Here is a 112,668-nt window from a genome sequence, read left to right as displayed (position 1 = left end):
TCACCAAGCGGTCTTGACCTTGCTTGCCGCAGCTTTCAAGGCGAAGACGTGTGTTTATGGGGCATGACGTGCCCAATCCGGGGTCGGAGCGAGAGAGAATGAGCGAACGGGAATCGATGCCGTATGACGTCGTGATTGTCGGCGGCGGGCCTGCGGGCCTTGCAGCGGCGATCCGCCTCAAGCAGGTCAACGCCGATATTTCGGTGTGCATTCTGGAAAAAGGCTCGGAAATCGGCGCGCATATCCTTTCGGGCGCGGTGGTCGATCCCAAGGCGCTTGACGAGCTTCTGCCCGAATGGCGCGAACAGGGCTGCCCGATGGCCGAGGTTCCCGTCACCGACAACTGGCACTGGGTGCTGAGCCGCAATGGCAAGACCGCGCTGCCGCACTGGCCGATGCCTCCGTTCATGTCGAACCACGGCAACTACACCGGCAGCCTTGGCAATCTCTGCCGCTGGCTGGCGGAGCAGGCAGGCGAACTCGGCGTCGAGATCTTCCCCGGCTTCCCGGCCGCCGAAATCCTCTACGACGATGCCGGCGCCGTGCGCGGTGTCGCGACTGGCGACATGGGCGTCGCCAAGGATGGCAGCCACAAGGCCGATTACCAGCCGGGCATGGAGCTGCTGGCGAAGTACACCCTCTTTGCAGAGGGCGCGCGCGGACACCTTACCAAGCAGCTCAAGGCGAAATACGACCTCGAGCGCGATTGCCAGCCGCAGGTCTACGGCATCGGCATCAAGGAGCTGTGGGACATCGATCCCGACAAGCACGTGCTTGGCCGCGTCATCCACACGCAGGGCTGGCCGCTTTCGGAAAGCAATTCGTGGGGCGGCGGGTTCCTCTACCATCAGGCCAACAACCAGGTGGCCTTGGGCTTCGTTACCGCGCTCGATTACGCGAATCCCTATGTCTACCCCTACGAGGAATTCCAGCGCTGGAAGCAGCACCCGGCGATCCGCGAAATCCTCGAAGGCGGCCGCCGCGTTTCTTACGGCGCGCGCGCCATCAACGAGGGTGGTTGGCAGTCGGTGCCAAAGCTTGCCTTCCCCGGCGGCGCGCTGATCGGCTGCTCGGCCGGCTTCGTCAACGTGCCGCGCATCAAGGGCAGCCACACGGCGATGAAGAGCGGCATGCTTGCCGCAGAGGCGATTTCGGCGGCCATGGCGAATGGTCGCGAGCAGGATGAGCTGGGCGAATACGACAGTGCTGTCCGCGAAAGCTGGATCGCCAAGGAACTGAAGCTCGTCCAGAATGCGCAGCCGCTTGTCGCCAAGTTCGGCGGCGCGCTCGGCACGGCGCTGGCGGGCGCGGACATGTGGGCGCGCGTGCTCAAGATCAATCCGATCAAGGGCATGAAGCACCACAAGGACAGCGAGCACACCATGCGCGCCGATCTGTTCAAGCCGATCGAATACCCCAAGCCCGACGGTGTGATCACCTTCGACCGCCTGACCTCGGTCTCGTTCTCCTACACCAACCACGAGGAGGACCAGCCGTGCCACCTCGTGCTCAAGGACCCCAGTGTTCCGACCGCGATCAACCTGCCGCTCTATGCCGGGCCCGAAGCGCGCTTCTGCCCGGCGGGCGTCTATGAATTCCTCACCGACGAGGCGGGGGCACCGCGCCTCCAGATCAACGCCCAGAACTGCGTCCACTGCAAGACCTGCGATATCAAGGACACGACGCAGAACATCGAATGGGTAACGCCCGAAGGCGGCGGCGGCCCCAACTATCCGAACATGTGATGGATTGGCCCGCCCCGGAACGGGGCGGGCGCCAATGATGCGCGAAACCGCTTACGCCAAGATCAACCTCGCGCTGCATGTCGGGCGGCGGCGGGAGGATGGCTATCATGAGCTCGAGACGCTGTTCGCGTTTGTCGATGTGGGCGATGAGCTGGTCGCGGAAGCATCTGGCGAAGACCGGCTTTATGTGACCGGTGAGTTCGCCGTGGGCCTTTCCGATCCTTTCGGAAATATCGTCGCCAAGGCCCTGAATTTACTGCCTCACGGAAAAGGTTGGGCCGTCACACTCGAGAAGCGCCTGCCTGTTGCTGCCGGCCTTGGCGGGGGCTCCGCAGATGCCGGCGCGGTGTTCCGCATGATTGAGCGGGCGCATAGCCTGCCCGACGACTGGCAGGCCCGCGCCGCCAAGTTGGGGGCGGATGTGCCCGCCTGCGTGCTGAGCCAGGCCTGCATCGGGCGCGGAACCGGAACCGAACTCGAACCAGTTGCCAATGATCTGGTCGGGACACCGGTCCTCCTGGTCAATCCGCGCATCCCGCTTGCAACTGGGCCGGTGTTCAAGGGCTGGGACACGATCGACCGCGGCCCCATGCCGTCAGGCGATCTGCGCACTATCGCGCTTGAAGGCCGCAACGATCTCGAACCCAGCGCCATCGCGCTTGTTCCGCAGATCGCTGACGCCATCGCCGCGCTTGCCGCCAGTGGTGCATGGCTTGCGCGGATGTCCGGCTCGGGCGCCACTTGCTTTGCGCTTTACGAGAGCCCCGAAGCCCGCGACGCTGCTGCTGACGCCTTGCCGCCGGAGTGGTGGCGTCTCGCCGGAGCCCTCAGATGAGCGAAGCCTATCAGATCCTAGGCACACCGCGCTTCGGCGGCATTCTCGTGGTTTCCGATCACGCCTCGAACCGAGTGCCGGACGATATCGACCTCGGGATCGACCCTGCGCTGCTGGACCAGCACATCGCTGTCGACATCGGCGTCGCGGGTGTCGCGGCGCAAATGACCCAGCGCCCGGGCATTGCGGCATTTCTTGGCGGCGTCAGCCGCCTCGTCTGCGATTTCAACCGTGATGAACATGGCCCCACCGTCTGCCCCATCGCCAGCGACGGCCATGCCATTCCAGGCAACGCGCTGGACCACGCAGGCCACGAGGCCCGTCTCGCGCGCTTCTACCGCCCCTATCACGAGGGCCTTGCCAACCTGCTCGATGCCGCGCCGCCGTCGCTGATCCTCTCGCTCCACAGCTTTACCCCGCAGCTCGCCAGTGATCCCGCGCAGTTGCGCCCCTGGCAGGTCGGCGTGCTCTACAACGAGGATGACCGCGCCTCGCGCCTTGCCATCCCGCTGCTTGAGGCCGAAGGCCTCGTCGTGGGTGATCAGGAGCCTTATTCGGGCCGCCTGCTCAACGCGACGATGAACCGTCATGCCGAAGCTGAAGGGCGCCCCTACTTCGGCATCGAGGTGCGGCAGGACCAGATCGTCGATCCTGCAAACCACGCAGCTTGGGCCGAACGCCTGGCTCGCATCGCCAACCAGGTGGCCATCGCGCTCGGCGCCTGACCTGATGGTTGCGGAGATAACTTTCGACCGGAAAGCGCTCTTGCGCTAGGTGAACGTCATCGTCGCCGATGAGGCGAGCACCAAACTCCAAGAGAGAATGCCAATGCCGGTCTATCGTTCCAGAACCACCACCCACGGTCGCAACATGGCGGGCGCGCGCGGCCTGTGGCGCGCCACGGGCATGAAGGACAGCGATTTCGGCAAGCCGATCATCGCGGTCGTCAACAGCTTCACCCAGTTCGTTCCCGGTCACGTCCACCTCAAGGACCTCGGCCAGCTCGTGGCGCGCGAGATCGAGGCGGCGGGCGGTGTTGCCAAGGAATTCAACACCATCGCGGTCGATGATGGCATCGCCATGGGCCACGACGGGATGCTCTATTCGCTCCCCAGCCGCGATCTCATCGCCGACAGCGTCGAGTACATGGTCAATGCGCACTGCGCCGATGCGATGGTTTGCATCTCGAACTGCGACAAGATCACCCCTGGCATGCTGATGGCCGCGATGCGCATCAATGTGCCTGCGGTCTTCGTCTCGGGCGGGCCGATGGAAGCGGGCAAGGTCGTGCTGAACGGCAAGGAAGTCGCGCTCGACCTCGTCGACGCCATGGTCGCGGCAGCGGACGAAAAGTACACCGACGCGGAAGTCGAGACGATCGAACGTTCGGCTTGCCCGACGTGCGGCTCGTGCTCGGGCATGTTCACCGCCAATTCGATGAACTGCCTCACCGAAGCGCTTGGGCTCTCGCTGCCCGGCAACGGTTCGGTGCTGGCCACCCATGCCGATCGCGAGCGCTTGTTCCGTGAGGCGGGCCGCCGCGCTGTCGCGCTGTGCCGCCGCTACTACGAAGAGGATGACGACAGCGTCCTCCCGCGTGAAATCGCCAGCTTCAAGGCTTTCGAGAACGCGATGAGCCTTGATATCGCGATGGGCGGCTCGACCAACACCGTGCTCCACCTGCTGGCCGCCGCGCATGAGGCGGGCGTCGATTTCACCATGGCCGATATCGATCGCCTCTCGCGCCGCGTGCCGTGCCTTTCCAAGGTGGCGCCGGCCAAGTCCGACGTCCACATGGAGGACGTTCACCGCGCCGGGGGGATCATGGCGATCCTCGGCCAGCTCGATCGCGCCGGATTGCTCCACACCGATCTGCCGACCGTCCACAGCGCGACGATGGCCGAGGCTATTGCGAAGTGGGACATTTCTCGCAGCAATGACCCGCAAGTGCATGAATTCTTTAAAGCCGCACCCGGCGGCGTGCCGACGCAAGTCGCCTTCAGCCAGTCGCGCCGCTGGAAGGAACTCGATCTCGACCGCGAGACCGGCGTGATCCGTTCGGCCGAGCACGCTTTCAGCCAGGATGGCGGGCTCGCCGTGCTCTTCGGCAATCTCGCCGCCGATGGCTGCATCGTGAAGACCGCCGGGGTCGATGAAACGATCCTCAAGTTCAGCGGCCCGGCAAAGGTCTACGAAAGCCAGGACGCCGCCGTTACCGCCATCCTTACCGGGCAGGTCGTGGCGGGCGATGTCGTAGTAATCCGCTACGAAGGCCCTCGCGGCGGGCCGGGCATGCAGGAAATGCTCTATCCGACGAGCTACCTCAAATCGAAGGGCCTCGGCGCCGCTTGCGCGCTCGTGACTGACGGTCGCTTTTCGGGCGGTACGTCCGGCCTCTCGATCGGCCACTGCTCGCCCGAGGCGGCGGAAGGCGGCACGATTGGCCTCGTCGAGAACGGGGATCGCATCGAAATCGATATTCCGGCCCGCACGATCAATCTGATCGTGGATGACGCAACACTTGCCGAGCGCCGCAAGGCGGTCGAGGCACGCGGATGGCAGCCGGCGAAGCCGCGGCCGCGCAAGGTCAGCCTCGCGCTCCAGGCCTATGCCGCGATGACGACGAGCGCCGCGCGCGGTGCGGTGCGTGATCTGGCGGGCCTTGTGCGGCGCAGTGGGCCGGTGGATGAAGGCTGACCTCAGGCAGGTTCTCGACGTCGCCGCGATGCGCGCTGCCGAAGCGGCGCTGATCGCGGGCGGTACCCCTGCGCAGGCGCTGATGGAAACGGCCGGACGCGCACTTGGTGAATGGGCGCGGCGGCTCGCGGCTGGCCGTCCCGTAACCGTGCTCTGCGGTCCCGGCAATAATGGCGGTGATGGTTACGTTGCGGCGCGTTACCTGACGGAACACGGGGTGCCGGTAACAGTCATCGCCGCGCGCGAACCTGTAACCCCGGAAGCCCGCGCGGCGCGTTCGGCCTTTGGCGGCGAGGTGCTCGGCCCCGGCGAGTTCCCGCGCGGCGGCGTGTTGCTCGATTGCCTGTTCGGCAGCGGCCTCTCGCGCCCACTGCCCGATGACTTGTTCTTTCTCCTGACCGGCCTTGTCGAACTCCACCCCTTGCGCATCGCCGCCGATCTGCCGAGCGGGATCGAGGCCGATACCGGCGCCTGCCTCAATCCCGGGCTGCCAAGGTTCGATCTCACCGTGGCGCTGGGGGCATGGAAGCATGCGCACTTCGCCATGCCTGCCGCGCCGCTGATGGGCGCCTTGCGGCTTGTCGATATCGGCGTGACCGAGGTGCCCGGCGCGGCGCGGGTGCTCGGGCGTCCCCGAATCACGCCGCCCGCCGCCGATGCCCACAAGTATCGGCGCGGTCTGCTTGCCGTGGTCACGGGAGCGATGCCCGGCGCATCGTTGCTGGCGGCCGAGGCGGCGCAGCGCGCAGGTGCGGGCTACGTGAAACTGCTGGCGTCGCCGCGGCCGGAAGGCGTGCCAGCCTCGCTCGTCTGCGATGAGAGCGATCTTGCCGCGCTTGCCGATCCGCGCATTGCGGCCTTGCTCGTCGGCCCCGGCCTCGGACGCGTTAGCGGCGCCGAAGCCCGGCTGCGGGCTGCACTGGAAGCCGAGCGCCCTATCGTGCTCGATGCCGACGCGCTGATGCTGCTCGGCCCCGGCAGCCCCGGCACGGCCCCGCGCGTCCTCACGCCGCACGAGGGCGAGATGGCGGCGCTCGAAACTGCATTCGGCCTTTCCGGGCATGGCACCCGCCGTGCCCGCGCATTGGCGCTGGCCGAGGCGGCGGGTGCGGTTGTCCTGCTCAAAGGGCCGGACAGTGTGATTGCCGCGCCATCGGGTGACGTAACGGTGAGCCCTCGCGCATCAACCTGGCTTTCGGTTGCGGGCAGCGGCGATGTTCTCGCTGGAATCGTGGCCAGCCGCCTCGCTGTTCACGGCGATGCGTTGCTGGCGGCGGAAGAGGGACTGTGGCTTCATGGCGAAGCGGCGCGGCTTGCCGGACCGGCCTTCACTGCCGGTGACCTCGCGGCGGCGACAGGCCCAGCGATCGCGGCGGCACTCGCATGAACCAGCCCGGCCGCATCCTCCGCATCGCCGCCAAGGGCGAAGGCCAGACTGCCGACGGCCGTTACGTGACGCTCGCAGCCCCCGGCGACGTGCTTGAGGCCGATGGGACGCTGACGCACGGGCCGGACCATGCCGCAGCTGCCTGCCGCCACTTTCCCGCTTGCGGCGGATGCCAGTTGCAGCACCTCTCCGACCGCGCGCTGGCCGACCATGTGCGTGGCCGGGTCGAGGGCGCCGCGCGAGGGCAGGGGCTTGATCCGGGCGAAGTCGCCCCGCCGCATCTCTCGCCGCCCGCAAGTCGCCGCCGCGCCAAGCTCCATGCGCAAGTGATTGGCAAGCGGGTCTTGCTGGGCTTTCGCGAGCAGGGTTCGCACAAGATCGTGGACATCAAGGAATGCCCCGTTCTTGCCCCCGAACTTGCCGCGCTGATCCCGCCGTTCCGCCGCCTGCTCGAAACCCGTGCCGATCGCAGCCTTTCGGCGGATATCGCGCTGACTCTTGCCGATCAGGGGCCGACCGTCGATCTGTCCGGGATCACCATGCAAGGCCTGGCCCAGACCGAGGCCATGCTCGATTTCGCGCAGGCTCACGCGGTCGCGCGCCTGACGCTTGATCAAGGCGACGGGCCGGAGACGGTGTGGGAGCCCGATCCCGTTACCGTTACGCTCAGCGGCGTGCCGGTCGGCCTGCCGCCCGGCGCGTTTCTTCAGGCGACAAGTGACGGCGAGGCAGCCCTGATTTCGGCAGCGCGCGAGTGGCTTGCAGGAGCGCCAACGATTGCCGATCTCTTCTCAGGGCTGGGCACCTTCGCTTTTGCACTTGCAGGGCCGGGCACCAAGGTGCTTGCCGTCGAAGCCGCGCGCGATGCCCATCTCGCATGTCAGGCCGCCGCGCGGATCAACGGGCGGCCGGTGCATGCACTGCACCGCGATCTGTTCCGCGGGCCACTTCAGATCGAGGAGCTGAACCGCTTCGCCGCCGTCCTGCTCGATCCGCCGCGTGCCGGCGCCCGCGATCAGGTGGCGCTGCTGGCAGGCTCGGCCGTGCCACGCATTGTCTACATCAGCTGCAATCCGGCCAGCTGGGCCAAGGATGCCGCCACGCTCGTCGAGGGCGGCTACAGGCTCGCCGGGCTCGTGCCGGTGGGCCAGTTCCGCTGGTCCACCCACGTCGAGCTGGCGAGCCTGTTCGTCAAAGGCTGAACACCGCCATTGCCGCGTGCAGGATCAGCGCCATGAGTGCAACGCTGGAAAGTGCAAACAAAATAAAGCGCGGCGCGACCTTGTTCACAGTCGACTGGAAGATCGAGTGCACCACGCGCAGCGCCACATAGGTCCACGCGATCATGAGGTTCACGCCGTCACCCTGGCCGACCAGTGCAAGGACCAGCGCGACCGCGTAAAACACTGTCGGCGCTTCGTGCAGGTGATTGTAATTATGAGCTTTCCACTGAATGCTCGGGGCCAGAAGCCCTTCCAGCTTGGCCCCGGTCCAGCCCACATCGGCGTTGGGGTCGTCGGACTTCGGCAGCGCGTTGATCGCCGGGATTCGCGTGGCATACATCCACAGCCACATCACCATCGTCCACGCTGCCAAAACCACCACAGGTTTCAGGATTTCCATGCCAATCATCGCGGTTCCCCCATTTGTTGTCGGCACTTAGGTGAAGAGGCCTGATTCGATTGTCAATTGCAACCGATCAGCTGTCCGCGATCACCCTGGCAAAGGCGGCCGGATCGACGTTGCCGCCGGAAAGGATCACGGCCGTGCGCCCGTCCGCCGGCACCTTGCCCGCCAGAACCGCCGCCAGTGCCGCCGCACCGCCAGGCTCCACCACTAGGCGCAGCCTGGCAAAGGCATAGGCCTGCGCCGCGCGCACTTCGGCTTCACTCACCGCCACACCCTGCATGCCGTGTGACGTCATGACAGCAAAATTGATCGGGAACGTCGCCATGGTCTGCAAGGCATCGCAGGCTGTTCGCGGCGGGTTGGCGCCGATGCCGACAATCGCGCCGCCCGATAGGCTGCGCGTGACGTCATCCCAGCCGTCCGGCTCAACCGGCACCACTTCCGCGTCCGGGCAGGCCAGCGCCAGGCCCGATGCCAGACCACCGCCGCCGCAAGGCGCCACGATCCGCGTCGGCGCGCCGCCTGCAAAGCAGTCCATTTGGCTGGCGAGCTCGATCCCGGTGCTGCCCTGGCCCTCGATCACCCATGAATCGCCATAGGCATGAACCAGCACACAGTTGCGCGAGGCACAGATCTCTGCCGCGATGGCGTCGCGCGACTGGGTCAACCGCTCGTAGAGCACAACCTCCGCGCCAAGCCGCCGGGTTTCCGAAAGCTTCACCTCCGGCGCATCGGCCGGCATGACAATGGTCGCCGCGATGCCCAGCCTGCGCGCCGCCCAGGCGACGCCCTGTGCATGGTTGCCACTCGAGACCGCCACGACGCCGCGTGCGCGCTCCTCTGCGGTCATGTCGGTCAATCGGTGCCAGGCGCCGCGGATCTTGAACGCGCCCATCGGTTGCAGGCTCTCTGCCTTGCACCAGACCCTACCGCCATTCGGCAATTCCAGCGCCAGCAGCGGCGTCTGCGGCAGCAGCGTGGCCACTTTGGCGGCCGCGCACAGCACGCCTTCGCGGGTTGGCAGACGGACCTCGGGGGCAGGGGTGAATTGGGGACTTGGGTTTGTCATGCCCATACCTTAAAGGCGCTCCCTTCGAAGCGCCAGCGCGGCTGCGGCGCTGACCGGTTTGGGAGTTTCCTGATGGCCAAAGTCCTTGTTATCGGCGCGGGCGGCGTCGGTTCGGTTGCCGTTCACAAGATGGCGATGAACCCTGATATCTTCAGCGAAGTGGCGCTCGCCAGCCGCACGCTGCCCAAGTGCGAGGCGATTGCCGCCTCGGTCAAGGAGCGCACCTGCCGCGATGTAGCGACCTACCAGCTTGATGCCGATGACGTTACCGCGACCACTGCGCTGCTCAACGAGTTGAAGCCCGCGCTCGTCGTCAATCTCGCGCTGCCCTATCAGGACCTCAACATCATGGATGCCTGCCTCGCCGCCGGGGTCAACTACATGGACACCGCGAACTACGAGCCGATCGATGAGGCCAAGTTCGAATACAAGTGGCAGTGGGCCTATCACGAGCGCTTCAAGGCCGCCGGCCTCACCGCGCTGCTCGGCTCGGGCTTCGATCCGGGCGTGACCTCGGTCTTCGCGACCTGGCTCAAGAAGCACAAGCTCGACACCATTCGCACGCTCGACATTCTCGATTGCAACGGCGGCGATCACGGACAGCCCTTTGCCACCAACTTCAACCCGGAAATCAACATCCGCGAAATCACCGCTCCGGCGCGCCGCTGGGAGAACGGTGAGTGGGTGGAAACCCCGGCGCTGACCATTCGCCAGACTTTCGATTTCGAAGCCGTCGGCCCCAAGAACATGTACCTCATGTACCATGAAGAGCTCGAAAGCCTCGCGCATCACCTGCCCGAGATCGAGCGCATCCGCTTCTGGATGACCTTCGGCGATGCCTATATCACGCACCTCACCGTACTGCAGAACGTGGGCATGACCCGCATCGATCCGGTGCTCTACGAGGGCAAGGAGATCGTGCCGCTGCAGTTCCTCAAGGCCGTCCTGCCCGAACCCGCCAGCCTCGGCGCGCTGACCAAGGGCAAGACCAATATCGGCGATATCGCCACGGGCCTGAAGGACGGGGTCGAGAAGACCTTGTACATCTACAACATCTGCGATCACGAAGAGGCCTATGCCGAAACCGGCAATCAGGCGATCAGCTACACCACCGGCGTCCCCGCCATGATCGGCGCGGCCATGCTGGTCACCGGCGTGTGGGGCGGGGCGGGCGTGTTCAACATCGAACAGTTCGATCCCGATCCCTATATGGACATGCTGAACAAGCACGGCCTGCCCTGGCAGGTGAAGGAACTGGAAGGCCCGCTGGCGTTCTGAAGAAGGTGTTTCGCGCAGAGACGCAGGGGAAGCAGAGATCGCAGAGGCATTCCGGATGCACATCGATTCCATCAGTGCGGCGGTGATCGACGAGGCGATTGGTATTCACCGCGAGATCGGTCCGGGGCTTTTCGAATCCGTCTACGAAGCGGTCCTGTCAGGTCGGCTTGAGAAGCGCGGGCTGCAGGTCGCCCGGCAGGTGCCTGTCGGCGTCCATCTCGACGGCGTGCTTTACGATGGGGCCTTCAGAATGGATATTCTTGTCGAAGAGCGCCTCATCGTGGAGGTCAAGGCGGTCGATCAAATGAGCAAGGCGCATGCGAAGCAACTGACAACCTACCTGCGCCTGATGAATCTGCCCGTAGGGCTGCTATTGAACTTTTCCTGCGCGACGATGAAGGAAGGCATTCGCCGGATCGTGAATAACTACGACCCGGCATAGCTCTCTGCGATCTCTGCTCCCTCTGCGTCTCTGCGCGAAACTCTTCTAAGGTACCTGTTCAAATGGAAACCAGAGCCGGCGATCCGGGCGCCTTTGCCCACTTCGATCTCACCCGCGTCGACAGCCCGGCCTTCGTTGTCGATGCCGCGCGCCTCAGGCAGAACCTGAGCATTCTCGCCGACGTGCGGGATCGCGCTGGCATCAAGGTGCTTGCTGCGCTCAAGGCCTTCTCGATGTGGCGGGTCGCGCCGCTGGTGGGCGAATACCTCGACGGCGTCTGCACCTCTGGCCTGTGGGAAGCGCGCCTTGCTGCCGATCACTATGCCGGCGAGATCGCTACCTATTGCGCGGCCTACAAGGCGGAGGACCTGCCGGAAATCCTCCAGCACTCCGACCATGTGATTTTCAACACCCCCAGCCAGCACGCCCGATTCGCCCCCGAGATCGCAGCCGCACTCGCTGCGGGTGAGCCCTTCGATATCGGCCTCAGAATCAATCCCTTACATGCTGAAGGTGAAGTGCCGCGCTATGATCCTTGCGCCCCGCATTCTCGCCTCGGTTTCCCGGTCGACCAGCTTCGGCCCGAGCATCTGGAAGGGGTCTCCGGCCTCCACTTCCACACGCTGTGCGAGCAGGATTTCGAGCCGCTCGAGCGTACCTGGGCCGCGCTCAAACCGCACATCGCGCCGTACTTCAGCCAGCTCACCTGGCTCAACTTCGGTGGCGGCCACCATATCACCCGCGCCGATTACCAGCGCGATGAACTGGTCGCGTTTCTTCAGTCGGTTAAGGCCGAAACCGGATGTGAAATCTATCTCGAACCCGGCGAGGCGGTCGCGCTCGATGCCGGGATTCTTGTCGGTACCGTGCTTGATACGCACTGGAACGGCATGCAGCTCGGCATCACGGATATCTCCGCCACCTGCCACATGCCCGATGTGATCGAGGCGCCCTATCGCCCCGCCATGCTCGGCGAGTTGCCGATCGACGAGTACGAAGACGGGGAGGGCGATACCCCGGTCCGCCTCGGCGGCCCTTCGTGCCTCGCGGGTGACGTCATTGGGGACTACTGCAAGGCCGGCCTTGCCGGACCTGGCACGCGCTTCGCGTTCCTTGATCAGGCGCATTACTCGATGGTCAAGACCACGACCTTCAACGGCGTGCCGCTCCCCTCGATCTGGCTCTGGGACAGCGAGACCGACACGCTCGAATGCGTGAAGCGTTTTTCGTGGGAGGCCTTCCGCGACCGCGTTTCCTGAGGCAAGCTTGCCGCCACGATAACAAAAGGCGGAGAGAACAGATGGCGGGCGATGTCCTCGATGGCGTGACCAGCGACCCGGTAACGATGGGCTGGATGGTCGGTGCGCCGCCGCCGCCCGAAAAGCGAATCCTTGCCGCTCGCGCGGATCACATGCGCTTCCCGATGATCCGCTGGTCCTATTCCAACATGCGCAGCTTCTGCCCGACGATCCGCGTCGCGGCGAGCGGGGCGGGCACGTCGTTCCCCCGCGCGCTGCGCGATGATCTCGGTGCGGTGCGTTTCACCCCGCTTGGCGGCGGCGCCGACATGGCCTTCGAGGACGCGCTGCTCGAAGCGTTCACCGACGGCATTCTCGTGCTGCACAAGGGGCAGGTGGTTTTCGAACGCTGGTTCGGCGTGACCGGCCCCGAAACCCGCCACATTGCCTTTTCCGTAACCAAGAGCTTTGTCGGGACGCTGGTCCAGATGCTTGTGGGGGAAGGGCGGATCGACTTGTCCGCTACGGTCGACAGTGTGATTCCCGAACTCGCGCCCAGCGGCTTTGGCAGCGCCACGATCGGGCAGGTGCTCGACATGACCACCGCGCTCGATTTCTCCGAGGACTACGCCAATCCCAACTCCGGCATCGGAGCCTACAGCGCCGCGCTGGGCCTCACGCCGCGCCCCGCCAGCTACACCGGTCCGCACAATCTGTGGGATTACCTCACGACCGTCCCGCGCGCCGGCAAGCACGGAGAGGGCTTCGTCTACCGCACGCCCAACACCGATGTGCTCGCCTGGATCATCACCCGGGTGACAGGCCAGCCGCTGCACGAGGTCCTCACCAAGCGTTTGTGGCACCCGCTCGGCATGCTTGGCGATGCCGATCTCATGGTCGATGAAGCGGGCTCGCCATTCGCCGGGGGCGGGCTCAACTTGCGGCTCGAGGATCTCGCTCGCTTCGGTGAGGCGCTGCGCCTTGGCGGGGCCGGGGTGATCGCCGAGGCCGATGTCGAGCGCATCCGAACAGGCGGTGATCCCGATCGCTTTCACAAGCTGGCCTATCCGCTGCTGGGCGGGTGGAGCTATGGTAGCCAGTGGTGGCACTCGGGCGACAACCACGGCGCGTTCAGCGCACGCGGCATCCATGGACAGACCCTGTGGATCGACCCCGTGGCAGAGATGGTTATCGCCCGATTCGCCTCGCACCCAACCGCAGCCAACGGCGCGAACGATCCGCACTCGCTTCCGGCCTGGCGCGCACTTGCGGATGCCTTGAATCCCTGAGGATTTCCGTCAATCCCCTGATTAATGTTTCATCTTTGTGACATCAGCGTGAACTACCCTTTTTTTCACTTGATGTTCAGGGCGGGGGGGCTATTTACCCCCTCGCTGCCCCATGGGGACTTCCAAACCGCAAGGCAGCTTTGTCTCAATTTTCCGTTTGGGGGTCCCTTGAGTTGCACATCCATCCTGACGCATTGGCTGTAGCGGGCGCCTTCGCGCCTGACCAACCCGCCATTTTGAACCGACCGCACGCTGCGGCGCGCGCTGCCCGATTCTTCGTCGAGAAGTTTCCGGGGCGCTCGCTCTATGCGGTAAAGGCCAACCCGTCGCCGGACCTGCTCCGCGTGCTGTGGGACGCCGGGATCACGCATTACGATGTCGCTTCGGTTGCCGAAGTGCGCATGGCCCGGGCCACGCTGCCTGAAGCCACGCTGTGCTTCATGCACCCGGTCAAGACGCCGAGCGCGATCATCGAGGCGTACCGCGATCATGGCGTGCGCGTGTTCAGCCTTGATTCGGTCGAGGAACTGGAAAAGATCCGCGAGGCCACCACGGCTGCGAACGTCGGCGTGCTGCCCGAGGATCTGACGCTGTGCGTGCGCCTGCGCGTCTCGTCCGAAGGGTCCGAGCTCAGCCTTGCCTCGAAGTTCGGCTGCGATCTTACCGGCGCGGCAGAGCTTCTCCAGGCGACCCGCCAGGTTGCGGATTCGCTCGGCATCTGCTTCCACGTCGGCAGCCAGTCGATGAGCCCGCACGCCTATGTCCAGGCGCTCGAGCGCGTCCGCGCGGCGATTGTCGATGCCTCGGTCACGGTCGATATCATCGATGTCGGCGGCGGCTTCCCGTCGATCTACCCGGGCATGGAGCCTCCGCCGCTCGAGGACTACTTCGGTGTAATCGACCGCACCTATGAATCGCTGCCGGTCTCGTACTCGGCAGAACTGTGGTGCGAACCGGGCCGCGCGCTGTGTGCCGAGTACAATTCGATGATCGTGCGCGTCGAGAAGCGCCGCGGGACCGAGCTCTACATCAACGACGGCGCCTATGGCGCGCTGTTCGATGCAGCGCACGTGGGCTGGCGCTTCCCGGTCCGCCTGCTGCGCGAAGGCCCAGCGGCCAACGAGGCGGTGGTCGAGGACGCCGAGCTCGAGGGCTTCAGCTTCTGGGGCCCGACCTGCGATGACATGGACCACATGGAAGGGCCCTTCGCGCTTCCGGCGGACATCAAGGCGGGCGATTTCATCGAAATCGGCATGCTCGGGGCCTATGGTGCGGCGATGAAGACCGCATTCAACGGCTTTGGCGCGACCGATGTCTTCGAAGTCTCCGACGAGCCGATGGCCAGCCAGTATCGCGGTGACCGCCGCGATCCGCGCGTGACCGACAACGTCGTCTCGCTGCGCTGAACCGATCCAGAACCCCGGGCTCTATCCGGGTCGCAAGAGAAAGGCCCCGCGAGCAATCGCGGGGCCTTTCGATTTTTATGGCTGCGGCGGAAGGGGAGAGCGGCGCCGCGCTGTTTCCCCAACCCTGCAGGCCCACCAGTCAGAACCGGCTGCGAATACCTGCGTAGAACGAGGTGCCGCTGGTTTCGGTCGGATAGGTGCTCGAGCCGAGATCGGGCTGCTGATTGAACAGGTTGTTCACGCCGCCGTAGAACTCGACCTTCTTGTTCACCGTGACCGTCACGGACACGTTGTGCACCCAGCGTGCCTTGTACCACGCGTACCTGGGATCGACGTAGTTCGGGTTGCCCGCCAGCCGGTCCGCCGCGTAGCGCCGCGTCTTGTCCCACCACGAAACGCTGTAGGTGAAGGCAAACGGCCCCGATACGTAGTCGGCGCTGGCGAAGGCCTGGTACTGCGGCTGATAGGTATCGCCCAGCGTGCTGCGCGGCGCAGCCCCCGGCGAATCGACGAAGGTCAGCTTGTTCAGGTAGTTGCCGACAAGCTGGAGGTGGAAATCACCCAGTTTGCGCACCGAGAAGCCGTAGTTGAGATTGACCTCGAGGCCTGCGGTGCGGAAGTCCGCCACGTTCTCCGGCTGTACCGTGTAGTCGATGATCAGGCCGGTGCCCGCCTCGCGCTTGACGAGGGCGCAGAACGGATTGTCGATGCTCGCCTGATCGACGCAAAGCTCGGCCAGCTGCTGCGCATCGACCGTGTTGATCGCCTGCCGCAGCTTGATGTCGTACCAGTCGATCGAAATCTGCAGGCCGCGCACGAAGCTTGGCTGCAGCACGATGCCGGCGGTCCAGGTGCGGGCCTTTTCGGGCTTGAGCTGCGCATTGCCCCGGGTGATGCCGGCGACATTAACCGTGCGGGGATCTTCAAAGCCGGCAATCTGCTCCGGCGTCAGGCCTGCCTGCGCCAGGATTGCCTGGCAGTTGGCAGGCCTGCTCGCCTTGCCAAGGCCAAGGTTCGAGGTGATGCAGGGATCATCGAAGAACGTGAAAGTCTGCCCGGCCGCGCCAAAAAGCTCGCCGATATTGGGCGCGCGCACCGCCTGCGAGATGGTGCCGCGAAAGCGTATGTCGCGCACCGGTGCCCAAGCCGCGTCCACCTTCCACGTCGTCGCGCTGCCGGTCGAGGAATAGTCCGCAAGTCGTACGGCGCCGCTCAGGTCGAGCACATGCGCGAAAGGCCGGTCCTTCAGCAGCGGCAGGTCCAGCTCGCCAAAGGCTTCCTTCACGTCGAAACGGCCCTTGCTGATCGCCAGCTTGTTGGCAAAGGTCAGGCCCTGCTGTTCGAGCACGTCGGGCACGAACTTCGAGCTCTCGCGCCGATACTCGCCGCCCACCACGAAGCCCACAGGGCCGCCCGGCAGCGAGAAGAAGCCGCCCGTATCGCCGCTGAGCGAGGCGTTCACGACATGCTGGGTGATGCGCGAACGCTCGGTCGTGTTCGCGCGGACGAAATCGACGCCTGCCTTGTCGCTGACGCCCTCGCCGAACAGGTTGATCGGGCGGCACTCGCCGGGCTTGAAAGTCAATGCTGCAGCAGCGGTTGGATCGAGGTTGACGCGGCAGGTGATCCGCCCCGTCGCCGGATCGCGCACCGCATCAAGCGCCGCGTTGAAGCGGTCGGTATAGCGGTCGTTGACGTAGTAGTTGGTGACGTTCGTCCGGCCGAACACGTAGGAAAGCTCGTAGTGAAGCGAGGACGACAGATTGCCGCGCGCACCGATAACCGTGCGCACTGTCTCGCGCTTGATGTTCTCGCCGCGCTGGCCAAGGTCAAAGTTGTCGCGCGTAACCAGTACGCCGCCTGCCGCCGGATCGATCGCGGTGCGGATCGTTTCAGGCATGTAGGCGTTATCGCCCGGGACGAAGATGTAATAGTCGAACGTGGGCTGCGCGAGCGAGTATGACCGGGTGTTGGCATACTTGGCTTCGGCAAAGATCTCGAACGCCGGTGATACTTCGAAGCGGCCGTTGAGGTTCACCACATGGCGGGTGATCGCGGGCAGAAGGTCGTTACCGTAGTCCGAAACGAGCGTGTCGTCGCTGCCGCGCGAATAGCCTCCGGGGATCGAAGTGCCGAGATTGTAGGGCTTGCCGTCACCGCGAAACTCGGGAACGCCGTCGAAAGTCACATCGACCGCGCCCATGCGCGACGTCGATTCATAGCGCACATCGTCGAGGGGGATGCGGCTGTAGACCCCCGGCGTGTCCGGCGTGTAGTCCGGGTTGCGGTAGAAGGCCACCTGGCGCGAGCCGGTGTACTGCGGCCGGTCGCGGGTCTGCAGGCGGTCGCTGTCTCCGAATTCGTAGGCCAGCACGATGTTGCCGCGTCCGTCCGCAAAGTTGCGACCGGCGGTCACCGCGATGAAGCGATCACCGGAATCGCCATACTTGCTGATCCCGGCCTGCGCCTGCGCGGTGACGCCGTCGAAGTTGCGCTTGAGCACGAAGTTGACCACGCCGGTCACGCCGTCCGCACCATAAATGGCCGAGGCGCCGCCGGTCAGCACGTCGACGCGCTCGATCAGGCTGACGGGGATGGTGTTGATATCGACCGCCTGCGAGCCATCGATACCGGCCACCTGCCGCCGCCCTTCGATCAGGACCAATGTGCGGTCAACGCCGAGGTTGCGCAGATCGAGGAGGTTCAGACCGGTGTAGCCGATACCGGCGCGGTCGCCCGAATTGTCGCGTGAGGTGAGCGAGCCGACCAGCGAGGGCAGACTGTTGGCCAGAAAGGTCGTGACATTGGTCACGCCCTGCTTTTGCAGCAGGTCCTGGCTGAACGAGACCGTTGGACTTGCGGTCTGGTAGTCCGGCCGGCGCAGGCGTGTGCCGGTAACGACGATGTTGGCATCTTCCGGCGCTGGTGCGGGTTTGGCCTCAGGCTCGGCGGCAGGTGCAGGCTCGGCCTGCGCAAGCGCGGCTTCGGGCAGCACCACCGCCAGCGCGAGCGTGGACACGAAGAGGTGCAGCGCGGCGCGTGGCGACCGGTTGAGCAACATGAAACCCCCCATGATGATAGGCTGAATTTGCCTGCAGCGTGTGCTTCGAGCAAGTCCTTGAATCTGTGGGATTGTGTTATAGGTCATACCTGTAGCCGTGCGGCCACAGGGCTTTGCCGGCCCCACGCTTCTGTCTCACATAAGCGGGATGCGCCGGACAGACGGCCTTGGGGACGGGTGTGCCAAAAGCGGCGGCCGGATGGACCAGCCGCGTGTCCTCAGGCAGCCTTGCGCATGTCGAGTGCAAGCCGTTGCCAGATCTCGACCAGTGCACCCGTCAGCTCGATCATCATCGCCTCGGTGTGCGCCGGTCCCGGCGTGAAGCGCAGGCGCTCGGTGCCGCGCGGCACGGTGGGATAATTGATCGGCTGAACGTAGACACCGTATTCGGCGAGCAGGATATCGCTCACCTTCTTGGCGCGCACCGGATCGCCGACCATGAGCGGGACAATATGCGTGGTCGAAGGCATGACCGGCAGTCCGGCATTGGCAAAGGACTGCTTGAGGAAAGCAGCTGCGGCCTGCTGGCCCTCGCGCTCGACGCTGGAGGCCTTGAGGTGGCGCACCGCCGCCAGCACGCCGGCGGCAAGCACGGGCGAGAGCGAGGTGGTGAAGATGAAGCCGGGCGCATAGCTCCTGATCACATCGATGATCCGCGCGTCGGAGGCGATATAGCCGCCCATCACGCCGAACGCCTTGCCCAGCGTGCCTTCGATGATGTCGATGCGGTGCGCGGCCTCGTCACGCTCGGAAATACCGCCACCACGCGCGCCGTACATGCCCACCGCATGGACCTCGTCGATGTAGGTGAGGGCGTTGTACTTTTCAGCGAGGTCGCAGATTGCGTGGATCGGGGCGACGTCGCCGTCCATCGAATAGACGCTTTCGAAGGCGATCAGCTTGGGCAGCACCGGGTCGGTTTCCGCCAGCAGTTCCTCGAGATGCGCCACGTCGTTGTGCCGGAACACCTTCTTCTCCGCGCCGGAATTGCGGATGCCGGCGATCATGCTGGCGTGGTTCAACTCGTCGGAAAAGATCACGCAGCCGGGCAGGATCTTGGCAAGCGTGGAAAGCGTTGCGTCGTTGGAGACATAGCCTGAAGTGAACAGCAGCGCGCCGTCCTTGCCGTGAAGATCGGCAAGCTCCGCCTCGAGATCGACGTGGTAGTGCGTGTTGCCGCCGATGTTGCGCGTGCCGCCCGATCCGGCGCCGACGTCGTGCAGCGCTTCTTCCATGGCGCCGATCACTTTGGGATGCTGGCCCATCGCGAGATAATCGTTCGAGCACCACACGGTGATCGGCTTGGGGCCGTTGTGCCCGGCAAAGCAGCGCGCGTTGGGATAGGCGCCCTTGTTGCGCAGGATGTCGATAAAGACGCGGTAACGGCCTTCGGTATGCAGACGCTCGATCGCGGAATCGAAAACCTTGTCGTAATTCACCCGCGGCTCCCTATTGACCTGTTGCCGAGCACCTCTTGGACCCCCCTCTTTCAGGCGACCCGCCTCCCGAAGACCGGCTGTCTTCCTGGCCGTGGTCCTTGCTCCGGCCGCCGAGGCGAGGGGCGCTTTACGCCGCTTGTGCCTGTATTGCCAGCGGCTTTTGGGTCATTTCCCTTGCGGTCATGCCTCTGCGCTCAGCGGTTCTGGCCGCCTTGATCCGGCGCTGGCCGGGTGGCCGCCGCCGGTGCAAAGCGAGGCCCGTTCACCCCGTCCTCCATCCAGCCGAGGTCGTGGCCATAGACCAGCTTGATCCCCGGTTCGCGGGCATGAAGCTCGCCCAGACCCTTGATCCAGGCAAAGGTCGCGGCGCGGTCCTCGTTTCCGACCCACTGCGCGGAATAGCGCGAACGTGGCCGCTGCCATTCGACATTGCGGCGCATCGGTGCGGTATCGCCGACGAACAGGTATTCCCGACCATCCTGCAGGCGCACGTAGATCATCTGGGCGCCGGGAAGATGCCCGGGGGTACGCACCGCTGCAATACCGGGGGCGATCGCGGCATAGCCGGGTGGTTCGGTCAGCGCCTTTAGCGGGGGCGGCAGCGCCTTGGCCATGGCTGGTGCGAACTGGCGCAGTGCGGTCAACTGTTCGGCATTTCCGGTTACCTTGGCGGCGGCCTCGCTGTCCGTCACCATCAGCATGACGAGTCCGCCCAAATGGTCGACTTCCTCGCTGGTGAACAGAATTCGCCGCGCCGCATGCACCCAGTCGTTGGCTGTTGCCTGGATTTCGGGGCGATATTGGCCGTAGCCGCTGGCCACCGCCTGAGTCTCGGAGAGCCCGGTGTTGATCACCGTATCGCCCCCGGGCGTGATCAGGCGCCAGACAAAGACCGCGGTTTCGTCGGTTTTGAGACCGCCGCCAGCCACCAGAATGGTCCCGGGACCCGAACTGGTCGCAACCGAGGCATATTCAATGGCAACCGGGCGCGGGCCGCTCTGGCTGTCTGCCAGAGCCCGCAAGCGCGCGATGTCGATGGAGCGGGCGGGGACCGAGCCTGACCCGGGGTCCATCAGCAGCCAGTAATAGGGAGCCGCGACGAGCAGGATCAGGAACATGGCTATCCGGGTAAACATGGCCGCGTGCGATATCCCCGATCGGGTCAGAACACCAGCCGCCGAAGCAGCCCGTACCGCTTCAATACAGGCATGAGCGCCTCGTCGGTGGGATCATTCTTCGTGAACAGCGCAAGGTCCCCGGCGTCCGCTTCGCGATCAGGCCCGGCATGTCGGGCCCATTCCTGACCTTCGGTAAGGAAGGCGATGCGCCGCGCAATTCCGTCCGATCCGTCGATAAAGCGCACACCCGGGCCGAAAGCGGCCGCCAGTTCCTCCTCGAGCAGCGGGAAATGCGTGCAGGCCAGCACCACCGTGTCGATCCGCTGGCCGCCCGGCATCGCGCGCAGCGTCGCTGCCGCCTGCGCGAAGACGGCCGGGTCGACCGGTTGCCCGCGCAGTTTTGCCTCAGCGGCCGCGACAAGCTCGGGCGCACCATGGCGCAGCAGGTGCTTGTCGGCGGCGAATTCGGCTTCGAGCCGGTCGACATAGCCCTGCCGGATCGTCGCCGCGGTGCCGAGCAGGCCGATCACGCCGGTCCTGGTCATCGCCGCTGCCGGCTTGATTGCGGGAACCGTGCCGACAATCGGCACTTCGAGCACCTCGCGCACCGAGGCGAGCGCGATCGTGCTGGCGGTGTTGCAGGCAATGCAGACGAGGCGCGGGCGATACCGCTCGGTCATCCGGCCCAGCAGACCCGAGACGCGCGCCGCGATTTGCGCCTCGGTCTTGGAGCCATAAGGCAGGCCGGCGTTGTCGGAGACGTACATGACCGGAGCCTGCGGCAGCACCGCGCGCACTTTGCCGAGCACCGAAAGCCCGCCTACGCCGGAATCGAACATAAGGATCGGAGCGGCGGGATCGGCGGTCATCGTGCTCCTCTTCTATCGGGAGTGGCTGCAAAAAGGAAAGCGTCCCTCTCCCCTTTGTGCCCGGTCAAGGGTATGCATCCGACCATGAACCCCGCAGTCACGCCCGCCGCCGTCCTTGCCGCTGCCTATCTCCTCGGTTCGGTCCCCTTCGGCCTTCTCCTCACTCGGCTCTTCGGCGCAGGAGACTTGCGCGCGATCGGCTCGGGCAACATCGGCGCGACCAATGTGCTGCGCACCGGCCGCAAGGGGCTGGCCGCGGCCACGCTGCTGCTCGATCTGGCCAAGGGCGCGGCCGCGGTGATACTGGCGCGTGCCTTCATGCCCGGAACGGAGGGCTTGGCCGCTTTCGCTGCCGTTATCGGCCACTGCTTCCCTGTCTGGCTGCGTTTCAACGGCGGGAAGGGTGTCGCCACCACGATGGGGGTGTCGCTTGGTCTCGCCTGGCCGATCGGGCTTGCATATGCGGTCGTCTGGCTCGGCATGCTGGCCACCACGCGCATTTCCTCGGTTGGCGGGATGAGTGCGGTTGTCGCCGCCCCGCTGGCCGCGATCTTGTTCGGCTACCCCGGCTATGCCCCGGTCCTTGCAACGTTGGCGCTGCTCGTGCTCTGGCTGCACCGCGCCAATATCGCCCGCCTTCGCGCCGGGACCGAGCCCCGGATCGGCGCCAAAGGATGAACTTGGCAACTGCCGCGCTCTTGCCGGACGACACTTTCGCGCGCATCAGCCTGCTGCGCTCGCCGGGTATTGGCCCCGTCAGCTATTTCCAGCTGCTGCGCCGCTTCGGGAATGCCGCCACCGCGCTGGAGGCGCTGCCGGAGCTCGCCGCGCGGGGCGGGGGGCGCTACCGCCCTGTGCCTGCCGCCCGCGTCGAAAGCGAAATGGCGCGGCTTCATGGTGCCGGCGCGAGTTACCTGTTCCACGATTCGCCAGCCTTTCCGCGCCTCCTCGCCGCGCTGGAAACACCGCCGCCGGCACTCACCTGGCGCGGCGACCTCTCTCTCCTAGAGCAGGGCTCCGTCGCCCTCGTCGGCGCGCGCAACGCTTCTGCCGGGGCCTGCCGCCTTGCGCGCGAATTTGCCGCCGCGCTGGCTTCGCGCGGGCTTGCGGTGGTCTCGGGCCTTGCGCGCGGGATCGATGCCGCCGCCCATCGCGGCGCACTCGCCGGCATGGGCCACGGCGGCGGCACGATCGGTGTCATCGCCAGCGGGATCGACGTGACCTACCCGCCCGAACACGCCGAATTGCAGGAAGATGTGGCCCGTCGCGGTCTCCTTCTGGCCGAAATGGCGCCGGGCACCGAGCCGCTTGCACGCCACTTTCCTTATCGCAACCGCATCATCGCCGGGCTGGCGGCGGGTACTGTCGTGGTCGAAGCCGCGCCTCGCTCGGGTTCGCTCATCACCGCGCGCCTTGCCGCCGAGGCGGGCCGCGAGGTCATGGCTGTCCCCGGCTCCCCGCTCGACAGCCGCTCGCGCGGGTGCAACGAGCTGATTCGCGAGGGTGCGGTGCTGGTCCAGTCGGCGGACGATATCGCTGAAATGCTGGAACGCTTCGAAGGGCCAGAGCGGACCACCTTGCGCGAGCCGATGTGGAGCGGTCTGGATGAAAGTCTGCCCGAGCCGGGGCCCTTGGCGGATGATGCTCCGGCAGACATAGCGCATCTCCTCGGTATTGCCCCGGTCGCGATTGACGAAATCATCCGCCAGAGCGGCGCCGGCGCGGGCGCTGTGCAGATGGCGCTGATCGAGCTTGAACTGGCGGGCCGGCTTGTCCGCCATGCCGGGGGGCGCGTCTCGCTCGGCCGGGCCTGAGGTTGGCAACGCCCCTTTACAGCCAATATGGTTCCAATTGACGTGTCGTAACATTGCCGACATGATCCGATCCGGACCCAGCCGGAGGCAGGGCCAAAAGGGGGGGCAGGATGATGATCAGGCACAGGCATGCCGCGCTGGCGCTCGCCGCAGCGGCGCTCACGCTTCCCGTCGCCGCTTATGCTGGCGACAGCACGCCGGTGAAAATTTCGGGCAAGGAAGCCGTCAAGGGGGCCACGGGCGCCGCAGTCGCCGCGTTCAACATCGGCTTTATCTTCGAATCGACCGACCAGACCAAGGCGACCGGCGGCCTGATGGGCGCCTTTGGCGGCACGACCAAGGCCAAGTCCTCGCTCGTCGGCGTCACGCCTGAAATGATGCAGAAGATCGCGGACGCCGCCTACGCCGATTTCACCGCGAAGCTCGCCGCCGCCGGCCTCACCGTCAAGGACCCTGCCACCGTGTTTGCCGCGCCCGAAATGGCCAAGTCCCACGGGCAGACTTCACCGCTCGACATCTCGATCGCGCTGGAAAAAGGCAGCAAGGGCAAGGCGACCTATGTAAAGCCCGCCGTGCTGCCGAGCTTGATCATGGTCGGCGGCGATTTCCAGGGCAGCGGCTTTTCCAGCATGGGCCTCGCCATGGATGCCGGCCAAGCGAGTGCGGCGCTGTCGAACTATGCGAAGGCCGCCGGGGTGCCGGTGATCGACGTTACCTACCTCATCGACTTTTCCGACCAGAAGCGCCCCGGCGCGTTCAGCTTTGGCGGCGGGCTCAATGTGAACGCCAATCTCTCGGTCGTGGCAGGCTACAGCCAGATGACCGTGTTCGGGCCGAACGGCAAGAACACGACGGTCACGCTCAACCAGGGCGTCTCCGTAGACGGTGAGTTCATCGACAAGCATGACGCGTCGAGCGGAACCGCCAAGACCACGCAGGCCGTCGCGAATGTTGCCGGCGGGATCATGGCGGCGATGGGCCACGGCGGCATGATGTTCGGCAAGACCCGCAAGTTCGAGTTCGATGCCAAGCCGGGCAACTACGAGGAAGGCGCGGCCAAGGCGGCAGGCCTCGCAAACGATGTGCTGATCGGACAGATCACCGCGCTCAAGTAGGGGCTGCCCGGCGGGACCGGGCATTGCGGGCTGGACTTTCCTGAAAAGCTGCGCAGAAGGCGGCGCTTGACGCGGGGTGCAATCGCTCCCCACCCTCGCGCGTACGTGTACGCACAGGAAAGTTCAGCCAGACCTCATGCAACTTGTCATCGTCGAATCCCCGGCCAAGGCCAAGACCATCGAGAAGTACCTCGGTCCCGGCTTCAAGGTCCTCGCTTCCTACGGGCACGTCCGCGATCTGCCTGTGAAGGACGGTTCAGTCCGTCCGGACGAGGACTTCGCGATGGACTGGGAGCTTTATGGCGACAAGGCGGCGCGAGTGAAGGCGATCGTCGATGCCTCCAAGGCCGCCGACCGCCTGATCCTCGCCACCGACCCCGACCGTGAGGGCGAGGCGATCTCCTGGCACGTGCGTGAGCTTCTGGCCAAGCGCAAGGCGCTCCCCAAGGAAGTCGAGCGCGTCACCTTCAACGCGATCACCAAGGCCACTGTCACCGAGGCGATGAAGCACCCGCGCGAGCTCGATCAGGATCTGATCGACGCCTATCTCGCCCGCCGCGCGCTGGACTACCTGTTCGGCTTCACGCTCTCACCTGTGCTTTGGCGCAAGTTGCCGGGAGCAAAGTCGGCAGGGCGCGTGCAGTCGGTCGCACTGCGGCTGATTGTCGAGCGCGAGCGCGAGATCGAAAGCTTCAAGGCGCAGGAATACTGGTCGGTTATCGCCATGCTCGAGCAGGGCGGCACGCCGTTCAAGGCGCGGCTCGTGCGCTTCGAGGGCGAGAAGCTGGAGCGGCTCTCGATCGGCAACGAAGGCACGGCCTTGCGCGCCAAGGCGACCGTCGAGGCGGCGACCTTCCGCGTCGAGGAGGTTGAGACCAAGCCGACCCGCCGCAATCCCTATCCGCCCTTCACCACGTCCACGCTCCAGCAGGAAGCCGCGCGCAAGCTTGGCTTCTCCGCCAGCCACACCATGCGCGTGGCACAGACGCTCTATGAAGCCGGCGCGATCACCTACATGCGCACCGACGGCGTGCAGATGGACCCCAGCGCGATCAGCGCCGCGCGCGCCGCGATCAGCAACCGTTACTCGGGCCACTACCTGCCGGAGAAGCCCCGGCACTACGAGACCAAGGCGAAGAATGCGCAGGAAGCGCACGAGGCGATCCGTCCGACCGATTTCGCGGTCGACCGTTACGGGACGGGCGATGAAGCGCGGCTCTATGACCTTGTCTACAAGCGGGCGATGGCCAGCCAGATGGCTTCGGCGCTGATTGAGCGCACCACCGTTACGTTACGCGAAGGCACCGGCCGTCACGAGCTTCGCGCCACCGGCCAGGTCGTCAAGTTCCCCGGCTTCCTCGCGGTCTATGAGGAAGGCCGCGACAGCAAGGCCGACGGCGCCGAGGAAGGCGAAGACGAGAGCAGCCTGCTGCCCATCATGAACGCCGGGGATACGCCCGCAAAACGAGGCGTCGAGGCGGCGCAGCACTTCACCCAGCCGCCCCCGCGCTACTCCGAAGCCAGCCTCGTCAAGCGGCTCGAGGAACTCGGTATCGGCCGCCCTTCGACTTATGCCGCGACGCTCCAGGTGCTCAAGGACCGCAACTACGTCCGCACCGAGAAGAACCGCTTCTTCGCCGAGGAAAGCGGGCGCCTGCTGACTGCCTTTCTCGAACGCTTTTTCGACCGTTACGTTGCGTATCAGTTCACCGCTGGCATGGAGGACGAACTTGATGACGTCTCCGGCGGGCGCGCGGCGTGGAAGGCGGTGCTCGAGGCGTTCTGGCGCGACTTCAAGCCCAAGTCCGACGAGGTCATGGAGAAGAAGCCGAGCGAAGTGACGGCAGAGCTCGACATCTTCCTCGAGGACTATCTCTTCCCACCGCGCGAAGATGGCACCGATCCGCGCCTGTGCCCCAAGTGCCAGCAAGGTCGCCTCTCCCTGCGCGGCGGCCGCTACGGTGCGTTCGTTGCCTGCTCGAACTATCCCGAGTGCAAGTTCACCCGCAAGTTCGCCCAGGGCGGCGCTGCGGGCGAGGGGGGAGAGGGCGAGGACACCGGCCTCGGCAAGGACCCCGTCTCGGGCGAGGAAGTCACGCGCCGCAGCGGCCGCTTCGGGCCCTACATCCAGCTTGGCGATGGCAAGGAGGCCAAGCGCGCCTCGATCCCCAAGGACATTCCAGAGCTTGATCTCGATTGGGCACTCAGGCTGCTCTCGCTGCCGCGCGAGATCGGACTTCATCCTGAATCTGGGAAGGTAATCACCGCAAGTATAGGGCGTTATGGCCCATACCTCGCACATGAAGGGAAGTATGCCCGCCTGCGTTCCACCGCAGAAGTCTTCGAAACCGGCATGAACGCAGCGGTGATGAAGCTTGCCGAAGCAGCTGCCGGTGCCGGCGCTCGCGGAAGCCGTCAGGCCGCCGAGCCGCTCAACACCTTTGGCCCGCACCCGACTTCGGGCGGAGAGATGAAGCTGCTTGCCGGGCGCTACGGCGCCTACGTCACCGACGGCACGACCAACGCGACGCTGCCCAAGGGAACGGCGCCTGAAAGCCTGACCCTGGAGCAGGCCATCGCCCTCATTGACGCGCGCGCTGCTGCCGCGCCAGCCAAGGGCAAGAAGAAGACGGCGCCCAAGAAGGCTGCCGCCAAGGCTCCGGCCAAGAAGGCCGCGGCGAAAAAGGCGCCCGCCAAGAAAGCTCCTGCCAAGAAATCCGCAACGTAACGTCTGAAGAAAGGCCCTCTCCCCTTCGCGGGAGGGGGCCCGCGTTATGGGAATTCAGCGCGGCGTCGCAAACCAGATGGTATGCTTGGGCCCCTTGCCGTTCGTCCGTGCCGCGACGCGGATCTCTTCCACAGCAAAGCCGTTCTTCTCCAGCCGCCGGGTAAATGCCGGATCGGGCCCCGCCGACCACACCGCCAGCACACCGCCCGGCGTGAGCGCCCGGCGCGCGGCGCGCAGGCCCGAGGCGCTGTAGAGGTTGCCGTTGCCCTCGCGCACCACGCCGTCCGGCCCGTTGTCGACATCAAGCAGGATCGCGTCGTAATCGCCCAGCGCCCCGTCGATCACGCTGCCGACATCGCCCATCAGCAGGCGCACGCGCGGATCGTCAAGGCAGCCTGCCGACATCTCGGCCATCGGACCGCGCGCCCAGTCGATGATCTCGGGTACCAGTTCGGCCACCACCAGTTCCGCTTTCGGCCCGAGCGCGGCCAGCGCGGCGCGCAGGGTGAAGCCCATGCCATAGCCGCCGATCAGCAGGGTGGGGGCAGGGCGGTCCTTGAGGCGCTTGATCGTCTCGGTCGCCAGCGCCACTTCGGAGCCGCTCATCCGGCTGCTCATCAGCTCGTTATGGCCCATCACGATCATGAAATCGCGGTCGTGGCGAAAGAGCCTGAGCTCGGTGCCGCCCGGCACCTGCGCTGTGCCGAGCAGTTCGCGCTGGATCATGGTCTTGTCCTTCCAGAGGGCCTTCAGCGCAGGCTTTGCGCCACTTTTTCGAGCTCTTCCTGCGATACGATGATCGCGCCGCTGCGCGGGCTGTCGAGATCGAGGATCGTTATGTAGGCGGCTGCAAGCAGGGCAAAGAACAGGACGGCCGAGACCGCGCTGCGCTTGTCGCCGCGCCCGGTCGTGAAACCCAGCAGCGCGGTGCAGGCGCAGCAGTAGAATGCCAGCAGCAGGAGCACTTCGGCGGGCAGGCGGGCGGTGCGGGCGGCGTGCCGCTCGGTCGTGATGTCGCACATCGCATTGTAGGCCTGCACCAGCACCGGCCCGCGTGTATCGGGCGGCATGGACCGCAGGGCGGCAAACAGCGCATTTCCAAACGCCCCGCATTCACGGGCGCTGGCATCATGCGCGGCCTGCCAGGCCTCGTCGGTGACGTTCCGGCCCACGGCAGCGCGGACCGAGGCGTAATGCGCCAGCGAAGCCGCCAGCGGCTGCCGCTGGCCGTCCTCGAGGAGGGCGAGCCGGGTCGACATCGTCCCGATGGCGTTGGCTTCCTCCACCACCAGCAGCCGCCGCGCCTCGTAACGCCCGATGGCGAGGCTGAACGCAAACGCCATGAGCAGCGCCAGCAGTCCGAACGCGCCCGACAGCACATAGCTCTCCCCGGCCGTCTCGGTCCCGTCGCTCGCCCGCCGGTGCAGCAGCACCCCCAGCCGCCAGAGCACCGTCATGGCGAGCAGCAGGCCCAATCCCGGCACAACCAGTGTCAACGCCGCCCCCATCGCTGGCTCCCTCACTTCACCCAGTCGAGCCCGATTTCCTCGTAGATTTCCTTGGCCTCGGCCCAGCCTTCCTCGACCTTCACGTGGAGGAACAGGTGGACTTTAACACCAAGCAGCTCGGCCAGTTCCTTGCGCGCCGCCTCGCCGATCACCTTCAGCTTCGAGCCGCCCTTGCCGAGCACGATCGCTTTCTGGCTGTCGCGCGCGATCACGATCTGCTGGTGAATCTCGATCGAGCCATCGCGCCGTGTGGCATAGCTTTCGGGCCGCACCGCGCTGTCATAGGGCAGTTCGTCGTGCAGTTGGCGGTAAAGCTGTTCGCGCGTGATCTCGGTAGCGAGGAGCCGCTCGCTCGCATCCGAAACCTGGTCCTCGGGATAATGCCAGGCGCCCACAGGCATCCGCTCGGAAAGCTTGAGCTTGAGTTCGGCAACCCCGTCGCCGGTCAGCGCCGAAACGAAGAACACTTCGTCGAACCCGCCCAGCGGCGCCAGTTCTGCCGCCATTTCCAGCAGTGGTTCCTTGGCAATCGCATCGACCTTGTTGAGCACGAGGATCTTGCGCTCGGCCCGGTCCTTCAGACTGGTCAGGATCGGCTCCAGATAGTCGCGCTTCTTCTTGCGGCCGTCGACTACCAGCAGGATCGCGTCGGCACCTTCCGCGCCGTCCCACGCGGCGCTCACCATCGCACGGTCGAGCCGGCGCTTGGGCTCGAACAGGCCGGGCGTGTCCGCCAGGATGAGCTGCACCCGCGCCCCGCCGGGAAGGTCCTGCAAGGCAATCCCCATCAGCCTTGCACGCGTCGTCTGCGCCTTGGCCGAGACGATCGCGACCTTCTGCCCCACGAGCGCATTCACCAGCGTCGACTTGCCCGCATTGGGCGCGCCGATCACGGCCACTAAACCGCAATGTTCCGGCCCGCTATGCTCTGTCACCTGATTCATGCTCATCCTGTGTCAGCCGAAGCGGGCCATGAAGGCCTGCGCGGCGCTGGTTTCGGCTTCCTGTTTGCTTGATCCGGTGGCTTGCTGCGTGCCCACGCCGGCAACTTCCACCTGCACGGTGAAGGTCGCCGCATGATCCGGTCCCTCACGCGAGACAAGGCTGTATACGGGCGGCTTGCGGCGATTGCCCGCGGCCCACTCCTGCAAGGCCGCCTTGGGGTGCTTCCTCTGCCCCGCGCCGCCTGACATCGCCGGCTCCCAGGCCTTGCGCACGAACTGGCGCGCCGCCTCGAACCCGCGCTCGACAAAGAGGGCGCCGATGAGTGACTCCATGACGTCGCCCAGCACATTGTCGCTCTGCCCCGCACCGTCGCTGCGCGCCTGCTTGCCGAGCCTGATATGCGGCGCCAAACCCAGCGCGCGCGCCACTTCGGCGCAGGTCTCGCGGCTCACCAGCGCGTTCAGGCGCTGCGAGAGCTTGCCCTCGGCGGCTTCGCTGTGCTCGTGAAGCCATTCGGCGATGGCGAGGCCCAGCACCCGGTCGCCGAGAAATTCAAGCCGCTGGTAATCGCGTGCCTCACCCATCGAACCATGGGTCAGCGCCTCGTGCCACAGCGCCGGGCGGTGCGGCGGCGCCCCGGTCACCGCGGCGATGAAGTCCGCGGCGTCCTCGCTCAGCGCCGTGCTCAGAACGTACCCCCGATCCGGTTGAACCGCGCGGCGGTAAACCAGGTCCACGGCAGGAACCAGTTGGCCGAGCCGTCGGTCGACCACATCACGATCGTCGCGCGGCCGATGAGGTTGTCCTGCGGGACGAGCCCGATCCCGCCGCCCTCGACGGCCGGGAAGCGGCTATCCATCGAGTTGTCGCGGTTGTCGCCCATGAGGAAGACGTGGCCAGCGGGCACGATCACCGGCGGCGTATCGTCCTGCGGCCGATAGCCGAGGTCGAGCACGTTGTACTGCTTGCCTTCGGGCAAAGTTTCGCGGAACTGCGGGTAATGGCAGCTTGGCGTGCCGTCTTTCTCGACCGCCTCGAATTCCGGCGCGAGGCAGCTGGTGTTGGCCGAAACCTTGATCACGAAATCATCGATCTTCTGTTTCGGCACGGCAACGCCGTTGAGATGCAGCGTTCCGCCGATCATCTGCACTGTATCGCCCGGCAGGCCGATCACGCGCTTGATGTAGTCGACGTCGTTGCCCGGCGGCGCCTTGAAGATCACCACGTCGCCGCGCGCGGGCTGATTGGCGAGGATCCGGCTGGGCAGCAGAGGAACGCTGAACGGCAGCGAATAGGAGGAAAAGCCATAAGGCCACTTCGCCGCCAGAAGATAGTCGCCGTTCTCCAGCCGGGGCAGCATTGATTCCGACGGAATGTTGAACGGCGAGAACACGAAGCTGCGGAAGAACGCGACGATCAGCACCAGCTTGATCACAAAGACCGGGAAGCTGTCTTCCTTGCGCTCTTTCTTCTTCTTCGCGAGGGGCGCAGCGTCCTGCAGCGGTTCCGGCGTGGTTGCCGTGCTCTCCGGAGCGTTTTCTGGCGTGTCAGTCATCGTCGCGGTCATGTGGAGGGGCCTCGCATCCGTCAAGCGCAGACTGCATGGTTAGCCGTGCGCAGACGAATTTAGCAGCTCCGCTGGTCGGCGATCCCTTGCGCTTGGTCGAACGGGCAGGGTACGCCGCGACAAGCCCGAGGAGATCGAAACGATGGCCGCCCAAGATACCGCCGCCCTGTGGTCCGCGCTTGAAGCTCTGCCGCGCCCCGTGCTCACTGCGCTTTTCGCCGATCCCGGCCGCCTTGATCGCTACGCAACCGTGCTTGATCTGCCCGGGGGCCCGATTCGCTTCGACTGGTCGAAGACGCATCTTTCTGCCGAAGTGGAAGCAGTGCTGGGCGAGATCGCCGCCGCGGTCGATCTCGCCGCCAGCCGTGAGGCGCTGTTCGCCGGTGCCCTGATCAACAACACCGAAGGCCGCGCCGCCACCCATGCCGCCGAACGCGGCGTGGGCAATCCCGCCGCTGCCGAAGAAGCCGAGCGGTTTCATGAACGCATGCAGGCGCTGGTCGAAGCGATCCACGAAGGCCTGCTGGGTGAGGTAAAGAGCCTCATCCACATCGGCATCGGCGGCTCGGCGCTCGGCCCGGCGCTCGCCATCGACGCGCTGGCACGTGAGGATGCGCGGATAGCGGTCCACGTGGTCTCCAACGTCGATGGCAGCGCGCTGGCGGCCGCGATGGCCCAATGCGATCCCGCGACCACGCTGATCGCGGTTGCGTCCAAGACTTTCACCACCACCGAAACCTTGATGAACGCCGATTCCGCGCTTGCCTGGCTGCGCGAGGGCGGGGTCGCGGACCCCTATGGCCGCGTCGTGGCGCTCACCGCCGCGCCGGACAAGGCGGTGGCCTGGGGCGTCGATGAAACCCGGGTGCTGCCCTTTGCCGAAACCGTCGGCGGGCGCTACTCGCTGTGGTCCTCGATCGGTTTTCCCATTGCGCTTGCGCTGGGCTGGGACGGGTTTGCCGCGTTCCTAGCCGGCGCAGCGGCGATCGACCGGCATTTCCTCGAAGCGCCGCTCTCCGGGAACGTCGTGATCCGCGCCGCCTTTGCCGACATTTACTACACGCAGGCCCGCGGCTGCGCGAGCCGCGCGGTCTTCGCCTACGACGAGCGCCTGCGGCTTTTGCCCAGCTATCTGCAGCAGCTTGAAATGGAATCGAACGGCAAGCGCGTCACCGCTTCGGGCGAGGCGCTTGCCCGGCCGAGTGCCCCCGTGACCTGGGGCGGGGTCGGCACCGATGCGCAGCACGCGGTGTTTCAGCTGCTGCACCAGGGCACCCATCTGATCCCGGTCGATTTTCTCGCCGTCAGCGTGCCCGGCCACGACCTCGATCCGGCGCATCATCGCACCTTGCTTGCCAATTGCTTCGCGCAGGGTGCGGCGCTGATGGCTGGCAAGGCGGGCGGAGACGACATGGCACGCGACTATCCGGGAGACCGCCCCTCGGCCACGATCCTGTGCGATGAGCTGGGCGCCGCTACGCTGGGCAGTCTCATCGCCTTTCATGAGCACCGCACGTTCGTTTCGGCGATGATGCTGGGCATCAACCCCTTCGACCAGTTCGGGGTCGAGCTGGGCAAGGCCATCGCCAAGTCGATCGAGGCCGGGGGCGCCAGTTTCGATCCTTCCACCGAAGCCTTGCTGGAGGCCGCCGGCATCGGCAGTTAGGTCATGGCCGGGTCAAGACGTCGCAGTGGGCTCGGGCATCACCGGATTGGCGTGGTTGAACCGCACCGCGCCGGTGATCCAGACAACCGATAGCAGGACTACCGCCAGCAGAGTGCCGATCACCAGCATCTTGCCAAGGCTGCGGTCCTTGTCACCCCCGCTGGCTTCTTCGGTGTCGACGTGCACTTCATCGCCTTCGCGTTCCATGGTGGGTACTCCGAACGCGGCCGGGGGCGGCTGCGTCCCCTCTAAGTCGCCCTCCACCTGTGTATTTTCAATGGCCTAACGTCATCTGGCTGCGAGCAATGAAAAGATGGCGAAACGGCATTGTCGCACGCGGCGCCTATCCCCCATATGAGCGCAGCGAAAGAGGAGCAGGCCATGACCGACGCCCAGTACGACTACGATCTCTTTGTCATCGGCGCAGGCTCGGGCGGCGTGCGCGCGAGCCGCGTTGCCGCCAGCCACGGCGCCCGCGTCGCGGTGGCGGAGGAATACCGCGTCGGCGGCACGTGCGTGATCCGCGGCTGCGTGCCCAAGAAGCTCCTCGTCTATGGTTCGCACTTTGCCGAGGAATTGCAGGACGCGGCCAACTATGGCTGGACGGTCGAGAAGACCACGTTCGACTGGCCGACCCTGCGCGATGCAGTGCTGCGCGATGTCGACCGGCTCAATGCCGCCTACACCTCCACGCTCGAGACCCACAAGGTCGAGCGCTACCTCGAACGGGCGGTAATCACTGGTCCGCACTCTGTGCGCCTCGCTTCGGGCCGCGAGATCACCGCCAAGCATATCCTTGTCGCAACCGGCGCATGGCCGGTCATGCCCGAATTCGAAGGCGCGGAGCACTGCATCACTTCGAACGAGGTGTTTCACCTCGAAGCGCTGCCGCGCCGCGTGGTGATTGCCGGAGCGGGCTATATCGCGCTGGAATTTGCCGGCATTTTCAACGCGCTCGGCAGTCACGTAACGGTGGTCAACCGCTCGGAAACGCTGCTGCGCGGCTATGATCAGGCGCTGCGCGACCGCCTGCTGCAGATCACCATGGCGCGCGGCATCCAATACCGTTTCAACTGCCCGTTCGAGAAGGTGGTGAAACGCGAGGACGGGCTGCTGGAGGTCTGGCTCAAGGGCCAGCCCGATCCGGTGCTGGCCGATCAAGTGCTCGTCGCCACCGGGCGCAAGCCCAACACCGCCGGGCTCGGGCTTGAAACCGCTGGGGTAGCGCTGGGCGAGAACGGCCAGATCGTGGTCGATGACCGCGCGCAGACTTCGTGTCCCAGCATCCATGCCGTGGGCGATGTCACGGACCGCGTGCAGCTCACGCCGGTCGCCATCCGCGAGGGCCAGGCCTTTGCCGACCGCGTGTTCGGCGGCAAGCATGTCACCATCGATTACAGCTGCATCCCCAGCGCCGTGTTCTCGCAGCCGCCGCTTGCGGGCGTAGGGCCGACCGAGGGCGAGGCACGCAACCGCTACGGCGCGATCAAGGTCTACTCTTCGGACTTCCGCCCGATGAAGAACATCTTTGCCCATCGGCCAGAACGCGGCCTTTACAAGATGATCGTCGATGCTGCGACCGACCGGGTGCTGGCGATCCACATGATCGGGCCCGAGGCGCCCGAAATCCTCCAGGCTGCGGCAATCGCCGTCATGGCCGGGCTTACCAAGGCCGATTTCGACGCGACCGTCGCGCTGCATCCGTCGATGGCGGAGGAACTGGTGCTGATGAAGTAACAGTTGCAGCTTGCAACTGGATCACTAGTCTCCCCGGAAAATCATGGGGAGAAGGCGGGTGCAGGTTAGCGGCAAAACGATCCTGATCACGGGCGGCACCGATGGCATCGGCCTGCGCCTTGCCCGCCAGCTGCGCGACAAGGGCGCGGCCGTGATCGTGACAGGCCGCACGCCCGCGCGCATCGCCGCCGCCGAGGCAGAAGGCTTCGCGGTGATCGCCGCAGAACTCACCGGTCCTGCCGGCATAGATGCGGTTGTGGCCGGTCTAGGGCCGCGGACGATCGATGTGCTGATCAACAATGCCGGGATGGGCGCCGCACACGATTACCGCCTCGCGCCGCCAGAGCCCGAGGATGACGAGCGGACCTTGTGGCTCAATCTCCACGCGCCGATCCGCCTCATCGCTGCGCTCATGCCGGTGCTGCGTGCCCGCCCCGAAGCGATGATCGTCAATGTCACCTCAGGGCTCGCCATCGCGCCCAACGCCGGCTCGCCGGTCTATTGCGCCACCAAGGCCGCGCTGCGCAGCTATACCCAGGCTCTGCGTGCGCAGCTCAAGGGCACGCGCATCCACGTTCTCGAAGCGCTGCCCCCCGTGGTCGAAACCCAGATGACCAGCCACCGCGACGGCAGCAAGCTGGCGCCTGAGGAATGCGCGCGCCAGATCATCGCGGCGATGGAGCGCGGCGCGAACGAAGCCAATGTGGGCATGGTCAAGGTGCTGCAGGCGGTCCACTCGCTCTCGCCCGCGCTGGCCCGCGCCATTATGCTTCGTTTCTGAGAGGAAACCAGATGTCCAGAACCGTCCTCGTCTCCGGCGGCAGCGGCTATATCGCCGGCTTCATCATCCAGCAGCTCCTGGCCGAAGGCTGGACGGTGCACACCACTGTGCGCAGCCTCAAGCGCGAGCCGGAACTGCGCCCACTGCTCGGCGGCACACCCGAAACGCTCAAGTTCTTTGCCGCCGATCTCACCGCTGATGCGGGCTGGGCCGATGCCATGGCAGGCTGCACCCATGTCCTCCACGTTGCCTCGCCGCTCTCCAATGTCCCGCCGCGCCGTGAGGAAGACCTGATCGTTCCCGCGCGCGAAGGCGTGCTGCGTGCACTGCGCTTTGCCAAGCAGGCTGGGGTCACACGCTTCGTTCAAACGTCCTCGGTGGCAGCAATCGCCTATGGCCACGGCAAGGGGCACCACCAGTTCACCGAAGCCGACTGGACCAACGTGAACAGCCGCGATGCCTATGCCTACGTCAAATCGAAGACCATCGCCGAGCGTGCCGCTCGCGATTGGATCACCGCCGAGGGCGCGGGGATGGAATTTCTCACCATCAATCCCGCGGCGGTGCTTGGCCCGGTCTGGAGCAAGGATTTCTCGGCCTCTATCGAGATCATCAACCAACTCCTCTCGGGCGCGCTGCCCGGCTGCCCCGATCTCGGCTTCGGCATTGTCGACGTGCGCGATCTGGCTGACCTGCACGTTCGTGCACTAACTGAGCCGGGCCTCGACGGCGAGCGCTTCATCGCTTCGGGCCCGTTCCTCAAGATGATCGATGTCGCGGGCATCCTGCGCGCACGCATGCCGCTGCAGGCCCGCAACGTCCCCACCCGGCGCTTGCCCGATTGGCTCGTGCGCTTTGCCGCGAAGTTCAATCCGCTGATTCGGCAGGTCGTCGGCGAACTCGGCAATGTGCGTGACGCCAGCGCCGCCCACGCCTTCGAACGCCTCGGCTGGAAGACCCGCCCGGTGGAGGAATCAATCACCGACTGCGCCCGGAGCCTGATCGAACGCGGGGTGGTGAAGGTCTAGATCCCCGCAAACCACTGATAGCCGCGGTGGTCTTCCCAGTACCCGCCCTTGCCGCCGTGGATCCCGTCGAGCGAGGCGACAGCCTCAACCCGCATCACGTACTTCGCCTGCTTGTAGCCCAGCTGCCGCTCGACTCTCAGCCGCAGCGGAGCGCCGTGCCCGACCGTGAGCGGCGCGCCGTTCATGTGCGTGGCGAGGATTGTTTGCGGATGGAAAGCGTCGATCATGTCGATGCTTTCGTAATAGGGGATGCCGCCGGTGCTGTCCGCGCAGTGGAACACCACGTATTTCGCGTTGGCCGACATCCCGGCGCGGCGTAGCAGCAGGCCAAGCGGCACGCCTGACCACTCGCCAATCGCGCTCCAGCCCTCCACGCAGTCGTGCCGCGTGATCTGCGTTCGACGCGGCGCGGCCATCAACTGAGCCAGGCTCAGCCGGATCGGCTGCTTCACCATACCGTCCACGCTCAGCGTCCAGTCGGCAAAGTTGTTCGCGGCAAGCGCGTTGTACTCGGTGGTTCCGGGGTTCTGGTTGCCGTTCTGGCGGAACACCGGCGACATGTCGGCCCGGGTGAACTCGCGCGCCAGGGCATTGCGGTCCGTTACGAGACGCTGCGCGCTGTGCGTCGCCTTCTCGCCCAGGCTCAGAAACGATTTCACCGTGGGCGAGGCATTGATCTGGTCGCATCCGGCGAGCAGCAGGCCCGCACCGCCCACGAGTGCGTTACGCCGGGTGATCAGCGAGGAGGGGGCTGCGGCTGGCATGATCAATCCGCTTGTGGGGTCCTTGCTCACTTCGACCTCTCCTTCGGCAAACGGTACCAGCCCGTGATAATCGAGCGCAGCTCGTTGAACGGCCCCGCCAGCAGCACTGCCAGCAGATGGACCACGATGAACAGCGCGAACCCCGTCGCGCACAGGAAGTGGATCGAGCGCGCGGAAGGGCGCCCGCCAAACAGCTCAGTCAGCCAGGGGAAGGCCGCATTCAGCGTAGGCGACATCGTGCATCCGGTGAGAATGACAGTCGGGATCAGCACGAAGAGCACCCCGAGATAGGCGATCTTCTGCAGCGGATTGTAGGACCGCGCCGCCTCGCCAGTGGGGAAGCGCAACCGCGCGTGCTCCTTGATGTCATGCCACAAGTGGGCAAAGCTGCGTTCTTCACGCTTCAAGGCAAGATCACGCTGCAAGTGTCCGGAAACAATGTTATATACCATGAAGAGCGTGCCGGTGATCAGCAGCACCCATGCGAATGCGAAGTGCCACTGCCGCCCGTCCGAAAGGCTGTAGCTTGAAGGGATCGTCACCAGCGGGGGAAAGGCATAAGGCGCGTTCTGGGCATAGCCGAGAAAGCCTGTCGTCGAAATCTCATGGCCCCACAGCGAAAGGTAGCCGCTGGTTCCGCGGTGGCCGATCACCAGCCAGGGATGATCGAAGTTCGCGCCATACTGGCCCCAGTAGAGCCGGGGATGGGCGTTGAAGATCATCATCCCGCTCATCAGCATCACAAAGATGCTCAGCGCGTTGATCCAGTGCCAGATCCGCACCGGCAGCCGCGTCCGGTAGATCAGCGGGCTCTCGTCGGTCCGAGGGCTCTCCGCATCGGCATTTGCATAGTGTGTAGCCATTCGCTCCGCTCCCGCTTGCCTGCCGAGGTGGCAACACAATGCCCCTTCTGCGAGAAAGGACAAGTGCGCCGTCAGCCGGTTCGGAGTGAAGCGGAAAAACGTTACATCACGGATGAAAATTTTCGCTGCTCAGTGCTCGAACCAGCCAACGTCCTGCGTCGCAACCTCGCCAAAGCGGGCGCCTTTGGTGATCGCCTGCCAGATGATCGGCCACGAGGTTCCGATCATGCTCACGAACGGCCACGGATCTCGCCAGTCCCAGCTGACGTCACGTGTGGTAACGAGGCTTTTGAGGCTCGCAAGGAAACCCTTGCCCCTCAGCATCGCGCCCTGTGTCTCGGTCAGGCAGGCGTAGAACTGCTGCAGGGCCTTGTGCCGCCGCACACGCACCGGCCCGGCCCAGGCAGGCTCCAGCACGGCACGGGCGATGTCCTCCGGTTCCCAGAAGTGAACGCCGCTCGTCGCGCGTGGATTGCACTCGATGGCAAAGGGCACGCCCTGCGCGTCCACGATGAAGTCGAACGAGATGAACCCGCTCCATCCGCAGCCCGCCACAAACCGCTCGATCCACGCGTTGATCGCCGGCACCTCAACCCGCTCGAAGGCCACCGCCACCGAGCCGGACATGACCGCCCCGCGATAGACCATGGTCGCGACCATGCGGCCTTCCTGCGCGATCGTGCAGGTGCTGTGCTCGCGGCCTTCAACGAAGCGCTGCACCACTGCCGGTTCGCCCGGATTGGCCGGGGGCAGGGGCTCCCCGCCGCGCAGAATTGAAAGCCCCCGGCCCGAGCAGGAGAACACGGGCTTGACCACCACCGGGCCGCCCCGCGCCAGCGCCTCGGCCTCCGCCGTTCCCAGCGGCGCGCTTTGCGGCACCGCCAGCCCCATCGCTTCGGCCGCTCGGACAAAGCCGGATTTGTCGTGCAGCGTGATCACCTCGCCGGGCGGCATCGTGAACAGACCTGTGCCGGGCGGCAGCAGGCCGCGCAGATGCGCCACATGCATGGTCTCTTCCGAGACCGGCACCACCAGATCAACGCCTTCGCGCACCACGATTTCCGTCAGCGCCGCGAGGTAAGCCGCCTTGCCCTTGGCTGGTGCCGGGACACGGAACTCGCGGGCCACGTGGCGCGAGGCGCCGGCCAGAGTCCAGCCATAGGGTTCGGCCACCAGCACCCGGCACCCCGCCTTGCTGAAACCCCGCGCCAGATCGAGCGCCTTGGGCAGGCGCCCCAATGTCAGCAGTACGGTCGTCATGCCGCCCGGCTCACGCGCACCATGATCTGCTTTGCGGGGCGCGTGGTCAGCCGCGCTGCCGGGCGCACCGCACCTGCCTGCTCGACGTGGAAGTCGAACCGGCGGAACAGGCGTGCGATCAGCAGCACCGCCTCGGTCAGGGCGAATGCAGCGCCCGCGCAGACCCTTGGTCCCTGGCCGAACGGAATATAGGCCCCCGGGGTCAGCTCGCTCTCGCGCGCGGGGAGGAAGCGGTCGGGGTCGAACACATCGGGGTTCTTCCAATAGCCCCGATGCCGGTGCAGCACCCAAGGCGCCACCATCACCAGCGCCCCGCGCTTGACCTTGCGCTTGCCGATCGTGGTTGCCTCGGTCGCCACGCGCGGCAGGAAAGTGATCGGGGGATAGAGCCGCAAGGTCTCGCGAAACACATTGCGGATCGTGGGCAGGTGCTTGGTCGCTTCGAAGTCGATCGGCCCGTCCTCGCCCGCCACTTCGCGGATCTCGGTACGAATGCGCGCAACAAGATGGGGCTGTGTGGCGAGTAGAAAGAACGCCCAGGTCAGCGCGCTTGCGCTCGTCTCGTGGCCAGCGAGGAACAGCACACCAAGCTGGTCGATCAATTCCTCGCGGGTGAAGGCCGTGCGGCTGAAATCATCACGCGCCGCGATCACCGCCGCTGCGATATCGTCGAAATGCTCACCGCCGGGCCCGAGATGCGTGTCGAGCAGATCTCCCAGATGGCCCCGGATGCGCTGGCATGCCTCCAGCACAAAATCCTTCTGCGGCACCGCCGTCCACGCCGGGTCCATGATCAGCCGCCGGATCTCGACTTGCGCCACGCTGTGCTCGAACACGGTGAAGGCTTCGAACACGTCGTGCGCTGCCCCGGTCTCGAGCCCGGTGCTGAACACGGTGCGGCAGATGATGTCGGCGGTGAGGTGGCTCATGGTCAGATCAAGCGAGAATGCGGCCCCGTCGCTCGCCCGCTCGGCCAACATCTGCTCACAGGCATCGGCGCCTTCCTGCATCGCCGGAAACGCCCGGTTCACGCGCATCATCGTGAAGGCGGGGTCGATCATCTGCCGCTGGCGCTGCCAGGTCTCGCCCGAGGAGACGAAGATCGAATCGCCGATCAAGGGCGCCAGCGCATCGACCATGAGGTCGCTCTTGGGAAAGATGCCTTCCGGATCAGACAGAACCCGCCGCACTTGATCAGGCTGGTTGACGATCAGGATCGACCGGCGCGAATAGCCCAGCGGCCCGACATCGCAGCGATAGGCGCTGGCTGGCAAGAGGCTGAGCAGATCGCCGTCCCCCTTGAGCGCCACATGCAGCAACGCCGTGACCGCGCCGAGCGAGTTCGGGCGCGGCGGGCGATATGTGGCAGGAACGGCAGTCTGCGTCACGCGGGCATCCTAAACAGTTTGCAAGTGTCATCTTATGTTTACACAGGGCATGTCCAGTGGAATAGTCGCGGCCAGACGAACCGGGGGATGGGATGGAACTGTTGCTGTTCCGCTGCCTGATTGCAGCACATATCGCCGCAGGCGCGACAGGCGCGATCGCATTCTGGATTCCGGTGGTGGGCCGCAAGGGCGATGTGAACCACCGCAAATGGGGCCGCGTGTTCACCAGGGCGATTCTCATCACCGGCTGCCTCGCCCTCGTGATGAGCCTCTTCACGCTCTACGATCCGATGACGGTCCACCCGCATCTGGTCGGCCGGTTCGACGCAGATTTCGTGCGCGGCATTTTCGGCGTGATGATGTTTCACAACGCGATCCTCACGCTCAATCTCGCCTGGTATGGCTGGCTTTGCGTCAAGAACCGCCGGAATGTCGCGGCCAACCGCACGCCGCTCAACATCGCGCTTCAATTCATGGTGATGATCGCTGCGGTCATCTGCGCTTGGGACGGCGCGCGCATCAACCAGCCGCTCATGATGCTCATCTCGGTCGTGGGCATGGCGACGGGGATCACCAATCTCGTGTTCCTCTATTCACGCAATCCCTCGCCTGTCATGTGGCTCAAGGAACATGTGAAGGCGCTCGTGGGGGCAGGTATCTCGGTCTACACTGCGTTTCTGGCGTTCGGTTCGGTCCGCCTGTTCCCTGCGCTCGCGCTTAATCCGGTGATGTGGTCGGTGCCGCTGGTCACCGGTCTCATCATCCTCATCTACCACCGCATCCGCATCGACCAGAAGGCCGGGATCAGCCTGATACCGCAACTACGCCCGCGCCGCGCAGCAGCGTCCGACTGACGTGGCGCGCCGCAGGGTCGTAGTTGTCGGCGCCGGCATGGGCGGCCTTGCCGCCGCAGCCGATCTTGCCCGCAGCGGGCTCGATGTCACCATCGTCGAGCGCGCCGCCAGTGTCGGCGGCAAGATGCGGCGGGTGGAGAGCGGCGGCCAGTTGATCGATGCCGGGCCGACCGTCTTCACCATGCGCTGGATCTTCGATGGCCTGTTCGGCGATGCGGGCCAGCGGCTTGAGGATCACCTTGGCCTGATCCCCGCAGAAACCCTTGCGCGCCATGCCTGGAAGCAGGGCGGCAATCTCGATCTGTTTGCCGATGTCGCCCGCTCTGCCGATGCCATCGGCGATTTTGCGGGGGCTGCCGAGGCCAAAGCCTACCTCGCGTTCTGTGCGCGCAGTGCCGATATCTACCAGACGCTCGCCGCCTCGTTCATCGCCGCCGAGCGCCCCTCGATCCCCGGCCTTGTGGCGCGGCTCGGGCCGTTCGGTATCCCCGCGCTCATGCGCACCGTGCCGCTGCGCACGCTGTGGGGGGCGCTTGGCGATCATTTCAAGGACCCGCGCCTGCGCCAATTGTTCGGGCGATACTCGACCTACGTCGGCGCCTCGCCCTGGGCCGCGCCCGCAACGCTCATGCTGATCGCCCATGTCGAACAGGAGGGCGTGTGGCTGGTGCGCGGCGGCATTCACGAAGTTGCGCGCGCTATCGCAGGCCTTGCGGAGCGGCACGGCGCGCGGTTCCGCTTCGGCGCCGAAATGGCGCGCATTGTCGTGGAGCAAGGCCGCGTTGCCGGCGTTGAACTGGCGGACGGCGAGCGCATCGACGCCGATGCCGTGGTCTTCAACGGCGACATTTCCGCGCTGACCGACGAAACGCGCCCCGTACCCGCTACGGCCCCGCTCAAGCGCTCGCTTTCCGCGGTTACCTGGTGTCTCTCGGCGCGGACCTCGGGCTTTGATCTTGCCCATCACAACGTGTTCTTTGCTGAGGACTATGCGGAGGAATTCCGCGCCATCTTCAAGGACCGCCGCATCACGCAGGTGCCCACGGTCTACCTTTGCGCGCAGGACCGGGGGGAGGGGAGCGACCACCCAGCAAGCACGCCCGAACGCCTCCTCGCGCTGATCAACGCCCCCGCCGATGGCGACAAGGGCCCACTCGCCGATAACGTCATTTCCGATCTTGCCAGGCGGTGCGTTCGCCTGATGCGGGACTGCGGGCTCGAAATCGCACCCGATGATGAACCTGTCGTCACCGACCCAGCCGGCTTCAATGCGCTGTTCCCGGCCAGCGGCGGCGCGCTCTATGGCCGGGCGAACCACGGCATGATGGGCAGCTTCGCGCGCGCCGGAGCGCGGGGCAAGGTGCCGGGGCTCTATCTTGCCGGCGGCAGCGTGCACCCGGGGCCCGGCATTCCGATGGCCACCATGTCCGGCCGCATTGCCGCCGCGCGCCTCCTGGCAGATCTTGCCGGAAACGCCCGCACAGTCATGCTCCCCGCCGGCTAGCCCAGGCTTTCAGGCTGCTGCGCGACCATTGCGGCCGCTTCGCCCGGCGCGGTCTCCCCAGCGCCTGAAGCCCTGCGCGCAAGACCCAGCCGATTTTCTCTCCCCGCGATGTGAAAACCCGCTTGTCCCACACACGCGGTCCGCCCGCCGCCACCTTGCGTGCGATCGCGCCATAGATCCCCGCCGCCGAAAGGATCGCCCAGCGCTGGCGGAACCCCAGCCGCGCTGCTCCAACGCGCGCCGATGCCTCGTACTGCGCCGCCAGCGCCGCCAGCCGCTGCGCGACCCCAACCAGTGCGGCGCGATAGCACGGACGCAGTTGCTCGCCCGGCGGAATGTCAGCTTCGGCCAGCCACTCTGCGGGCAGATAGCAGCGCCCGCCGCGATCGTCCTCGGCCACATCGCGCGCGATATTGCCGAGCTGGAACGCCAGACCCAGATCACAGGCGCGGTCGAGCGTATCGTCGTCATCAGGCGCCACGCCCATGACCACTGCCATCATCACGCCCACTGCGCCGGCCACATGGAAGCAATAGCGCAAGAGGTCCGCCTCGCCGCGCGGGGTCCAGTCCGCCGCATCGAGCGCGAAGCCCTCGATCACGTCCTCTGCCATCGCGCGGGTGAGGCCGCATTCGGCCGCGACCACGCCGAGCGCGTCGAAATTCGGATTGCCCGTCGGTAGCCCTGCCAGCGCGAGGCCGGTAAGCCGCCGGATCATCGCCAGCCGATCGCCCGCATCGCCGCCCGGTGTCGTGCCGAGCTCCCCGCCCATGTCCTGCTCGTCGGCAATGTCATCGCAGGCGCGGCACCAAGCATAGAGCAGCCAGACCCGTTCGCGCGTGGTCTTGTCAAACAGCTGCGAGGCGGCGGCGAAACTCTTCGAACCCCGCGCGATCGTCTCGCGGGCATGGGTCACAAGGGCAGCGCGGCCGGGCCAGGCCCGGTCCTCCGCCGCTGCATGGTGGTCAGCCACGCAGCCTCACAAGTCCTTCGCCGTCATCTGCATGATCGGCCGGTGCGGCACATGCGCCGCCATGCGTTCGAGCAGCACGTCGAGCGCGGGCTCGGCAAGGATGATCCCGGCGTGCGCCTGCCGCACGAAGCCCACTGCGATCATGTGGCGCTGAAAGGCAAGCAGGTGATCGAAGAAGCCGAAGGCATTGAGCAGGCCCACCGGTTTGGTGTGATAGCCAAGCTGCGCCCAGCTCACCGCTTCCCACAGCTCGTCCATCGTGCCGACCCCGCCGGGCAAGGTCAGGAACCCGTCGGACAAGTCGGTGAAGGCCTGCTTGCGCTCATGCATGGTCTGGACAACAACCAGCTCGCTGCAATCGGGATTGGCAACCTCGGCATCGACGAGCCCCTGCGGGATAACCCCGATCACCCGTCCACCCGCTTCCAGAGCGCCAGCGGCCAGCGCGCCCATCAGACCCAGCCGCCCGCCGCCATAGACGACCTCGATCCCTTGAGCAGCGAGCGTTGCACCGACTTCGCGGGCCAGAGCGACATAGCGAGCGTCGACCGGCGATGCCGACCCGCAATAGACCGCCAGCCGTTTCATGCCCGTTTCGCTCTCACGCCTCTGCCAGATCCGCGATCATCAGCCCCGCCGTTGCCTTCGCGCTGCCGACCACGCCCGGAATACCCGCACCCGGATGCGTGCCTGCGCCGACAAGATAGAAGTTCCGGATCGCATCGTCACGGTTGTGCGCGCGGAAATATGCGGATTGCGTGAGCAGCGGCTCGAGGCTGAACGCGCTCCCCTGATGCGCTGATAGATCGATCGAGAAGTCCTTGGGCGTATAGGAGAACTTCGTCACGATCCGGCTGTGGATATCCGGGATCAGGCGCCGGCCCACTTCGTCGAGCACGCGCTTTTCAAGCACCGGTCCCACTTCATCCCAGTCCACCGGCAGCTTGCCCATGTTCGCCACCGGCACCAGCGCGTAGAACGTGCTCATGCCCGGAGGCGCCATGCTCGGATCGGTGACTGACGGATGGTGCAGGTAGATCGAGAAGTCCTCGGGCAGCACGCCGTGCTTGTAGATGTCGTCGAGCAGCCCCTTGTAGCGCGGCCCGAACAGGATCATGTGATGCGCGATTCCCGGCCAGGTACCATCGACGCCGAAGTGGACGACGAACAGGCTCGGCGAGAACTTCTTGCGCTTCAGCGCCTTGGCGCGGCGCTGCGCATGGCCATTGTCGGGCATCAGATCCTGATAGGAATGCACGATATCGCCGTTGGAGGCGACCGCGTCGAATGATTCCTGCCAGCCGGACTTGGTCTGAACGCCGGTCACCCGGTCGCCGAGCGAGTTGATGTGCACGACGGGATCGCCCATCCGCACGACGCCGCCCAGCCGCTCGAAATGCTTGATCATGCCCGCGATCAGCCGGTTGGTGCCGCCCTTGGCCCACCACACACCGCCGTCCTTCTCCAGCTTGTGAATCAGAGCGTAGACTGAGCTCGTGGTCATCGGATTGCCGCCCACCAGCAGCGAGTGGAAGCTGAACGCCTCACGCAGCTTCTCGTTCTGGATGTAGCTCGAAACGACCGAATAAACCGAGCGCCATGCCTGATAACGGATCAGCGGCGGCGAGGCCTTGATCATCGAGGCGAAGTCGAGGAACGGCACGGTGCCGAGCTTGAGATAGCCTTCCTCGAACACCCCGGCCGAGTACTTGAGGAAGTCCGCATAGCCCGCGACGTCACGCGGATTGAGCTTGGCGATCTCTGCGTTGAGCACCGCCTCCTCGTTGGTGTAGTCGAAATTTGTCCCGTCAGCCCAGTTCAGGCGGTAGAACGGCTTGACCGGCAGCAGTTCCACGTCCTCGGAAATGTCGTGGCCCGAAAGCGCCCAGAGTTCCTTGAGGCACGGCGGATCGGTGATCACCGTCGGCCCGGCGTCGAAGGTAAACCCGTCGCGCTCCCAGAAATAGGCCCGTCCGCCCGGTTTGTCGCGCGCCTCGATGACAGTGGTCTGGATACCTGCCGACTGCAGGCGGATTGCCAGCGCCAGTCCGCCGAAACCGGCCCCGATGACTGCGACTTTCTTCATGATGAAACTCTAGACTCCTGAAAAATTCAGCGGCGCAGGCTGCCTGCCCAGGCCCGTGATGGTGCCAAGCGCCCTGGGGATCGGAATTGGCGGAATGCCCGCCAGGATCCGGAACTTGTCGAACCGGGTTGAACGGCCCGAATAGAACCGCTCGATCAGTTGGGGGTTCAGCGTATAGAACCGCTCCAATATCCGGAGGCGTTCTTCCGGATAGGCTCCGCCGAACAGCAACGCCGAAAGCATGCGATAATAGCTCTGGTTTTCCCAGTGCCCTTTGGCCCACTTTTCGGAAAAGGCCTTGAGGCTAGCCCCGTCGAATGCATCATGGTGTGCCAGCGCCAGCGCAAACCGCACTGCATCCGGCACCGAATAGCTCGTCAGTGAATGGAACAGCCCCGCGCGTGATCCAGCCCGCGCGGTCTCATCGCCGCCGTCGCGCCAGAACTTCGCAAAGTCGCCGCCGGCCACCACCGGCAACACCCCGTATTCCTCGTTGATCAGCTCTTCCACTTCCCAGCCGCGCGCCGCAAGATAGGCGTCGATCCGCCGTTCGATCAGCGGGCGGTCAAGTGTGCTGTCATCCGAATAGTAGGTGTCTTCCAGAAAGACGATGTCGTCTGCAAACGGCAGGGCATACATGAACCGGTAGCCGTCGACCTGCTCCACCGTCGCGTCCATCACGATTGGCCGTTCGAGGCCATGCGGAGCCTTGAGCCTGAACTTGCGGCCGACGAACTTTTGCCATCCGCCGGTCAGGTGCGAGACATTGCGCAGGCCCCGCGTGTCGATCACGCCGCCCGCGCTGACCAGCGTTCCATCCCCCAGCATGACTTCGGTTTCGCTGCATGCCTTCACCGCTTGTCCGCTGAGGATCGCCTCCGGGCGGAGCGCCTCACGCAGCACAGCGTCGAACCGTTCGGACGTCATTGCACTGTAGTTGGTGTGGAGTTTCCTGCTGTGGCGGGGAAAGTGGACGTTGTAGTGTGTCCAGGTTGCCGCGAGCATCGGCCTTAGCAGCTCGGTCGCCTCGGGGTCCGCATCGGTCTCGAAGAACGACCACACATGGTTTCCTCCGAGCCGGGTATCCTGCTCCACAATCAGAAGCGAGAGATCGGGGCGGTACCTGGCGAGCGCGAGCGCAATAAGCCCGCCTGCCAGCCCGCCGCCAAGGATCGCGATATCACAGCGCCGTGCATTCATGATGCTGGGCGATAGGCCCAAGCCATGATCGGCGCAACCGGCGCGTGCCTGCCCGTTCGTGAAGCGCCCGTTCGTGAAGCGGCAGAAGGTCGGCGGCCGGGCTTCTTGCAACGTGCCCTCGGGGATGGCTGTGAAGGCCTGCCATCCCCGAGGGTTCGTAGCAGGGCCGCTGGGGGAGAGTGGCCCTTCTTCCAGGGATTGCCTCGCCGGCGGGACATCATCGGGACGTTGTGAGGCCCGGCCGGTGCGACAACGTCTTTGAGTCATGGTGCGAATGACCCGGACCGTTCCGCAGCATGAACTTTTGGCAAGGTTTCGCGGCAGACACAGGGCCGCGCAGTGAGATTCCTGTTGCCTTTTGATGCGGATCAAGGCCTCCTTTGCGCCAGACGGTCAGACAGACCGCGATGACGGGAAACGGCCCGGATCGCCCCGCAAGTCGGCGCGCGGTCCTCGCTGCAAGGCTCGCGATTATGGAGAGAGAAATGGCGCAGGAAGCTTCGGTTCATGTCGACGTGCTTATCGTCGGCGCAGGTATTTCGGGCATCGGCTCGGCCAAGCATCTGCAGGATCAGTGCCCCGGCAAGACCTATACCATCCTTGAATGCAAGGACACGTTCGGCGGCACCTGGGAAACGCACAAGTATCCCGGTATCCGCTCCGATTCCGATCTCTACACCTTCGGCTACCGCTTCAAGCCGTGGGTTGGCGCGCCGATCGCGACCGCGGATGAAATCCTGCGCTACATGGGCGAAGTGATTGCCGAGAACCACATCGATCAGCACATCCGTTATGGCCACACGATCACGTCTTGCAGCTGGTCGAGCGCGGACAATCTCTGGACGGTGAATGCCGTTCGCAAGGATGGCAGCGAAGTGGTGTTCACCGCCGGTTTCCTGTGGATGTGCCAGGGGTATTACGACCACAAGACCCCATATACCCCCGATTGGGCGGGCATGGCCGATTACAAGGGCCACTTCGTCCACGCCCAGCTGTGGGATCCGGCGACCGACGTTTCCGGCAAGCGCGTGCTGGTCATCGGCTCGGGCGCCACAGCGGCCACGATCGTACCCGCGCTGTGTGATGCGGGTGCCAAGGTCACCATGCTTCAGCGTTCGCCGACCTGGTTCTACTGCGCGCCCAATGTCAGTGAGCTCGCCGACCGGCTGCGCCTGATCGGCATCGACGAGGAGACTGTCCACCGCGTCGTGCGGCAGGACTATATCTACAATTTCTACGAAATGGACCGCCGCAGCCGCGAAGAGCCCGAAGCAATGGCCGAGGACCTGCGCGCGCTCGTTCGCGGCTATGTGGGTGAGGATTTCAATTTCGAGCCGCACTTCACGCCGAAGTATCGCCCCTGGCAGCAGCGCCTTGCCCAGCTCCCCGATGGCGACATGTTCAAGCATGTCGTGGCCGGCAATGCCGAAGTCGTTACCGACACCATCGACACCTTCACTGCAAACGGCGTGCGCACTGCGTCGGGCCAGGAGATCGAGGCCGATATCGTCGTCGCATGCACCGGCTTCCGCCTCTCGGTGCTTGGCGAGATCCCGTTTGCCGTCGATGGCAAGGCCGTCGATTGGTCCGAGACCATCAACTATCGCGGCATGATGTTCACCGGCGTGCCCAATCTCGTCTGGGTCTTCGGCTACTTCCGCGCCTCGTGGACCCTGCGTGTCGATATCGTCGGCGATTTCGTGTGCAAGCTACTGAATCACATGGATGCGGAAGGGGCGCACAAGGTCGAAGTCGCGCTGCGGCCAGAGGATGCGGACATGCCGATCCTGCCGTGGATCGATGCCGACAACTTCAACCCCACCTACCTGATGCGCGATCTGGCCCGCATGCCCAAACGCGGCGACAAGCCCGAATGGCAGCACAACCAGGACTACTGGAGCGAGCGCAGCGAAATCCCGGCGATCGATCCGGCGGCGAGCGAATTCATCTACGACAACCAGCGCGCAGAAGCGGCGCTGGAAGCAGCGGAATAGCGCTCTTCCCAAGATCCTCCCCATTTTCACGAAGTGCAAATGGGGAGGGGAACCGCCGGGCGCAGCCCGGTGGTGGAGGGGTTGGAGCCCTCAGGCCGCCTTCCCGCGCCGCGTCCCTTGCGCGATTTCCTTCTTCAAATCACGCACATAGGCATCGAAATCGAGCTGGATCGTATGCCGCCGCGCCGCATAGTAATGCCCTGTGTGATAGGCCTCGTCGGCCTTGATCACGCGGTGCATCTCGGCGGGCGGGGGAGGGGTGTACTCGCCCGCAAGGTATGCAGCGATCAGCTTTGACTGCTGTTCGGCAAAGTTGACCAGCGTTGGCAGGGGTTGGCCGAGCCCTGCGTAGAACAAGTCCGGCACTTCGGGCTTCATGATCCGCTTGAACAGCGGCGGCGGGCGGTTGTCGGCATCGGCGCACAGTTCAGGGTCATCGAAGAACGGGAAGCGGATGTCATAGCCGGTTGCCCAGACGATCACGTCTATCACCTCCCGACTGCCATCCTTGAACACCACACCGTCGCCATCGAGCCGCTCGATCGCGCCCTTCATCGTGACGTCACCCGATCCCGCACGCAGCAGAAACTCGCCGGAAACCGTAGCATGGGAATCGAACGGGCCGATTTCTGGTTCTGGCAAGCCGTAGTCACTCATCTTGCCCACGAGGCCCTTGATCAGCCGCCCGCCCAGCCAGGTCCGCACCTTGCGCGGCATCCATGCCGGGGCCGGGTTCTTGTCGATGGGCTGGCCCTTGTAATACTTCGGCAGCACCCAGACCCCGCGCCGGGTCGAAACGAACAGCTTGCTGGCGATAGAGCGCTGCGAAAGCTCGGAAGCGATGTCCATCGCGCTGTTGCCCATGCCGACCACGAGCACGCGCTTGCCGACACAGTTCACCGGCTCGAACACGCTGCGATAGGCGTGACTGTGGAACTGCTCGCCCGCAAAGCTCCCCGGATACTCGGGAATTCGAGCAGCCCAGTGGTGCCCGTTCGCCACCACCAGCGCCTCATACCGCCGCGTCTCGCCGTTCGAGAGGAGCACCTGCCAGCCGCCCCCCGGCTGCCGCTCGGCCTTTTCCACACGCGTATTGAACGTGATCGCGTCGCGCAGGCCAAAGTGATCCGCATAGTCGCGGAAATACTGCAGCAGCAGCCCATGGTGCGGGAAATCGGGCCAGTCCGCCGGCACCGGATAGTCCTCGAAGGCGAGGCGCCATTTCGAGGTATCGATATGCAGGCTCTTGTAGCAGGCCGACATCCCGTTGGGATTGCCGAAATACCAGTTCCCGCCGATATCGTCCGAGCCGTCGAACTGCTCGTAGGCAATCCCGTAGTCCTTGAGCCGCTTGGCGACCGTGATCCCCGAGCAGCCCGCCCCGATGATGCAGACGCGCGCGTTGGTCCCGGACATTCAGTCCTGCTCCAGCCGTACGGGCATGGCATTGAAGCCGTGCAGGAAGGGGCTCGCCAGCCGCTCCGGCGCGCCCACCGGCACCACCCGCAGCCGCCGCGCCACGAGCTCGTCGATCACCGTGGCAATCTGCACTTCGGCCAGCCGCGCGCCCACGCAGCGGTGAATGCCGTGGCCGAAGCCGATGTGCCGCCGCGCGTTCTCGCGGGTCACGTCGAAGCGCTCGGCATCGGGGAACACGCTCTCATCGCGGTTGCCAGAGATGTACCACATCACGATCTTCTCGCCTGCGCGGATCTGCTGCCCGCCCACCTCGACGTCCTGCGTCGCAGTGCGGCGCATGTGCGTCACAGGCGTCTGCCAGCGGATGATTTCCTGCGCGGCATTGGCGCTGAGCGTCGGGTCGGCTCGCAGCTTCTCCAGTTCCTCGGGATAGAGGTGCAGCGCCTCGACCAGCCCGGCAATCGAATTGCGCGTGGTGTCATTGCCCGCCACGATCAGCAGCGCGATATTGGCGAGCCGCTCCAGCGCCGGCAGATTGCCCATCGCTTCGGAATGGACCATGCGGCTGAGGAGGTTGTCGCTCGGCGGTAGCGCGCGCTGCAGGTCGAGCTCGCGGTCGAAGCGCGCGAGCATTTCGCCCATCTGCTTCATCCATTCCGCGCGGTAGGCATCGTTGAGGTTGTCCGCTGAAACCCCGCTGCCATAGTCCGACCAGCGCTTGAGATCGCGCCATTCCTCGAAGGGAATGCCGAACAGGCTGCACAGCATTCCCAGCGTCTGCGGAATCGCGAGGCTCTCTACCCAGTCGAACGTCTCGCCCACCGGCAGCGCATCGAACAGCATGCGCGCGCGCGAGCGCACCTGCTCCTCCAGCTTGATCATCTGCCCGGGGCTGAACGCTGGCGCGATCACCTTGCGCTGCGCGGTGTGGATGGGCGGATCCTGCGCGATGAAGTTGGGAAACTCGCTCTCGTTCACCGACTCGGCAATCGTGATGTTCCCCCGCTTCCACGAGGAGGAAAACACCTCCGGCATCAGCTCGATTTCCTGGATATGCTCGTGCGTCACCGCCGACCAGTATCCGCCAAACGGGCTCTCCGGCCGCCAGCTGATCGGCATTTCCCGCCGCAGGAACGCGAACGGCTCGCGCCAGGTATCCTCGGTGTAGAGCGCATCGGCGCTCACATCATATGGATTGATCGCCCGCTCCCGGGTGAGGGTCTGGCTCGCCATGTCCTGCTCCGTTGGCCCCGCTCGCATGCCGGCGGGCTCTTGGCGCAGAGTATGTTTAAGCGCCCGCTTAAAGTCCAGCCCCCAAACATGGTGGACGCCGCCATGTCATCGCACTAGAACGCTTCCATTCCCCGGGGAGCCGCGGGGCCGGAGCGATGTTTCGCGAAGGCTTGCAACAATGGCTGAGAGGTGGGTTTCGCACCCCACGACCCGTCGAACCTGAACCCGTTAGCACGGGCGGAGGGAGCGGTCTGTCAGTGTCTCGACGCCCGCTGTCTATCCGCCCATTGGAGCGTATGAGATGGCCGATATCAACTCCCGCCTCGAAAATGGACCGCAGGCCACGCCCATCGGCGTCACCACCGGCCCGATCCGCGGCAGCCGCAAGATCCACGTCGAAAGCCCGCGCTTCCCCGGCATGACCGTCGCCATGCGCGAGATTTCGCTCGAACCCAGCGCGAACGAGCCCCCGCTGCGGGTCTACGACACCTCGGGCCCCTACACCGACAGCAATGCCGCGATCGACATCGGCAAGGGACTGCCTCAGCTGCGCCGCGAGTGGATCATGGGCCGCGGCGATGTCGAGGAATACGACGCGCGTGAAGTGAAGCCCGAAGACAACGGCCAGCTCGGCCCCGATCGCTCGGGCGGCGTCCCCCCGTTCCCGATGCCGGTCAAGCGCCCGCTGCGTGCCAAGGCCGGCGCCAATGTCAGCCAGATGCACTACGCCCGCCAGGGCATCATCACCCGCGAGATGGAATATGTCGCCATCCGCGAAAACATCGGCCGCCGTCAGCTCAAGGAAGCGCTGGTGCGCGACGGACAGGATTGGGGCGCCAGCATTCCCGATTACGTCACCGCCGAATTCGTGCGCGATGAAGTCGCCCGCGGCCGCGCGATCATCCCCAACAACATCAACCACCCCGAATCCGAGCCGATGGCGATCGGGCGCAATTTCCTCGTCAAGATCAACGCCAATATCGGCAACTCCGCGGTCGCGTCCGATGTCGCCAACGAAGTTGACAAGATGGTCTGGTCGATCCGCTGGGGCGCGGACACGGTCATGGACCTTTCGACAGGGCGCAACATTCACGACACGCGCGAATGGATCGTGCGCAACAGCCCGGTTCCGATCGGCACTGTGCCGATCTATCAGGCGCTCGAAAAGGTCGGCGGCATTGCCGAGGACCTCACTTGGGAAATCTTCCGCGATACCCTCATCGAACAGGCCGAGCAGGGCGTCGATTACTTCACGATCCACGCCGGCGTGCGTCTGCCTTACATCCCGCTCACCGCCAAGCGCGTGACGGGCATTGTCAGCCGCGGCGGTTCGATCATGGCCAAGTGGTGCCTCGCGCATCACAAGGAATCGTTCCTCTACGAACACTTCGACGACATTACCGAGATCATGAAGGCCTATGACATCGCCTATTCGCTGGGCGACGGCCTGCGTCCGGGCTCGGTCGCGGACGCCAACGACGAAGCCCAGTTCGCCGAGCTCTACACGCTGGGCGAACTGACCAAGCGCGCCTGGGAGAAGGACGTGCAGGTGATGATCGAAGGCCCCGGCCACGTGCCGATGCACAAGATCAAGGAGAACATGGACAAGCAGCTCGCCGCCTGCGGCGAAGCGCCGTTCTACACGCTCGGGCCCCTCGTGACCGACATCGCGCCCGGCTATGACCACATCACCAGCGGCATCGGCGCCGCGATGATCGGCTGGTTCGGCACCGCGATGCTTTGCTACGTGACGCCCAAGGAGCACCTCGGCCTGCCCGACCGCGATGACGTCAAGGTCGGCGTCGTGACCTACAAGCTCGCCGCGCACGCCGCCGATCTGGCCAAGGGCCACCCCGCCGCCAAGCTGCGCGACGATGCCCTCAGCCGGGCCCGTTTCGATTTCCGCTGGCGCGACCAGTTCAACCTGTCGCTCGATCCGGATACGGCGGAGCAGTACCACGACCAGACGCTCCCCGCCGAAGGCGCCAAGACCGCGCATTTCTGCTCGATGTGCGGCCCCAAGTTCTGCTCGATGAAGATCACGCAGGAAGTCCGCGATTTCGCCGCCAAGCAGAACGCCGAGATCGCAACTTTCGTCGCGAACGAAGCCGAAGCCGAAGCCGGCATGGCCGAGATGAGCGAAAAGTACCGCGAAGCCGGCAGCGAATTGTATCTGCCTGCAGCGGAGTAAGGCCTTTGATCCTCCCCATTTTTGCGAAGCACAAATGGGGAGGTGGCCCGCGAAGCGGGTCGGAGGGGTAAAGCCTCTCTCGGGAAGGGCAATAGACCGCCCACAACCCTACGCAAAAGCCGCAGGTTGCAAATCACTGTCAGTTGCGTTATAACTCCTGTATGAACGCAACCCTCAAGATCACCAAGATTGGCAATTCCGCCGGGATCATCCTCCCGCGTGAAATGCTGTCGCACCTGGGTGCCGAGGTCGGAGAAACGCTCTCGGTTGTCACCACGCCGGGCGGTATCGAGCTTCGCGCCGAAGAGCCTGACTTTGAGGCGCAAATGGCTGCCGCGCGCGAAGTCATGGCGCGCCGCAAGCGCGCGCTTCGCGAACTCGCCAAGTAATTTATGGCCCATGGCTGGATCTGGGTCGCGCCCGATGTGGCGCGCGCGGCGCATGCTGAGCAGCTCGCCGAACATGGCGGCGCAGAAGGCGTGCGCGATGATGGCCTGCTTGAAAGTGCTTTCGCGCGCCCTCGCAATCTTGCCGACTATGGCGAACCTGATGCAGCTGCCCTTGCGGCAGCTTATGCCTATGGCATCGCCCGCAATCATCCGTTTGTTGATGGCAACAAGCGCACTGCGGCGGTCGTCGCGGAAACATTTCTGGTGCTTAACGGCTTCATGCTGACGGCAACCGACGCCGAACTCGTCGTTGCTTTCCTCGCGCTCGCCGCCGGAGAGCTCACCGAGGAGGAACTCACCGAATGGTTCCGCCAGCACCTCCGCGCCGCCTGAACGCACCCGGAAAAGCACCACTTTCCTACAATGTACCATATAGGTTATTTGCGGGCGCATGGACAAGCCCGAACCCCTGCGCGCAACGCGCCCTCCGCGTCCCGACAACTGGAACAAGGTCAAGATGGCCGGGTTCCTGAGGGAACTCGCCGCCACCCACAGTGTCGCTGCGGCGGCCAAGTCTGTCGGCATGAGCCGCCAGTCGGCCTACCGCCTGCGCGCCCGATTGAAGGGCGAGCCCTTCGATATCGCGTTGGAAACCGCCTTCCAGCACGGCTATGATGCCCTGGCGCAAGCCGCGCTCGAACGCGCGCTGCATGGTGTCGAAGTGCCACATTTCCACAAGGGCGAGCTGGTTCACGTCTCGCGCAAGTTCGATGAGCGTCTCACCGTTTTCCTCCTCGCCGCGCGCAATGCCCAGGGCGCGCAGCAGCTGTCGCGCTACGGTGCGGCCGGTGAATTCTGGTCGGAAAGCTGGGACAAGCTCCTCAAACGTATCGAAGAGGGCCCCGCGTTCTGGGACTTCGAGGACAAAGCGCACCGCCCTAGCGAGGAGGCACGCGCGCGGCAGGCAATGGACCGTCAGGTAATCGATGGAGTGGCGGGCGGCCGCCCGGCTGCAACCGGCGCGAAGTGGTAGTGATCCGAGGGTTGTCACTGTGACCCTCGCTCACGCAACCTACGGAAAAGGCAGAAAAAAGATCGGTATCGCGAGGGTTACAGGGTGTAACCCTGTGTCACCCTCGCTTCAGCCGCACCAGCGCCTCGTCCAGCGCGCCGAGAAAGCGCGAGCGGTCGGTCTTGGAGAACGGGGCAGGGCCGCCGATTGCATCGCCGCCCGCGCGCAGATCTGCCATGATCGCGCGGGTGGCGATCTGGCTGCCGATCGAGCTCGTAGTGAAGGGCTTGCCGGTGGAGGGGAGCACCTGCGCGCCCGCCTTAAGGCAGCGGTCCGCCAGCAGGATATCGGCGGTCACTACCACGCAGCGCTTGTCTGCTTCCTCGGCGATCCAGTCATCCGCCGCGTCGAAACCGCCGTCCACCACCACACGCCGCACCAGTGGATGGACCGGCACGCGGAACGGGGAATTGCTGACCACAACGACGCCGACGTCATGCCGCCACGCGACCTTGTAGATCTCATCCTTGACCGGGCAGGCATCCCCATCCACCAGAATGCGGATGGGAGCAGGGTCGGAGGTTTGGGATTCGCTCATGCCGGGCGTTTGCCACAGCGGATCACGTCCGGACAGGGCAATCAGGCCGCGTTCCTGACAGGTCGCTCAGCTGCTGCGCTTCATGTTGTCGAGCCCGGCGACCACGCCCGGCTTCTGGCTGGGATTGGAAGCATTGAGCTTCTTGGGCGCTTCGGCCTTGGGTTTGCGGGCTTCGCGGTTCGATTTCTTCTGGCCTTTGGCCATGCCGGCTCTCCGTCCGGGCGGCATGCCCGGCTTTTGGCGGTAGGCCTTTGTCTCAGGCTTGACCAGCAATCCCGGCTGTTCCGGCTCGCAGGCACGAAAAAGCCCCTGCGAAACGCCGGACGGGCGCGGCGCAGGGGCTCTTTCAGCGGGACTGCAAAGCAGCCCGCGATATCAGTTCGAGGCGACCAGGATGCCCAGCGCCTTCGCTTCGGCCTGCGTGAATTCAACCGGCTGATGGTTGAACGTGCCGGTCACATAACGGCCGCGCACATGGAGCTCGAACGGCGACTTGCCGTTGAAAGCAGTGCCGCGGATCACGCGTTCGCCATTGGCGACTTGCGTGTTGTAGGTGTAGGTAACACCTTCGTGCGTGAACCGCGTGCCCGCGTCGTCGGCATGGGCAAGGGCCGGAGCAGCAAGCAGGGCAGCAGCGGCAGCGATCTGGAAGGACTTGAGAAACATGGCAATATCTCCTTTGAAACCGGAAGAAATTGCCTTCGAGCACCCCTATGTTCTGGTTGCCCCACACATGGTGCAGCGCACAATATCCCGCAAATGTAATGATCGCCGAGCCAGTTGCAAATTGCGCAATCGTTTGGTTCCTGCCCTTACGGTGGTGCTGTGCGCGGCCCTCGCTGCCTGTGCGCCAAAGGCTGCGGCGCCCACGCCTGCGCCAGCGCCCGTCATCGTCGGGGGATGGCAGCCCGCCGATACCAAGGACGAGGACGTCATCGCCGCGGCCAGCTATGCGGCCGGTCTCGTGCCGTCCGGCCATGGCGCAATGGCCGAGGTCACTTCGGCCGAGACGCAAGTGGTGGCCGGCACCAACATTCGCATGGTGCTGCGCTTTGCCGATGGCTCGCACTGGAAGGCTACCGTCTGGCACCGCCTCGACGGATCGTTCGCGCTCACCGAGGCCGAACCTCTGCCTTGAAACTCAGCGCTTTTTCACGAATTCGGCGCGGAGCACCAGGCCCTTGATCCCGTCGAAGCGGCAGTCGATCTCCTGCGCATCGCCGGTCAGGCGGATCGACTTGATCAACGTACCACGCTTCAGCGTCTGGCCCGCGCCCTTGACTTCAAGGTCCTTGATCAGCGTTACCTGATCGCCATCGGCAAGGAGGTTGCCAACCGCATCGCGCACTTCGACCGTGCCTTCTGCCACGCGCTTTGCGGCAAGTTCGGAAGCCGGCAGCCACTCGCCGCTGTCCTCGTCGTAGACGTAGTCTTCATCGCTCATGACTTGTTCGATTCCCGAAGGGCAGGACGCCCGAAACCCAAAGTGCCAGCCAAACCAGCACCGGCTGCAAGAACATGCGCGGCACATGGTAACCAAGGCCGAGCCCGTGATCGGGCCGCGCCATGTCGCGGATGAAATGGACGATGTTTGCCGGGAACACGCAGACGGCATAGGCGGCAAGCCCCCATCCCGCCGCGCGGCGCAGGGCGGGGGACCAAGGCTGGAGCAGCCCCGCTGCGCCCGCCAGTTCGGCGATGCCGGTCAGCATGACCACAAGTTCTGGCGCAGGCACCCAGTCCGGCATGATGCCGAGGAATGGGCGGGGGGCAGCAAGATGCAGCGCCCCGGCCAGTGCATAGAGCAGCGCCAGGACCCAGCGCGTGCAGGTGCGGGCGGTGCTCAGTCGCGCAGCAATTCGTTGATCCCGGTCTTGCTCCGGGTCTGCGCGTCGACGGTCTTCACGATCACGGCGCAGTAGAGCGAAGGCCCGGGGGTACCGTCGGGCAAGGGCTTGCCCGGCATGGCGCCCGGCACGACCACGGCATAAGGCGGCACGCGGCCCATGTGGACCTCGCCCGTCGCGCGGTCGACGATCTTGGTGGAGGCGCCGAGATAGACGCCCATCGAAAGCACCGCGCCTTCGCCGACGATGACGCCCTCGGCCACTTCGGAACGCGCACCGATGAAGGCGCCGTCCTCGATGATCACAGGGCCCGCCTGCAGCGGTTCGAGCACGCCGCCGATGCCAGCGCCACCTGAGATGTGCACGTTCTTGCCGATCTGTGCGCAGGATCCGACCGTTGCCCAGGTATCGACCATCGTGCCTTCATCGACATAAGCGCCGATGTTCACGAAGCTCGGCATCAGGACCACGCCCTTGGCAATATGCGCGCCCCGCCGCGCCACTGCGCCCGGGACCACGCGGAAGCCTGCTTCGCGGAAACGGTTCTCGCCCCAGCCTGCGAACTTGGAGGGCACCTTGTCGTAAGCCGGTGCGCCGCCCGAACCCTGCTCGATCACCGCGTTGTCATTGAGCCGGAACGAGAGCAGCACCGCCTTCTTGAGCCACTGGTTGACCTGCCAGGTGCCATCGACCTTTTCGGCGACGCGCACCAAGCCGGCATCGAGCAATGCGAGCGCGGTCTCGACCACCTCCCATACCCCGGCGCTGGCCGGCGTAACATTGGCGCGGTCATCCCAGGCAGCCTCGATCGCGGCCTGCAGTTCAGCAGTCATGGCAAAGTTCCCCAAAGCGGTCGCCGCCGCCTAACCGAGCGCGGCGCTGCCCGCAAGCTCCGGGGCCAGCGTATCGAGCCAAAGCGGCAGATCGTCGATGACAAGATCGATCGCCGCATCGTCCTTGGCGCGGTCGCCCCATTCGCTCGCGCAGTCGAGCCAGACAGTCTGCATGCCAAGCGCCTTGGCAGGGGGCAGGTTGCGCGCTGAGTCCTCGACGAACACGGCGCGCTCGGGGTCAAACCCGAAAGCCTCGATCAGCCCGTGATAGGCGGACGGTTCGGGCTTTGGCTTGTAGTCCATCGCGACAACGTCCCACATACCCTCGAAGCAGCCATCAAGGCCGAGCGCTTCCAGCACCCGCTCGGCATAAGGCCGGTCGCCGTTGGTGAAGATCAGCCGGCGGCCCGGCAGGGCCATGATCCGCTCGGCAAGGCGCGGGGCCTTGGCCAGCACGGTCATGTCGACATCATGCACGAAGTCGAGGAACTCGCGCGGGTCGATGGCGTGATAGTGCATCAGGCCCGCAAGAGTGGTGCCGTGATCGTGAAAATACATCTTCTGCACGCGCCGCGCTTCCTGCGCGTCGCAGCCCAGCAGATTGGCGATAAACTGCCCCATGCGCTGGTCGATCTGGCCGAACAGGCCGCAGGCCGGGGGATAGAGCGTGTAGTCGAGATCGAAGATCCAGCAATCAACGCGGGTGGGGTCAAACGGCACGTCAGCTCCCTGTCGGCGCGGGGACAAGCTTGCGCAGGCGGCCACCGCGGCCGTCCTCCAGGATGTAAAGCGCCCCGTCCGGTCCTTCCTTCACCTCGCGGATGCGATTGCCAAGCGGAATGCGCTCGATCTCTTCGCCGCGCTCGCCGGTTGTGGCGACCCGAACAAGCGCCTGCGCGACCATGCCGGTGCAGATCGCGTGGCCTTTCCACCCCGCGAAGAGATCGCCCTTGTAAAAGATGAGGTCCCCCGGCGCGATCACCGGGTTCCAGCTGATCGCCGGGGCTTCCAGATCGGGCCGCGTGGCGTGTCGCGGTATTGGCGTGCCGTCATAGTTGTCACCATTGGAAACCAGCGGCCAGCCATAGTTCTTGCCGGGTTTGACCAGATTGAGCTCGTCTCCGCCCTTGGGCCCATGCTCCAGATCCCAGAGCTGGCCCTTGGTATCGAAGGCAAGACCCAGTGCGTTGCGGTGGCCATAAGACCAGATCTGCGGGCCAGCGCCGGACTTGCTGGCGAACGGATTGCCGGGCGCCGGTTTCCCATTGAGGGTAAGGCGCACGATCTTGCCGAGATTGACCTTGAGGTTCTGCGCCGGGGTAAACCGTTGCCGTTCGCCCGAACTGACGAACAGGTACTGACCGTCGGGCGAGAACGCTATGCGGTGCGAGAAGTGGCCCTGGCCCTCCACTTTGGGCCCTTGCCGCCAGATCACCTTGAGCCCGACAAGCTTGGGCCCGCCAGCAAAATCCAGCTTCGCGCGCCCCACCACAGCGCCGCGCGTATCGTTGGGCCCGGACTCGACCCAGCTGAGGTAGATCATCTTGCTGATCTTGTAATCGGGCGCGGGCACGACATCGCCGAACCCGCCCTGGCCGCCATAGGCCACTTGCGGCACCCCTGCCACCTCGCGGATGCGCAGGCCATGGCGCCAGACCTTGAGCTTGCCGGCCTTTTCGGTGATGAGCGCATAGGAGCTGCCGGGCAGGAAGGTCATCGCCCAGGGCTCGTCGAACACGGCCTCGTCGGTGATTGCCACTTGCGTGAGCTGGGGCTTGGGGCTGGTCACTATGACATTGTCACCGGCTTCTGCCGGGCTCGAGCAGCCGGCAGTAGCAAGCGCCGCGAGCACTATTCCGGAAAGGACCTTCGTTTTCATGCCCGCTAGAATGCCAGCGAAAGGCCCTTCTGTCAGCGCCGGTTCGGCGCCTTGGAGGAACGCCCTGCCTCTCGCGCCGGGCATGGTTGTCGGCGTGGACGAGGCGGGCCGCGGGCCTTTGGCAGGGCCGGTGGTGGCAGCCGCGGTGGTGCTGGGTCCGCAGCCGCCAGAAGGCCTCGCCGATTCCAAGGCGATCAGCGCGAAGCGCCGGGCGCGGCTTGAGCCGCTGATCCGCGAGACATGTCTTTGGGGGCTGGGTGTTGCCGAAGTCGCGGAAATCGACCGGCTCAACATCTTTGCGGCGACCTTGCTCGCCATGACCCGCGCCGTCGCCGCACTTGCTGGGCAGCACGGCAGCGATGGCATTGGGATGGTCCTGGTCGATGGAAACCTGACCCCGACCGGGCGCTGCGAGGGCTGGGTCTGGCCATCCCGTGCGATCGTGCGCGGCGATGCCAGCGAACCGTGCATCTCCGCCGCCTCGATCCTCGCCAAAGAGCATCGCGACCGGCTGATGCGTGCGGCTGCGGCCGAATTTCCGCACTATGGCTGGGAGCGCAACGCCGGTTACGGCACCGCCGAACACATGGCCGCGCTGCGCCAATATGGCGCCTGCTCGCACCATCGTCGCAGCTTTGCCCCCGTTGCCGCGGTGCTGGGCGACGCCGGATAATTTTTTCGCCGGTGAATCCGGGTTGCCACACCACCAGATATAGCGCGCGCCGCCAAGGCGAGACTCCAGATGTAGACGCGGACTCGTTCCGTTCTCACTCCTTTGGAGCCCGCGACTCGCCAGATTCCGGCGAGTCGCGGCTTGACGGCGAGTCGCCGATGATTCACTGGTCATCCATACAGCAGGGGACAAGGCGGCAATGGTGACTCTGGCAAAGGAACGTCTGACCAAAGGCGCGTCGCGTCCGCTGCGCAGTGCCGAGGCAGCGGTGGCTACGAGGCTTGCGCTCCCGCTCGGGCAGATCCTGCGCGGCGACTGCATTCAGCGGATGCGCGAACTCCCCTCCGCATCGATCGATCTCATCTTTGCCGATCCGCCCTACAACCTCCAACTGGGCGGTGATCTCGCACGGCCCGACGGCAGCCACGTCGATGCCGTGACCGATGACTGGGACAAGTTCGACAGCTTCGAACGCTACGACACCTTTACCCGCGAATGGCTCACCGAGGCACGCCGGCTCCTGAAGCCCGACGGCGCGATCTGGGTGATCGGCTCCTACCACAACATCTTCCGCGTCGGCGCGCTGTTGCAGGATCTCGGCTTCTGGATCCTCAATGACATCGTGTGGCGCAAGGCAAACCCCATGCCCAATTTCAAGGGCACACGCTTCACCAACGCGCATGAAACGCTGATCTGGGCCTCGCGCAGCGAAAAGGCGAAATACACCTTCAACTACCGCGCGATGAAGACCCTGAATGACGAGCTGCAGATGCGTTCGGACTGGGTTCTCCCGATCTGCGGCGGGCCTGAGCGCATCCGCAAGGGCGGGGTCAAGGCGCATCCGACGCAAAAGCCCGAGGCGTTGCTCTACCGGGTGATGCTGGCGACGACCAATCCCGGCGATGTCGTGCTCGATCCCTTCTTCGGCACCGGGACCACAGGCGCGGTCGCCCGCCGCCTGGGCCGTGAATGGATCGGCTGCGAGCGCGAGGAAGATTACATCGCGGTCGCCGAAGAGCGCATTGCCGCTGCGTTACCCCTCGATGAAAGCGCGCTCACCACGATGATGAGCAAGCGCAGCGCGCCCCGGGTTGCATTTGGCCAATTGGTCGAGACCGGCATGATCGCCCCGGGCACCGTGCTGTTCGACCGCAAGCGGCGCTGGACCGCCAGCGTGCGCGCAGATGGCTCGATCATGGCGGGCGCCGCATCGGGTTCGATCCACAGCGTCGGTTCGGCCGTGCAAGACGCGCCGGCCTGCAATGGCTGGACTTTCTGGCACCTGGAGCACGAAGGCGAGGTCAAGCCGCTCGACACGCTGCGCCAGCGCTATCTGCTCGCAGTGGAAGACTGACGTGCTGCCGCTGTTCGGCCCAGTGCTGGTTACGCTGCAAGACCCGCTTTTGCTGCGCTGCCATGCCCGGTGGACGGGCACAATGCTGATGCAGCGCCTGCGCGACATGCGTCTCGCCGCACTCCGTCGGCCGCGCTAGGGCAAGCAGCATGCAAAAGCTCTACATCCGCCCCATCGCCATGGCCGAAAGCCCGCAGAGCGAGGAGGGCGGGGCAATCCGCCTGGCTGGCGGACTCGTCTATGCCGCCCGCTTTGCGCTGATTGTACGCGAGGGCACACGCGTCGTCTCGCGCCGCCGTTTCTCCGCAGACGAGGCGTGCGATCTGCTTGGCGCGCTGCCCGATGCTCTGGCTGCCGAGGCCGCAGCCCAGTGGGCCAATCTGAAGGCGGCGCACGCCCCGCTCACTTGCGGGGAGCGCATGGTCCGGTTCGATCAGCCGCAGGTCATGGGCATTCTCAATGTAACGCCCGACAGCTTCTCGGATGGCGGCAAGTTCCTCGACAAGCCGGATGCCGCGCTGGAACATGCTGCAGAAATGCTGGAAGCGGGCGCGGCGATCATCGACGTCGGTGGGGAATCGACCCGCCCCGGCGCCCCGGCCGTCTGGGAGGGCGACGAGGTCAAGCGCGTCGTCCCGGTCATCGCCAAGCTCGCCGCCAGCGGTGCAGCGATCTCGATCGACAGCCGCCGCTCGACCGTGATCGCCGAAGCGCTCGCCGTCGGTGCGCATATCGTCAACGATGTTTCCGCGCTGCGCCACGATCCGCGTTCGCTCGAGGTCGTCGCGGCAAGCCGCGTACCGGTCGTCCTCATGCACGCGCCGGGCGGCGAAAAGGACCTCCATGCCGATGGCGACTACGCCGATGTCGTGCTCGACGTGTTCGATGCGCTGCGCGAGCGGCGCGATGCGGCCGTGGCCGGCGGGATCGCGCGCGACAAGATCCTGCTGGATCCCGGTATCGGCTTCGGCAAATCGCTCGCCGAGAACCTCGCGCTGATCAACGCGCTGCCGCTGTTCCATGCGCTGGGCCAGCCGCTTCTGCTTGGGGCGAGCCGCAAGCGCATGATCGGTGCGCTTTCAAACGAGGCGCCCGCACATCAACGCCTTGGCGGCTCGCTGCTGCTGGCCGCACGCGGGTTCGAGGCCGGTGTGCAACTGGTGCGCGTGCATGATGTCGGCGCGACAGTGCAGGCGCTCCACGTCTGGCGGGGCCTGCGCGACGCGGCGCTGACTGACTTCAGCCAGCTCGGCGCTTGATCGGCGGCAGTGGAGTCGCACCCAGCGCTTCGTTGTCCTCACCGATCCGGGGCGCCGGTTTCACCTCGAAACTGCCGACCGAGAACGTCACCGGGCTCCTCATCTTGAGGTATTCGCCCTCGGTGGGGTGGGTGCGCTTCTGGAAAAAATCGACCGCCTGCAAGTGCGGATCGCTTGTCACATCATCGAGATCACGCACCGGCATGGCCGGGATCTGGTGCTTGGCCATTTTCGCCGCCCATTCCGCCATGGTCAGCTTCGGTGTGCGCTTGGCCATCTCCTCGTAGAATTCGCTGATGTTGCGCATGCGCGAGGGGTAATCGATGAAGCGCGGGTCTTTCGCCAGTTCGGGCGCCTCCAGCAACTCGATAACGGTGTCGATGGCATCGGGCGTGTAAGGCACGATCACCACCCAACCGTCCTTGGCGGGGAAGGGCTGACGGAAAGGATCGAGCTGGCGCGGATAGCCCGCCGGTTCGCGGGGCGGCACCAGCGCCTGCCCGTAGAGATGCTCCTGCATCATGAAATGCGTGAAGGCCTCGAACATCGGGACTTCGACGAATTGCCCTTCGCCGAAGCGGAGTTTGTGGATCACCGCCGCCATCACGGCGTAGGCGCCATGGAGCCCCGATACCTTGTCCGCAATCAGCGAAGGCAGGAAACGCGGGATCGGGTTACCATCGACCCGTCCGAGCAGGTTGGTCGTGCCGGTCGCTGCCTGGATCACGTCGTCGTAGGCCTGAAGGTCGCCATAAGGCCCGCCCGAGCCGAACCCGGTGCAGTGGACGTAGATGATATCGGGCTTCAGCGCCTTCACCGCTTCATAGCCGAAGCCGAGCCGCTCGATCGCCTTGCCGCGCACGTTGTGGATGAAAACATCGGCCTCGGCGAGTTGCGCGGCAAGCACGGCCTTGCCCTCTTCGCTCTTGAGATCAAGCGCCAGGCTGCGTTTGCCCTTGTTGAGGTTGAGCGTGCAGGGCCCCATGCCCGGGGTTACGGCGGGCTTGCCGGCGTGGCGGAAGAGATCGCCCCCCGGAACTTCGACCTTGATCACGTCGGCGCCGAGATCGGCCAGGGTCTCGGTCGCGTAAGGGCCGAACACCACGCTGGTCAGATCAACGATGCGAATGCCTTCGAGCAGTTTCTGCGATGACAAGTTCGGCTCTCCAACGGGCACCTGTGATAAGGCCCTCGCAGTGCAGACTTATCAGCACAGCGCCGGGGAGCAACGCTGCCATTATCGAGAGTACCTCAGGCGACGTTGTCGATGCCGAGTTCGGAAAGCTTGCGATAGAGCGTCGAGCGTCCGATCCCGAGCCGCCGGGCGACTTCGGTCATGCGGCCGCGGTAGTGGCCGATGGCGAGGCGGATGACGTCAGCCTCGATATCCTCGAGCGGGCGCAAGTTGCCGTCGGACGAATACAGCATGACGCCCGCGCCCTCGCTTTGCGCCGGAGCAGCGCGGGGGGCCTCGCCGAGCATGTTCGAGAGGTTGGGGAAGTCCTGCGCGGTCAGCGCCTCGCCGTCGCAGAACACGGCGGCCCGGAACAGGGTTGCCTGAAGCTGGCGCACGTTGCCCGGCCAGTCGTAGGCGGCAAGCAGCGCCAGCGCGCCGTCGGTAATGCCGAGCGGCCTCAGGCCCGGCTGCTCGCCGATGCGGGTGAGGAAGTGGCGGGCGAGCGCGGGAATGTCGCCCACGCGTTCGCGCAGCGCAGGCAAATGGACATGCACCCCGCTCAGCGTCTCGAGCAGCACGGGATCGAACAGCTGGGCCTCGACAAGATCGCCGAGTGCTGCATTGCTGCACACGATCAGACGCACATCCAGGCGGAAACTGTGGCGTGCACCGATTGGCTGGATATCACCACGCTGGAGGAAATGGGCGAGGCGGCTCTGCGCGGGCAGGCACAGACGGTCGATCTCGTCGATCACCAGCGTCCCGCCATCGGCATGCTGCAGTGCGCCGACATGGCGCTCGAAGGCGCCGGGGAAGGCGCCCTTTTCATGCCCGAAGAGCACGGATTCGATCTGGTTGGCCGGAATTCCGCCGGCATTGACGATGCGCAACGGAGCCTTGGCGCGCGGGCTTGCCGCATGCATGGCGCGCACCAGCATCTCCTTGCCGGTGCCGCTCTCGCCTTCGATCAGAACGGTGTTCTGCGTGCGCGCCGCCTTGGCGGCAACGGCCAGCGCGGCGCGAAAGCCGGGGGCGGCACCGATCATCGAATCGAAATCGAGCGTGCCGGTGAACTTTTCGGTGAGCGGCTGCAACTCCTCGGGCGATTCCTCGCGACGGGTCGCGGTGCGCAGTGCCTGGAGCAGCCTGTCGGGCGCGACCGGCTTGATCAGATAGTCTGAGGCGCCTGCCCGCATCGCCTCGACCGCCAGCAGCGGCGAGGCGCTGGTGGTGATCATCAGGATCGGCAGTGCCGGGCGCCGAGCTTTCAGTTCGGCAATGAGCGCACAGGCGGCGTCGCCCGGAACCCATTGATCAAGAATGATTGCGTCGAGCTGCATGCCCTGACGCGTGCCGAGCGTGGCGATCGCGGTCTCGGAATCGCGGGCGATGATCGTGCGCCATCCCTCGCGGGCGGCGAGCGCCGAGATGAGACGGCACTGCGCCGGTTCATCGTCGATGAGCATCAGCAGCCGATCAGTGGGCTCTGCCATGGCTTCCCCGGTTCAATTGCATAGTGCCCGGCTCTAGCCCATTTGGGTAAAGAGCAGATTAAGTGCACTCGCGCGGGTTCCGCTTGAGCCATCGGGGCGGGGCGGTTAGAGCATGCCGCAAAATCATCTCTCGAATGACATCAGGAAGGGTTTGTCATGGGCGCCAGCAACAATGCCGGGAACAACTTGAAGGCAGCGACGGCCACGTATGAGGGCTTCGTCGGGATGATCAAGGTCGCCGTGCCGGTGATCTCGGTCATCGTGCTCTTCGTCATCTATCTGATCGCCTGAGCCGCGAATGGGGGGCACAACCACAATCGCCGTCCTGCGTGAGCGGGCGAGCGGCGAGCACCGGGTGGCGGCAACGCCTGAAACGGTGAAGAAATTCATTGGTCTCGGCGCATCCGTGCGCATCGAGGCAGGGGCAGGTGTTTCCGCGTCGATCAGCGATGAGGCCTATCAGGCCGCCGGCGCCGAGATCGTTGGCGAGGGCGCTGCGGTCGGCGCGGACATCGTGCTTGGCATTCAGGGGCCGGAAGTCGGCGTCCTTGCGGGCGCCAAACCCGGTGCCTGGGTCGTCGCCTCGCTCGACCCGTTCGGACAGCGCGCCCGCGTCGATGCCTATGCGGCAGCCGGGCTTGAGGCGCTGGCAATGGAGTTCATGCCGCGCATCACACGCGCGCAGTCGATGGACATCCTCTCCTCGCAATCGAACCTCGCCGGTTACAAGGCGGTGATCGTGTCGGCAGACCTTTATGGCCGCGCCTTCCCGATGATGATGACCGCTGCTGGCACCGTTTCGGCCGCGAAGGTCTTCGTCATGGGCGTCGGCGTTGCGGGGCTCCAGGCCATCGCCACCGCGCGACGTCTTGGCGGGCAGGTCTCGGCGACCGACGTGCGTTCGGCGACCAAGGAGCAGATCCAGTCGCTCGGCGCCAAGCCGATCTTCGTCGAGAACGTCGCGGGGATCGAGGGCGAGGGTGCGGGCGGCTATGCCACCGAGATGAGCCCGGAGTATCAGGCGGCGCAGGCCGAACTGGTCTCCAGCCACATCGCCAAGCAGGACATCGTGATCACCACCGCGCTGATCCCGGGTCGTCCGGCACCGCGCCTCATCACCGATGCGCAGATCGCCACGATGAAGCCCGGCTCGGTGATCTTCGATCTCGCCGTCTCGGCAGGCGGTAATGTCGAAGGTTCGGTTGCGGACGAGGTGGTCGAGAAGCACGGCGTCAAGATCGTCGGCTATTCCAACACCGCAACGCATCTGGCGGCAGACGCCTCGGCGCTGTTCAGCCGAAACCTGTTCAACTTCCTCTCCGCGTTCTGGGACAAGGAGCAGGGCAAGCCGGTGCTGGACGAAGAAATCGGCAATGCCGTGCGCCTGACGCAAGGCGGCAAGGTCGTCAACGAACGACTGCTCGGGTGAGGGGGCTTTAGAACATGGACTTCATTTCAATCCTGAGCGTCTTCGTGATGGCCTGCTTTGTGGGCTATTACGTGGTCTGGTCGGTCACCCCGGCGCTGCATACGCCGCTTATGGCGGTGACCAATGCGATTTCCTCGGTCATTGTTGTGGGCGCACTTGTTGCGAGTGCGGCTGAGGGTTCGCTCGTCTCGAAGTGGCTGGGGCTACTTGCCGTGGTGCTGGCCTCGGTCAACATCTTCGGCGGCTTTGCCGTCACCGAGCGCATGCTCGCGATGTACAAGAAGAAGGAGAAGAAGTGATGGAACACGTCGCTCCTCCTTCCTGGGTAGGCCTCGCCTATCTCGCCGCCGGTGTGCTGTTCATCATGGCGCTGCGCGGGCTTTCCAGCCCGGCCACGTCGCGCGCGGGCAACCGTTACGGCATCGTCGGCATGACCATCGCGATGGTCACCACACTGGTCACGCACGGCGTTGCCAGCCTGGCTGAAATCGCCGGCGCGGTCGCCATTGGCGGCGGCCTCGGCTTCGTCACCGCGCGGCGGATCAAGATGACCGACATGCCGCAGCTTGTCGCGGCGTTCCACTCGCTTGTCGGCATGGCCGCAGTTCTGGTGGGCCTCGCGGCCTACCTCAATCCGATCGCTTTCGGCATTGCCGGGGCGGACGGGGTGATCGAGGTGCAGAGCTGCATCGAGATGGGTCTCGGCATCGCCATCGGTGCGATCACGTTCTCCGGCTCGGTCATCGCGTTCCTCAAGCTCAACGGCAACATGAGCGGCGCGCCGATCATGCTGCCCGGCCGGCATGTGATCAATCTGGGCACGCTTGTCGCCATCCTGGTGCTGGTGGGCTATTTCACGCAGGATCAGAGCCCCTGGGTGATCGGCGCGATCACCGCGCTCAGCTTCGCCATCGGCTTCCTGCTGATCATCCCGATCGGCGGCGCGGACATGCCGGTCGTCGTCTCGATGCTCAACTCGTACTCGGGCTGGGCCGCGGCGGCGATGGGCTTCACGCTCCACAATACCGCGATGATCATCACCGGCGCGCTGGTGGGTTCGTCGGGCGCGATCCTGTCGTACATCATGTGCAAGGCGATGAACCGCAGCTTCATCTCGGTGATCGCCGGCGGCTTCGGCGCGGCACCGGAAGCGGGCGGCGGCGGCGCGGCCAAGGTGCAGCGTCCGTGGAAGCGCGGCGCGGCCGAGGACGCTGCCTATCTGATGAAGGAAGCCGAGAACGTCATCATCATTCCGGGCTACGGTATGGCGGTGGCGCAGGCCCAGCACGTGCTGCGCGAGATGGGCGACCTCCTCAAGAAGGAAGGCGTCAACGTCAAGTACGCCATCCACCCGGTTGCGGGCCGCATGCCCGGCCACATGAACGTGCTGCTTGCCGAAGCGAACGTGCCGTACGATGAAGTCTTCGAGCTCGAGGACATCAACGGCGAGTTCGCGCAGGCCGACGTCGCGTTCATCATCGGCGCGAACGACGTGGTCAATCCGGCAGCGAAGACCGACAAGTCCTCGCCGATCTACGGCATGCCCGTGTTCGACGTCGACAAAGCGAAGACGGTCATGTTCATCAAGCGCTCGATGGGCGGTGTCGGCTATGCCGGTGTCGACAACGACGTGTTCTACATGGACCAGACCATGATGCTCCTCGCCGACGCCAAAAAGATGGTCGAGGATATCAACAAGGCGCTGGCGCACTGACCGTAAGGGCGAACGGGTCCGTGACCTCGCAGGCACCGGCATCGTCCTCACAAGGAAACAAAAGCTTCGACCGGGTGCTCTCACCCGGCGAAGTTTTTCTGCTTACGTTGTCCGCGCTGTCTCCCGTCATCTCGGTGTTCATCGGCGGCAACGCCATTCTTCACATGGCTGGAACCGGGGCCGCCATCGGTTTCATCTGCGGCGGCTTGATCGCAGCGACAATGGCGCTGCTGTTTGCCGAGTTGTCCGCAAGCTATCCTGGTGCGGGCGGGGTTTATGGGGCCCTGAACGCCATCCTCGGGCCGCGCTGGACTTATCCCTACGTGATCTTGCGAACCGTTCTGCTTTTTCCCCTGCTCGCGTTTGGAGCGGTGGGGGTCGGGCCCTACATTCGGCTGTTTCTGCCGTCGCTGTCGCAGGAGGTTTCCGCGCTTGGCACTCTTGCGTTGGCCGCGCTGATTGCCGCAGCGCAAATCAGGCGGGGCGCGCAAGTGATTGCGGCCTTCTTGCTGATTGAACTTGTTGCGCTGTTGGTGTTGATGATCGCAGCGTTGGCGCACTTCAAGGCGGCCAACATTGGGCTTGTGTTGTCTCCGGTCATTACCTTGGACGGGACCAGTCTTGTTCCGGCGTCAAGCGTGTCCACGGCACTGGCCGTGATTGCAGGTGCCTCGATGACCGCGGGCGCCGACTGGGCGACTTATTTTGCCGAGGACATGCGCGATGCAAAGCGCCGCATGGGCCCTGTTGTCGCCTGGACAGGACTGATCGCAGCCACGTTCATTGCGGTCCCCGTCGTACTCATGATCCTGGGCATGGATGACGTTGCGGCAACGCTCTCGGCCGAGGCGCCGATAGCGCATTTCCTTGACCGCACCACCAGTCCGCTGATCAGTTCGCTCGTGTCGCTCGGCATCATCGTTGCGATCTTCAACGGGGTGACGGCAATGATGATGGCCCTTTCCCGCCAATTGCACGCCATGGGGCGCGACAGAGTGTTCCCGGAAGCAATCAACACTGTGCTGAGAACCGTAAGCCACCGCACGCGTGCGCCGACGGGTGCGCTCCTGGTCCTCATTGTGATCGGCGGCCTCGTCACTTTCCTTGGCGAGCGGCGCCTTGTCCTGTTGTCGAGCGGCAATTTCTCGGAATGCCTTCTGCTTGGGCTGGCGTTGCTTGCCGGACGCAAGGCCGGCGCGCTCAGTGCGCATTTTCGCATCCGGCTTCACCCGTTGGTGCCCATCATCGCACTTCTGCTCAGCGTCTCGATCGTCGCAGCAAATTGGGCCGATGCGGATACGGCGCGGATTTCGATGTGCCTGCTCGTCGCTGTATTCAGCGCCGCCTTCGCCTGGCATGAATGGGGTATTCGCGCCGGGCGCGGTACGGTCCGGCTGAGCGGGAGTGATCTCGAATGACAGTCCGCGCTTTGAATGCTGTGTTGGCCAGCTGCATGATACTCGCCGCCGGTTGCACTCCGGCCAAGCTCGCCGAAGGCCGCGTCCGCTCGGCGCTCATGGATGCCGGGCTCTCGCAGCCCAATGCCGCCTGCATGGCCGAGCGGATGACTGACCGCCTCTCGCTTGGCCAGTTGCGCAAGTTGCAGGCGCTACAGGCGCCCAAGCGCTCGATTTCGGACTACGTCTATACCGTGCGCAAGGTAGGTGATCGCCAGTTGATCGAAGTGACGGTGAGCTCGGCGCTGCTCTGCGCCACCGGCTTTGCGCCGGAGAAGAAGCCGGGCTAAGGCTCGCGGCGCGTCCCCCTTTCAAGGTTCCTTACCAGCATGCAGGCCAAGACGTGACGGACCGCGCCCCTTGGGCCTGTGACCCCGCGCGTTCGCGCGGGCGCGAATTCGCGCTGGCGGGCGAAACCATGCGCGGCCCACGCAGCGTGTTCCAGCGCGACCGCGACCGGATCATCCACTCGATCGCCTTCCGCCGCCTGCGCCACAAGACGCAGGTGTTCATCGCCCCCGACGGCGACCACTACCGCGTTCGCCTCACCCACAGCCTCGAAGTCGCGCAGATCGGCCGGGTGGTCGCGCGCGCGCTGGGGCTGGACGAGGACCTGACCGAGGCGCTGTGCCTTGCGCACGATATCGGCCATCCGCCGTTCGGCCATGCCGGGGAAGACGCGCTGGAAGAGGCCATGGCGGGTCTTGGCGGCTTCGATCACAACGCCAATACCCTGCGCGTGCTGATGCGGCTCGAAAGCCCCTATCCGCGGCATGAAGGACTCAACCTGACGTGGGAGCTGCTCGAGGGTCTGGCCAAGCACAACGGGCCGGTTACCGCGCCGACCTGGGCGCTCGCCGAGCTTGACGCTGCCTTTCCGCTGGAACTGGCGCAGCATGCCTCGCTTGAAGCACAGGTTGCGTCGATCTCTGACGATATTGCTTATGACAACCACGACATCGACGACGGTCTGCGCGCGGGGTTCCTGAATCTCGATACGCTGCTCACGCTGCCATCGCTGGCGGCGCAGTGGCACGATATCGAGGGGCGCTTCCCCGGCGCACCCCGTGAAAGGCTGCTCCGAGAACTGGTGCGTGGGCAGATCGGCCGCATGGTCAACGACGTTATTGGCGAAACGCAGCGCCGCCTGGCCGAAAGCGGCGTTCTGACATCTGAAGACGTGCGCGCCGCAGGTCGACCGCTCGCCGGCTTCTCGGGCGCAATGGCGGCGGAGGAGCGCACCCTCAAGGCCTTCATGTACAAGACGCTCTATCTCCACCCCGATCAGGTCGAGACCGCGAACCGTGCTCGGGCTGTGATTGCGCGCTTGTTTGCCGCCTATCGCGCAGCGCCGGAGAACCTGCCGGAAAGTTGGCGCACAGGGCTACCTGAAGCGGAACCGGCACGCAGCCGCCACATAGCCGACTTCATGGCTGGAATGACTGACAAGTACGCCATGGATTGTTATGCCAAGCTGTTCGGAGAGCGACCCGAAGGCCTCAGCAACGTCTAGGATCTAGCGCTTCTTGTGGATCGCGTCGGAACCAGCCTGGCCGACCGACTGGATATCCCCGCCAAGGCCCTTCACCGTCTTGCAGGCGCTCGTGCCCAGCAGCACCGCGCCGAGCGCGATGGAAAAAATCACCTTGCGTACCATGGGTCTTGTCCCTTTAATCGCGTGGTTAAGTCGCGGGGTCAGCGGCATTGCCTGCGTGCCTGCCACGAGCGAGGTGAACGCGGGGTGAGCGGGCCCGAAACGAGCGACATCAGGATGAGGATGGCGATATGCGCGAGACGGCAGGTTTCGAGACATTCGATGCGTTTTTCCGGCACTGGGCTGCCCAAAAGCCCGATGCGGTTTCGCACGAGCAGGACGGCCGCACGACGACTTATGCCCAGCTCGAGGACTTCTCCCGCCGCTATGCCGCCTTTCTCGCCGCAAAAGGGGTGGTGAAGGGGGACCGCATCGCGTGGATCGGCAAGAACTGCGATCTCTATTTCAAGATGCTGCTGACCTGCGGACGGATCGGCGTTGTCATGGTGCCGATCGGATGGCGCCTCGCACCGGCTGAAATGGCCTATATCCTTGAAGACACGCGCGCCAAGCTGGTCTTTGCCGGGAGCGGCTTCGAAGCGGTCGTGCATGATCTTGCCGCCGCCGCGCCGCTGAAGCCGGAAGTGATCGAGGAAGGCGCAGCCCGCGCTGCAATTCCGCAGATGCCCGCCGATTCCGTCACCGCAGCCGAACCCGAGGCCGCTTTTCTCCAGCTCTACACCTCGGGCACGACCGGCAAGCCCAAAGGCGCGGTGCTGTGTCAGCGCAATTTCATGGGCCTGCGCGGGCCTGCGCTCGAAGCCGGGCTGCCGTGGGCCGAATGGCACGATGACGATGCCATCCTCGTGTGCATGCCCTGTGCGCATATCGGCGGGACGGGCCTTGGCACCATGGCCTTCTGCGGCGGCGCGCGGGCGATCATCCAGGCCGAATTCACCGCCGAGGGCGCGCTCACGGCAATTGGGCAGGGGATCACCCGGTTCTTCATCGTACCCGCTGCCTTGCAGATGCTGATCCAGCATCCGCTCGCCCAGTCGACCGATTTCTCGAAGCTGCGCTACGTGCTCTACGGCGCGGCGCCGATCCCGCTCGAATTGCTTCGTCAGGCGGTCACCACCATTCCGAATGCCGATTTCATGCAGATGTACGGGATGACCGAGACGACTGGCACCATCGCAATTCTGCCGCCGTGGGATCACGATCTGGCCGGTAACGAGCGGATGCGCTCGGCGGGCAAGGCGGTTCCGGGGACGGAGATCCGCATTGTCGATAGCACAGGCAACGAGGTGCCCCGTCGCACCGTGGGCGAGATCCAGATCCACTCGCCCGCCAACATGCTGCACTACTGGCAGCTGCCCGAGGCGACCGCCAAGACGCTCACCCCCGATGGCTGGATCTGCACCGGCGATGCCGCCTACATGGACGAGGACGGTTATGTCTTCATCCAGGACCGCATCAAGGACATGATCATTTCGGGCGGCGAGAACGTCTACCCGGCCGAGGTGGAAAGCGCGATCTATGGCCACCCGCAGGTTGCCGAAGTCGCGGTGATCGGCGTGCCGGACGCGCGCTGGGGTGAGGCGGTGAAGGCCTGCGTTGTCCCGCGCGATGGGTGCGAAGTCGATGAAGCCAGCGTCATCGCCTGGGCGCGCGAGCGGATTGCCGGGTTCAAGGTGCCCAAATCCGTCGACGTCATCCCTGCGCTGCCGCGCAATCCTTCGGGCAAGATCCTGCGCCGCAATCTGCGCGAGCCTTACTGGGAAGGGATGGAGCGGCAGGTCAACTAGGCCGCCGGCGTTCGCTCTCGAGCCTCGCTGCCACGTACCTGCTCGCGCCAGGCGATGATGAGACCCGCCGCGATGATGGCAGGAGCACCGACCCACGTCTGCGCGCCGGGCACATGGGCAAAGACCAGCCAGCCCCACAGCGTGGCCCAGCCAAACTGCGAATAGTCCATCACGATAACGCTGGCGACGCTGCCATAGCGCAGCGCAGCAGTCATCAGTAGCTGTGCGGCAAGCCCGGTTGCACCAATGCCGGCCAGCATGGCCCAGCCCGCAAGATCGTGGTGCGGCAGGCCGGTCCTCAGCATGAACAGGCCCATGGGCGGGACACAGAAGGTCGAGAACCAGAAGACGATGCGAACCGGCTCCTCGGTGCGACCCAGGTCGCGCAGCTGGATTGAAATGACCGCGACCATGAACGCCGCGCCGATCCCGGTAGCTAGACCGGTAAGCGGGATATGGGCCCGGTCCGGCCCGGCAATGATCACGATCCCGATCAGCCCTAGCAAGACGGCAGCCCAGCGCCATGGGCCTACCTTCTCGCCAAGGAGCGCAACCGCGAGCAGCACCGCAAAGATCGGTGCGGTGAAGCCGAGTACAGTCGCCTCAGCAAGCGGCAGGATTTGTACGACGCCCAGCGTCAGAAACATGCTTGTCCCGCCGACGAGCGCTCGGCGAGCATGGCTGCCGATCCGCTTGGTGCGCAGCCGGCCTAGGTCGCCTCGGGCGGCAAGCCACACGAACAATGCGAGGGCGGGGATGAACTGACGCCAGAATAGTGTCTCGGGGAGCCAGATCCCATGCTGACCGGAAAGCTTGACCAGCAACAACATGGCGGAGAGCACCAGCATCGCCAAAAGGCGCAGCGCCAGCGCGAACATTGGTCTCTGTTGGGTCGGCATGCCCCCGCCCATAGGGCAGGAGCTACACCGATCAAGCGATTAGGTTACAGACAAGCATCCAGATAGGCCTGATCGAACCCGAATTGCCGGGCTTTCTCGAGCGTATAGGGGCGCAGGCCCGAGGGGCGGAATTCGCCGATGATCTTGCCATCCTCGCTCTCGTCGAGATACTCGAACTTGAACAGTTCCTGCGTCACGATCACATCGCCTTCCATCCCGATCACCTCGGTGATGTTGGTAGTGCGACGCGAGCCGTCGCGAAGGCGCTTGACCTGGACGATCAGGTCCACCGATTCGGCGATCTGACGCGAGATCGCTTCCTTGGGGATCTTGATGTCGCCCATCAGGATCATGTTTTCCATACGGCCGAGGCATTCGCGCGGGCTGTTGGCGTGGAGCGTACACATCGAACCATCGTGACCGGTGTTCATCGCGGCGAGCAGGTCGAAGCACTCCGCGCCGCGAATTTCGCCCAGGATGATGCGGTCAGGTCGCATACGCAGGGCGTTCTTCACAAGGTCGCCGATGGTGATCGCGCCCTGGCCTTCAAGGTTGGGCGGGCGGGTTTCGAGCGGCAGCCAGTGCGGCTGCTGCAGGCGAAGTTCGGCCGCGTCTTCGATCGTCAGCACGCGCTCGCCCGGATCGATCATCTTTGAAAGGGCGTTGAGCATCGTGGTCTTACCCGAACCCGTACCGCCCGAGATGACCACGTTCATCCGGCACGCGCCCGCGATCTTGAGCGCGGTGCACATCTTGTCGGACATCGAACCGAAGTCGCGAAGCATGTCGAGCGTGATCGGCTTCTCGGAAAACTTACGAATCGAGATCGCGGTACCGCGCAAGCTGAGCGGCGGCACGATGACGTTGACGCGGCTGCCGTCCTTGAGGCGGGCGTCGGCGAGCGGCGTGGTCTGGTCGACGCGGCGGCCGACCTGGTTCACGATGCGCTGGGCGATCTGGAACAAGTGGCTTTCATCGCGGAATCGGATCGGGGCGATGACCAGCTTGCCCTTCTTTTCGATGTAGGTCTGCTCGGGGCCATTGACCATGATATCGGAGATCTCAGGGTCGTTGAGCAGTTCTTCGAGCGGGCCAAAGCCGAGCAGCTCGTCGATCAGCACCTTTTCCAGCGCGAACTGCTCGCGCCGGTTGAGCGTGACCTTGAGCTCGGCCAGCACTTCCATGATGATCGGGCGGAATTCCTCGGAAAGCTCTTCCTTGGTCAGGGTGGCGGCCGCTTCGGGATCGACTCGCTCGAGCAGGCGCGGCAGCACCTGTTCCTTGATCTTGTGAACCGAGGCTTCGAAGCCCTCGGCCTGGTAACCGGGTTCGGCCACGCCATTCGCGCGGTCAGCCAGACGCGTCAGAGCGTCGGACTTGTTGTTGCCACCGGAATCGGCGGAATCCATGCCGGGCAGGGGCGGAAACTGCTCACCGCCCATCGGCACCGGAACCGGCGCGGCAGAGCCTTCGCCCGACTTCATCGGACGCGCCACGCCGAACGAGGGGCGCATGGCAGTGCTGCCCCCGCCAACTCCGGACTTGCGGCCAAATGCGCTCATGCAGAAATCCCTGTTCTCATCGCGAAAGCTTTGGACTGATAATGGTCAGCACGATCTTCCGATGCGTGGTGAATACCGCCGAAACCTTCAGGAATTCCTAAACCGGGATTCGAACAGCCCAAGCGCGGCATTCAGCGTATGAAACCCACGTATTTCCGCCAGTCTCTTCGGGGCCTATGGATGGAAGTGCCCCAGGGCAACCGCAGAAGGAAGTCCCGAGCCGGGACAAGTACCGCATGACCGAAAGAAAATAGGAGCGCTCACACTCGAGAACTTGGAGTGCGCAGGCCGGCTACCGCGCCGCAGCGGTCAAGGGACACCCGGGAGGACATGCTAACCGGTTGCTAACCATTTTGCCCTAGCAATGAGTAACGATTTGGCGACGTTTTCGGGGGTGCTATGGAATTGCAAGTCGCACGGGCGTTTGAAGCGGAGGCTTTGCCGCTCGACGTGACGATTGTCATGCCATGCCTGAATGAAGTGCAGTCGCTCCATCACTGCATGGCCAACGCGCTTGCGGCGCTTGACCAGATCCATCGCAAGTATGGTCTCGCAGGCGAAGTCGTGATTGCCGACAACGGCTCGACCGACGGCAGCCAGGCGCTGGCCGCTTCGCTTGGTGCGCGCGTGGTGAATGTGACCCGCAAGGGCTATGGCGCGGCGCTGATCGGCGGCTTCAATGCCGCCTACGGGCGCTTCCTGGTCATGGGCGACTGCGATGGCAGCTACGACTTCACCGATGCGGTGCAAATGATCGGCAAGCTCCTGGATGGTGCGGAACTCTGCATGGGCTCGCGCTTCAAGGGCGGGATCGCACCGGGTGCGATGCCCTGGAAGAACCGCTACATCGGCAACCCGCTGCTTACCGGCATCCTGAATCTGTTTTTCCGGTCCGGCATCAACGATGCCCATTGCGGCCTGCGCGCCATTCGCAAGGACAGCTATGAACGGCTTGGCCTGACCAGCGACGGCATGGAATTTGCCAGCGAAATGGTCATCAAGGCCTCCTTGCTGGGTCTTGCCATCGACGAGGTTCCCGCAACCCTGTCACCTGATCTGCGCGACCGTGCGCCGCATCTGCGCCCCTGGCGCGATGGCTGGCGCCATCTGCGCTATCTGGTGATGCTCAGCCCGACCTGGGCGTTCGGCCTGCCTGCCGTTCTGGCGCTGCTGGCTTCAGCGACCATCCTCGGCGGCGCTACAATCCACCAGTTGGGCCTGTTGCCCGGCAAGGGCTATTTCGGCGACAGCTGGGTGATACTCGGCGGCTCGCTGGCCGCGCTGGGCCATCTTGCCCTGATCATGGCGCTGGCGACCCACCTGCATGGGGTCAATCAGGGGTATCGCAAGATGCGGCCACTCCTGAAGCGCTACGGCTCGGTGCTGACGCTCGAGGCCGCGCTGCTGGCCGGTGCGGGGCTGCTCGTTCTGTCGGGCGCGGGCTTTGTGCTGACCGGCTACAACTGGGCCAGTGGTGGCTATGTCGCCTTGCCCTCGGTGCTGCCGATCACGCTGGCGGCGGCGCTTGGCGCGATCGGATGCCAGACCTTGATGGGCGGGTTCCTGCTGGCGATCATCGCCGGTCACAAGGCGCAGATTGTCGCCCGGACGGTTCCGGCCGAGCCGGTGATCGCGGCGCCGCCGCTGCAGGATCTTGCTGCATGACTCCGGACCGGCTGCGGCCGCGCATCTGGCACACCGACTGGATGATCCTGCGCCAGCTTGCGCGCGTGATCGGCCATGATGTGGCCGGTGCGCTGAAACCCCGCGATGTCGTGGTCGATTTCGGCTGCGGACAGATGCCGTACCGCGAGGTCATCGAGGCGAAGGGAGTCGTCTATAAGGGCGCTGACCTTGGGCCCGACGCCGAACTGCAGATCGGCGCAGACGGGCGCGTTCAGGCCGAGGACCACTCCTGCGATGCCGTCTTGTCGGTTCAGGTCCTCGAGCATGTGCGCGACTTGGACGCCTATTGCGCGGAAATTCGCCGACTGCTGCGCAGCGATGGAACGCTGTTCCTCTCCACGCACGGCACCTGGCTGTATCATGCGCATCCCGAGGATCACCGCCGCTGGACGCGGACCGGGCTGATCTGCGATCTCGAGCAGCGCGGCTTTGCCGTCGAGACGATCGACGCGCTGGTCGGGCCGCTCGCCACGACAACGCTCCTGAGGCTCACCGGGTACGCCTATGTCATGCGCAAGCTGCCAGTGGTGGGCCCGCTGCTGGCCGGAACACTTTCGGTCATCATGAATCTCAGGGCCATGCTCGAGGACCGGATCACGCCTGCGCATATCCGCATGGACAATGCCTGTGTCTACTGGCTCAAGGCAAGGCTTGCCGGATGATCACCCGGAGCCGCACTGCTTTTCTGGGTATCTCCGGCACGTGTCTGGCCGTGCACAATGCCTTGATGATCGTGACCGACTGGGCTGGCATGCCGCTGTGGTCAGCCATCGCGATTTCATTCACAGTCGCAACCCTGGTTGGTTACTTCGGGCATTCGGTGCTGACGTTTGGACAGCCCCTGTCGCTCGGCGGGCTTGGCCGCTACAGTGTCGGCATGGTGACGTCGGTGGCAATTGCCATCCCTGTCATCTGGTTCTGGAGGGTTGCGCTGCATTTGCCGATGGTCATTGCCTCGCCCGTGGCCAGCGTGTGCACCGTTGGTATCAACTTCATCTTGACCCGGTGGGCGATTGCCCGCCCGCTCGCTTCGACAGGATCAGGTTCATGACTTTTGCCGAAATCGAACCCCTTGAACTGCAGAAGATCCTCTCGGCGCACCTGCCGATGTACCGCCGCAAGGTCCCGCACTACCAGACCGTGATGCTCAACAGCCTGCGGGCAGTGTGGCAGGGACGGCCGCAGCGCCTGCTTGATGTCGGCGGCGGCACGGGCGTGATTGCCGAGGCGATGTCGCGGCTTCTGCCTGTCGGGCAAGTCGAGGCGATCGACGTAGTCGACCGGTTCTGCCCGGATCTGCAAGTGCGCACCACGCGCTATGACGGTCGCACGATCCCGGTAGCAGACGCAGCTTTCGACGCAGCGACGCTGAACAACGTGCTGCATCACGTACCGCAGGCCGAGCGCGCGGGTTTGCTGCGCGAGATCCGCCGCGTCGTGAACGGCCCGCTCTACATCAAGGATCATCTTTCGACCGGAAAGATCGACGATCTGCGGCTGACGGTGCTGGATGCGCTGGGCAACATCCCGTTCGGCGGCATGGTGCAGGCGCGCTACCTTTCGGCCCGTAAATGGCAGGATCTGGCCGATCAGAGCGGTTGGACGATCGGAGCGGTTGCGAGCCCGCAAGTCTACCGGCAGGGGCTGCATGCGGCCCTGTTTCCCAATCGGCTCGAAACCACCATGCGGTTCGATCCCGTGGCGGCCTGACAGCCGGCGGATGCGTTTTCTCGTCGTATCCCATTTCTATGCCGGCCACGGCGGCGGCATTGAGCGCGTTGCCGCGCAGATGTGCAACCACCTTGCCGCGCGGGGCCACGCTGTCAGCTGGGCGGCGAGTGCCGGCGACGACCCGCTCACAGGCAAGGACGTGGCAATCGCGGCCCTGCCTTGCATCAATCCAACCGAGGCCTTGACCGGGCTGCCCATGCCCATCCCTGGACCGCGCGGCATGGCGCGCCTTTGGTCCGCGACAAAGGCCGCCGACATGGTGGTGGTCCACGACGCGCTCTATTGCACATCCATTCTCGCGGCGGTGTTCGCGAAGATGCAGCGCAAGCCGGTGATCCTCGTTCAGCACGTGGCGGAGATCGCGTTTGCCAGTGCGAGGATGCGGCGGGTCATGGCGCTGGCCAATCGTCTCGTGACCCGGCCTATGTTGCGCGGGGCCGACCAGGTGGTGTTCATCAGCGACACAGTCCGCCAGTTCTTCGGGCAGCTGCGCATGAAGCGGCCGCCGCTGCTGCAGTTCAATGGCGTGGATACCGGCGTCTTTCATCCGGGTCAGGCGGAGCGGTCTGTCTTCAACTTGCCTGCCAGCGGCCTGATGGTGGCGTTTGTCGGCCGCTTTGTTGAAAAGAAGGGCCTGTCGATCCTGCAGGCGGTCGCGCGCCAGAGTCCGGATATCCAGTTCGCGCTTGCCGGCGCCGGGCCGATCGACCCGTGCCGCTGGGACCTGCCCAACGTTCACGTGCTGGGCGCACTGCCGCCCGAACGCATCGCCGCGCTGTTCCGCAGCGCTGACTGCCTGCTTCTGCCGAGTGTCGGCGAAGGCTATCCGCTGGTCATTCAGGAAGCGCTCGCCGTCGGACTCACTGTTATCTGCGGTGAGGAAAGCGCCCGCGCCGATCCTGCCGCCAGTGCGTGGCTGCAAGGGGTGGAGATCGACCTGCAGGATGTCGCTGGCAGCGCCGCACGGGTTGCCCGGGTCGTAAACGAGAATGAAGCGCGGTCGGAGGCATCACGCCAAGCGGTGATTGACTATAGCCAGCGTCACTATTCGTGGGCCGGTTTCGCAGCGCGCCTTGAGTCTGTTGGCCAGGCGCTTACTCGGCGCTCCTGACCTTGCATCCAGCGCTGACGAGGCGCGGGGCAATATCGGCATTCAGAAAATTGGCCACGGGCGGACCGAAGCCGTAATAGGCCCCCAGCGGCTCGACCAGCGTATTGCTGGCCAGAACCACGGTCGGGTGGCCTGCGCAAAGCGCGGCGATCGTGCCCGCGTTCAGCTCGTCGCGCAGCAACCGCAGGGGCCTGCCGGTGAGATAGGGCGGATTGTGCACGGTATCGACCGCTGTCGGCACGTCCTTGCGCCCCACGACGACATAGTCGGCATCGACGCTGGCAAGCCGGGCGGACACCACTGCCGAGGCTGCGTAGAAGTCATGCGCCATCATCGCCTGCACTGGCAGCACGACCAGCACGCCCGCTGCCGTCGTGCGCACCAGCAGAGTGCGCCACTGGCCGGTCTGGCCCCCCAGCGTCTTCCAGCCGTAGATTGCCAGCAGGATGCCATTGCCGATCAGCCCGTGAACATAGCGATAGCCGAAGCCGTGGCCCTGGTTTGGCAGCAGCACGGCCATGGTGAGGACGGTCAGCACCAGCCCGCCGGCGAGGGCCGCGACCATGGGATCGCTGCGGTATCGGCGCGCGCCTGCAAGCATGAGCGGGACCAGCAGCAGATGCTGCCACGCGATGAAGCGCAGGCCATTGGCGACCATCATGGGCAGCCCCAGCGGATCGCGATCGCGCAAGGTGCTGACAAGGCGTGTGAAGTAGTCGACCCCTTCCGGGCGCATCGCGTGCGGATCGACCTGCACCAGCGTCCAGACATAGTTCGGCCACCAAAACCAGAAAACGCTGATCACGGCATAGCCGGCGATATAGAGCGCGGCACGGCGCCACTGCCGCTTCGCCAGCAGCAAGAGCATGAACGGCGCTACAAACATTGGGTGCATCAGGGGTTGGTGGAGCCCTGTGGTGACGAACCCGACCGCGAGTGCGGCCAGGTCTGACAAGGTGGTGCGGCGCAGGAACAGCCACAACCAGCACAAGTTGAGCGCCAGATGGCCCGGCATCGCATAGCTCGTCATGCCGGCAAACAGCACCTGCGCCGAGCCGGCATAGAGCACGAGCGCGATGAAGGCGGCCTCGCGGTCATCGGGCCACAGGCGTCTGACACAGCCGAACAGGGCCAAGGCCCCCAGCGTCGTCATCAGCGGCCCCGCCAGCCACGGCGCCCCGATCAGGCCAAGCAAGGCCCGAAACGCTGCGTTGAGGGGCAGATAGGCCGATATCCACCCGCCGCGCGGCTGCGCCGGATAGAGAAACAGCGTGTTGAGCACATCCGAATGATCGCGCCAGAACGCGGGCACAGTCGCAACAAGGTGCCCTTGCCCGAAAACGGTGGCATCGAAGGTCGCCATCTGCTCATCGCGGCTGAGGTCATAGCCGCTGAGGATCAGGAAATGCCCGGCGGCCGACACCACCAACAGGCCCAGTGCGGCGGCCAGCCAGGTCCGGCGCTCTACCGCGGGCAGGCGCAGTCGCTCGCCTGGCCGGATACACGCCAGGAGGACGAGACCGGCAGCGACCAGCAGCAGCCAGCGATCCTGCCGATGGAGCAGGAAGGCCGTGACCCCGGTAATCGCCCTGAAGGTGAGGGCCTGGATGAAAGCGATGGCAGCCGCAAGGATGACGAACCGCAGCAACCCGCTCTTGGCAGAAGGCCGCGCCGGTCCGGGCGTATCGGCTCCTCCCGCGCCTCCCGCGGTATCTTGAGGTAAAGCAGTCATGATGCGCTCAGGCTCCGCCCCAATTCATCCCCGATGAAAAGCAAATCATGGTTAGCATACCGTTACTGGCCCGACACGACGGGCAGGAATGCCGCGTTTTTGCGTCGCGCTCTTGCTGGTCATTATGGGCGCGCAAAGACGAAGCGCTTCGAGATCACGAAGAAAGCCAGTGAATAGGTCGCGATCCCGGCGAGGTGGATGAGCGGCGATCCCGCATATCCGGCTCGGATCCCGATCGTCACCACCGCGATATTCAGGCACCACGCCGCTGCGAACCCGGCAAGATACCGGGCTATCTCGCCGGGTCGGACACGTCCCCTGACGGCGAAAGTCCATTGCCGGTTCGCCACGAAGCTCACGGTCAGGCCGACCATGAACCCCGTGAGGTTGGCTGCGATATCGCCGAAGCCTGATTTGAGCGCGAGTAGCAGCACCGCAAACCCGATCACCGAATTGCCCACGCCGGTGATGGCAAAGCGGAGGATCGGGGGGAACATGGGGGCACGGCGCCCGTCGGAACCGGAAGCGGGCGGAACCTCGGGCATTCAGCTGCCCACGAGGTGGTACTGCGCGCCCAGCGGTAGCCAGCCCAGGAAGCGTTCCAGCGGACGCAGCAGCGCCAACACCGGCGGGAAGAACAAGCAGAAGCGGCGCTCGGTCCGAATGAAACCGCCAGCCTGAAGGCGGCGGCGCATCTCGGCCGCACCGATCAGCACGGCATCGCGGTCGAACTCGCAGCGCGCGACGGCCAGGCGGGTCATGGGGTTGAGCGGATTGTGTTCGAACAGCACGAGCATGCCATCGGGCCGCAGCACGCGGCGCAGTTCCTTGAGAAGCGCCACATGGTGTTCGGCAGGGATGTGGTGGAACACGCAGGCGATGAACACGCAGTCGAGGCTTGCTTCGGGTAGCGGGATTTTGAGGCCATCATAGGCGAGCGTGCGCACCCTGGGTATGGCCTGCGCATCGACCAGATCGAGGCTGGCGCGCGATACGTCGAGCGCGATGATTTCGGCCTCGGGGAAAGCCTCGTGCATCGGGGCGAGCGCGTTGCCGATCCCGGAGCCAAAATCCATGATGACGCGCGGCCGGCGTCCCCGTTCACGCCAGAGCTGCTGCACGTACTCGATCTTGTAGCTGGCGAAATAGTCGAGCGCCTCTACCGATACGCCGGTCGAATGCGCGTGCTGCGCGCGGTAGTCCTGCGCAACTTCGTCGAATTCGGCTGTGGTCGCGGCGGTGAGTGCCTCACCCATTGATCCGCTCCTTGATCGTATCCTGAAGCTGGTGGACGTGCAGTAGGTGGACCGCATGGCGCGCGCTGCGCACCCCGTGGACCTCGTCGATGATGTAAAGCGGGCGGCGCTTGGCTTCCATGTACATCCGGCCAAGATATTCGCCCATGATGCCAAGGATCATGAGCTGGGTGGAGCCAAGCACGAGGATGATTGCCAGCGTCGAGGTCCAGCCGCTGATGGCATAGCCCATGACCCAGGCGCCAAGCACATAACCCAGCATCAGCAAGGCGCCGAACCCCGCACAGACGCCCATCCACGATGCGATCCGCAAGGGGGCGACCGAGAAGCTGGTGATCGCGTCGATCGCGAAGGAAATCATCTTGTGGAGCGGATACTTCGTCTCGCCGGCAAAACGCGCGTCGCGATCGTAGGGCAGGGGGGCCTGCTTGAAGCCGACCCAGCTGACCATTCCGCGCACGAAGCGGTAGCGTTCTGGCATGGCCTGCAGCACATTGAGCACACGCCGCGTCATCAGGCGGAAATCGCCGGTATCGCGCGGGATCTCCACATCGACCAGCCGGTCAAGCAGGCGGTAGAACGCCGAAGCCGTTGCGCGCTTGAACGCGGTCTCGCCCTTGCGCTTGCGGCGCTGGCCATAGACCACATCGTTGCCCGCACGGACCAGCTCGAGCATCGGGCCGATCAGCTCCGGGGGGTCTTGCAGATCGGCATCGAGAATGAAGATGAGCTCGCCCGCCGCCTGGGCAAGGCCGGCGGTCAGCGCAAGCTGGTGGCCATGATTGCGCGCCAGGTTGACGCACAGGACGCGCGGATCGGCGTCGGACAGCGCGACCATCCCGGCCCAGGTTCCATCGCGCGAACCGTCGTTGACGAGCACGATCTCGAAATCGTCGCCGAAGTGGGGAACAACGGCCGCCACAACCCGGCGGTGCAGTTCAGCAAGGCCCTCAGCCTCGTTGTAGCAGGGCACGACAACGGAGAGCGCCGGCCCATGCACCGCGCCTGCAGCTTCTCGCCCCGGCACTTGATCGAGCATCAATCTGCCTCCTGCCACTGGCCGATCCTTACGCAAAGCTTGGTAAACAAGCCGTAAAGAAGCCTTAACCCGCTGTCTGTCGCAATCCCATGGCACCGATAATGCAACATGGCCAGTATCGAGCTTGCGCACATAGGGAACTGCCGCAAAGTGGCAATCGAGAGGTGACCGGCCGGAGGGGTATTTGCGCAATCGTGCGAGAGACGGACTGCTGCTGGCGCTCGGCGGCTTTGCGCTGCTTTCGAGCGGCGACGTGCTGGTCAAGTCGATGGCCGGGCAGTGGCCCGGGCCGGCCATCGGCGCGCTGCGCTATGTGATCGGCCTGCTGGGGCTGGGCGCCCTCCTCTATGCGCGCGAAGGCTGGGCGGGCTTTCGCATGGAGCGCATGGGCTGGCACGCGGCGCGCGGCTTTGGCGTCGCGTTCTCGGCGACGATGTTTTTCACCGCGGTGCAGATCATGCCGATTGCCGAGGCGACCGCGATTTCCTTCACCAGCCCGATCGTGACCGCCCTGCTTGCCGCGGCGCTGATCGGCGAGCCGATGCGCCGCGAGACCTGGGTCGCCAGCTTGGTTGCGTTTGCCGGCGTGCTGATCGTGCTTCGCCCCAATTTCGTGGTGATCGGCGCGGCGGCGATGTTGCCGCTCTTCGCCGCGGTCGGCATGGCGCTGCTGATCATCGGCAACCGGGCGGTGCTGGGGCGCGGCTCGGCGCTGGCGATGCAGGTCAATGTTGCGATCTTCGCGACGCTGTTCCTCGTGCTGTTCACCCTCGTCGGGCATTTCAGCGGTATTCCCATGCTTCATGTGGGGCCGCCGCCGTGGAGCGTCCTGGTCAAGAGCGCGATGATCGCGGTCAGCGGCAGTTCGGCCCACGCTTTGATTTACATGGCGACATCGCGCGCAGGCGCAGCCACCGTTGCGCCGATGACGTATTTCCAGCTGCTGATGGCGGGCTTCTATGGCTGGCTGCTGTTCGGGGAATACCCCGATGCGACGGCGCTCGCGGGGGCAGGGATCATAATCGCAGCAGGGCTTTATCTGTGGCGCGCTGGCCGCGTGACCGACGAGCCGCAGGGCACCGAATGACCGGCGGCGGTGAAGGGGCGACCTGCTGGCTGTGCGAAAGGCCGCTCGGAGCCCGGACCGAATGGCACCATCCCGTGCCCAAGAGCCGGGACGGGCGCGTGACGGTGGCGCTTCATCCGATCTGCCACCGCACGATCCATGCGAACTTCAGCAATGGCGAACTGGCACGCTGCGGTGCCGACCTGGCGCAGCTTCGCATTCACCCGGCGGTGGCGAAATTCCTCGTCTGGGTCACGGGCAAACCGGCAGATTTCCACGCGCCCACCGCGAGGCGGCGCTAGAGCACGCCCAACAGAGGCTCCAGGCTCTGGAGGAGCACAGCCGGGCGGTCTCGCTCTGGCAAGGCAGCGTCCCCGGCCATGATCCCCGTCGCCATGCCTACCGAAAGTGCCCCCACGGCATTGGCCATGCGCATTTCGAGCGCGGGATCATCGCCGACGACAACCATCTGCTTTGCAGCACTGCGCGGCAGGCCCATGAGGAGCCGCGCGGTATCGAAGGCGACGCGTGATGGCTTGCCGAGAATGCGCGGGCGCTTGCCGGTCATGGCGGTAAGCATCGCGTTGATCGGATAGCTCGCGCCGATGGCGCGGCCATTGGCGGTGGCGAAAAAGGGGACGTTGCTCGCCGTCAGCAGCCTTGCGCCCTTCCAAAGGGAATCACAGGCAGCTTCCAGCGCGGGAAAATCGAACTCGCGGAACCAGCCGGTATAGACCGCCTCAACGCCTTCCGCCGCTTCATCCGGGCCGATGACGTCAAGCCCAGCATCATCAAGCGGAGCGCGGCAACCGAGATTTCCGAGCACCCGCACTTTACCAATGCCGGTGCGCTTCAGCCAGTTTGCGGTGGAGGAGGAAGGTGTCAGCATCTGGCCGTCCTCGACCGGAAAGCCAGCCTTGCGGAGCGAAGCCGCGTAGGCGGCGGGCGGCTTGGCTGTCCCGTTGGTGTAGACGACAAAGGGCGTGCCGCGCGCCTTGAGCGCTTCAAGCAGGGCAATCGCATGGGGCAGGGCATTATGCCCGCCGCTTTGCGCGTCACCCAGGGCGATGGTGCCATCCATGTCGAAAATGTACCCGGCAGCGTCGCGAAGACGCGCGCGGGCTTCGTTGTCAATCGTCACAGGCTGGCTCCGGCATGAAGGGCAAGGCGGAATGAACCGCGTTCAATCACAAGGTCCCGCGCTGTGGGTTTGGCCGCGAGCTTCTTGAGCAGCGCGATGATCGGCGCGGCCTCGGGCGTGTAGGTTGCGCGCGATGGGCCGGTCGCCAGCATGGCATCGACCTGTTCGGGCGGCATGACCGCGCGCAGCAGAAACTCCTCGTCGGGCATGGCATAGCCGAATTGGCGCCTGAGATCGCCGAGCGCGGGGAAGGTGGGCTCGTTCTCAAGCTCGCGCGCGCGCGGCCGGTCCTGAATCACGGCCAGTACCTGGCGGTCGATCGGCGAGGTCGGCTTGCCGAACTTGCCAAGGCAGTAGCGGATCACCTGGTCCGATACATGCGCATAACGCCGCTCGCCGATCACGTTGAACAGCGCCTGGCTCATGACCATCTGCGGGAAGGGGGTGACCATGATCGGGTAGCCGAGCTCGGCGCGGACTTGCTCGGTCTCGGCGATCACGTCGGGCAGGCGGTGCGAGAGCCCGAGTTCGTCGAGCTGGCGCGCCGTGGTCGTCATTACGCCGCCGGCGATCTGGTGGCGCAGGAAGCTGGCGTCGAAGTTCTGCGGCCGGCCCGAGGGCAGGTTTTCGGCAAGCGCGACGCGGTTCCAGTACGAGGTCAGACGTGCGAGTGCTGTCCGGTCGATCTCGACGGTGTGACCCGCCTCCTCGAGGTTTGCCAGCATGCGGTTCGCCTCAGGCAGCGACGAGCCGTCACCGCCGGGCCCAACACCGACATGGATGGCCGAGATACCGAGCCTTGCGGCCTCGAGGCTCGACAGCATGCCCTGCCCGATCGTGGTGTGCGCGTGGATTTCGAGCGGGCGGTTGCCGATGGCCGCCTTGACCGCAGGCACCAGCGTGCGCACCCGGTCGAGCGAAAGCAGGCCGGACGGGTCCTTTATGTAGAACAGGTCGATGTCAGGGCTTTGCCCCACGGCGCGCGCGAAATCGGCATAGAACTGATCGGTGTGGAACTCGGAGAGGGTGAAGGTGAGCGCGCACATCACCTCCGCGTCGCCTTCCTCCTTCACCAGCCGCGCCGCCTCGATCACCGCAGGCACCTCGTGCATCGGATCGAGCAGAACGAAGCGCCCGACGCCGTTCACCTGAAGGGCGCGGTAGACGAGCCGCATGAACTCCGGGTCCGCCTGCTGCCAGGCGATGAAGCGCAGACCCGTCGTGATGAACTGCAGCGGTGTGGTCGGCATGGCAGCGGCCATGCGACGCAGCCGTTCCCACGGGTTGTTGCGGAAATAGCGAACCGCCACCGCCATGTGGCTCGACGAGGTGAAATCGATGGCGCGAAAGCCGCAAGCCTCGGTAAGCGCCGCGGCCTGCAGCATGTGCGCGGTGTGGAGCCCGGTGGCGCCCCACAGGCTCTGGTTGCCATCGCGCATGGTCACATCGACCAGCCTGAGCGTTGTCATTCGGCAAGTCCTGTCAGAAATCCGGTGTCTACGCCGCCAAGAGCAAAGCGCGGATCAGCGGCAATTCGGGCGTGGAGCCCGGCAGTGGTCGGCACGCCTTCAATCCGGATGCCGGCCAGCGCTGCCTTGAGCCGCGCGACCGCTTCCTCGCGGCTCGGCGCGTGGACGATCAGCTTGCCAAGCAGCGAATCATAGAACGGCGGAACCTCGCCGCCTGCCGATATATGGGTATCGACGCGAACGCCGGTTCCTGCAGGCCAGGCCGCCCGCGTGATCCGGCCCGGCGCTGGCCGGAAGTCGGCCGAAGGGTCCTCGGCATTGATGCGCACTTCGATGGCATGGCCGAAGGGCCGCACCATGGCCTGCGTCAACGCAAGCGGCTTGCCGGAGGCCACCAGCAACTGCTGCTCGACAAGATCGACCCCGGTGATCGCCTCGGTCACCGGATGCTCGACCTGGATGCGGGCATTGAGCTCGAGAAAGTAGAACGAGAAATCGGTCGCATCGACGAGGAACTCTGCCGTACCTGCGCCGCGATAGCCGATGTGGCGGGCAAGACGCACCGCCGCATCCTCGATGCCGGCACGCGCCGCTTCGGGCATGGCGGGGGCAGGGGCCTCCTCGACCAGCTTCTGGAAGCGCCGCTGGATCGAGCAGTCGCGCGTGCCGAGATGGATGGCGTGCGTACCATCGCCGAGCAGCTGGACTTCAACATGCCGCCCTTTGGCGACGAAGCGTTCGACGTAGACAGCGCTGTTGCCAAAGGCCGCCTGGGCTTCGGCCTGCGCCATATCGAGCACGGTATCGAGGTCTTCAGCGCGGTCCACGCGGCGCATACCTTTGCCGCCGCCGCCCGCAACGGCCTTGAGCAGCAGCGGATAGCCGATCTCGGCCGCTCGGGCATGGACTGCCTCGCGCGTTGCCGCCTCGCCCCCGGGGAGCACCGGCAGCCCGGCTTCCAGCGCAAGCGCTCGAGCGGCGAGCTTGTCACCCATGCCTTCGAGGGTCTTGATATCAGGTCCGACGAAGCGAATGCCCGCGTCCGCCACAGCGCGCGCGAATGCGGCGTTTTCCGAAAGGAACCCGTAGCCCGGATGGACCGCGTCGCAGTCCGCCGAGACCATCGCCGCCACGACCTTGTCGATGGCGAGATAGCTTTGCGAGGATGGACCGGGGCCCAAGAGCACAGTCTCGTCCGCCATCAGCGCGGGCAGCGAGGCAGCATCGGCGCTGGACACGCCGAGCACCGTGGTGATCCCCATGGCTTGCGCGGTGCGGATCACGCGCAAGGCGATCTCGCCGCGATTGGCAATGAACAGGCGGCGTATCATGTTGTGCTTTCCTGCCTGGCGCTCAGGCGAGCCGGAACAGTGGCTGGCCCTTTGCCACCATGGTGGCGTTGGGCGCGAGCACTTCGGCAACCGTGCCGGCGAGCCCGGCGTGGACCGGGTTCATGAGCTTCATCGTCTCGACGATGCCGACCACGGTCTCGGGCCCGACCTCGTCGCCCACCGTCACGAAGGGCGGTGCACCGGGCTGGGGTGCGTGATAGAACGTACCCGGAAGCGGCGCTGCCACGGCATCGGGATCGGCGGCATGTTCGGCCTCGGCAGTGACCACAGCCTCGGGCCCGCTGCCGGCCCATTGCCACTCCTGCGTCAGACCCGTTTCCGCCCCGTCAGCGCGCGCGAGGCGCAGGCGGAAGCGGCGGGTCGAAAGATCGAGCTCGCGGTACGGTGAAGCCTCGATGATCGCCGCGATCTCGGCGATATCCTCGGCATTCAAGGGCAGATCGTCGCTCATGCCTTGCCTGCAAGAAGCTCGCGCGCGGCGGCGATGATCGCGTCGGAGAACGCGGTATCGTTGAAGTGCGCATCGATTGCGGTCACCGGCACTTCGGCGGGCATCACCTCGCGCAAGTAGGCGGCAAAGGGCGGCGGCACGCTCGGGTCCATGAGGTGCCCGGCCGGGCTGTCATGGTTGGAAAAGCCATGAAGCGGGGTAAAGACACGTACCGGCCCCTTGGCGTCGCGCACATTGGCGGCAAGGTGGTCGGCGAGCTTCTTGAGATCCTCGAACGTCGTGCGCACGGCGGTCAGCTGCGGGTTGTGCTCATGATAGCGGCGCCCCGGGAACTGTTCGCGCGATATGTCGATCGGTCCGCCGATGATGAAATCGGCATTGCCGGGCGCGAGGATCGTCGGGATGCCCTTGAGAAGGGCGGCGCGGCCGCGGTCCGGGCCGGTATCGGCAAGCCCGCCGAAGATATGGTCGATGATCTCGGTCTGCGAGAGATCGAGCACGAGCGCGACATCCTTGCCCGCCGCCAGCCCGTCGAGCGTTGGCCCGCCCGCGCCCGAGGAGTGGAAGACCATGACCTCGCAGCCGTCGCTCTCCAGCGCCTCGCGAATGCGGCGCACGCTAGCCTCGGTGGTGCCGAGCGTGGTGATGAGCACAAGCGGGCGTTCCGCCGCCTTGGTGGGGTCATAGCCCTTCGCCATGCCCGCGACCGCATTGGCGGCATTGCGGAACACGTCGCGGCTGATCGAGTTCAGGCCCGAGATATCGGTCACCGCGTTCATCATCGCGATGTCCTGCACGCCCATGTAGGGCTTGGTAAACCCGGAGGCCATCGTCGAGACAATGAGGCGCGGGAGGCCGAACGGGAAGCTCTGCATCAATGCGCCGGCCAGCGCCGAGCCCATCGAGCCACCCACTGCGAGAATGCCGGAGATCGGGTCCTTCGAATTCCACGCATGGGCCGCGGCGATCGCACCGCGGATCATCGCGTCTTGGCATTTGCCTTCATGGCCGAGCGCGCGGACCTCTTCGATGGTCATGCCCGCAGCGGCAGCGACATCTTCAGGTGAAATCTCCGCGCCGCCCACTGTGCGGCGCACGCTGGGATCGAGATGGACCACACGTACCCCCGCCGCTTCCAGCACAGCGCGGACAAAACGGGCTTCTTCTTCCTTGGTATCCTGCGTCACGATGAGCAGGACGCCGGGCAATGCAGCGGTGTCGGCCATGGCTATCCTCGTTTCCCTCCCTTCAAGAGTGCGACATCGCAGTTGACTTTGCACGCCGCTATGCAATGCAAGCGTTCCATAAGGTGAAACGCACTGACGGAGCCTCGGCGCCGTCAGGTGCCAACACCACCGGGACGGGATGATGCTGGAACGCAAGGTAAAGACAGTGCGCGCGCTGGAGCGCGGGCTCGACGTGTTGCTCGAGGTGCAGGCCCGGCGCGCGGTCAGCCTGCATGAGTTGCACCAGGCGCTGAACCTGCCCAAGGCCACTTTGCTGCGCATGTTGCTGACGCTGGGGCGCAAGGGCCTCATCTGGCAGCGCCTTGCCGATGGTGCCTATCTCCCGCACCTTGGCGCCGCCGCGCGCGCCGCTGGAAGCGCGGTCGAGCAGATCGCCGAAATCGCTTCGCCCTACATGAAGGCGCTCTCGACGAAGGTCGCCTGGCCTTCGGTGCTCAGTGTGCCGCGCCTCGACCACATGGAGATTCTCGAGACGAACAGCCCGCTTTTTCGCCTCGATTCGGCGATTCTCGGGCCGGTCGGCGTCAAGCTGTCCTATATCCATACCGCCACAGGCCGCGCCTATCTTGCCGCCTGCGACGAGAACGAGCGCGATGCGATCATTGCGCGGCTGAGGCCGCGAGATGCTTCGCCCGGTTCGGAGGAGGACCTGCGCGCCATCCTCAAGGAAACACGCGAGCGCGGGTATGCCCTGCGCGAGCCGATGCACCCCTGGCCGGATCGATCCAAGCAGCTCGTGCTGCGCGACGGGCGCCGGTCAATGGCGGTTCCGATCATGGTCGGCGGCGCCCCGATCGCGACGATCAACCTGACCTGGCCGGCCAAACGCGGTACCGATGAGGGGGTCATGCTGCGACATCTCGAAGCGCTCCACCAGACCGCGCAGGCGGTCGGCCGCGCGGTGGCGGCGCAGTCGGCTGCCCCGGGCAAGGGCGCTTCGGGGATCTGACCAGACTGCCGGCAAACTGCGCCCGAATGATTGCACCAGATGAAATCCGTTTGTCTTGCTGATTAAATCGGTCTCCGCCTGTGCGAGACTTGTCTCCTGAGGATTGAGGGGAACAGGAAACCATGCGGCAATGGGTGATCCGGGCGGGCGCGACGTCGCTTGACGACATGACGCTGCGCGACGCGCCCGAACCGCAGGCTGGTCCCGGCGAAGTTCTGGTGCGCGTGCGCGCCTGCTCGCTCAATTTCCGCGATCAGATCATTCCGCTCGGTTTCTACATGGGCGGCACGGTCGCAACAGATACTGTACCGCTGTCGGACGGTGCGGGTGAGGTCGTCGCGGTCGGCGAGGGGGTGACTTCGGTCAAACCCGGCGACCGCGTGGCGGGCACGTTCTTCCAGAACTGGCTCGATGGCCCGCCCAATCCCGGTGCAGGCCCCGCGCTGGGCGCGCCGCCTGCTACCGGCATGCTGCAGGATCTGGTGGTCCTCCCCGAACACGGCGTCGTGCCGATTGCGGCAAGTCTCTCGTTCGAGGAAGCCGCCTGCCTGCCTTGCGCCGGTGTCACCGCGTGGAACGCGCTGATGGAAGGGCCTCATCCGGTCCGCCCCGGCGAAAGCGTGCTGGTCCTTGGCACCGGCGGCGTTTCACTGCTTGCACTGCAGATCGCCAAGGCAGCCGGCGCGCAGGTCATCGCCACGAGTTCCTCCGATGAAAAGCTCGCCCGCGCGGTGGCTCTGGGCGCGGATCGGACGATCAACTACCGCTCCGTGCCGGAATGGGGCGTGGCGGCAGCAAACCTGGCCGGCGGCGGGGTTGATCATGTGGTCGAAGTCGGGGGTGCGGGAACGCTCAAGCAGAGCATCGCCGCGGTCGGTTTCGGCGGCGAGATCGCGCTGATCGGGGTGCTGACGCGCGAGGGCGATACCAATCCGCACGCGCTCATGTTCAAGGGCGGCAGCATCCGCGGCATCTTCGTCGGCTCGCGCGGCATGGCGAGCCGCCTCAACGCCTTCATCGACGCGCACTCGATCAAGCCGGTGGTCGACCGCACTTTCACGATCGAGGAGGCGCTCGATGCCTATCGCTACCAGACCTCCGGCGCGCTGTTCGGCAAGGTCGTGATCACGATTTGATAATGGGGGGGCCGCATGGCCCGAACCAAAACAGCCACAGTCGGACAAACGGCGGGCACGAGGGCAGGGGACAGGTAGGCATGGTGCAGGCACTGGGTTTTGGACAGCGCATCGGGGGCGTGGTGCAAACCGCGTTCGTGGTGGCTGATATCCATGCCGCTATCACTCATTTCCAGCGCGATTGCGGGGCGGGTCCTTTCTTCCTGCTCGACCACTTCCTCGGCGAGGGGCAGGTCTATCGCGGCCAGCGCGCAACCGCCGATGTGGCGATCGCGATGGGCTTTGCCGGGCACATGCAGATCGAGCTGATCCAGCCGCTCGACGACGAACCCTCAGTCTATCGCGAGACGGTGCTGGCGCGCGGCTACGGCTTTCACCACTTCGGCATAGCCTTCACCGATGTCGACGCCGCGCTGCCGGACTATCTCGCGCGCGGCTATACGCTGGCTTTTCGCGCCCCGGTGCCCACCGGAGGCTCGGTTGCCTATCTCGAAAGCGCCGATCAGGCAGCGCCCGGCTTCCTTGAGCTGATCCCGGCAACCGAAGGCATGAACATGCTGTTCACCGCGCAGTGGCAGGCGGCGCGGGACTGGGACGGCCATACCGATCCCGTGAGGCCTTTCCTGTGAGCAGCGTGGCTATGACATCAAGCGTTGACCCCGCGCAGCGCCGCGGCGGGGCCTATCAGGCCTGGGTCGTGGGGCTGCTCAGCCTCAATTTCGGCATCCTGTTCTTTGATCGCAACGCGCTCAACTTCCTCATGCCCTATGTGCAGCCTGATCTGCACCTTTCAAACACGCAAGTCGGCATGTTCAGTTCGGCGCTATCGCTGACCTGGGCGCTGTCGGGCCTTGCGGTCGGGCGCATTTCAGACAAGCTGGGATCGAAAAAGCCCGTGGTCGTCGTCGCGACGCTGGCCTTCTGCCTGTGCTCGTTTGCCTCGGGCCTTGCCTCCTCGTTCTTCATGCTGCTTGGCGCGCGCCTGCTGATGGGCGCGGCGGAAGGCGGCGTCATGCCGGTCAGCCACTCTATGATCGTCAGCGAAGTCGCACCCGAACGGCGCGGCATGGCGATGGGCGTTGCGCAGAACCTAGGCTCCAATCTGCTCGGCTCTGGCCTTGCGCCGTTGCTGCTGGTGCCGGTTGCGGCCGCCTATGGCTGGCGCGAGGGCTTTTACCTTGCTGCCGCTCCCGGCATGATCACCGCAGTGCTGATCTGGTTCACCTTGCGTGAACCGCCTGCCGAGACCCATGATGCCGCGCAGCCCAAAGTTCCGCTCGGCGAGGCGTTCCGCCACCGCAATGTCGTGCTTTGCGCAGTGATCTCGGTGCTGCTCGTCTCCTACCTCGTGGTGTGCTGGGCCTTCATGCCGCTCTACCTTACCAAAGTGCGCGGCTTCGCGCCGGAGACGATGGGCTGGCTCATGGCGACGCTTGGGCTTTCGGCCGGTCTCGGCAGCTTCGTGGTGCCGGCCATTTCGGATGCCATCGGCCGCCGTCCGGTGATGATCGGGTTTGCTTTCCTCGGCGTGATCCTCCCGCTCGGCGGGCTCTACTACACCGGCTCGCCCTGGGTTCTGGCGGTGATCTTCTTCTTCGGGTGGGGGCTCAACGGCCTGTTCCCGATGTTCATGGCGACGATCCCTTCGGAATCCGTCGATCCGCGCCTCACTGCGACGCTTACGGGCGTCGTGATGGGGACCGGCGAAGTGCTCGGCGGCGTGCTCAGCCCGTTCTTCGCCGGCGCGCTGGCCGACAGCTACGGGCTCTCCGCCGCGCTCTGGCTCATGCTCGTGCTCACCGTGCTCGCCGGCATCTGCGCGATGGGCCTTGTCGAATCCGCCCCGCGCGTCGTTGCCCGGCGCGCGCCTGTTCCCGTTCCCGCCTGACCTTGCTGCAAAGGATGCGCCTTCCATGACAGCAGTGCAGAAATTCGCCACCGACGGAATTGCTCCCCCCGAACGCCTCGCGTTCTGGAACGAACTGGTCGACCGCGTCTACAGCGGCACCTACGTCAAGAGCGCGACTGAGGACTTTACCGGCGAGATGTGGACTTGGCAGGTCGGCGATCTGGCGATGATCCGCCCGCGCTCGACCGCCTCGTTCGTCGGCCGCGATCCGCGCTACACCGATGACGAGCGGCTCATTCTCCATCTGCAGTGCCGGGGCTCGAGCTTGCACCGCCAGGGCCGGACCGAAACCGCGCTCGGCGCGGGTGATTTCGTCATCGGCTCGCCGCACGAAGCCTATGCGATCGATCTGGCGGCGCACGAACTGCTCGTCGTCGAATTCCCGCGCGCGCCGCTCGCCGAACGCTTCCCCGGCATCGACGATGCCTTGCGCCAGCGCATGAGCGGGGCGACACCCGGCGCGCGGGTGTTCCACGATTTCCTGCTCTCGCTCTGGCGCCAGAGCCAGCAGGGCTTTGCCGATACCGATTGGCAGGAGGGCGTTAGCCAGGTCTTCTACGATCTCGTCGCGCTGGCCATTCGCGGAGCTGCCAAGCCCGATGCGCCCATGGCGGACAGCGCGCTGCGCCGCCGCGTGCTGGGCATCGTCGAGGCGCAGCTGGCCGATCCCGCGCTGCGCACGCTCAGCCTGGCATCGGCCTGCAATGCCTCAGTCCGCACGATCCAGAACCTGTTTGCCGGCATGGGCACCACGCCGAGCGCTTATATTCTTGAGCGGCGGCTTGCCCGTGCGGCCGAGCGCCTGAGCGCTGCGCCCGGGGCCAGCATCACCGAAATCGCCTTCGAGCTCGGCTTCAACGACAGCGCCTATTTCGCGCGGGCCTTCCGCCAGCGGTTTGGCGTGCCGCCGCGTGAATGGCGCCGGAAATAGGGCAGTTTGCGCATCTGTCCTGATTGCTTGCGCGCCAGTGCAAGCGGCTGCGGCGGGTTCATTGTAGAAACACGCAATCACACGTCTGTCCGCCAGCGAGCGGAGCAGGCAAAGACGGTGAATAACAGGGAGAGTACTTCATGAAAATTGCATCGGTATCACTTGCCGTTCTGGCGGCCGCGTTGGCCACGCCGGCACTGGCGCAGACGGCCCCTCAGGCAGACGCCCAGGCGCAAGCTGCCCCGTCGGGCGGCATCGAGGAAATCGTCGTCACCGCCCAGAAGCGCGCTGAAAACGTGCAGAACGTGCCGATCTCCATTTCGGCCTTCACCGCGACCGCGCTGCAGGAGCGCGCCGTTTCAAGCGTCGCTGCTCTTTCGAACATCTCGCCCAACGTCACGCTGGACGCCGGCACCCCGTTCTCGGGTTCGAGCCAGGTCCTTTCGGCCTATATCCGCGGCATCGGCGCGAACGACTTCGCGTTCAACATCGATCCGGGCGTGGGCATCTATCTCGACGGCGTGTACCTCGCCCGCTCGGTTGGTGCGAACCAGGACCTGCCCGACGTGGAGCGCGTCGAAGTCCTCAAGGGTCCGCAGGGCACGCTCTTTGGTCGCAACACCATCGGCGGCGCGATCTCGATCGTCACGCATGATCCGGGCAAGGAATTCCGCTTCGTCGGCAGCGCGATGACCGGCAGCTATGGCCTGTTCTCCGCCAAGGGCACGGTCGATATTCCGCTGACGGATAGCCTCGCTTCGTCGGTCAGCTTCTCGACAACCCGCCGCGGCGGTTACTTGCACCGCATCGCTTATCCCGGCGCATCGGGCTACGCCTTCGATCCGATCACTTCGTTGAAGGCCGCCGGCTACGGCAACATCGGCCTCGGCACCGAAGGTGGTGACAACACCTACAACTTGCGCGGCAAGCTGCGCTACAATGACGGCGGTGCCTTCCGTGCAACCCTGACCGGTAACTACAGCAACACCGACACCTCGCAGATCGCCAACAAGGTTATCACCACGTTCCCGGCGGTGTTCGCTGGCACGTACAACTGCGCCATCGCTGGCAACCCGCAGGTCACTGTGGGCGGCGCAACGGGCGCCTGCGACAGCTTCATCGGCGGGCCGCCGTCCATCGCCTTTCTCGGCCGTCGTGGCGGTCTGAACTCGGTGGTCGATCTTCCGTCGATCTTCGGTGTTAATGCAGATGGCAACCCGGACAACAACCGGCTGCCCTATGACAACCGGTTCGTCACCAACAACATCGATACCTCGTATGCCAACGGCAACAACTTCTCGCGCCTGAAGCAGGGCGGCGGGGCGTTGACGATGGACTACGACATCTCGGACAACGTCTCGATCAAGTCGATCACCGCCTACCGCGAACTGCACTGGGCCGTCGGCATGGACCTCGACAACTCGCCGCTCAACTTCCTCCACACCAGCTTCACCATGAATCAGAAGCAGTTCAGTGAAGAACTGCAGCTGACTGGTCATGCAATGGACAAGAAGTTGAACTATGTCCTCGGTGCGTACTACTTCAAGGAATCGGGCGATTTGCACGATTACGTGACGTTCGCCGAAGGCCTGCTGCAGGTTGACGGTCCGAACAATCTCGCCACCAAGAACTATGCGTTCTACGGTCAGGTCGACTACAAGTTCAACGACCAGTTCGGCATCACCGTCGGCGGCCGCTACACCCACGAAGACAAGACCTTCGAGGGCTTCCAGTCGGACGCCAACGGCCTGAACTACAAGCTGGCGCAGGCTTTCGGCGATCCCAACTGCGCCTCGCTGACGCCGATCTCCGACCAGTGCCGGATCGACAACCACTTCCCCAATCCGGGCCAACCGCTGCGGTACTACGTCGCGGGCACGCAGCAGAAGATCTTCAACAACTTCTCGCCGAAGGTCGGCCTGCAATACCACCCGTCTGACGACGTCATGGTCTATGCGAGCTGGTCGAAGGGCTACAAGACCGGCGGTTGGACCACGCGTCTTTCGAACCCGCTGCCTTATGCTCCGGGCTTCGGGCCGGAAAAGGCAACGACGTATGAAGGCGGCATCAAGTCCGAGCTGCTTGATCGCCACTTGCAGATCAACGCTGCGGTGTTCTTGACTGAGTACAAGGGTATCCAGCTCAACTTCCAGCAGGGTAGCTCGCCCACCATTCAGAACGCTGGCGATGCGCGCATCAAGGGCTTCGAAGTGGAAGTGACCGCAGCTCCGGTTTCGGGGCTGACGCTGACGGGTTCGCTCGGCTTTACCGACGCCAAGTACACCGCAGTTCTGGCAGCTGCGCAAGTTGCGCCTTCGGGTCTGCAGGCTGGCGTGCAGGTTGATTCGGCTCTGCCGAAGACGCCGAAGTGGAAAATCAACTTCAGCCCGCGCTACGAGGCCAGCCTCGGCTCGCACGGCAAGCTGATCTTCCTGGGTGACATCACCCGCACCAGCTCGATGCGCAACGACACGGAAGGCACCTTCCTGCTCGACCGTCCCTCGACCACGGTCATCAACGGCAGCGTGACCTATCGTGAACCCAACGGTCACTGGGATCTCGCGGTAGGCGGCACCAACCTGACCAACGAGCGTTACCTGACCACCGGTCAGGCGCAGCTTGCTGGCGGCCAGATCTACGGCACCTACAGCCGTCCGGCCGAATGGTATGCCCGCGTCGGAGTGAAGTTCTAATACATTTAAAGGGCGGGTGCCAACGGCACTCGCCCCATTTTTTCCAGGAGAAACACCGTGCCTGAGACAGCGCATTCCGAGTTCTGGAAGGGCATCAAACCCGTCGACAAGGTCTTCCGCGAAGGCGGATTGCCCGAAATCTACCTCTCCAAGATCGCCGAGGGCGATGAACGCTATTGGGTGCCGATCAGCGAGACGGTGAGCTCCAAGCCCGTCTGGATCAGCCCTTCCAAGAACATGTGGGCCGATGTGCTCATGTCGAAGTCGGCGGGCCTCGTGAACCGCCACTATCACCCGCATCCGATCTGGGCCTACACCATCAGCGGCAAGTGGGCCTATCTCGAGCACGATTGGACCGCGACCGCGGGCGACTTCGTCTACGAGACCCCGGGCGAGAGCCACACACTCGTCTGCTACGAACACGAAGATCCGATGAAGGTGTTCTTCGTCGTCTCGGGCCCGCTCATGTGGCTCGATGACGATGGCAACACCACCGGGCATTTCGATGTGTTTGACTATATCAAGAACGCGCGCGAGCACTACGACCGGGTCGGCATTGGTGCCGACTACGTCGATACGCTTATCCGCTGACAGGAGCGCTTCCCATGAATGCCATGACTGCCCCGCCTTCGAACAAGAAGGAAATCGTAGATGTCGGCTTCGCCCACCGCGACCTAGTCGCACGGCTGAGCCCGGGCGGGCGCTACATCGACGCGCAGACCGACGTCGACAGCCCCTGGGTGCCCTTCGGCGACAACGCCGCAATCAAGCATCTCGCCTTTGATGTGCGGCAGGGCATCTTCTCTAACATTCTCTGGGTGAAGAGCCCCGGCACGATCGGTACGCACCTGCACCGCGGCACCATCGTCATGGTCTGCCTCGAAGGCAGCGTGCGTTATCTGGAATACGATTGGGTCGCCTCGCCCGGCGGTCTGATCCTCGAAGTGCCCGGCGAAAGCCACACGCTTGTCACCGAGCATCCCGAAGGCGTGAAGCTGTTCGGGTGGATGCAGGGCCCGATCGAATTCTTCGACGAGAACGGCGCCTACGTCGATACCTCGGACGTCTGGTGGTTCATCAACCACTACGAGACCTACTGCCGGGAAAACGACATTCCCATCAATCCCAAGCTTTACCTCTAAAAGGCACGAGAGCCATGGCCACCATGACTGCGCCCCCTTCTGGCGCTTACAAGATCGTCGATGTGCCGGAACTTTACGGCGCCTTGATCAAATCCAAGGGCATCGAAGGCACCTACGTCGGCGCTTCCGAAGCCGAAAGCCCGTGGGTTCCTTTCGGCGACAACGCCGCGATCCGCCACCTCGCGTTCGACGTGCGTGACAACGTTTACGTCAACATCCTGTGGATCAAGGGTCCCGGCGTCATCGGCACGCACAAGCACCGCGGCCGGGTCTGGGCGATCGGGCTTGAAGGCTCGTTCCGCTATCTGGAATACGACTGGGTCTGCAAACCGGGCGAATTCATCACCGAGACACCGGGCACCGCGCATACGCTCGTGACCGACGATCCCAACGGGATGAAGGCCCTGTTCCACATGCAGGGTGCCAACGAGTTCTTCGACGAGCACGGCAACCATGTCGAGACGCTCGATGTCTGGTGGTTCATGAACCACTACGAGACCTATTGCCGGGAAAACAACATCCCGATCAACAAGCAGCTCTATCTCTGAGGGGTAGCAGTGCAAACCCTTGCTGCTCCTTCCCTTGTCACCCCGGGCTTGACCCGGGGTCCCGCTTGGAACGCGGGGTGAGGGGTAGAAGCGGGACCCCGGATCAAGTCCGGGGTGACGGTGATTGGAACGGTTTGCGGGAGCAACGACTACCATGAGCGACGCCGGGGTCCCCAAACTTGGTCGAGTGCCGGTGGGCACATACTTGCGCAATTGCTGGTACGTCGCAGGCTGGGCGAGCGATCTGGGCGAGACCCCCCAGAGCCGCGTGTTCCTCGAAGAGCCCGTCGCGCTGTACCGCGATGCGCAGGGCAAGGCGCACGCGGTCTCGGGCCGCTGCCCCCACCGTTTCGCGCCGCTGGGGCAGGGCAAGGTGGTGGAAGGCACGCTCATGTGCCCCTACCACGGCCTGCGGTTCGACGGCACCGGCGCCTGCGTTCATAACCCGCACCCCGGCGGCCAGCTTCCCGAGAGCCGGCTGCAAGTCTACCCGCTGGTCGAACGCCACGCGCTGCTGTGGATCTGGATGGGAGACGCGGAGAAGGCCGATCCGGCGCTGATCCCCGATTTCAGCTGGCTGTCCGATCCCAAATGGGAAGCGGTGCGCGGGGCCACGGTTGCCGAGGGGCACTATGAGCTCTACAGCGACAACATCCTCGACCTCAGCCACGCCAATTTCGTTCACCCCGCACTGGTGGCGGCTGCTTTCACCGAAGGCGAGCGCAAGTTCTGGCAGGACGGCGAGACCGTGCATGCCGAGTACATCCGCCTCGACGACTATCTCTCCGAAGGCATCGGCGGGATGCTCGGGCGGGTCGGCATCAAGCAGGACTTCTACGGCTGGGTCGTCTGGCACGCCCCTGCCGTGCTTTACTTCGATTTCCGCGCCGGCCCTCCCGGCACCCCGCGAGAAGATTGCACGCTGCTCCCGTCACTTCACGCCTTCACGCCCGAAACACCAGACACCACGCACTACTTCTGGGCGACGGCGCGCGATTTCGCGCTGGGTGACGCCGAGTTCACCGCCGGCATGCGCGGCGCGCTCGAGTTTGCGTTCGAGCAGGAGGACATGCCGCTCATCCGCGACAGCCACCGCCTGATGCGCGGCGCCGATTTCTGGGAGCTGCGCCCGCTGATCCTGAATGGCGACGGCGGCGGAGTGCGCGCGCGCCGCATGCTGCAGCGCCTGATTGACCGCGAACGACAACCGCAAGCCGCCGAATAAGGCCGCTGCGGCAGGAGAGGATAAGCAAGAATGGCAATTCTGGACCGTTTCGACATCAAAGGCCGCTCCGCGCTCGTCACCGGCGCGGCCTCGGGCATCGGTCTCGCCTATGCCGAGGCCATGGCGGAAGCCGGGGCCATGGTCACGCTCACCGATATCGACGGCGAAGGCGCCGAGCGCGAAGCCGCCCGGCTGCGCGAGGCAGGGTATGAAGCCCGTGCCGACCGTCTCGACGTTTCCGATTTCGATGCCGTCACGGCAGCCTTCGATGCTCACGCCAAGGCCTATGGCGGGCTCGACATCGCCTTCGCCAATGCCGGGATCGATACGGGCGCGGGCTTCTGGAACCCGGCCGGCCACCGCAACCCGGATGGCCAGGTCGATACCTACGACCACACGCGCTGGGACAAGTCGATCTCGGTCAATCTCTCCGGCGTCTTCTACACCGTCAGCAATGCTGTGCGGATCATGAAGCAGTCCGGCCGCGCCAATGGCCGCAGCGGCGGTTCGATCATCTGCACCGCGTCGAACGCCGGGCTCGTCACCGAACCCATCGTCGGCCTGCCGTACATGCCGGCCAAGGCGGGCGTGCTCCACATGGTCCGCGCGCTCGGCCTTGAACTTGCCGAGTTCCGCATCCGCATCAACGCCATCGCGCCGGGCCCCTTCGTCACCAATATCGGCGGTGGCTGGCTCAAGAAGGACCCCGTCGCGCGCAAGGCCTGGGATGCAATCGTGCCGCTGGGCGCGGTTGCGGAGACCGACCAACTCAAACCGCTGGCATTGCTGCTGGCGTCCGATGCTTCCGATTACATGACCGGAAGCCATGTCGTGATCGATGGAGGCATGATGCTGGGGAAGTTCCAATGAAGCGGGCAACTCTACTCGCAGCTGGCCTCGCGCTCGCAGGTACGGCGCAGGCCGCCCAGAAACTTGGCGAGGTCCAGCCCCAGCGCAGCCCCGAGCAGGTCTATGCGGCTGTCTGCGGCTACTGCCACGGCAAGAACGTCGGCCCGGTGATCCGCGGCAGGGCCCTCCCGGCAGAGACGGTCGAATACATGGTGCGCCATGGTCAGAACGCCATGCCTGCGTTCCGCCCCACCGAAATCACGCCCGCCGAACTCAAGGCGCTGGCCGCGTGGGTCCAGAGCAGCGCAGCCGATCCCAAGGAGCACGGCCAATGACCGCCAATATCGACCGCCGCAGCCTGCTTGGCGCAGGCGTGGCCGGTGCCGCCGCCGTGGGCCTTAGCACGGGCGCCAAGGCCAAGGCCGTCCTCGCCCCCGGCGTGAAGAAGGCCGATTTCAGAGGCGCGGTTGCCGCGATGCGCAAGATCGTCGGCGATGAATGGGTCTTTGCCGATCCCGATGCCGTCGCGCCGTGGAAGAAGTCCTACACCCCGGACCCCTATGGCAAGCACGTCCCCGTCGGCGCAGTCTGCCCTGAAAACGTGGAGCAGGTGCAGGCCATCGTGAAGATCGCCAACCAGTTCCGGCAGCCGATCTGGCCGGTCTCCACCGGCAAGAACATGGGCTATGGCCAGACGACGACCGCCATGCCGGGGCAGATGATCCTCGACCTGAAGCGGATGAACCGCATCCTCTCGGTCGATCCGGAGCTGTGCACAGCGCTGGTCGAGCCCGGCGTCACATATCGCCAGCTCAAGGACTACCTCGTCGAGAACAACCTGCCGCTGTGGATCGACGTGCCCACGGTTGGCCCCATTGCCAGCCCGGTCGGCAACACGCTGGATCGCGGCGTGGGCTATACGCCCTATGGCGAGCATTTCATGGTCCAGTGCGGCATGGAAGTCGTGCTCGCAGACGGCGAAATCCTGCGCACCGGCATGGGCTCTACCCGCAATCCGTCCGCCTGGCAGGCGTTCAAGTGGGGCTACGGCCCCTATCTCGATGGCCTGTTCACCCAGTCGAATTTCGGCATCGTCACCAAGATGGGCATGTGGCTCATGCCCGCGCCGCCGGTCTACAAACCCTTCGTCATCCGCCACAAGAAGATGGAGGATGTCGCCCGCATCGTCGAAGCCATGCGCCCGATGCGGATTGCCAATATCGTGCCCAACGTGGTGCTGATGATGGGCGGGGCCTATCAGCTCGCCATGTTCAAACGCCGCAGCGAAGTGTGGGACGGGGCAGGGCCGATTACCGATGAAGCGGTTTCAAAGGCAGCCACAGCCAACAACCTCGGCATGTGGAACACCTATATCGCGCTCTACGGCACGGAAGGCATGATCGCGGAAAGCGAGAAGATCATTCGCGCCGCCTTCGCCGCGATCGACGGCGAGGTCCTCACCGAAGCCGAAATGGGTGACAACCCCTGGTTCCACCACCACGCCACGTTGATGCAAGGCGGCCTCAATCTCGACGAGATCGGCCTTGCCCGCTGGCGTGGCAATGGCGGCGGCCTTGCCTGGTTCGCACCCGTGGCCCCTGCCAAGGGCAGCGAGACGCAAGGCCAGGTCGAACTCGCCAAGCAGATCCTCGGCAAGTACGGCTTCGACTATACTGCCGCCTTCGCCATCGGCAGCCGCGAACTCCACCACATCATCGCGCTGCTCTACGACAAGTCGGACCCGGCTGAAGAGAAGCGCGCCGACGATTGCTACCGCGAACTCGTCACCGGTTTCGGTGAGAAGGGCTGGGCAAGCTACCGCACCGGGGTCCACGCGATGGACCTCGTTGCCGAGCAGTTCGGCACCGTGAACCGCGCGTTCAACGCCAAGCTCAAGGATGCGCTGGACCCCAACCACATTCTGGCCCCCGGCAAATCAGGAATCGCATGATGATCAGGAAAACGCTTCTGGCGCTCGCCGCCGCTTTGCTTTCGACCACCGCGCAAGCGCAGGACAAGCCGCTCACGGTCGAAACCCTGCGCACCAGCGGGGGATCGCTGTTCGCCAATATCGCGCTGATCAAGGGCGAGAAGGATGCGGTGCTTGTCGATGCGCCGTTCACCCGCGCCGATGCTTACCGCGTCGTCGCAATGGTGCTCGATAGCGGCAAGCACCTGACAACGATCTTCATCACGCATGACCATCCCGATCACTTCTTCGCGATGGAAGTGATTAAGGATGCGTTCCCTGATGCCAAGATCGTCGCGCACCCGGTCGTCGCCGCCGATATCTGGCGCTCGCTCCCGTTCAAGGTGAAGCGCTGGTATCCGGTCCTCGGCGTCAATTCGCCGCGTCATCCCACCGCGCCCGCCGCGATGGAAGGCGATACGATCATGCTCGAGGGCAAGGAACTCAAGGTCCTCGGCCCGGTGCAGGGCGATCATGTCCACGCGACAGCACTCTGGGCGCCCTCGATCAAGGCGCTGTTCCCCGGCGATCTCGTCTACAACCAGATGTTCCTGTGGATGGGCGAACATGATGCCGCCGCCATCGCCGCATGGGGCAAGGCCAACGACAGCTTCATCGCCTTGAAGCCCGAAATCGTTGTCGCGGGCCACAACAAGCCGGGCCTTCCGGACGATGCCTCGGGCCTCGAGTTCACCCGGCGCTACATCGCCGAATGGCCCAAGCTGGTTGCCGCTTCGAAGAACAGCGCCGAGCTCAGCGAACGCGTGAAGAAGGCATTTCCGGATGCTGTCGATGTGCTGGGTGATTTCCTGCTCGGAAATTCCTCGCGCGTCGCCAAGGGGGAGCAGGCAGCATGGACCGAATGACGTTCGCGGATAAGGCCGTCCTCGTCACCGGCGGCGCCACCGGCATCGGCCGCGCCGCCTGCGTTGCCTTCGCAGGCGCGGGCGCCAAGGTGATCATCGGGGATATCGATCCCCGCGCCGAGGAGACCGTGGCGATCATCAAGCAGGCGGGCGGCGAGGCGTCGTTCCAGCATGCGAACGTGACCGATCCGTCGGCGATGGACGCGCTCGTCGCGGCCTGCGTGACGCGCTACGGCCGCATGGATGCCGCGTTCAACAATGCCGGCGTTCTCCCTCCGCAGCGGCCGATCCACGAAGTGACGCCGGAGGAAATGAACCTCGCGATCGACGTCGATTTCAAGGGCGTGTTCTTTGCGATGCAGTCGGAAATCCGCCACTTCCTCAAGGTCGGCGGAGGGGCCATCGTCAATACCGCCTCGGTCGGCGCGCTGATCGCGGACCCGAACATGAGTGTCTATTGCGCGATGAAGCACGCAGTCTCGGGCCTCACCAAGGCGGCGGCGGTCGAGTATGCGCAGAAGAACATCCGCGTGAATGCCATTGCGCCGGGCTTCGTTGTCACCCCGATGACGCAGCACTGGGCCGACGATCCCGATTTCCGCGCTGCGTTCTTTGCCGGCAACATCAGTGGCCGTGCGGCACAGCCGGAAGAGATTGCGGGCACCGTTCTGCACCTGTGCTCCGATGCCGCGAGCTTCATCAACGGCGCGACCATCGCCATTGATGGCGGCCAGACGGCACACTGAGGACCGCAGACCATGCGCGCCGCCGTCATGCAGGGCCTCCACAAGCCCCTTGTCATCGAAACCGTCGCCGATCCGGTGCCGGGCGAAGGCGAGGTCGTGGTCAAGGTCGGCCGCTGCGGCATCTGCGGTTCGGACCTGCACATGACCGAAGACCCCGCCTACGGCCAAGGCGCGGGCTCCATCCTTGGTCATGAATTTGCCGGCGAAGTCGTCGAACTGGGCAAGGGCGTTGAAGGCCTCGCCAAGGGCGATCTCGTTGCTGTCAGCCCGCTCAAGAGCTGCGGCAACTGCCCGGCCTGCCTCGCCGGCAATGTCTCATGGTGCGACATGTTCGGCCTGCAGGGCGGCGGCTATGCCGAATACGCGCTGACCCTGCCCAACCAGTGCGTGAAGCTGCCCAAGTCCGCCAGCCTTGCCGACGGCGCGATCATCGAACCGCTGGCCGTCGCGCTGCACGGTGTTGCGATGTCGGGCCTCCGCATCGGCGACAAGGTGCTGATCCTCGGTGCTGGCCCCATCGGCCTTGCCACCGCCTTCTGGGCGCGGCGCATGGGGGCAGGGCGTGTGGTCGTGCAGGATGTGGCCGAGTGGCAAAAGGACCGCGCGCTGGCCATGGGGGCGCATGATTTCATCGCAGACCGCACCGATCCTATCGGCGCCGCCGAGCGATCGCTTGGCGGCAAGGCAGACCTTGTATTCGAATGCGTAGGTGTTCCCGGCCTTATCGCGCAAGGCGTCGAGCAGGTCCGCGCGCGCGGTACCATCGTGCTCCTTGGCCTCTGCACCGTGCCCGATACCTTCAACAGCTTTGCGATGCTCTCGAAGGAAGTGCGGCTGATCACCTCGGCCTTCTTCACGAGCCACGAATACGCCGCCGCGCTCGACGCGCTCGACCGGGGCGCTGCCGAACCGCGCCTGCTCGTCACCGAAACCATCCCGCTCGAGCGCACCCCCACCGTCTTCGAGGCGCTCCGCCGCCGCACCGAGCAATGCAAGGTGCTGATCGCGCCCGGAACCTGATGGCGAACCTGAAACAAAAGAAAAAAGGAGAGGCCCATGAACATCGCAACGACCTTGCCGACCAACGCCATCGAGCGCGCGGTATTCGAATGCATGAACCCGACCGAGGCGCTCTATGACGCCACGACGAACCCGCTCCACAAAGCTATCCTGCTCAACTTCTGGCGCCACGTGCACCTCGAAGGCGCGGGGCTTTATGATGACATCACTGCCAGCGACATGATGGTCGACCACCCCGTCTACCGGGTGACCTGGGGCGCCAACCCCGCCGTCATCGAAGGCAAGGAAGGCGTGAAGGGCTTCTACAACAGCGTCGGTCAGGCCGTGCTGTGGCATTCGGACGACCGCCTCGCCGTGAATGACTGGGGCATCTGCGACGAGATCACTTTCCACCAGCTCGCGCGCGGCGGCGACCTGCAGGCGATGGGCTACGACGCACCCAAGGCCGATGCCCTCTACCATGTCTCGAGCCGTCAGGCCTTCATCTGGCCCTATGACGACAAGGCCCGCCTTGCCGGCGAACATCTCTACGAAGACCCGACCAGCATTCGCCTCGAGGAAGTCCCGGCAGAGGAGGCGACAACGCCCGCCGCGATCCAGGCGATCCACAAGGCCAAGCTTGCGCAGCTCGAAGACCGCTTCGGGCCGCGTTACTGGGTCTATCAGGGCTGAGAAATCCGGTGTCCTTGCGTTCCTTCCATGACAAACGCGCCTTCGTTACCGGCGGGGCCAGCGGGATCGGCCTCGGCATCGTCAAGGCGCTGGCGCGGCTTGGCGCCTTTGTCGTCATTGCCGACTTGCGGCCCGATCATATCGACCGCGCGCTGCGGGAAATCCGCGAGGCGGGGCTTGCCAATACCGTCGCGGCCCTGGCTCTCGACGTGACCGACCGCGCCGCCTTTGCCGCCGTTGCGGAACGCATGGATATCGAGCTTGGCGGGATCGACATCCTCGTCAACAACGCGGGTGTCGGCGTCGAAGGGCCGGTGCTGGAGGCAGGGTATGCCGATTGGGACTTCGGCCTCGGTGTCAATCTCGGCGGCGTGGTCAACGGCCTCCAGAGCTTCCTGCCGCGCATGATCGCGCATGGGCGCGGCGGGCATGTCGTCAACGTCTCCTCGCTTGCCGCCGCGGTGCGAATGCCATCCAATTTCGCGATCTACGCCGCCGGGAAGGCCGCCGTGCTCAACCTTTCGGAAAACCTGCGCGAGGAACTGGCGGGCAAGGGCATCGGCGTGTCGGTGCTGTGCCCCGCCTTCGTGCGCTCCAATATCCACGAGGCCGCGCTAAACCGTCCGGTGCACTTGCGCGATGGAAGCGGCTTTGCACAGAGCGAGGCGACGCTGCTCGAGCGGCCGCCGGGCAACGACTGGATGGATCCCGGCCAGGTCGGCGAGATCGTGGCGGACGGTATTCTGGCAAACCGGCTCTACATCGTCACCCACGGCGAATTCCGGGACAAGATGCGCGAACGCGCCGAAGCGCTGCTGGCCGAAACGCCTGATTCCGCGTTTCAGTACTGATCAGACGGCGGCGGCCGCTTCCTCGCGCACGCGCAGCATGGCAAGCGCCGCCGCAGTCATGACCACCGCGCCAACCAACATGGTCCACTTGGGGTCTGCCGGGAAGAAACTGCGGATCACCCCGCCCATGATCGTCGCGACGAGGAGCTGTGGCACCACGATGAAGATGTTGAACACGCCAATGTAGATGCCGAACTTTGCAGGCGGCAGCACGCGGGTGAGGATCACGTAGGGCATGCCCAGGATCGAGGCCCAGGCGATCCCGACAAACACCATCGGCAGCAGCAGCAGCCACTTGTCATGCAGCACGAGCAGCAGCAGGAAACCGCAGGCGCCGCCCAGCAGGCATGCCATATGGGTGCGCGCGTTGCCGATGCGCTTGGCCATCACGGGCAGCATGAATGCCGCCAGCGCTGCAACCCCATTGTAGAAGGCGAACATCACGCCCACCCAGTCCGCGCCGGCGTTGTAGGCCGCGCCTGTCGTGTCCGTCGCGCCGAACGCATACTGTGTGACCACCGGTGTGGTGTAGATCCACAGGATGAAGAGCGCGGTCCAGGTGAAGAACTGCGCCACGGCGAGTTGGCGCATTTGCGCGGGCATCTGGGCCAGATCGCTCATGATCTCGGCAAGCGCGCCCTTCGCGCGCAAGGCACGCAAGGCAATCTGCGCAAGGCCAAAGCAGGCGAGCCCGCCGCCGAGCACATAAAGCTGCTTGTCGAGCTCCATTTCGTCCACCAGCGCCAGCAGACCTGCGCCGAGCAGCAGCCAGAAGGGCCCACGCGCGGAATAGACCAGCGGCTGCGAACCGGCTGCCGCGTGTTCGCTGCCGCCAAACGCCGCCATTTCCTCCGGACTGTATTCGCGCACGCTCAGCGCCGTCCATGCAACTGCGCTCACCATGGCCGCTGCGCCGATATAGAAGCTGAGCCGGACCGAATCCGGGACAACACCCTCGGGCGCCGTGTTGGCAATGCCGGCCCACGTGAACACCGCCGGCAGCAGGCTCCCGATCACCGCGCCCGCACCGATGAACCAGGTCTGCAGCGCAAAGCCCTGTGCGCGCTGGTCATCAGGGGTCATGTCGCCCACGAACGCGCGGAACGGCTCCATCGCTACATTGAGCGAAGCATCGAGCAGCCACAGGAACGCCGCTGCCAGCAGCAGAACACCCGCCTGCGGCAAGCCCAGCAGCGCCAACGCGGCCAGCACTGCGCCCGCCACGAAGTAGGGCCGCCGCCGCCCGAAGCGCCCCCAGGTCCGGTCCGAATAATGCCCGATCAGCGGCTGCACGATGAGGCCCGTTACCGGCCCCGCGATCCACAGGAACGCGAGGTTGTCGACACTGCTCCCGAGCGACTGGAAAATGCGGCTGACATTGGCGTTCTGCAGCCCGAAGGCGAGCTGGATGCCGAAGAAGCCGAAGCTTACGTTCCACAGACCCCAGAAGGACTGCTGCGGTTTCTGGCGAGTGGTCACGCGCTTTCCTGCCCCTCTCGGCCGGCGCAAGGCGCCTGCCCTTTGATTATGCGTTCTTGTTGCCCCGCCCTAGGCCATGACCTGCACAGCAGCAGCAATGCATACGAATGTCAGTCACATGCAGGTATTTCCATGTTGCCGGCAAATCACCCCCCCGTGCTGCCCCGCACCACGAGCCGGGTCGGCAGGACGGGGGAGGGGGGCTGGCGGTCTTCCACTTGTGCCATCACCGTTTCGACCAGCGCCTCGCCGGCGTGGCGCATGTCCTGCATCACCGTGGTGAGCGGCGGCGAGGTGAGGCTGGCGGCGGGAATATCGTCGAAACCGACAAGCGCGATATCGCCAGGAATGCTGAGCCCGGCTTCGGCAAGCGCCCGCATCGCGCCGATCGCGATAAGGTCGCTTCCGGCGAAAATCGCATCGAACGGCTTGCCCTTGGCCAGCAGTTGCCGAGCTGCGGTATACCCTTGATCTTCCGATGAAATCGCCGGGACCACAAGGTCGGGATCATGCTGCAGGCCCGCCGTTTCCACCGCGCGGACAAGCCCTTCGTAGCGATTCTTGAACTCGGGATAGTGGCTGTCAGCCTGGCCCAGAAACGCGATCTTGCGGCGGCCCCGCGCCAGCAGATGCTCGCCCGCAAGCCGGCCCGCGCCGAAATTGTCGGAGCCGACCGTGGAGCCCATCGTCGCAGGGTCAACCGCGCCCCAGCGCACGAAATGCGTGCCCGAGCGGACAAGCTGACGCAGGCGGTTTTCGTAAAGCGTGTAGTCGCCATAGCCGAGCAGGATCAGTCCATCGGCGCGGTGGCTGTCCTGGTAGCGCTTGTGCCAGTCGTCATCGAGCCGCTGGAAGGAGATCAGGAGATCAAGCCCGCGCGCCGCACAATGCCGCGTGATCGAGCCGAGCATCGCGAGAAAGAAAGGATTGATGCCGGATTCGTCGGGCGTTGGATCCTCAAAGAACAGCAGCGCGAGCGTGTTGGACCGCTGCGAGCGCAGTGAGGAGGCGTTCTTGTCGACGGTGTAGCCCAGCTGCCGGGCAATGGCTTCGATCTTCTGGCGCGTGGCGAGACTGACCGATTTGCTGCCGCGCAAGGCCCGGCTGACCGTTGGCTGCGAAACACCGGCCAGATAGGCTATATCAAAACTGGTCGGCTTGTTGGACGGCCTGCGGCCCATGATCCTGCAACCTTCTCCCCAGCCGCCGCGGTGTTTCCCGCAAGGTCGGACGGAACAACCTACGCATGAAAATGCATGGATGCAATTGCCCCCTTGCGCCGGGGTGGCTGCATCGTGACTGCGCCGCAAGAGGGACTGTCAGGATTTCCGTGTGTGGGCGGGCATAATGGGCAAGAAGGAGTCC

Annotated in this window: 110 protein-coding genes and 1 riboswitch (1 of these 111 only partly in view); of the genes, 63 read left to right on the top strand and 47 right to left on the bottom strand. The window is 65.0% G+C overall.

The annotated features are described in order from the left end of the window. On the bottom strand, nt 1 holds a 1-nt sliver of the coding sequence (locus tag WCL10_RS05975) for a hypothetical protein (RefSeq protein WP_336894720.1). 788 nt of this gene lie to the left of the window's left edge; just 1 of its 789 coding nucleotides falls inside the window; the start codon is cut by the window's left edge — 1 of its three bases falls inside, at nt 1; its stop codon lies beyond the left edge, outside the window. Between the two features lie 97 nt (nt 2-98). Between WCL10_RS05975 and WCL10_RS05970 the strand changes: the two genes are divergently transcribed. The 6 genes from WCL10_RS05970 (at nt 99) to WCL10_RS05945 (ending at nt 7,866) form a co-directional block, all read left to right on the top strand. Continuing rightward, nucleotides 99-1,745, top strand: coding sequence for an electron transfer flavoprotein-ubiquinone oxidoreductase (locus WCL10_RS05970; protein ID WP_336894719.1), 1,647 nt, complete (start codon nt 99-101; stop codon nt 1,743-1,745). A gap of 37 nt (nt 1,746-1,782) precedes the next feature. After that, nucleotides 1,783-2,580 (top strand): 4-(cytidine 5'-diphospho)-2-C-methyl-D-erythritol kinase, encoded by a 798-nt coding sequence (locus WCL10_RS05965; RefSeq protein ID WP_336894835.1) that lies wholly within the window; start codon nt 1,783-1,785, stop codon nt 2,578-2,580. Continuing rightward, the gene (locus WCL10_RS05960) at nt 2,577-3,305 is read left to right on the top strand and encodes an N-formylglutamate amidohydrolase (RefSeq protein ID WP_336894718.1); all 729 of its coding nucleotides are present in this window, start codon (nt 2,577-2,579) and stop codon (nt 3,303-3,305) included. Before WCL10_RS05965 ends, WCL10_RS05960 begins: the two co-directional genes overlap by 4 nt. 103 nt (nt 3,306-3,408) lie before the next feature. After that, on the top strand, nt 3,409-5,277 hold the full coding sequence (gene ilvD, locus WCL10_RS05955) for a dihydroxy-acid dehydratase (RefSeq protein ID WP_336894717.1): 1,869 nt from the start codon (nt 3,409-3,411) through the stop codon (nt 5,275-5,277). Continuing rightward, complete coding sequence (locus WCL10_RS05950; RefSeq protein ID WP_336894716.1) at nt 5,267-6,664, top strand: NAD(P)H-hydrate dehydratase; 1,398 nt, start codon at nt 5,267-5,269, stop codon at nt 6,662-6,664. The genes ilvD and WCL10_RS05950 overlap by 11 nt, the downstream gene beginning before the upstream one ends. Continuing rightward, on the top strand, nt 6,661-7,866 hold the full coding sequence (locus tag WCL10_RS05945; RefSeq protein WP_336894715.1) for a class I SAM-dependent RNA methyltransferase: 1,206 nt from the start codon (nt 6,661-6,663) through the stop codon (nt 7,864-7,866). The genes WCL10_RS05950 and WCL10_RS05945 overlap by 4 nt, the downstream gene beginning before the upstream one ends. Here the strand turns inward: WCL10_RS05945 and WCL10_RS05940 are convergent. Both WCL10_RS05940 and WCL10_RS05935 read right to left on the bottom strand, forming a co-directional pair. Beyond that, a complete protein-coding gene (locus WCL10_RS05940) occupies nt 7,856-8,296 on the bottom strand; it encodes an MAPEG family protein (RefSeq protein WP_336894714.1) in 441 nt (146 codons plus the stop codon). The genes WCL10_RS05945 and WCL10_RS05940 overlap by 11 nt on opposite strands. Nucleotides 8,297-8,363: 67 nt before the next feature. Next, entirely contained in the window at nt 8,364-9,362 is a 999-nt protein-coding gene (locus WCL10_RS05935; RefSeq protein WP_336894713.1) for a pyridoxal-phosphate dependent enzyme, read from the bottom strand. Between the two features lie 72 nt (nt 9,363-9,434). On the opposite strand from WCL10_RS05935, the gene WCL10_RS05930 reads away from it, so the two are divergent. The 5 genes from WCL10_RS05930 to WCL10_RS05910 all read left to right on the top strand — a co-directional run bounded on the left by WCL10_RS05930 (nt 9,435) and on the right by WCL10_RS05910 (nt 15,015). Continuing rightward, complete coding sequence (locus tag WCL10_RS05930) at nt 9,435-10,640, top strand: saccharopine dehydrogenase family protein (protein WP_336894712.1); 1,206 nt, start codon at nt 9,435-9,437, stop codon at nt 10,638-10,640. Nucleotides 10,641-10,695: 55 nt separating this feature from the next. After that, on the top strand, nt 10,696-11,082 hold the full coding sequence (locus WCL10_RS05925) for a GxxExxY protein (RefSeq protein WP_336894711.1): 387 nt from the start codon (nt 10,696-10,698) through the stop codon (nt 11,080-11,082). Nucleotides 11,083-11,144: 62 nt separating this feature from the next. Continuing rightward, nucleotides 11,145-12,341 (top strand): carboxynorspermidine decarboxylase, encoded by a 1,197-nt coding sequence (locus tag WCL10_RS05920; protein WP_336894710.1) that lies wholly within the window; start codon nt 11,145-11,147, stop codon nt 12,339-12,341. A 41-nt stretch (nt 12,342-12,382) separates the two neighbouring features. Then, the gene (locus tag WCL10_RS05915) at nt 12,383-13,609 is read left to right on the top strand and encodes a serine hydrolase (protein ID WP_336894709.1); all 1,227 of its coding nucleotides are present in this window, start codon (nt 12,383-12,385) and stop codon (nt 13,607-13,609) included. A gap of 173 nt (nt 13,610-13,782) precedes the next feature. Next, on the top strand, nt 13,783-15,015 hold the full coding sequence (locus WCL10_RS05910) for a type III PLP-dependent enzyme (RefSeq protein ID WP_336894708.1): 1,233 nt from the start codon (nt 13,783-13,785) through the stop codon (nt 15,013-15,015). Nucleotides 15,016-15,154: 139 nt separating this feature from the next. Here the strand turns inward: WCL10_RS05910 and WCL10_RS05905 are convergent, their stop codons facing one another. From WCL10_RS05905 to murI, 4 genes are all read right to left on the bottom strand, one after another. Next, nucleotides 15,155-18,076: a TonB-dependent receptor gene (locus WCL10_RS05905; protein WP_336894707.1), complete on the bottom strand. Its 2,922-nt coding sequence runs from the start codon at nt 18,074-18,076 to the stop codon at nt 15,155-15,157. A gap of 218 nt (nt 18,077-18,294) precedes the next feature. Beyond that, on the bottom strand, nt 18,295-19,515 hold the full coding sequence (hemA, locus tag WCL10_RS05900; protein ID WP_336894706.1) for a 5-aminolevulinate synthase: 1,221 nt from the start codon (nt 19,513-19,515) through the stop codon (nt 18,295-18,297). A gap of 194 nt (nt 19,516-19,709) precedes the next feature. Then, entirely contained in the window at nt 19,710-20,651 is a 942-nt protein-coding gene (locus WCL10_RS05895; RefSeq protein WP_336894705.1) for a hypothetical protein, read from the bottom strand. A 26-nt stretch (nt 20,652-20,677) separates the two neighbouring features. Continuing rightward, nucleotides 20,678-21,502 carry a glutamate racemase gene (gene murI, locus WCL10_RS05890; protein ID WP_336894704.1) on the bottom strand — a complete coding sequence of 275 codons (825 nt, stop codon included), beginning with the start codon at nt 21,500-21,502 and terminating at the stop codon, nt 20,678-20,680. 84 nt (nt 21,503-21,586) lie between these two features. Between murI and plsY the strand changes: the two genes are divergently transcribed. The 4 genes from plsY (at nt 21,587) to topA (ending at nt 27,159) form a co-directional block, all read left to right on the top strand. Then, nucleotides 21,587-22,180, top strand: coding sequence for a glycerol-3-phosphate 1-O-acyltransferase PlsY (gene plsY, locus WCL10_RS05885; protein ID WP_336894703.1), 594 nt, complete (start codon nt 21,587-21,589; stop codon nt 22,178-22,180). Continuing rightward, nucleotides 22,177-23,316: a DNA-processing protein DprA gene (gene dprA / locus WCL10_RS05880; protein WP_336894702.1), complete on the top strand. Its 1,140-nt coding sequence runs from the start codon at nt 22,177-22,179 to the stop codon at nt 23,314-23,316. Before plsY ends, dprA begins: the two co-directional genes overlap by 4 nt. Nucleotides 23,317-23,426: 110 nt before the next feature. Beyond that, nucleotides 23,427-24,431 carry a hypothetical protein gene (locus WCL10_RS05875; protein ID WP_336894701.1) on the top strand — a complete coding sequence of 335 codons (1,005 nt, stop codon included), beginning with the start codon at nt 23,427-23,429 and terminating at the stop codon, nt 24,429-24,431. A gap of 136 nt (nt 24,432-24,567) precedes the next feature. Beyond that, nucleotides 24,568-27,159, top strand: coding sequence for a type I DNA topoisomerase (gene topA, locus WCL10_RS05870; RefSeq protein WP_336894700.1), 2,592 nt, complete (start codon nt 24,568-24,570; stop codon nt 27,157-27,159). 54 nt (nt 27,160-27,213) lie between these two features. Here the strand turns inward: topA and WCL10_RS05865 are convergent, their stop codons facing one another. The 5 genes from WCL10_RS05865 to lepB are packed head-to-tail and all read right to left on the bottom strand — an operon-like array spanning nt 27,214 to nt 31,179. Beyond that, entirely contained in the window at nt 27,214-27,885 is a 672-nt protein-coding gene (locus WCL10_RS05865) for a spermidine synthase (RefSeq protein WP_336894699.1), read from the bottom strand. A 23-nt stretch (nt 27,886-27,908) separates the two neighbouring features. Further along, nucleotides 27,909-28,667: a hypothetical protein gene (locus tag WCL10_RS05860; protein WP_336894698.1), complete on the bottom strand. Its 759-nt coding sequence runs from the start codon at nt 28,665-28,667 to the stop codon at nt 27,909-27,911. Between the two features lie 11 nt (nt 28,668-28,678). Then, a complete protein-coding gene (era, locus tag WCL10_RS05855; protein WP_336894697.1) occupies nt 28,679-29,617 on the bottom strand; it encodes a GTPase Era in 939 nt (312 codons plus the stop codon). 6 nt (nt 29,618-29,623) lie between these two features. After that, nucleotides 29,624-30,343, bottom strand: a complete 720-nt coding sequence (gene rnc / locus WCL10_RS05850) for a ribonuclease III (protein WP_336894834.1) — start codon at nt 30,341-30,343, stop codon at nt 29,624-29,626. After that, nucleotides 30,298-31,179, bottom strand: a complete 882-nt coding sequence (gene lepB / locus WCL10_RS05845) for a signal peptidase I (RefSeq protein ID WP_336894696.1) — start codon at nt 31,177-31,179, stop codon at nt 30,298-30,300. Before lepB ends, rnc begins: the two co-directional genes overlap by 46 nt. Before the next feature lie 142 nt (nt 31,180-31,321). Here lepB and pgi point away from each other — a divergent pair, with 142 nt between their 5' ends. Beyond that, nucleotides 31,322-32,845: a glucose-6-phosphate isomerase gene (pgi, locus tag WCL10_RS05840; RefSeq protein ID WP_336894695.1), complete on the top strand. Its 1,524-nt coding sequence runs from the start codon at nt 31,322-31,324 to the stop codon at nt 32,843-32,845. A 12-nt stretch (nt 32,846-32,857) separates the two neighbouring features. On the opposite strand, the gene WCL10_RS05835 is transcribed toward pgi, so the two are convergent. Beyond that, on the bottom strand, nt 32,858-33,052 hold the full coding sequence (locus WCL10_RS05835) for a hypothetical protein (protein WP_336894694.1): 195 nt from the start codon (nt 33,050-33,052) through the stop codon (nt 32,858-32,860). 174 nt (nt 33,053-33,226) lie between these two features. On the opposite strand from WCL10_RS05835, the gene gorA reads away from it, so the two are divergent. Genes gorA through WCL10_RS05820 form a run of 3 tightly spaced genes read left to right on the top strand, consistent with a single transcriptional unit; the run spans nt 33,227 to nt 36,391 of the window. Beyond that, a complete protein-coding gene (gorA, locus tag WCL10_RS05830) occupies nt 33,227-34,582 on the top strand; it encodes a glutathione-disulfide reductase (protein ID WP_336894693.1) in 1,356 nt (451 codons plus the stop codon). Between the two features lie 43 nt (nt 34,583-34,625). After that, the gene (locus WCL10_RS05825) at nt 34,626-35,363 is read left to right on the top strand and encodes an SDR family NAD(P)-dependent oxidoreductase (protein WP_336894692.1); all 738 of its coding nucleotides are present in this window, start codon (nt 34,626-34,628) and stop codon (nt 35,361-35,363) included. Between the two features lie 11 nt (nt 35,364-35,374). Then, nucleotides 35,375-36,391 carry an aldehyde reductase gene (locus WCL10_RS05820; protein WP_336894691.1) on the top strand — a complete coding sequence of 339 codons (1,017 nt, stop codon included), beginning with the start codon at nt 35,375-35,377 and terminating at the stop codon, nt 36,389-36,391. Here the strand turns inward: WCL10_RS05820 and WCL10_RS05815 are convergent. The 4 genes from WCL10_RS05815 to WCL10_RS05800 form a co-directional block, all read right to left on the bottom strand. Further along, entirely contained in the window at nt 36,388-37,155 is a 768-nt protein-coding gene (locus WCL10_RS05815; protein WP_336894833.1) for a molybdopterin-binding protein, read from the bottom strand. The two genes, WCL10_RS05820 and WCL10_RS05815, sit on opposite strands and share 4 nt — an antisense overlap. A gap of 26 nt (nt 37,156-37,181) precedes the next feature. Continuing rightward, nucleotides 37,182-38,018, bottom strand: coding sequence for a cytochrome b/b6 domain-containing protein (locus WCL10_RS05810; RefSeq protein ID WP_336894690.1), 837 nt, complete (start codon nt 38,016-38,018; stop codon nt 37,182-37,184). Nucleotides 38,019-38,147: 129 nt separating this feature from the next. Beyond that, nucleotides 38,148-39,278 carry an ATP-grasp domain-containing protein gene (locus tag WCL10_RS05805; protein WP_336894689.1) on the bottom strand — a complete coding sequence of 377 codons (1,131 nt, stop codon included), beginning with the start codon at nt 39,276-39,278 and terminating at the stop codon, nt 38,148-38,150. Continuing rightward, complete coding sequence (locus WCL10_RS05800) at nt 39,275-40,666, bottom strand: cytochrome P450 (RefSeq protein ID WP_336894688.1); 1,392 nt, start codon at nt 40,664-40,666, stop codon at nt 39,275-39,277. Before WCL10_RS05800 ends, WCL10_RS05805 begins: the two co-directional genes overlap by 4 nt. A 92-nt stretch (nt 40,667-40,758) precedes the next feature. Between WCL10_RS05800 and WCL10_RS05795 the strand changes: the two genes are divergently transcribed. Both WCL10_RS05795 and crtD read left to right on the top strand, forming a co-directional pair. Then, complete coding sequence (locus WCL10_RS05795) at nt 40,759-41,520, top strand: hypothetical protein (RefSeq protein WP_336894687.1); 762 nt, start codon at nt 40,759-40,761, stop codon at nt 41,518-41,520. A 1-nt stretch (nt 41,521) separates the two neighbouring features. After that, the gene (gene crtD, locus WCL10_RS05790; RefSeq protein ID WP_336894686.1) at nt 41,522-43,024 is read left to right on the top strand and encodes a 1-hydroxycarotenoid 3,4-desaturase CrtD; all 1,503 of its coding nucleotides are present in this window, start codon (nt 41,522-41,524) and stop codon (nt 43,022-43,024) included. Here the strand turns inward: crtD and WCL10_RS05785 are convergent. From WCL10_RS05785 to crtY, 4 genes are read right to left on the bottom strand one after another with little or no spacing between them, the layout of a single operon-like run. Next, nucleotides 43,005-43,997: a phytoene/squalene synthase family protein gene (locus tag WCL10_RS05785; RefSeq protein WP_336894685.1), complete on the bottom strand. Its 993-nt coding sequence runs from the start codon at nt 43,995-43,997 to the stop codon at nt 43,005-43,007. The two genes, crtD and WCL10_RS05785, sit on opposite strands and share 20 nt — an antisense overlap. A 6-nt stretch (nt 43,998-44,003) precedes the next feature. After that, nucleotides 44,004-44,585, bottom strand: a complete 582-nt coding sequence (locus WCL10_RS05780; protein WP_336894684.1) for a TIGR00730 family Rossman fold protein — start codon at nt 44,583-44,585, stop codon at nt 44,004-44,006. 13 nt (nt 44,586-44,598) lie between these two features. Continuing rightward, a complete protein-coding gene (locus WCL10_RS05775; protein WP_336894683.1) occupies nt 44,599-46,083 on the bottom strand; it encodes a phytoene desaturase in 1,485 nt (494 codons plus the stop codon). 9 nt (nt 46,084-46,092) lie between these two features. Then, nucleotides 46,093-47,283 carry a lycopene beta-cyclase CrtY gene (gene crtY, locus WCL10_RS05770; protein ID WP_336894682.1) on the bottom strand — a complete coding sequence of 397 codons (1,191 nt, stop codon included), beginning with the start codon at nt 47,281-47,283 and terminating at the stop codon, nt 46,093-46,095. A gap of 485 nt (nt 47,284-47,768) precedes the next feature. Here crtY and WCL10_RS05765 point away from each other — a divergent pair, with 485 nt between their 5' ends. Beyond that, complete coding sequence (locus WCL10_RS05765; protein WP_336894681.1) at nt 47,769-49,277, top strand: NAD(P)/FAD-dependent oxidoreductase; 1,509 nt, start codon at nt 47,769-47,771, stop codon at nt 49,275-49,277. Between the two features lie 90 nt (nt 49,278-49,367). On the opposite strand, the gene WCL10_RS05760 is transcribed toward WCL10_RS05765, so the two are convergent. Next, entirely contained in the window at nt 49,368-50,693 is a 1,326-nt protein-coding gene (locus WCL10_RS05760; RefSeq protein WP_336894680.1) for an NAD(P)-binding domain-containing protein, read from the bottom strand. Further along, complete coding sequence (locus tag WCL10_RS05755; RefSeq protein ID WP_336894679.1) at nt 50,694-51,929, bottom strand: cytochrome P450; 1,236 nt, start codon at nt 51,927-51,929, stop codon at nt 50,694-50,696. 122 nt (nt 51,930-52,051) lie between these two features. Then, a riboswitch (TPP riboswitch) is annotated at nt 52,052-52,192 on the top strand. Nucleotides 52,193-52,230: 38 nt separating this feature from the next. Here WCL10_RS05755 and thiC point away from each other — a divergent pair. The 4 genes from thiC to WCL10_RS05735 all read left to right on the top strand — a co-directional run bounded on the left by thiC (nt 52,231) and on the right by WCL10_RS05735 (nt 55,542). Next, nucleotides 52,231-54,120 (top strand): phosphomethylpyrimidine synthase ThiC, encoded by a 1,890-nt coding sequence (gene thiC, locus WCL10_RS05750; RefSeq protein WP_336894678.1) that lies wholly within the window; start codon nt 52,231-52,233, stop codon nt 54,118-54,120. Nucleotides 54,121-54,281: 161 nt separating this feature from the next. After that, entirely contained in the window at nt 54,282-54,509 is a 228-nt protein-coding gene (locus WCL10_RS05745; RefSeq protein WP_336894677.1) for an AbrB/MazE/SpoVT family DNA-binding domain-containing protein, read from the top strand. A 3-nt stretch (nt 54,510-54,512) separates the two neighbouring features. Further along, nucleotides 54,513-54,902, top strand: coding sequence for a type II toxin-antitoxin system death-on-curing family toxin (locus WCL10_RS05740; protein ID WP_336894676.1), 390 nt, complete (start codon nt 54,513-54,515; stop codon nt 54,900-54,902). A 58-nt stretch (nt 54,903-54,960) separates the two neighbouring features. Continuing rightward, nucleotides 54,961-55,542 (top strand): hypothetical protein, encoded by a 582-nt coding sequence (locus tag WCL10_RS05735; RefSeq protein WP_336894675.1) that lies wholly within the window; start codon nt 54,961-54,963, stop codon nt 55,540-55,542. Nucleotides 55,543-55,639: 97 nt separating this feature from the next. On the opposite strand, the gene WCL10_RS05730 is transcribed toward WCL10_RS05735, so the two are convergent. The 3 genes from WCL10_RS05730 to WCL10_RS05720 form a co-directional block, all read right to left on the bottom strand. Next, entirely contained in the window at nt 55,640-56,119 is a 480-nt protein-coding gene (locus tag WCL10_RS05730) for a YaiI/YqxD family protein (RefSeq protein ID WP_336894674.1), read from the bottom strand. 66 nt (nt 56,120-56,185) lie between these two features. Further along, nucleotides 56,186-56,323, bottom strand: a complete 138-nt coding sequence (locus WCL10_RS05725; protein WP_336894673.1) for a hypothetical protein — start codon at nt 56,321-56,323, stop codon at nt 56,186-56,188. Nucleotides 56,324-56,494: 171 nt separating this feature from the next. After that, nucleotides 56,495-56,785, bottom strand: a complete 291-nt coding sequence (locus WCL10_RS05720; RefSeq protein ID WP_336894672.1) for a hypothetical protein — start codon at nt 56,783-56,785, stop codon at nt 56,495-56,497. Between the two features lie 133 nt (nt 56,786-56,918). On the opposite strand from WCL10_RS05720, the gene WCL10_RS05715 reads away from it, so the two are divergent. Then, nucleotides 56,919-57,257 carry a hypothetical protein gene (locus tag WCL10_RS05715; protein WP_336894671.1) on the top strand — a complete coding sequence of 113 codons (339 nt, stop codon included), beginning with the start codon at nt 56,919-56,921 and terminating at the stop codon, nt 57,255-57,257. Nucleotides 57,258-57,260: 3 nt separating this feature from the next. Here WCL10_RS05715 and WCL10_RS05710 read toward each other — a convergent pair whose 3' ends face one another. The 5 genes from WCL10_RS05710 to WCL10_RS05690 are packed head-to-tail and all read right to left on the bottom strand — an operon-like array spanning nt 57,261 to nt 60,678. Beyond that, complete coding sequence (locus WCL10_RS05710; protein ID WP_336894670.1) at nt 57,261-57,563, bottom strand: alkylphosphonate utilization protein; 303 nt, start codon at nt 57,561-57,563, stop codon at nt 57,261-57,263. Beyond that, complete coding sequence (locus WCL10_RS05705) at nt 57,553-57,933, bottom strand: DoxX family protein (RefSeq protein ID WP_336894832.1); 381 nt, start codon at nt 57,931-57,933, stop codon at nt 57,553-57,555. The genes WCL10_RS05710 and WCL10_RS05705 overlap by 11 nt, the downstream gene beginning before the upstream one ends. A 29-nt stretch (nt 57,934-57,962) precedes the next feature. Next, complete coding sequence (gene dapD, locus WCL10_RS05700; RefSeq protein WP_336894669.1) at nt 57,963-58,799, bottom strand: 2,3,4,5-tetrahydropyridine-2,6-dicarboxylate N-succinyltransferase; 837 nt, start codon at nt 58,797-58,799, stop codon at nt 57,963-57,965. Between the two features lie 30 nt (nt 58,800-58,829). Next, nucleotides 58,830-59,519, bottom strand: coding sequence for a pyrimidine 5'-nucleotidase (locus WCL10_RS05695; RefSeq protein WP_336894668.1), 690 nt, complete (start codon nt 59,517-59,519; stop codon nt 58,830-58,832). Between the two features lies 1 nt (nt 59,520). Next, complete coding sequence (locus tag WCL10_RS05690) at nt 59,521-60,678, bottom strand: PQQ-dependent sugar dehydrogenase (RefSeq protein ID WP_336894667.1); 1,158 nt, start codon at nt 60,676-60,678, stop codon at nt 59,521-59,523. An 82-nt stretch (nt 60,679-60,760) separates the two neighbouring features. On the opposite strand from WCL10_RS05690, the gene WCL10_RS05685 reads away from it, so the two are divergent. The 3 genes from WCL10_RS05685 to folP all read left to right on the top strand — a co-directional run bounded on the left by WCL10_RS05685 (nt 60,761) and on the right by folP (nt 63,964). After that, nucleotides 60,761-61,351, top strand: a complete 591-nt coding sequence (locus WCL10_RS05685; protein ID WP_336894666.1) for a ribonuclease HII — start codon at nt 60,761-60,763, stop codon at nt 61,349-61,351. 199 nt (nt 61,352-61,550) lie between these two features. Continuing rightward, nucleotides 61,551-62,705: a site-specific DNA-methyltransferase gene (locus tag WCL10_RS05680; RefSeq protein ID WP_336894665.1), complete on the top strand. Its 1,155-nt coding sequence runs from the start codon at nt 61,551-61,553 to the stop codon at nt 62,703-62,705. Between the two features lie 149 nt (nt 62,706-62,854). Next, complete coding sequence (gene folP, locus WCL10_RS05675) at nt 62,855-63,964, top strand: dihydropteroate synthase (RefSeq protein WP_336894664.1); 1,110 nt, start codon at nt 62,855-62,857, stop codon at nt 63,962-63,964. On the opposite strand, the gene WCL10_RS05670 is transcribed toward folP, so the two are convergent. Together WCL10_RS05670 and WCL10_RS05665 are read right to left on the bottom strand one after the other, a co-directional pair. After that, a complete protein-coding gene (locus WCL10_RS05670; protein WP_336894663.1) occupies nt 63,945-65,120 on the bottom strand; it encodes a CoA transferase in 1,176 nt (391 codons plus the stop codon). The two genes, folP and WCL10_RS05670, sit on opposite strands and share 20 nt — an antisense overlap. Before the next feature lie 95 nt (nt 65,121-65,215). After that, nucleotides 65,216-66,634, bottom strand: a complete 1,419-nt coding sequence (locus WCL10_RS05665) for a sigma-54 dependent transcriptional regulator (protein ID WP_336894662.1) — start codon at nt 66,632-66,634, stop codon at nt 65,216-65,218. Nucleotides 66,635-66,790: 156 nt separating this feature from the next. On the opposite strand from WCL10_RS05665, the gene WCL10_RS05660 reads away from it, so the two are divergent. Genes WCL10_RS05660 through WCL10_RS05630 form a run of 7 tightly spaced genes read left to right on the top strand, consistent with a single transcriptional unit; the run spans nt 66,791 to nt 72,747 of the window. Further along, nucleotides 66,791-66,925 (top strand): hypothetical protein, encoded by a 135-nt coding sequence (locus WCL10_RS05660; protein ID WP_336894661.1) that lies wholly within the window; start codon nt 66,791-66,793, stop codon nt 66,923-66,925. A gap of 7 nt (nt 66,926-66,932) precedes the next feature. Beyond that, complete coding sequence (locus WCL10_RS05655) at nt 66,933-68,063, top strand: NAD(P) transhydrogenase subunit alpha (protein WP_336894660.1); 1,131 nt, start codon at nt 66,933-66,935, stop codon at nt 68,061-68,063. A gap of 14 nt (nt 68,064-68,077) precedes the next feature. Next, nucleotides 68,078-68,362 carry a proton-translocating transhydrogenase family protein gene (locus WCL10_RS05650; protein ID WP_336894659.1) on the top strand — a complete coding sequence of 95 codons (285 nt, stop codon included), beginning with the start codon at nt 68,078-68,080 and terminating at the stop codon, nt 68,360-68,362. After that, the gene (locus tag WCL10_RS05645; RefSeq protein ID WP_336894658.1) at nt 68,362-69,777 is read left to right on the top strand and encodes an NAD(P)(+) transhydrogenase (Re/Si-specific) subunit beta; all 1,416 of its coding nucleotides are present in this window, start codon (nt 68,362-68,364) and stop codon (nt 69,775-69,777) included. Before WCL10_RS05650 ends, WCL10_RS05645 begins: the two co-directional genes overlap by 1 nt. Before the next feature lie 20 nt (nt 69,778-69,797). Continuing rightward, on the top strand, nt 69,798-71,195 hold the full coding sequence (locus WCL10_RS05640; RefSeq protein WP_336894657.1) for an APC family permease: 1,398 nt from the start codon (nt 69,798-69,800) through the stop codon (nt 71,193-71,195). Nucleotides 71,196-71,230: 35 nt separating this feature from the next. After that, nucleotides 71,231-71,524, top strand: a complete 294-nt coding sequence (locus tag WCL10_RS05635) for a hypothetical protein (protein ID WP_336894656.1) — start codon at nt 71,231-71,233, stop codon at nt 71,522-71,524. Then, nucleotides 71,485-72,747 carry a deoxyguanosinetriphosphate triphosphohydrolase gene (locus WCL10_RS05630; protein ID WP_336894831.1) on the top strand — a complete coding sequence of 421 codons (1,263 nt, stop codon included), beginning with the start codon at nt 71,485-71,487 and terminating at the stop codon, nt 72,745-72,747. The genes WCL10_RS05635 and WCL10_RS05630 overlap by 40 nt, the downstream gene beginning before the upstream one ends. A gap of 3 nt (nt 72,748-72,750) precedes the next feature. Here WCL10_RS05630 and WCL10_RS05625 read toward each other — a convergent pair whose 3' ends face one another. Beyond that, entirely contained in the window at nt 72,751-72,891 is a 141-nt protein-coding gene (locus WCL10_RS05625; RefSeq protein ID WP_336894655.1) for an Entericidin EcnA/B family protein, read from the bottom strand. Between the two features lie 128 nt (nt 72,892-73,019). Between WCL10_RS05625 and WCL10_RS05620 the strand changes: the two genes are divergently transcribed. Further along, on the top strand, nt 73,020-74,576 hold the full coding sequence (locus WCL10_RS05620; RefSeq protein WP_336894654.1) for a long-chain-fatty-acid--CoA ligase: 1,557 nt from the start codon (nt 73,020-73,022) through the stop codon (nt 74,574-74,576). On the opposite strand, the gene WCL10_RS05615 is transcribed toward WCL10_RS05620, so the two are convergent. Then, nucleotides 74,573-75,475 (bottom strand): DMT family transporter, encoded by a 903-nt coding sequence (locus WCL10_RS05615; protein ID WP_336894653.1) that lies wholly within the window; start codon nt 75,473-75,475, stop codon nt 74,573-74,575. The two genes, WCL10_RS05620 and WCL10_RS05615, sit on opposite strands and share 4 nt — an antisense overlap. A 44-nt stretch (nt 75,476-75,519) precedes the next feature. After that, entirely contained in the window at nt 75,520-77,037 is a 1,518-nt protein-coding gene (locus tag WCL10_RS05610) for a CpaF family protein (protein WP_336894652.1), read from the bottom strand. 399 nt (nt 77,038-77,436) lie between these two features. Between WCL10_RS05610 and WCL10_RS05605 the strand changes: the two genes are divergently transcribed. The 5 genes from WCL10_RS05605 to WCL10_RS05585 are packed head-to-tail and all read left to right on the top strand — an operon-like array spanning nt 77,437 to nt 81,565. After that, nucleotides 77,437-78,702: a glycosyltransferase family 2 protein gene (locus WCL10_RS05605; RefSeq protein ID WP_336894651.1), complete on the top strand. Its 1,266-nt coding sequence runs from the start codon at nt 77,437-77,439 to the stop codon at nt 78,700-78,702. Beyond that, nucleotides 78,699-79,385, top strand: a complete 687-nt coding sequence (locus tag WCL10_RS05600; RefSeq protein ID WP_336894650.1) for a methyltransferase domain-containing protein — start codon at nt 78,699-78,701, stop codon at nt 79,383-79,385. Before WCL10_RS05605 ends, WCL10_RS05600 begins: the two co-directional genes overlap by 4 nt. After that, complete coding sequence (locus tag WCL10_RS05595) at nt 79,382-79,774, top strand: GtrA family protein (protein WP_336894649.1); 393 nt, start codon at nt 79,382-79,384, stop codon at nt 79,772-79,774. Before WCL10_RS05600 ends, WCL10_RS05595 begins: the two co-directional genes overlap by 4 nt. Then, nucleotides 79,771-80,433, top strand: coding sequence for a class I SAM-dependent methyltransferase (locus WCL10_RS05590; RefSeq protein WP_336894648.1), 663 nt, complete (start codon nt 79,771-79,773; stop codon nt 80,431-80,433). The genes WCL10_RS05595 and WCL10_RS05590 overlap by 4 nt, the downstream gene beginning before the upstream one ends. Next, nucleotides 80,372-81,565: a glycosyltransferase family 4 protein gene (locus WCL10_RS05585; protein WP_336894647.1), complete on the top strand. Its 1,194-nt coding sequence runs from the start codon at nt 80,372-80,374 to the stop codon at nt 81,563-81,565. Before WCL10_RS05590 ends, WCL10_RS05585 begins: the two co-directional genes overlap by 62 nt. Here WCL10_RS05585 and WCL10_RS05580 read toward each other — a convergent pair. The 4 genes from WCL10_RS05580 to WCL10_RS05565 form a co-directional block, all read right to left on the bottom strand. Next, nucleotides 81,549-83,213: a hypothetical protein gene (locus WCL10_RS05580; RefSeq protein WP_336894646.1), complete on the bottom strand. Its 1,665-nt coding sequence runs from the start codon at nt 83,211-83,213 to the stop codon at nt 81,549-81,551. The genes WCL10_RS05585 and WCL10_RS05580 overlap by 17 nt on opposite strands. Nucleotides 83,214-83,419: 206 nt before the next feature. Further along, nucleotides 83,420-83,794, bottom strand: coding sequence for a GtrA family protein (locus WCL10_RS05575; protein WP_336894645.1), 375 nt, complete (start codon nt 83,792-83,794; stop codon nt 83,420-83,422). A gap of 48 nt (nt 83,795-83,842) precedes the next feature. After that, entirely contained in the window at nt 83,843-84,553 is a 711-nt protein-coding gene (locus WCL10_RS05570; protein ID WP_336894644.1) for a class I SAM-dependent methyltransferase, read from the bottom strand. Next, a complete protein-coding gene (locus tag WCL10_RS05565) occupies nt 84,546-85,592 on the bottom strand; it encodes a glycosyltransferase family 2 protein (protein ID WP_336894643.1) in 1,047 nt (348 codons plus the stop codon). The genes WCL10_RS05570 and WCL10_RS05565 overlap by 8 nt, the downstream gene beginning before the upstream one ends. A gap of 184 nt (nt 85,593-85,776) precedes the next feature. On the opposite strand from WCL10_RS05565, the gene WCL10_RS05560 reads away from it, so the two are divergent. Then, complete coding sequence (locus WCL10_RS05560) at nt 85,777-86,679, top strand: DMT family transporter (RefSeq protein WP_336894642.1); 903 nt, start codon at nt 85,777-85,779, stop codon at nt 86,677-86,679. Then, nucleotides 86,676-86,960 (top strand): HNH endonuclease, encoded by a 285-nt coding sequence (locus tag WCL10_RS05555; RefSeq protein ID WP_336894641.1) that lies wholly within the window; start codon nt 86,676-86,678, stop codon nt 86,958-86,960. The genes WCL10_RS05560 and WCL10_RS05555 overlap by 4 nt, the downstream gene beginning before the upstream one ends. On the opposite strand, the gene WCL10_RS05550 is transcribed toward WCL10_RS05555, so the two are convergent. Genes WCL10_RS05550 through WCL10_RS05530 form a run of 5 tightly spaced genes read right to left on the bottom strand, consistent with a single transcriptional unit; the run spans nt 86,957 to nt 92,297 of the window. Further along, nucleotides 86,957-87,799 (bottom strand): HAD hydrolase-like protein, encoded by an 843-nt coding sequence (locus tag WCL10_RS05550; protein ID WP_336894640.1) that lies wholly within the window; start codon nt 87,797-87,799, stop codon nt 86,957-86,959. The two genes, WCL10_RS05555 and WCL10_RS05550, sit on opposite strands and share 4 nt — an antisense overlap. Further along, the gene (locus WCL10_RS05545) at nt 87,796-89,268 is read right to left on the bottom strand and encodes a biotin carboxyl carrier protein (RefSeq protein WP_336894639.1); all 1,473 of its coding nucleotides are present in this window, start codon (nt 89,266-89,268) and stop codon (nt 87,796-87,798) included. Before WCL10_RS05545 ends, WCL10_RS05550 begins: the two co-directional genes overlap by 4 nt. After that, nucleotides 89,265-90,599, bottom strand: coding sequence for a biotin carboxylase N-terminal domain-containing protein (locus tag WCL10_RS05540; protein WP_336894638.1), 1,335 nt, complete (start codon nt 90,597-90,599; stop codon nt 89,265-89,267). Before WCL10_RS05540 ends, WCL10_RS05545 begins: the two co-directional genes overlap by 4 nt. 22 nt (nt 90,600-90,621) lie before the next feature. Further along, on the bottom strand, nt 90,622-91,071 hold the full coding sequence (locus WCL10_RS05535) for a biotin/lipoyl-containing protein (RefSeq protein ID WP_336894637.1): 450 nt from the start codon (nt 91,069-91,071) through the stop codon (nt 90,622-90,624). Continuing rightward, nucleotides 91,068-92,297 (bottom strand): Tm-1-like ATP-binding domain-containing protein, encoded by a 1,230-nt coding sequence (locus tag WCL10_RS05530; protein WP_336894636.1) that lies wholly within the window; start codon nt 92,295-92,297, stop codon nt 91,068-91,070. Before WCL10_RS05530 ends, WCL10_RS05535 begins: the two co-directional genes overlap by 4 nt. 142 nt (nt 92,298-92,439) lie before the next feature. On the opposite strand from WCL10_RS05530, the gene WCL10_RS05525 reads away from it, so the two are divergent. The 18 genes from WCL10_RS05525 (at nt 92,440) to WCL10_RS05440 (ending at nt 109,824) form a co-directional block, all read left to right on the top strand. Then, nucleotides 92,440-93,267, top strand: coding sequence for an IclR family transcriptional regulator C-terminal domain-containing protein (locus tag WCL10_RS05525; RefSeq protein WP_336894635.1), 828 nt, complete (start codon nt 92,440-92,442; stop codon nt 93,265-93,267). A 122-nt stretch (nt 93,268-93,389) separates the two neighbouring features. Next, entirely contained in the window at nt 93,390-94,403 is a 1,014-nt protein-coding gene (locus tag WCL10_RS05520) for an NAD(P)-dependent alcohol dehydrogenase (protein WP_336894634.1), read from the top strand. An 80-nt stretch (nt 94,404-94,483) separates the two neighbouring features. After that, nucleotides 94,484-95,032: a VOC family protein gene (locus WCL10_RS05515; RefSeq protein WP_336894633.1), complete on the top strand. Its 549-nt coding sequence runs from the start codon at nt 94,484-94,486 to the stop codon at nt 95,030-95,032. 11 nt (nt 95,033-95,043) lie between these two features. Further along, complete coding sequence (locus WCL10_RS05510) at nt 95,044-96,291, top strand: MFS transporter (RefSeq protein WP_336894632.1); 1,248 nt, start codon at nt 95,044-95,046, stop codon at nt 96,289-96,291. Nucleotides 96,292-96,316: 25 nt separating this feature from the next. After that, nucleotides 96,317-97,243, top strand: coding sequence for a helix-turn-helix domain-containing protein (locus WCL10_RS05505; protein ID WP_336894631.1), 927 nt, complete (start codon nt 96,317-96,319; stop codon nt 97,241-97,243). Nucleotides 97,244-97,383: 140 nt separating this feature from the next. Beyond that, nucleotides 97,384-99,936 carry a TonB-dependent receptor gene (locus tag WCL10_RS05500; RefSeq protein ID WP_336894630.1) on the top strand — a complete coding sequence of 851 codons (2,553 nt, stop codon included), beginning with the start codon at nt 97,384-97,386 and terminating at the stop codon, nt 99,934-99,936. 57 nt (nt 99,937-99,993) lie between these two features. Continuing rightward, nucleotides 99,994-100,527 carry a 2,4'-dihydroxyacetophenone dioxygenase family protein gene (locus tag WCL10_RS05495; protein ID WP_336894629.1) on the top strand — a complete coding sequence of 178 codons (534 nt, stop codon included), beginning with the start codon at nt 99,994-99,996 and terminating at the stop codon, nt 100,525-100,527. 14 nt (nt 100,528-100,541) lie between these two features. Beyond that, a complete protein-coding gene (locus tag WCL10_RS05490; RefSeq protein ID WP_336894628.1) occupies nt 100,542-101,078 on the top strand; it encodes a 2,4'-dihydroxyacetophenone dioxygenase family protein in 537 nt (178 codons plus the stop codon). Between the two features lie 14 nt (nt 101,079-101,092). Further along, complete coding sequence (locus WCL10_RS05485) at nt 101,093-101,626, top strand: 2,4'-dihydroxyacetophenone dioxygenase family protein (protein WP_336894627.1); 534 nt, start codon at nt 101,093-101,095, stop codon at nt 101,624-101,626. Nucleotides 101,627-101,780: 154 nt separating this feature from the next. Next, nucleotides 101,781-102,851 carry an aromatic ring-hydroxylating dioxygenase subunit alpha gene (locus WCL10_RS05480; RefSeq protein WP_336894626.1) on the top strand — a complete coding sequence of 357 codons (1,071 nt, stop codon included), beginning with the start codon at nt 101,781-101,783 and terminating at the stop codon, nt 102,849-102,851. A 30-nt stretch (nt 102,852-102,881) separates the two neighbouring features. Next, nucleotides 102,882-103,721, top strand: coding sequence for an SDR family NAD(P)-dependent oxidoreductase (locus WCL10_RS05475; RefSeq protein ID WP_336894625.1), 840 nt, complete (start codon nt 102,882-102,884; stop codon nt 103,719-103,721). Beyond that, entirely contained in the window at nt 103,718-104,035 is a 318-nt protein-coding gene (locus WCL10_RS05470) for a cytochrome c (protein ID WP_336894624.1), read from the top strand. Before WCL10_RS05475 ends, WCL10_RS05470 begins: the two co-directional genes overlap by 4 nt. Next, a complete protein-coding gene (locus tag WCL10_RS05465) occupies nt 104,032-105,651 on the top strand; it encodes an FAD-binding oxidoreductase (RefSeq protein ID WP_336894623.1) in 1,620 nt (539 codons plus the stop codon). Before WCL10_RS05470 ends, WCL10_RS05465 begins: the two co-directional genes overlap by 4 nt. Further along, nucleotides 105,648-106,535 (top strand): MBL fold metallo-hydrolase, encoded by an 888-nt coding sequence (locus WCL10_RS05460; RefSeq protein ID WP_336894622.1) that lies wholly within the window; start codon nt 105,648-105,650, stop codon nt 106,533-106,535. Before WCL10_RS05465 ends, WCL10_RS05460 begins: the two co-directional genes overlap by 4 nt. Next, the gene (locus WCL10_RS05455) at nt 106,523-107,281 is read left to right on the top strand and encodes a glucose 1-dehydrogenase (RefSeq protein ID WP_336894621.1); all 759 of its coding nucleotides are present in this window, start codon (nt 106,523-106,525) and stop codon (nt 107,279-107,281) included. Before WCL10_RS05460 ends, WCL10_RS05455 begins: the two co-directional genes overlap by 13 nt. Before the next feature lie 12 nt (nt 107,282-107,293). After that, nucleotides 107,294-108,301 (top strand): alcohol dehydrogenase catalytic domain-containing protein, encoded by a 1,008-nt coding sequence (locus WCL10_RS05450; protein WP_336894620.1) that lies wholly within the window; start codon nt 107,294-107,296, stop codon nt 108,299-108,301. Nucleotides 108,302-108,337: 36 nt separating this feature from the next. Continuing rightward, entirely contained in the window at nt 108,338-108,973 is a 636-nt protein-coding gene (locus WCL10_RS05445) for a hypothetical protein (protein ID WP_336894619.1), read from the top strand. A gap of 8 nt (nt 108,974-108,981) precedes the next feature. Then, the gene (locus tag WCL10_RS05440) at nt 108,982-109,824 is read left to right on the top strand and encodes an SDR family NAD(P)-dependent oxidoreductase (protein ID WP_336894618.1); all 843 of its coding nucleotides are present in this window, start codon (nt 108,982-108,984) and stop codon (nt 109,822-109,824) included. Here the strand turns inward: WCL10_RS05440 and WCL10_RS05435 are convergent, their stop codons facing one another. Both WCL10_RS05435 and WCL10_RS05430 read right to left on the bottom strand, forming a co-directional pair. Further along, nucleotides 109,825-111,303 (bottom strand): MFS transporter, encoded by a 1,479-nt coding sequence (locus WCL10_RS05435; protein ID WP_336894617.1) that lies wholly within the window; start codon nt 111,301-111,303, stop codon nt 109,825-109,827. It lies immediately after the preceding gene. A 146-nt stretch (nt 111,304-111,449) separates the two neighbouring features. Beyond that, a complete protein-coding gene (locus WCL10_RS05430; RefSeq protein WP_336894616.1) occupies nt 111,450-112,484 on the bottom strand; it encodes a LacI family DNA-binding transcriptional regulator in 1,035 nt (344 codons plus the stop codon). Nucleotides 112,485-112,668: the final 184 nt, after the last annotated feature.

It is taken from the genome of Novosphingobium sp., assembly GCF_037133355.1.
In the GTDB taxonomy this organism is placed as follows: domain Bacteria; phylum Pseudomonadota; class Alphaproteobacteria; order Sphingomonadales; family Sphingomonadaceae; genus Novosphingobium.
This window is presented reverse-complemented; position numbering and strand designations above follow the sequence as displayed.

Coding starts and splice junctions, on each gene's coding strand:
- WCL10_RS05950 (WP_336894716.1), top strand. CDS start 5,267: ATGAAGGCTGACCTCAGGCAGGTTCTCGACGTCGCCGCGATGCGCGCT.
- WCL10_RS05610 (WP_336894652.1), bottom strand. CDS start 77,037: ATGAGCGCATTTGGCCGCAAGTCCGGAGTTGGCGGGGGCAGCACTGCC.
- WCL10_RS05590 (WP_336894648.1), top strand. CDS start 79,771: ATGACTTTTGCCGAAATCGAACCCCTTGAACTGCAGAAGATCCTCTCG.
- WCL10_RS05935 (WP_336894713.1), bottom strand. CDS start 9,362: ATGACAAACCCAAGTCCCCAATTCACCCCTGCCCCCGAGGTCCGTCTG.
- WCL10_RS05945 (WP_336894715.1), top strand. CDS start 6,661: ATGAACCAGCCCGGCCGCATCCTCCGCATCGCCGCCAAGGGCGAAGGC.
- WCL10_RS05485 (WP_336894627.1), top strand. CDS start 101,093: ATGGCCACCATGACTGCGCCCCCTTCTGGCGCTTACAAGATCGTCGAT.
- WCL10_RS05960 (WP_336894718.1), top strand. CDS start 2,577: ATGAGCGAAGCCTATCAGATCCTAGGCACACCGCGCTTCGGCGGCATT.
- WCL10_RS05780 (WP_336894684.1), bottom strand. CDS start 44,585: ATGAAACGGCTGGCGGTCTATTGCGGGTCGGCATCGCCGGTCGACGCT.
- WCL10_RS05825 (WP_336894692.1), top strand. CDS start 34,626: ATGGGGAGAAGGCGGGTGCAGGTTAGCGGCAAAACGATCCTGATCACG.
- folP (WP_336894664.1), top strand. CDS start 62,855: ATGCAAAAGCTCTACATCCGCCCCATCGCCATGGCCGAAAGCCCGCAG.
- WCL10_RS05745 (WP_336894677.1), top strand. CDS start 54,282: ATGAACGCAACCCTCAAGATCACCAAGATTGGCAATTCCGCCGGGATC.
- WCL10_RS05480 (WP_336894626.1), top strand. CDS start 101,781: ATGAGCGACGCCGGGGTCCCCAAACTTGGTCGAGTGCCGGTGGGCACA.
- plsY (WP_336894703.1), top strand. CDS start 21,587: ATGAACCCCGCAGTCACGCCCGCCGCCGTCCTTGCCGCTGCCTATCTC.
- WCL10_RS05730 (WP_336894674.1), bottom strand. CDS start 56,119: ATGAGCGAATCCCAAACCTCCGACCCTGCTCCCATCCGCATTCTGGTG.
- WCL10_RS05710 (WP_336894670.1), bottom strand. CDS start 57,563: ATGAGCGATGAAGACTACGTCTACGACGAGGACAGCGGCGAGTGGCTG.
- gorA (WP_336894693.1), top strand. CDS start 33,227: ATGACCGACGCCCAGTACGACTACGATCTCTTTGTCATCGGCGCAGGC.
- WCL10_RS05445 (WP_336894619.1), top strand. CDS start 108,338: ATGAACATCGCAACGACCTTGCCGACCAACGCCATCGAGCGCGCGGTA.
- WCL10_RS05920 (WP_336894710.1), top strand. CDS start 11,145: ATGGAAACCAGAGCCGGCGATCCGGGCGCCTTTGCCCACTTCGATCTC.
- WCL10_RS05805 (WP_336894689.1), bottom strand. CDS start 39,278: ATGACGACCGTACTGCTGACATTGGGGCGCCTGCCCAAGGCGCTCGAT.
- WCL10_RS05865 (WP_336894699.1), bottom strand. CDS start 27,885: ATGATCCAGCGCGAACTGCTCGGCACAGCGCAGGTGCCGGGCGGCACC.
- crtY (WP_336894682.1), bottom strand. CDS start 47,283: ATGAATGCACGGCGCTGTGATATCGCGATCCTTGGCGGCGGGCTGGCA.
- WCL10_RS05515 (WP_336894633.1), top strand. CDS start 94,484: ATGGTGCAGGCACTGGGTTTTGGACAGCGCATCGGGGGCGTGGTGCAA.
- WCL10_RS05660 (WP_336894661.1), top strand. CDS start 66,791: ATGGGCGCCAGCAACAATGCCGGGAACAACTTGAAGGCAGCGACGGCC.
- WCL10_RS05615 (WP_336894653.1), bottom strand. CDS start 75,475: ATGCCGACCCAACAGAGACCAATGTTCGCGCTGGCGCTGCGCCTTTTG.
- WCL10_RS05505 (WP_336894631.1), top strand. CDS start 96,317: ATGACAGCAGTGCAGAAATTCGCCACCGACGGAATTGCTCCCCCCGAA.
- pgi (WP_336894695.1), top strand. CDS start 31,322: ATGGCCGCCCAAGATACCGCCGCCCTGTGGTCCGCGCTTGAAGCTCTG.
- WCL10_RS05500 (WP_336894630.1), top strand. CDS start 97,384: ATGAAAATTGCATCGGTATCACTTGCCGTTCTGGCGGCCGCGTTGGCC.
- WCL10_RS05575 (WP_336894645.1), bottom strand. CDS start 83,794: ATGTTCCCCCCGATCCTCCGCTTTGCCATCACCGGCGTGGGCAATTCG.
- era (WP_336894697.1), bottom strand. CDS start 29,617: ATGAGCATGAATCAGGTGACAGAGCATAGCGGGCCGGAACATTGCGGT.
- WCL10_RS05525 (WP_336894635.1), top strand. CDS start 92,440: ATGCTGGAACGCAAGGTAAAGACAGTGCGCGCGCTGGAGCGCGGGCTC.
- WCL10_RS05570 (WP_336894644.1), bottom strand. CDS start 84,553: ATGGGTGAGGCACTCACCGCCGCGACCACAGCCGAATTCGACGAAGTT.
- WCL10_RS05650 (WP_336894659.1), top strand. CDS start 68,078: ATGGACTTCATTTCAATCCTGAGCGTCTTCGTGATGGCCTGCTTTGTG.
- WCL10_RS05455 (WP_336894621.1), top strand. CDS start 106,523: ATGGACCGAATGACGTTCGCGGATAAGGCCGTCCTCGTCACCGGCGGC.
- WCL10_RS05490 (WP_336894628.1), top strand. CDS start 100,542: ATGAATGCCATGACTGCCCCGCCTTCGAACAAGAAGGAAATCGTAGAT.
- WCL10_RS05860 (WP_336894698.1), bottom strand. CDS start 28,667: ATGGGGGCGGCGTTGACACTGGTTGTGCCGGGATTGGGCCTGCTGCTC.
- WCL10_RS05925 (WP_336894711.1), top strand. CDS start 10,696: ATGCACATCGATTCCATCAGTGCGGCGGTGATCGACGAGGCGATTGGT.
- WCL10_RS05835 (WP_336894694.1), bottom strand. CDS start 33,052: ATGGAACGCGAAGGCGATGAAGTGCACGTCGACACCGAAGAAGCCAGC.
- WCL10_RS05665 (WP_336894662.1), bottom strand. CDS start 66,634: ATGGCAGAGCCCACTGATCGGCTGCTGATGCTCATCGACGATGAACCG.
- WCL10_RS05565 (WP_336894643.1), bottom strand. CDS start 85,592: ATGCTCGATCAAGTGCCGGGGCGAGAAGCTGCAGGCGCGGTGCATGGG.
- WCL10_RS05600 (WP_336894650.1), top strand. CDS start 78,699: ATGACTCCGGACCGGCTGCGGCCGCGCATCTGGCACACCGACTGGATG.
- WCL10_RS05460 (WP_336894622.1), top strand. CDS start 105,648: ATGATGATCAGGAAAACGCTTCTGGCGCTCGCCGCCGCTTTGCTTTCG.
- WCL10_RS05605 (WP_336894651.1), top strand. CDS start 77,437: ATGGAATTGCAAGTCGCACGGGCGTTTGAAGCGGAGGCTTTGCCGCTC.
- WCL10_RS05815 (WP_336894833.1), bottom strand. CDS start 37,155: ATGCCAGCCGCAGCCCCCTCCTCGCTGATCACCCGGCGTAACGCACTC.
- WCL10_RS05625 (WP_336894655.1), bottom strand. CDS start 72,891: ATGGTACGCAAGGTGATTTTTTCCATCGCGCTCGGCGCGGTGCTGCTG.
- WCL10_RS05775 (WP_336894683.1), bottom strand. CDS start 46,083: ATGAAGAAAGTCGCAGTCATCGGGGCCGGTTTCGGCGGACTGGCGCTG.
- WCL10_RS05940 (WP_336894714.1), bottom strand. CDS start 8,296: ATGATTGGCATGGAAATCCTGAAACCTGTGGTGGTTTTGGCAGCGTGG.
- WCL10_RS05635 (WP_336894656.1), top strand. CDS start 71,231: ATGATACTCGCCGCCGGTTGCACTCCGGCCAAGCTCGCCGAAGGCCGC.
- WCL10_RS05720 (WP_336894672.1), bottom strand. CDS start 56,785: ATGTTTCTCAAGTCCTTCCAGATCGCTGCCGCTGCTGCCCTGCTTGCT.
- WCL10_RS05735 (WP_336894675.1), top strand. CDS start 54,961: ATGGACAAGCCCGAACCCCTGCGCGCAACGCGCCCTCCGCGTCCCGAC.
- WCL10_RS05680 (WP_336894665.1), top strand. CDS start 61,551: ATGGTGACTCTGGCAAAGGAACGTCTGACCAAAGGCGCGTCGCGTCCG.
- WCL10_RS05930 (WP_336894712.1), top strand. CDS start 9,435: ATGGCCAAAGTCCTTGTTATCGGCGCGGGCGGCGTCGGTTCGGTTGCC.
- WCL10_RS05450 (WP_336894620.1), top strand. CDS start 107,294: ATGCGCGCCGCCGTCATGCAGGGCCTCCACAAGCCCCTTGTCATCGAA.
- WCL10_RS05820 (WP_336894691.1), top strand. CDS start 35,375: ATGTCCAGAACCGTCCTCGTCTCCGGCGGCAGCGGCTATATCGCCGGC.
- ilvD (WP_336894717.1), top strand. CDS start 3,409: ATGCCGGTCTATCGTTCCAGAACCACCACCCACGGTCGCAACATGGCG.
- WCL10_RS05510 (WP_336894632.1), top strand. CDS start 95,044: ATGACATCAAGCGTTGACCCCGCGCAGCGCCGCGGCGGGGCCTATCAG.
- WCL10_RS05765 (WP_336894681.1), top strand. CDS start 47,769: ATGGCGCAGGAAGCTTCGGTTCATGTCGACGTGCTTATCGTCGGCGCA.
- WCL10_RS05810 (WP_336894690.1), bottom strand. CDS start 38,018: ATGGCTACACACTATGCAAATGCCGATGCGGAGAGCCCTCGGACCGAC.
- WCL10_RS05545 (WP_336894639.1), bottom strand. CDS start 89,268: ATGACAACGCTCAGGCTGGTCGATGTGACCATGCGCGATGGCAACCAG.
- WCL10_RS05520 (WP_336894634.1), top strand. CDS start 93,390: ATGCGGCAATGGGTGATCCGGGCGGGCGCGACGTCGCTTGACGACATG.
- WCL10_RS05760 (WP_336894680.1), bottom strand. CDS start 50,693: ATGTCCGGGACCAACGCGCGCGTCTGCATCATCGGGGCGGGCTGCTCG.
- WCL10_RS05645 (WP_336894658.1), top strand. CDS start 68,362: ATGGAACACGTCGCTCCTCCTTCCTGGGTAGGCCTCGCCTATCTCGCC.
- WCL10_RS05755 (WP_336894679.1), bottom strand. CDS start 51,929: ATGGCGAGCCAGACCCTCACCCGGGAGCGGGCGATCAATCCATATGAT.
- WCL10_RS05470 (WP_336894624.1), top strand. CDS start 103,718: ATGAAGCGGGCAACTCTACTCGCAGCTGGCCTCGCGCTCGCAGGTACG.
- topA (WP_336894700.1), top strand. CDS start 24,568: ATGCAACTTGTCATCGTCGAATCCCCGGCCAAGGCCAAGACCATCGAG.
- dapD (WP_336894669.1), bottom strand. CDS start 58,799: ATGACTGCTGAACTGCAGGCCGCGATCGAGGCTGCCTGGGATGACCGC.
- WCL10_RS05905 (WP_336894707.1), bottom strand. CDS start 18,076: ATGTTGCTCAACCGGTCGCCACGCGCCGCGCTGCACCTCTTCGTGTCC.
- WCL10_RS05620 (WP_336894654.1), top strand. CDS start 73,020: ATGCGCGAGACGGCAGGTTTCGAGACATTCGATGCGTTTTTCCGGCAC.
- WCL10_RS05595 (WP_336894649.1), top strand. CDS start 79,382: ATGATCACCCGGAGCCGCACTGCTTTTCTGGGTATCTCCGGCACGTGT.
- WCL10_RS05555 (WP_336894641.1), top strand. CDS start 86,676: ATGACCGGCGGCGGTGAAGGGGCGACCTGCTGGCTGTGCGAAAGGCCG.
- WCL10_RS05685 (WP_336894666.1), top strand. CDS start 60,761: ATGGTTGTCGGCGTGGACGAGGCGGGCCGCGGGCCTTTGGCAGGGCCG.
- dprA (WP_336894702.1), top strand. CDS start 22,177: ATGAACTTGGCAACTGCCGCGCTCTTGCCGGACGACACTTTCGCGCGC.
- WCL10_RS05530 (WP_336894636.1), bottom strand. CDS start 92,297: ATGGCCGACACCGCTGCATTGCCCGGCGTCCTGCTCATCGTGACGCAG.
- WCL10_RS05725 (WP_336894673.1), bottom strand. CDS start 56,323: ATGGCCAAAGGCCAGAAGAAATCGAACCGCGAAGCCCGCAAACCCAAG.
- lepB (WP_336894696.1), bottom strand. CDS start 31,179: ATGACCGCGACGATGACTGACACGCCAGAAAACGCTCCGGAGAGCACG.
- WCL10_RS05795 (WP_336894687.1), top strand. CDS start 40,759: ATGGAACTGTTGCTGTTCCGCTGCCTGATTGCAGCACATATCGCCGCA.
- WCL10_RS05740 (WP_336894676.1), top strand. CDS start 54,513: ATGGCCCATGGCTGGATCTGGGTCGCGCCCGATGTGGCGCGCGCGGCG.
- murI (WP_336894704.1), bottom strand. CDS start 21,502: ATGACCGCCGATCCCGCCGCTCCGATCCTTATGTTCGATTCCGGCGTA.
- thiC (WP_336894678.1), top strand. CDS start 52,231: ATGGCCGATATCAACTCCCGCCTCGAAAATGGACCGCAGGCCACGCCC.
- WCL10_RS05965 (WP_336894835.1), top strand. CDS start 1,783: ATGCGCGAAACCGCTTACGCCAAGATCAACCTCGCGCTGCATGTCGGG.
- WCL10_RS05465 (WP_336894623.1), top strand. CDS start 104,032: ATGACCGCCAATATCGACCGCCGCAGCCTGCTTGGCGCAGGCGTGGCC.
- WCL10_RS05475 (WP_336894625.1), top strand. CDS start 102,882: ATGGCAATTCTGGACCGTTTCGACATCAAAGGCCGCTCCGCGCTCGTC.
- WCL10_RS05585 (WP_336894647.1), top strand. CDS start 80,372: ATGCGGCCCTGTTTCCCAATCGGCTCGAAACCACCATGCGGTTCGATC.
- WCL10_RS05430 (WP_336894616.1), bottom strand. CDS start 112,484: ATGGGCCGCAGGCCGTCCAACAAGCCGACCAGTTTTGATATAGCCTAT.
- WCL10_RS05690 (WP_336894667.1), bottom strand. CDS start 60,678: ATGAAAACGAAGGTCCTTTCCGGAATAGTGCTCGCGGCGCTTGCTACT.
- WCL10_RS05540 (WP_336894638.1), bottom strand. CDS start 90,599: ATGATACGCCGCCTGTTCATTGCCAATCGCGGCGAGATCGCCTTGCGC.
- WCL10_RS05970 (WP_336894719.1), top strand. CDS start 99: ATGAGCGAACGGGAATCGATGCCGTATGACGTCGTGATTGTCGGCGGC.
- WCL10_RS05895 (WP_336894705.1), bottom strand. CDS start 20,651: ATGTTTACCCGGATAGCCATGTTCCTGATCCTGCTCGTCGCGGCTCCC.
- WCL10_RS05655 (WP_336894660.1), top strand. CDS start 66,933: ATGGGGGGCACAACCACAATCGCCGTCCTGCGTGAGCGGGCGAGCGGC.
- WCL10_RS05535 (WP_336894637.1), bottom strand. CDS start 91,071: ATGAGCGACGATCTGCCCTTGAATGCCGAGGATATCGCCGAGATCGCG.
- WCL10_RS05875 (WP_336894701.1), top strand. CDS start 23,427: ATGATGATCAGGCACAGGCATGCCGCGCTGGCGCTCGCCGCAGCGGCG.
- WCL10_RS05915 (WP_336894709.1), top strand. CDS start 12,383: ATGGCGGGCGATGTCCTCGATGGCGTGACCAGCGACCCGGTAACGATG.